We start from the raw sequence: 115,343 nt of genomic DNA on the forward strand, positions 1-115,343 counted from the left end.
GCTGTGGCGCGCGACGGCGCTCGCCGCCGGTCACCCGCCGGAGGCCGTCGCGGCGGCCCCGCACGTCTCCACCGGCGTGATGCAGATCGCCGACACCCGCGAGGACGCGGCGGAGTCGCTGCTCAAGGCGATGCCCGGCTGGCTGCGGCGGGGCCTTGGGGCGTACGTGACGGTGGACGGGCGGCGGCGGGCCATGCGGGACCCGCGGGCCTACACGGAGCTGCTGTGCTCGCTGCACCCGGTGGGCCCGCCCGCGCTGTGCGCGGACCTGCTCGCGGCCAGCGCCGAGCGCACCGGCATCGAGCGGTTCGCCTTCCTGGTCGAGGGCTGTGGCGAGTTGACCGGCACGGAGGAGAACGTGCGGCGCCTCGGCGAGGAGGTGCTGCCGCGTTGTAGCTGACGGCCCGCCGCGCCGTGCGGAGAGGGGGTTCGCCGCCCCGCACCGGTGGAGCACCGTGCGCCTGCGGGGCGGCCGCGACAGCGCGTCAGCAGTCGCGCAGCTCCGGGGACTGGTTCAGGAGCTGTCCCCGGACGGAGGTGAAGCGGGCGAGGCGGTCGTCGGCGGACGGGTCGAGCGGGAAGACCGCGACCCGGTGGCAGTTCTGGAACGCCAGCCGAACCCCGAAGTGCCGCTCCAGCGAGCCGCGTATCGCGTCGCTGGCGAGTGCGCGCAGCAGTTGCCCACGCGCCTGCTCGTCCGGCGGCGGCACCTGGTTGTCGGCGAACTCACCGCCGTCCACCTTGAGCTGGGCCACCAAAGAGCTGACCATCTCCCAGGCGTACGGCAGGGAGGTCCGGACGCAGTCGACGAATTCCGCTTCGTCGACCTCGCCTCGCTCGGCCTGTTCGAGCAGGGCCGGTGAGACGTCGAGCGACATGGGTTCTCCTCTCGTGACCCCGGAGTCGGGGCCTGGCGGATGAGGGGCGGGAGCCGCGACGCAGCGTACTCGTGCGGCGACCCCCCGCTTTAACGGTAATTCGGGCCACCGTGCCCGCACCAGGACGTTGCACTCACTACCAGCCAATGGGGAAGGGGCCGGTCGGGGACGAATCGCGTGGACGGGGCGGCGTCGAGTAGCGTTGCCGACCATGCGTCTCGTCATTGCCCGCTGCTCCGTTGACTACGCGGGCCGGCTCACTGCTCACCTCCCCTCCGCGCTCCGGCTGATCCTGGTCAAGGCCGACGGCAGCGTGTCCATCCACGCGGATGACCGGGCCTACAAACCCCTCAACTGGATGTCTCCGCCCTGCACCCTCAAGGAGGGCGAGGACAACGTGTGGACCGTGGTGAACAAGGGGGGCGAGAAGCTCATCATCACCATGGAGGAGGTGGTGCACGACTCCTCGCACGAGCTGGGCGTGGACCCGGGGCTGATCAAGGACGGGGTCGAGGCGCACATCCAGGAGCTGCTGGCCGACCGCATCGAAACCCTCGGCAGCGGCTACACCCTGATTCGGCGCGAATACCCCACCGCCATCGGGCCCGTGGACATCCTGTGCCGGGACGGCGACGGCGGCACGGTCGCGGTGGAGATCAAGCGGCGCGGCGAGATCGACGGCGTCGAGCAGCTCACCCGCTACCTCGAACTCCTCAACCGCGATCCGCACCTGGCCCCGGTCAAGGGCGTCTTCGCGGCCCAGGAGATCCGGCCGCAGGCCCGCGTGCTGGCCACCGACCGTGGCATCGGCTGCGTGATCCTCGACTACAACGCGCTGCGCGGCATCGAGGACGACAAGCTGCGCCTGTTCTAGGCACCACCCCGCGGACCGGCTCCGCACCGCACCGCCCGAGCGGCCCGGCGCACCACGCGCGCCGGGCCGCTCGCGTGCGCCGGGCCCGCGACCCGCTTCCTCGCCGGTCAGACCCGCGGGTTGGTCGCGTCGGTGGTCGGGGACGGCGAGCCGGGGTCGCTGGTGATCTGGGTCGGGGACTGCGGCGGGTCCACCGTGGTGGGGGCCGTGCTCGGCGGGTCCGTCGGCTCGGTCGGCGGGTCGGTGGGCTGGGTCGGCGGGTCCGTCGGCCTGGTGGTGGGCGGGTTGGTGGGACGCGTCGGCGGGTCCGTCGGCCTGGTCGGCGGGTTGGTGGGCCGGGTCGACGGGTCGGTGGGCGTGCCGTCCGTGGGGTCGCCCGTCGGTGACGGTCCGCCCGTGGTCGGGCCGCCGTCGGAGGGCTGGGTGCTCGGCGACTGGCCGGCGCCGGTGGAGGCCGACGGGTTCGGCGCGCCCGAGGTGCCCGGGCCGGTGGTCGCGCCGGGGCCGGTGGTGCCCGGGCCGGTGTCGCGGCGCGGTTCGTCGGCGGCGCTTTCCTCGTCCCCGTCGTCGCGCAGGGGCGTGCTGTGCCGTGGCGTGACGCGCTCCGGCGACCCGTCGCCGCCCGAGGTGGCGCCGAGCGTGACGACCGTGCCGAGGACGGCCACCAGGAGCACACCGGCGCCGACGGCCGCCGCGTTCCGGCGCGCCCCGATCAGCAGGGGCAGCTTCCGTACCGAGGCCCGCCAGCCGCCGCGCGTGCCGCCCGTGCCGGCGTCGCCGCCGGCGGCCGGCACCACCGCCGGGCCCGGCAGCGTGTCGGTCGCGTCCTGACGCGGGACGATCACGGTCGTGTCGGTCGGGCTCGCGCCGCCGCCCGGCGCGTCCCCCTCGGCCGGCGCGTCGGCGCCGCCCTCGCCCCCCGTGAGTTCGCCGAGGGTGTCCAGGCCGCCCGGCGCCGAGATCCCGGTGCGGTCCACGACCAAGGCCAGGGCCCGGCGTCCCGCGACGGCCCCGCGCCGGTCGGCGAGCACCCCGCGCAGCGAGATGGACGCCTCAAGCTCGGCGCGGGCCCGGTCCAGTTGGCCCGTGCACAGGGCGAGGACGCCCAACTCGTGGTGGAAGTACGCCTCCTCGGCCACCTCGCCGGCGAGCCTGGCGGCCTCCTGGCCGTACCGCAGACAGCGCTCCCAGGCACCCCAGCCGAGCCCGGCCGCGAACGCCGGGGCCGCCGTCCGCGCCAGCAGCACGGCCGCGCTGAGCTGCCCCACGCGCGCCCCGCCGCCGTCCCCGGCCGCCGACTGCGCCTGCGCGGCGCTCCGGGCGCCGGCGCCGCCACGGGCGGCGACCAGCGCGCCGAGCGCGCCGAGGATGGCGTCGGCCTCCTCCGTCGCGCGGCTGGCGGCCACCGAGGGGTGGCCGGCCCACCAGGCGTAGTGCTGGGCCACGGTGAGGGCGCGGGCCGTCGGGTCGTCGGCGAAGCCGGCCGCCGTGAGCTGCGCGGCGACGCCGGTGACCAGCCGGTAGTGGTCGCCGGCGGGGGTGACGAGGCCGCAGCCGATGAGTTCGGCGACGGCGGCGTCAGCCCCCGGGTCGCCGATCAGCGCGGGCAGGTGGGACGGGTGCGGGCACTCCCCGCCCAGGGCCAGCGCGTACTGCAGGGTCTCCCGGGCCGGCGCGCTGACCAGGTCGGCCAGCAACGCCGCCGGGGCCACGCCCTCGGTGAGGGTGGGGACGCGCGGCGGGGCGGTGGCGTCGGCGGCGTCGACAGGGTCCGCGTCGATGTCGGGGGCGGCGTCCGGGGCGGCGTCCGCGCCCCCGTCCGCTCCCGCGGCACCCGGCGCCGGCTCGGCGGTCGGGTCGGCCGCCGGCTCGGTGGTCCGGCCCGCCGCCTGGTCGCGGCCCCGCAGCAGCGCCGCGGCCTGTACGAACCGCAGCGGCAGCCCCTCGGACTCGAACCACAGGTCCGCCGCCCAGGCCGCCTCCTCGTCGGTGGGCGGCCGGCGCACGAGACGACCCAGCAACTCCATGCAGGCGGTCCGGCTGAGGCCGCCGAGCGCGACCTCCTCCAGGTAGGCGCCCGGGGACGGGGCCGAGACCTCCGGCGTGGCCGACATCAGGAAGGCGCACTCGGGCGTGGCGTCGAGGAAGTCGTCGAGCGTCGGCCCGTCGAACTCGATGTCGTCCACGATGACGACGGCCCCGATGTCCCGCGCCAGCTCCACCAGCTCGGCCCGGTCCGGGCGGTGCGTGGGCATCCGGAAGACGGCGGCGCACAGGGCGTGCAGCAGGTCGGTTGGGGTGCGGTGGTAGCCGGAGAGGCGGATCACGCCGTCCGGGGCGAGGTTGCCGCAGCCGTCGGCGACCGCGTCGAGCAGCGCGCTGCGCCCGGCGCCCGACGGGGCGGTCAGCCGTACGGAGCGACCACGGGTCAACAGCCGTATCAGCCGGTCCCGTTCCTCCTCGCGGTCAAGCAGCGGCAGCTCGCGGTGGGCGGTGCCGGCGGCGATGGCGCCCGGTCCGGCGGTCACGGTGGAACGCGCGACGGTCTGGGCGCGGCGCAGTTCGGCGCGCTCCTCGCGGGTGTGGCGGCGCGGCGCGGCCGATCGGTGCGGGCTGCCCGGTGGGCACTGCTCGATCTCGCTGCCGTCGATGGGGTTGACGGTCAGGAGGTAGTCGCCGCAGGTGAGCTGGGCGGTGCGGGCGATGCCGGGCGACGGCGTCGACGACGCCCCGCCCCGGTCGCGGTCGTGGGGGCCGATGGCGGGCGGCTGCGGGCCGCGGTGTGGCGTGCGCCGCGAGCCGCCGGCGGTGTCGTCCGAAGCGTCGTGGCCGTGCTCGTGCGGCCCGCGGTGCGTCGGGTCCATGGTGAAAGCCCCCCAGAGCTGCGTGCCGTGTGGTCAGCGGGCTGGTCCGCGGCGTGCCGGATACGGGCGGCCGGCGCGGCCGTCCGGTGTCCGCCTGGCATGGCCAGCGGCGCTCGCCGAACGTCGGACCTGTGCCCAGTATCGCTGACCCACCGGTGCCGCGCCGCCCCGGCGGGCGAGCCGGCGCGTACGGCCGCTCACCGCCGTGGCCCGAGGCGGGGCCTGGTCCCGGAACCCGGCCGCGCCGGGGTGTCGGCGCGGGCCTCGCGGCCTCACACCCGGGGCAGGGACGCGACTTCCAGGCCGCCTTCGATGGCCAGGATGCGGTGCAGTCGGGTGGCGACCAGGAGGCGCTGCATCTGGGGTGGCACGCCGCGCAGCACCAGGCGTCGGCCGACGCGGCCGGCCCTGCGGTGGGCGCCCATGATGACGCCGAGCCCGGTGGCGTCCCAGGCGTCGAGTCCGGAGAGGTCGAGCACGAGGTCTCCACCACCGCCGTCCACGGCGGTGTGGAAGGCCGTACGGGCGTCCGCCGCGCTGCGGATGTCGAGTCGGCCCCCGACGACCAGCTCGGCGTGGTCGCCCTTGATGTGCATATGCGCTCCCCGATGGTGCGTCGTTGTGGTCGTATATCTACACAACTGACTGCCTCTCATACGGCAAAGTTGCCGCCCGTAAGCGAACCGATACCGAATTCACCCCATGGAGTAGGCCCATGGGGTGCGGGCCTGTCTGTGGTTGTCATGGCACGGCGGGCGCCGCTTCCCGGGGGCGCGGCGCCCGTGTACGTGGAGGGCCAACTGCCCGCCCGCGCACGGTCCGACACCTCGCACAGCGCGTCGGGACCGGCGCGCGGGCCGGCGGCGGGTCAGTCGTGCGGGTAGAAGCCCCGGCCGCTCTTGCGGCCGATGTCGCCCGCGTCGACCATGCGGCGCATGATCTCCGGCGGGGCGAACTTCTCGTCCTGCGACTCGGTGTAGATGTTGTCGGTGGCGTGCAGCAGGATGTCCACGCCGGTGAGGTCGGCGGTGGCCAGCGGTCCCATCGCGTGGCCGAAGCCGAGCTTGCAGGCGATGTCGATGTCCTCGGCGCTGGCCACCCCGGACTCGTACAGCTTGGCCGCCTCGACGACGAGCGCCGAGATGAGGCGGGTGGTGACGAAGCCGGCCACGTCGCGGTTGACGACCACGCAGGTCTTGCCGATGCCCTCGGCGAACTCGCGGGCCGTGGCGAGGGTTTCGTCGCTGGTCTTGTAGCCGCGGACGAGTTCGCACAGCGCCATCAGCGGGACCGGCGAGAAGAAGTGGGTGCCCACGACCCGCTCCGGGCGCGAGGTCGCCGCGGCGATCTTGGTGATCGGGATGGCGGAGGTGTTGGAGGCGAGGATCGTCTCGTCCTTCACCAGGCCGTCGAGGGTCGCGAAGATCTCGCGCTTGACCTCGATCTTCTCGAAGACGGCCTCGACCACGATGTCCGCGTCGGCGGCGGCGTCCAGGTCGGTGGTGGTGGTGATGCGGGCCAGCGCCTGCTCGGCGTCCTCGGCCGTGAGCTTGCCCTTGGAGACGAACTTCGCGTACGACGCCTCGATGCCGTCCTTGCCGCGTGCCAGAGCGGCGTCCGTCACGTCGCGCAGGACGACGTCCCAGCCCGCCTGGGCCGAGACCTGAGCGATACCGGACCCCATCAGTCCGGCCCCGATGACGGCGAGCTTCTTGGCCACTGCGTCTCCCTTACCTGCCGGGGGCCACGGCGCCCCCACCACACTGGATTTTCGGCTTTGAGGCGGACCTTAGCGGGCGTCAGGGCCCCGGGGGCAGGGGAAGAGATGCGCGTCACGTCTCACATGACGGACCTCACACCGCCGGCGGTCACGGAGCGGGGCGCACCGCGTAGTTGAGGACGCGCTCGCTCAGCAGGTCCTCCATCTCGTCCAGCAGGACGAGCGCCTCGCGCGAGACCTCGGCGACCTCGCGGCCGGCCATCATCTGGCGGCCGACGAAGCCCATCAGGGTGCCCTGCACCCAGGCGAGCTGACCGCCCACCAGCGTCGGCAGCGGGTCGTCGGCGGCGGCGCCGGTCTCCTCGCGCAGGACGTTCTCCACCTGCTCGACCACCTCCTGCTGGAGGTACCACAGGCGCGCCTTGAGGGCGTGGGCGCCCTGGATGACCCGCATGAACCGGTCGTAGCCGGCGAACAGCCCGACGGTGGGCGAGACGGCCTCCACCTCGGCGGTGAACTGCCGCAGCACGCTGCGCGCGGCCGACTCCCCCACCTCGCGACCGCGCACGTAGCGCGGCAGCCGGTCCACCACGCCCGCGCTGCGGTCGAAGAACAGGTCCTCCTTGGCCGGGAAGTAGTTGTAGACGGTGTTGACCGACACGTCCGCCGCGTCGGCGATCTCCGCGATGGTCACCGCGTCGAAGCCGCGCTCCAGGAAGAGCCCGGTGGCCACGTCCGAGATGTGCTGCCGCGTCTGCCGCTTCTTCCGCTCCCTGAGCCCCTCTGCCATGCCCCCATCGTAAGCCTGGCTGGATACTCACCAAACTTGGAGTGATTGCAAAATTTAAGAGACTCTGTTTTTCTGTGGGCATGGCAATCATCAGCACGGTCGGCCTCGCCCGGACGTTCACCACCCCCCAGGGCCCCGTGGCGGCCGTGCGGGGCATCGACCTGACCGTGAGGCCCGGCGAGATCGTCGGCCTCCTCGGCCCCAACGGCGCGGGCAAGACCACCACGCTGCGCATGCTCACCACGCTCCTGCCGCCCACCGGCGGCGCCGCCACGGTCGCCGGCTGCGACCTGGTCCGCGACCCGGCCGGGGTACGGCGCGTGAGCGGTTACGTCGCCCAGTCGGGTGGCGTCGACCCGAACCTGACGGTCCGCGAGGAACTGGTCACCCAGGGCCGGCTCTACCGGCTGCCCCGGGCCGAAGCGGTCGCGCGGGCCGCTGAGTTGGCCGCCGACCTGGGCCTCGCCGACCTGCTCGACCGCAAGGCCGGCGCCCTCTCCGGCGGGCAGCGACGGCGCCTGGACATCGCGATGGGCCTCACCCACCGGCCGGCGGTGCTCTTCCTGGACGAGCCGACGACCGGCCTCGACCCCGGCAGCCGCGCCGACCTGTGGGAGCTGGTGCGCCGGGTGCGCGCGGAACACGGCACCACCGTCGTCCTCACCACGCACTACCTGGACGAGGCCGACGCGCTCGCCGACCGGCTGGTGATCGTGGACCGTGGCGTGGTGGTGGCCGACGGCACCCCGCGCGACCTCAAGCAGCGCCACGCGGGCTCGCCCGACGCCACGCTCCAGGACACCTTCCTGGCCATCACCGGGCACGGCATCGCCCCCGACGAGTCCGCCGAACCCGGCGGCCCCCTCGGCCCCACCGCATCGGCCCCCACCGCGGCCTGACCTGCCTGGCCTGTCCGGTTCGCCTGCCTGGCCCGCCTGACCTGCCTGGCCGCCCGGTTCGCCTGCCTGACCCGCCCGGTCCGCCCAGGCACCGACCCCGCACCGCCACCGCCGCCCCGCCTGACCGCCACCGTCGCTCACGCGGGCGCGCACCCGCGCCCCGGCGCGCCACCGAGCGCGCCCGGGCCGCACCACCGACGAGGAGTGCCCACCATGGCCACCGCCGCCCTGTCCGCCCTGTGCTCGGACACCGCGCTGATCTTCAGCCGGTACGCCCGACAGACCCTGAGGTCCCGGTTCCAGATGCTCTTCGGCATCCTGATGCCGCTGCTCTACCTGCTCTTCTTCGGCCCGCTGCTCACCGACCTGCCGCTGGGCTCCAAGGGTGACTCCTGGCAGGTGCTCGTACCCGGGCTGCTGCTCCAACTCGGGCTCTTCGGGGCCTCGTTCGCCGGTTTCGCGGTGCTCATCGAGAAGCAGAGCGGCGTGCTGGAGCGGATGCGGGTGACGCCGGTGAGCCGGCTCGCGCTGCTGCTCGGCCGGGTGCTGCGGGACGCGGCCGTGTTCGTCTTCCAGGCCGTGCTGCTGGTGCTCGCCGCGCTGGTGATGGGGCTGCGCGCGCCGGTCGGCGGCGTGCTGATCGGCCTGGCGTTCGTCGCCCTGCTCACCGTGTCGCTGGCCTCGCTCTCGTACGCGCTGGCCCTCAAGGTCAACACGCCGCAGGAGTTCGGGCCCACCATCAACGCGCTGACCATGCCCGCGATGCTGCTGTCCGGGCTGATGCTGCCGATGACGCTGGCCCCGGGCTGGCTGGACGTGCTCTCCCACCTCATACCGTTCCGCTACCTGGTGGACGCGGTGCGGGCGGCCTTCGTCGGCGACTTCGCCAGCGCGCACATGCTCTACGGGACGCTGGTGGGCGCCGCCCTCTCGGTCGTCGCCGTGACCATCGGCACCCGGGTGTTCACCTCCGCCGGCGCCTGACCGGTGGTTAGGCTCGCCCCATGGTCAATCTGACGCGCATCTACACCCGCACCGGTGACAAGGGCACGACCGCGCTCGGCGACATGAGCCGCACCGCCAAGACCGACGTCCGCATCGCGGCCTACGCCGACGCCAACGAGGCCAACGCCGCCATCGGCGTGGCCATCGCCCTCGGCTCGCTCCCCGCCGAGCTGGTACGCGTACTCGTACGCGTCCAGAACGACCTCTTCGACGTGGGGGCCGACCTGTGCACGCCGGTCGTGGAGAACCCCGAGTTCCCGCCGCTGCGGGTCGAGCAGTCCTACATCGACCAGTTGGAGGCGGACTGCGACACCTTCCTGGCCGACCTCGACAAGCTGCGCAGCTTCATCCTGCCGGGGGGCACGCCGGGCGCGGCGCTGCTGCACCAGGCGTGCACGGTGGTACGGCGCGCGGAGCGCTCCACCTGGGCGGCGCTCGAAGAGCACGGCGTCGCCGAGGAGGGCGGCAGCATGAACCCGCTCACCGCGACGTACCTCAACCGCCTCTCCGACCTGCTGTTCATCCTGGCCCGCACCGCGAACAAGGAGACCGGCGACGTGCTCTGGGTCCCCGGCGGCGAACGCTGAAGGACCCGGGCCCACGGCACGACGCCCGCCCCACGGGCCCGAGGCGGGCCGTGGGGCGGGGCGGGCGAGAGGGGGCGTACGAGACAGGGCGTACGGCGGGGCGTACGGGGCAGGGCCGCTGATCGGCACCGGCTGGCGGCGGGCGGGGCGGGCGGATCGTGCTCCCGCCCCACCCCGCCCCGCGGCCGCGCCGGGCGCTCAGCGGTCGCGGTGCGTCGCGCGCTCGACCGCCTGCTGCCAGGCGGGGCGCTGCTCGACACCCGACTCGGCGTCGACGCCGTGGCCGCCGCCGGCGGGACCTTCGGGGGCGTTGCCGGCGGGACCCTCGGGGGCACCGCCGACGGGACCCGCGGGGTCCTTTTTCGGCCACAGCGTGTACGACACCGCGACCAGCAGCCAGATGCCGACCACCATGCCCATCGGCGCCTGCATGTCGCGCAGGGCCGCCGTGCGGTCCGGGTCGTCGACGAACCAGATGGCCAGTTGGAGCAGCCCGGCCGCGATGCCCGCGCCCAGCGCCGTACGCAGCCACATCTTCCACTCGTGCGCGGCCCGCGCCATCCCGTACTTCGGCGGCTTGGCCGGCTTCGGCCCGCCCGCGAAGCGGTACGCGAAGTGCCGGTCGGCCCACGCCATCGTGTAGTGGCCGTAGGCGACGGAGAAGCCGATGTACATGGCGGCCAGGCTGTGCCTGGTACTCGCGGTGGCGCCGTCGCGCAGGTCGATCGCGGTGGCGACGAGCAGCGCGAGTTCGAGCACCGGCTCGCACATCAGGATCGCGGCCCCGGCGCGCGGTCGCCGTAGCAGGTAGCGCACGCTCAGGCCGCCGACCAGCAGCACCCAGAAGCCGACCTCGGCGACGACGATCATCGTGACGATCACGGCAGCGACCTCCTGTTCCAGCTCGGGGGCCCGGTGACGTGATCCCGGGCCACTCCTCCAGGCTCCCCGCGCGCCGGGCCGCGCGCGTCGTCGCCGCTGACGAGAGGGCGCTGCATCCTTCGATGTACTCGCCCCGGCCGCACCCGCGACCGTCAGCGGACGCCGGGCCGGTGACCTGCGTGTTGTGATGGAGACATGCCCCGCAGCCGGTCCCCGTTCCGCCCGCACGAGCACGACGTGCTGTTCGGCGTCGGTGGGCTGCTCGCCGGGCTCCTGCTCTACGCGCTCGACCTGCGCAACAGCCCCGCCGCCTTCGGGCTGCCGGGCTGGCTGTCGCTGGTGGCGCTGTTCGTGATGTCCGGGGCCGAGTTGCTGCGGCGTACGGCCCCGCAACTCGGCCTCACCATCGCCACCTGCGCCCTCGCGCTCGACATCCTCAGCGGCACGCTGGTGACCACGGTGCTGATGTTCTCGGACCTGGTGTACGCGGCCGTGCTGTACGGCTCGCCGCAGGCGGCCCGCCGCATCCCGCGCGACTGCTACCTGATCACGGCGCTGATCACGGTCGGCACCCTCGTCGGCTTCCAGGACTCGGCCGCCCTGCTGCTCGGCTTCGCCACCGCGATGATCACCATCGTCCCCGCCTGGACCGGCGCGATCATCCGCACGCACCGCGAGGCCGCCCAGGCGGCCCGCCTCGAAGCCGAGCGCACCGCGCTCCTCGCCGAGCTCGACCGCCGCGAGGCCGTCGCCGCCGAGCGCGCCCGGATGGCCCGCGAGCTGCACGACATGGTCGCCGGCCACCTGTCGGCCATCGCCATCCACTCCACGGCCGCCCTCTCGCTCGGCGACCCGAAGGCGACCCACGAGGCGCTCGGCGTGATCCGCGAGAACAGCGTGCAGGGCCTGGCCGAAATGCGTCGGCTGATCGGACTGCTGCGCGACGCCAGCGGCGACGCGGAACCCACCGCCGTGCCCACCCTCGACGGCCTGTCGACGCTGCTCGCCCGGGCCGAGCGGATCGGCGCGGACAACGGCCTGTCGTTCGCCCTCCACGACGAACGCGGGGCGGGCCCGGCACGGCCCGACCAGGCGCGGCCCGACCAGGCGCGCGCCGCCGCCCCCGACGCGCCCCGCCCCACGACCGCCGACCTCCCTCCCGCAACCGGCACCCCTCCGGCCGCCGACGCCGCTCCGGCCGCCGACCTCCCTTCAGCGGCCGACCTTCCTCCGGCAGCCGACCTCCCCGCGACCGCCGCCGAGCGCACCGGGTCGAGCGCCGCCCCGAGCCTCGCCCCGAACGCCGGGTCGGACGCCGCGCCGGCCGCCGGCGCGGACGCGCACGCCCTGCCCGCGCCGGTCGAGCTGGCCGCGTACCGCATCGTGCAGGAGGCGCTGACGAACGCGCTCAAGCACGCCGGCCCCGGGCAGGTGCGCGTGCGGCTGAGCCGCACGGAGGACGGGGCGCTGCGCGTCGAGGTGGTCAGCCCGCTCGGTGACCGCGACGGCCCCCGCGCGCCGGGCTCCGGCGCCGGGTTGGTCGGCATGCGCGAGCGCGCGACGCTGCTCGGCGGCGAGTTCGAGGCGGGCCCGGAGCCGGCCGGCCGGGACAGGATCTGGCGAGTACGGGCCGTACTGCCGGTGGACGAGGAGACACGCCCATGACCCAACCCAGCGACGCACCCGCCACGACGGCGCCGACGCACCCGACCGACCCCACGGAGGCCACCGGCCGGCCAGCCCCGACGGGCGCCCCGGGGCCCGCCGCCGGCGCGGTCGCCGACCCGACGGCCGCCGCGAGCACGCACCCGGCGACCGCCGCGGGTACCGGAGCGACGACCGTGGCGGATGCCGATGCGGATGCCGCCCCGCCCGTCCGGGTGCTGGTGGCAGAGGACCAGACCTCCGTACGCGCCGGCCTGGTGCTCATCCTGCGCTCCGCGCCCGACCTCCGGGTCGTCGGCGAGGCGGCCGACGGCGAGCAGGCCGTGGCGCTGGCCCGCGAGTTGCGCCCCGACGTGGTCCTGATGGACGTGCAGATGCCGCGCTTGGACGGCGTATCGGCCACCGGCCAGATCGTCGCCGACGGCCTGGCCGACGTGCTCGTGCTGACCACCTTCGACCTGGACGAGTACGTGTTCGGCGCGCTGCGCGCGGGCGCGGCGGGCTTCCTCCTCAAGGACAGCGAGGCGACCGAACTCCTGGCGGCGGTCCGCACGGTGGCCCGCGGCGAGGGGCTGATCGCTCCGTCGGTGACCCGCCGGCTGATCCGCGAGTTCGGCCGGGTGCAGCCGCCCGGATTGGTGAGCAGGCCCGACACCGCACTCCTGGACACGCTGACCCCACGGGAGCGCGAGGTGCTGGGCGCGCTCGGCGAGGGGTTGTCGAACGCGGAGATCGCCACCCGCCTGACGATGGCGGAGGCTACGGTGAAGACGCACGTGAGCCGGTTGCTGGCCAAACTGGAGCTGCGCAGTCGGGTGCAGGCCGCGGTACTGGCGCAGGAGTGGGGCGTGAGCGCTCCCCCGCGACGGCCGTAACCGGAATCCTCCAATCTCACTTTGGTCCAGACCTATTGACCCAGTGGTCCAGACCTCCTTACGCTCCCTTCACATCTTTGGTGAGCGTGTCATGACAATGACGGCTTACCGGGCGGCGCACGTTTCGCGAAGATCTCAGCCCGATATCCGGACGACCCCCCATCCGGACCCGAGTATCCAGGAGCCCCTGCAGTGAGATCAGGAATCGTCAGACGCATCCGGCATACCCGGCACCGAACCACCGCGGCGCTGGTCGCGCTCGCACTCCCCTTCGCCGCGCTCGTCGGCCTGGCCTCTCCCGCCCAGGCCGCCGAGTCCGCCACCGCCACCTACGTGAAGGCGGCCGACTGGGGCAGCGGCTACGAGGGCCGCTGGACCGTCAAGAACACCGGCGACACCACGCTGAACAGTTGGACCGTCGAGTGGGACGTCCCCTCCGGCACCACCGTCGGCTCCGGCTGGGACGCCACCATCACCGGCTCCGGCAACCACTACACCGCCAAGAACCTGAGCTGGAACGGCACCCTGGCGCCCGGCGCCAGCGTCACCTTCGGCTTCAACGGCACCGGCGGCGGCGCGCCGACCGGCTGTAAGCTCAACGGCGGCTCCTGTGACGGCAGCACGCAGCCCGGCGACACCCCGCCGAGCGCTCCTGGCATCCCCTCCGCCAGCGAGATCACCAACACCTCGGTGAAGCTGAGCTGGACCGCCGCCACCGACGACAAGGGCGTCAAGAACTACGACGTCCTGCGCGGCGGCACCACGATCGCCACCGTCACCGGCACCAGCTACACCGACTCCGGCCTGACCGCCGGCACGGACTACTCGTACACCGTCAAGGCCCGCGACACCGCCGACCAGCTCGGCGCGGCGAGCGGCGCGCGCACCGTGCGTACCACCGGTGGCAACGGCGGCGAGCCGCCGGTCGGCGACGCCGTGAAGCTGGGCTACTTCACCAACTGGGGCGTCTACCAGCGCAACTACCACGTCAAGAACCTGGTGACCTCGGGCTCCGCCGAGAAGATCACGCACATCAACTACGCCTTCGGCAACGTCCAGGGCGGCAAGTGCACCATCGGTGACGGCTACGCCGACTACGAGAAGGCGTACACCGCCGACCAGAGCGTCGACGGCAAGGCCGACACGTGGGACCAGCCGCTGCGCGGCAACTTCAACCAGCTCCGCAAGCTGAAGGCCAAGTACCCGAACATCAAGGTGCTGTGGTCGTTCGGTGGGTGGACCTGGTCCGGTGGCTTCGGTGACGCGGTCAAGAACCCGGCCGCCTTCGCCGACTCCTGCTACAAGCTGGTCGAGGACCCGCGTTGGGCCGATGTCTTCGACGGCATCGACCTGGACTGGGAGTACCCGAACGCCTGTGGCCTGACCTGCGACACCAGCGGTCCGAACTCCATGACCGCCATGATGAAGGCGATGCGGGACAAGTTCGGCGCCAACAACCTGGTCACCGCCGCGATCTCCGCTGACGGCTCCAACGGCGGCAAGCTCGACGTCGCGGACTACGCCGGCGCCGCCCAGTACGCCGACTGGTACAACGTCATGACGTACGACTTCTTCGGCGCCTGGGACGCGAAGGGCCCGACGGCCCCGCACTCCCCGCTCACCTCCTACCCGGGCATCCCGAAGGAGGGCTTCAACTCCGACGCGGCCATCCAGAAGCTCAAGGGCAAGGGCATCCCGGCGAAGAAGCTGCTGCTCGGCATCGGCTTCTACGGCCGCGGCTGGACCGGCGTCACCCAGAAGGAGCCGGGCGGCACCGCCACCGGCGCCGGCCCGGGCAAGTACGAGGCGGGCATCGAGGACTACAAGGACCTCAAGGACCGCTGCCCCGCCAACGGCACCGTGGGCGGCACCGCGTACGCCCACTGCGGCACCCAGTGGTGGAGCTACGACACCCCGGCCACGATCACCGGGAAGATGTCGTACGTGAAGGACCAGAAGCTCGGCGGCTCGTTCTTCTGGGAGTTCAGCGGTGACACCGCCAACGGCGAACTGATGTCGGCCATCAACAGCGGCCTGCGCTAGTCGCACGACGCGGGGCCGCGAGAGCGCGGCCCCGCCCGTCGGCCGGCCCCGCCGGGCCGGTGAGCACCACAGCGTGGGTCCCGCACGAACCGGACCGGGAAGGCAGGCACCGCCCGCCGCCTTCCCGGTCCTCCGCCATGCCCGGGCCACGCGGCCCCGCGCGAGCTGCCCGGCCCGGGAATCCCCGCCGGGGCCGGGGGCGTTGCGACCACAGCCGCTCGCCCCTGCCTCACCCAGGAGAAACTCGCACATGTCACAGCCCCAGATCGACGCGCTGGTCTTCGACGTACTCGGCACGCTCGTCGACGAACCCCGCGGCCTCCGGGCCGGCCTGCGCCGCCTCGCCCCCACGCGCGACGAAGCCGAGATCGAGCGACCTCTGACGCTGTGGCAGCACCACATCGAACGCGAACAGCGCCGCATGCTCGACGGCACGCGCCCCTACGCGCCCAGTGACGCCCTCGACCGGGAAGCCGCCCACCTCGTCGCCGACGCCGCGGGCGTCACCGACCCGGCCGCCGTCACCGCCCTGGCCCAGTCGGCCCGCGACCTCCCGCCCTGGCCCGACACGGTCACCGGACTCGCGAGGCTCGCCGAACGGTTCCCGCTGATCGGCCTCTCCAACGCGAGTCGTACGGCGCTGCTGGGCATCAACGCCCACGCCGGGCTGCGCTGGCACCAGGCCCTGTCCGCCGAGGACGCCCGTACGTACAAGCCGGACCCGGCCGTCTACGAGCTGGCCACCACCGTCTCGGGACGGCCGCCGGAGCGCCTCCTGATGGTGGCCGCCCACGCCTGGGACCTCCGCGCGGCCCAGGCCGTCGGCCTCCGCACCGCCTACGTGGCCCGCCCCGTCGGCGACCCACCCACCCCCACGGACACCTTCGACCTGCACGCCGAGAACCTGACCGACCTGGCCGACCAACTCACCGCTGGGTGAGGACGGAGGAAGCCATCGCCAGGGGGAGGCACCTTCTACCTAAGCCACAGCGACTCTCCCCTAGCTACCGCTGGGGGTACCCCCAACCAACGAGACGCCTTTCATCTACGCCACATTGACCCTCCCCCAGCTACCGCTGGGGGTACCCCCAACCAACGAGACACTTTTTATCTAAGCCACATTGACCCTCCCCCAGCTACCGCTGGGGGTACCCCCAACCAACGCGACACCTTTTATCTAGGCCACATTGACGCGTTGGCCCGGGGGGGCCGCTTCGAGCCAGGCGAGGAAGCCGGTGAGGGCGTCTTCGCTCATCGCGAGTTCGAGGCGGGTGCCCCGGTGGCGGCAGGCCAGGACCACGGCGTCGGAGAGGAGGGCGAGTTCTTCCTCGCCCTGCGGGGTGCGGCGGGCGATGACCTCGATGGCCGAGCGTTCGAGCAGTCGGCGCGGGCGGGGCGCGTACGAGAAGACGCGGAACCACTCCACCCGGTCGCCGCTGTAGCGCGCGACCCCGTACACCCAGCCCTTGCCGCTCGGCTCCCCCGCGTCGGTGCGCGGTACCTGGGCGCCGTCGGCGCCGGCCACGGCGGCGGCGGTGTCCGCTCGCGGCGGCACGTCCCAGCGCAGGCTGCAGTCGAACGTTCCGCCGGATCGCTGAATCAGTCGTCTCCGCAGCCCGAAGACGAAGAGCCCCAGCAGCACGAGTACGACGACCGCGCCGCTGACAAGCAGAGCGAGGACCATCTTCACCGACCTCCTCGCGTCATCCAGAAATCCCGCACCCGCATCGCCTCAGCCGCGGGCCGCTGGATCGAGGTCCAGCGGTGCCCGCGGCTGAGGATCGTACGTATCTGTGGCTGGCTCAGTGCGCGCCCGCCACCGCGCGCAGTCGGACCTCGGCGCGCCGCTCGGCGGCGTCGTCCGCCTCCGACTTGGCACGCTCCAGCGCCCGCTCGGCACGCTGTACATCAATCTCGTCAGACAGCTCCGCGATCTCCGCGAGCACCGACAGCTTGTCGTCGGCGAACGAGATGAACCCGCCGTGCACCGCGGCGATCACCGTCCCGCCGTCGCTCGTACGAATGGTCACCGGGCCCGACTCCAGCACACCGAGCAGCGGCTGGTGGCCGGGCATGACGCCGATGTCACCCGATGTGGTGCGCGCGATGACCAAGGTGGCCGCGCCGGACCAGACACTCCGGTCCGCAGCGACCAGCTCGACGTGCAGCTCAGCAGCCAACGTGGCTCCTCGGGTCTCCACCCGGCAGGTGCGCCGGATGTTGGGTCGAATTCTAGTGGGCGTGGCGGGAGGGACGGGACCACACCCGTCCCCCCCACTACGTCAGGCGTCAGGCGACGCCGAGCTCCTTGGCCTTGGCCTTGAGGTCGTCCAGGCCACCGCACATGAAGAACGCCTGCTCGGGGAAGTGGTCGAACTCACCGTCGGCGATCGAGTTGAACGCGCTGATCGACTCGTCCAGCGAGACGTCCGAGCCGTCGAGGCCGGTGAACTGCTTCGCCGCGTGGGTGTTCTGCGACAGGAAGCGCTCGATACGACGGGCGCGGTGGACGGTGAGCTTGTCCTCCTCGCCGAGCTCGTCGATACCGAGGATCGCGATGATGTCCTGCAGGTCCTTGTACTTCTGCAGGATCCCCTTGACGCGGGAGGCGCAGTCGTAGTGCTCCTGCGAGATGTACCGCGGGTCCAGGATGCGGGACGTCGAGTCCAGCGGGTCCACCGCCGGGTAGATGCCCTTCTCCGAGATCGGACGGGAGAGCACCGTCGTCGCGTCGAGGTGCGCGAAGGTGGTCGCCGGGGCCGGGTCGGTGAGGTCGTCGGCGGGGACGTAGATCGCCTGCATCGAGGTGATGGAGTGACCACGGGTCGAGGTGATGCGCTCCTGGAGGAGGCCCATCTCGTCCGCCAGGTTCGGCTGGTAACCCACCGCGGAGGGCATGCGGCCGAGCAGCGTGGAGACCTCGGAGCCGGCCTGCGTGAAGCGGAAGATGTTGTCGATGAAGAACAGCACGTCCTGCTTCTGGACGTCGCGGAAGTACTCGGCCATGGTGAGGCCGGCCAGCGCGACGCGCAGACGGGTGCCCGGGGGCTCGTCCATCTGGCCGAAGACCAGCGCGGTCTTGTCCAGCACGCCCGAGTCGGTCATCTCGTCGATGAGGTCGTTGCCCTCACGGGTGCGCTCGCCGACACCGGCGAACACGGAAACGCCCTCGTGCAGCTTGGCCACACGCATGATCATTTCCTGGATGAGGACGGTCTTGCCGACGCCGGCGCCGCCGAACAGACCGATCTTGCCGCCCTTGACGTACGGGGTCAGCAGGTCGACGACCTTCAGGCCGGTCTCGAACATCTCGGTCTTCGACTCGAGCTGGTCGAAGTCCGGCGCCTTGCGGTGGATCGGCCAGCGCTCGGTGACGTCCTTCTCGGCCTCGGGCTCGTTGAGGATCTGGCCGAGGGTGTTGAACACCTTGCCCTTGGTGATGTCACCGACGGGCACCGTGATGCCGTTGCCGGTGTTGGTCACCGTGGCCTGACGGACCAGGCCGTCGGTCGGCTGCATCGAGATGGCGCGGATGACGCCCTCGCCCAGGTGCTGGGCGACCTCGAGGGTCAGCGTCTTGAGCTTGCCGTCCTCGGCCGGGTCGGCGACCTCGACGGTCAGCGCGTTGTAGATCTCCGGCATCGCGTCGACGGGGAACTCCACGTCGACGACCGGGCCGATGACCCGCGCGACGCGGCCAGTGGCCACGCCGGCAGGAGCGGTCGGCTCAACAGTGGTGGTCATATCAGTCACTCCCCGCGGTCGCGTCGGCCAGGGCGCTCGCGCCACCGACGATCTCGCTGATTTCCTGGGTGATGTCGGCCTGGCGGGCCGCGTTGGCAAGCCGCGTGAGCGACTTGATGAGTTCTTCCGCGTTGTCGGTCGCCGACTTCATCGCACGGCGCGTGGCGGCGTGCTTGGAGGCAGCCGACTGGAGCAGCGCGTTGTAGATCCGGCTCTCGACGTACCGCGGCAGCAGCGCGTCGAGGACCTCTTCGGCCGACGGCTCGAAGTCGAACAGCGGCAGGATCTGGTCCTTGCCGGCGCCCGTCTTCTCCGCGTGCTCGGTGGCCTCGTCGATGCTCAGCGGCAGCAGCCGGACGTCGACCGGCGTCTGCGTCATCATCGACACGAACTCGGTGAAGATGATGTGCAGCTCATCGACACCGCCCTCGGCCGTCTCGGTGGTCACGGCCTCGATCAGCGGACCCGCGACCGTCTTGGCGTCCGCGTACGTCGGGTTGTCCGTGAAACCCGTCCACGACTGGGTGACCGCACGGCCACGGAAGCCGTAGTAGGCCACACCCTTGCGACCGACGATGTACGGCAGCACCTCCTTGCCCTCGGCGGTGAGCCGCTCGGTGAGCTGCTCGGCCGCCTTGATGGCGTTGGAGGAGTAGCCGCCGGCCAGACCGCGGTCGCTCGTGATGAGCAGCACGGCGGCCCGCGTCGGGCGCTCCACCTCGGTGGTCAGCGGGTGCCGGGTGTTGGAACCGGTGGCAACCGCCGTCACGGCGCGGGTGAGCTCGTTCGCGTACGGCGTGGAGGCGTCGACCTGACGCTGGGCCTTCACGATCCGTGACGCGGAGATCATCTCCATCGCCTTGGTGATCTTCTTGGTGGCGGTGACGGACTTGATGCGGCGCTTGTATACCCGTACCTGGGCGCCCATGCTCAGCCCTCACCCAGCAGCTTGCCGTCCGAGGTCTCGAACTGCCGCTTGAACGAGGCGATGGCCTCGGCGACCGCCTGGAGCGTGTCGTCCGACATCTTGCCGCCCTCGCGGATCGACGTCAGCAGGTCCTTGTGCTCCCGGTGCAGGTAGTCAAGCAGCTCGCGCTCGAAGCGACGGATGTCCGCGACCGGCACGTCGTCCATCTTGCCGGAGGTACCGGCCCAGATCGAGACGACCTGGTCCTCGGTGGAGTACGGCGCGTACTGGCCCTGCTTGAGCAGCTCCACCATGCGCTTACCGCGCTCCAGCGACGCCTTCGAGGCCGCGTCCAGGTCGGAACCGAAGGCGGCGAACGCCTCCAGCTCGCGGAACTGGGCGAGGTCCACGCGGAGGCGACCCGAGACCTGGCGCATGGCCTTGTGCTGGGCCGAGCCACCGACTCGGGAGACCGAGATACCGACGTTCAGCGCCGGCCGCTGGCCCGCGTTGAACAGGTCGGACTCCAGGAAGCACTGGCCGTCGGTGATGGAGATGACGTTGGTCGGGATGAACGCCGACACGTCGTTGGCCTTCGTCTCGACGATCGGCAGACCCGTCATCGAGCCGGCACCCAGCTCGTCCGAGAGCTTGGCGCAACGCTCCAGGAGCCGCGAGTGCAGGTAGAAGACGTCACCCGGGTAGGCCTCGCGGCCCGGCGGGCGGCGCAGCAGCAGGGACACGGCGCGGTAGGCGTCGGCCTGCTTCGAGAGGTCGTCGAAGACGATCAGGACGTGCTTGCCCTGGTACATCCAGTGCTGGCCGATGGCCGAGCCGGTGTACGGGGCGAGGTACTTGAAGCCCGCCGGGTCCGAGGCCGGAGCCGCGACGATCGTCGTGTACTCCAGCGCGCCCGCCTCCTCCAGCGCGCCGCGCACGCCGGCGATGGTGGAGCCCTTCTGGCCGATGGCGACGTAGATGCAGCGGACCTGCTTCTTGGGGTCGCCGGTGCGCCAGTTGTCCCGCTGGTTGATGATCGTGTCGACGGCCAGGGCGGTCTTGCCGGTCTGGCGGTCACCGATGATGAGCTGGCGCTGGCCGCGGCCGATCGGGGTCATCGCGTCGACGGCCTTGAGGCCGGTCTGCATCGGCTCGTGCACCGACTTACGCACCATGACGCCGGGAGCCTGCAGCTCCAGGGCGCGACGGCTTTCGGTCTCGATCTCGCCGAGGCCGTCGATCGGGTTGCCGAGCGGGTCGACGACGCGACCCAGGTAGCCCTCGCCGACGGCTACCGAGAGGACCTCGCCGGTACGCGTGACCGGCTGACCCTCTTCAATGCCGTTGAACTCGCCGAGGACGACCGCGCCGATCTCGCGCTCCTCGAGGTTGAGGGCGAGACCAAGGGTGCCGTCCTCGAACTTCAGCAGCTCGTTCGCCATGGCCGAGGGCAGCCCCTCGACCTTTGCGATGCCGTCGCCGGCAACGCTGACCGTACCGACCTCCTCGCGCGAGGCCGCGTCCGGCGTGTACGCCTGGACAAAGTTCTCCAGTGCGTCCCGGATCTCCTCCGGCCGGATCGTGAGCTCCGCCATCTGGGTTCCCTGCTCTCCTTGTTGGGCCCGAAGTTTTTCTGGGGGGTCTGGGGGCTACCCCCCAGAGGACATCAGTCGGCCCAACTCGGGCCGCTAGCAATGCTTGTTGAGTTGGTGGCTGGTCAGCCGGCCATCCGCCGGGCCGCCTCGTCGAGACGGTCCGCGATGCTGCCGTTGATCACCTCGTCGCCGATGCGCACCGTCACCCCGCCGAGGACGCTCGGGTCCACGTCGAGGTTGAGGTGCACCGCACGCCCGTAGATCCGGGCGAGCGCACCGCCAAGGCGCTGCTTCTGCTGGTCAGAGAGCGGCACCGCGGAGGTGACGACGGCGACCACGCGGCTGCGACGGTCCGCGGCCAGCTTGGAGAGGGCTTCAAGACCCGCTTCCAGGCTACGTCCCCGAGGCTGGGTGACAAGACGGATCACCAGCCGCTCGGTGACGGGGTGGGCCCGACCGCCGAGCAGCGAGCGCAGCAGTTCGGCCTGAGCCGTCCTGGCGCCCTGGTGAGCGGCCTTCGCGGTCAGCGCGGCCCGCAGCTCGGCGGAGGAGGAGACGATCCGGCCGAACCGGAACACCTCGTCCTCCACGTCGTCGAGCGCGCCGGCGCGCTGCGCGGCGATGAGGTCGGCGCTGGCCGCCAGCTCCTCGATCGCGTCCACCAGGTCACGCGAGCGTGACCAGCGGGAGCGGACCATGCCGGAGACCAGGTCCAGGGACTCGCCGCCGAGCTGGCCGCCGACGAGCTGGCGCACCAGGCCGGCCTTGGCCTCGCCGGACTGCGCCGGGTCGGTCAGTGCCCGGCGCAGTGACACCTCGCGGTCGAGCAGCGTGGTGACGGCGGCCAGCTCCTCGGCGAGCTTCGCCGCGTCGACGGACGTGTTGTCCGTCAGCGCGTCGAGTCGCTCGCGTGCGGAGGCCAGCGCCTCGCGGCTCGCTCCGTTCATCGCGTGGCCTCGGCCTTCGTCGCGCTGTCCTCGAGTCCGTCGAGGAAGCGGTCGATGGTGCGGCTCTGCCGGGCGTTGTCCTCAAGGGCCTCGCCCACGAGCTTGCCGGCCAGTTCGGTGGCGAGCTTGCCCACGTCCTGACGCAGCGAGAGCGCGGCCTGCTTGCGGTCGGCCTCGATCTGGGCGTGACCGGCGGCGATGATGTCCTCACGCTGCCGCTGGCCTTCCGCGCGCATCTCGGCGATGAGCGCGGCGCCCTGCTCCTGCGCCTCCTGGCGCAGGCGCGCGGCCTCGTGGCGGGCGTCAGCGAGCTGGGCCCGGTAGTCATCGAGAACCTGCTGCGCCTCGGCCTGGGTGGCCTCGGCCTTCTCCATGCCGCCTTCGATCGACGCCCGGCGCTCTTCCAGAACCTTGTTGATGTTCGGGAGGAGCTTCTTGGCGAGGAAGAGGAAGACGATTGCGAAGGCGATCAGGCCGATGACGAGCTCTGGGATCGGCGGGACGAGGGGGTTCTCGGCCTCCTCGGACGCCATCTGTACCAGGGCGTTCACATCAGTGCCTTTCGTCGAATCGACTGGGCTTTACGCCGTGATCAGCTGGTCGGGTAGACGAACGGCATGACCAGACCGATCAGGGCGAGCGCCTCACAGAAGGCGAAGCCGAGGATCTGGTTGGCGCGGATCAGACCGGCAGCCTCGGGCTGACGGGCGAGGGCCTGGGTGCCGTTACCGAAGATGATGCCGACGCCGACGCCGGGGCCGATGGCCGCGAGGCCGTAACCGATCGAGCCGAGGTTGCCCTTGAGTTCGACACCAGCAGCAATGGTCTGGAGAGCGGACATGCCGGTTCTTCCTTCTCTTTCACGGACCGGTGGGGGTTGGCCACCGGACGTCTATTGGACTGGGGGAGGCGGGTGCTCAGTGGTGCTCGGCGAGAGCGCCCTGCACATAGGTGGCGGCCAGCAGCACGAAGACGTACGCCTGGACGGCCTGGATGAAGAGCTCGAAGGCGGTCATCACGATGGTCAGCACGAACGAGACGCCCGCGTAGGCGATGCCGATCCCGTTCAGCAGGTACCAGCTGGCGATCGTGAACATCAGCAGCAGCAGGTGACCGGCGAACATGTTCGCGAAGAGCCGGACCGCGTGCGTGAACGGCCGCACGAGGACGTTGGACATGAACTCCAGGAACATGACCAGCGGCAGGACCCCACCAAGGGACTTGTCATAGCCGGTGATGTTCTTCATGCCGCCGACGAAGCCGTGCTTGCTGAACGTGAGGTACATCCACAGCACGTACACGATGAGCGCCAGCGCGGCGGGGAAGGCGATGATCGAGGTCACCGGGAACTGGGCCACCGGGACGATCGACCAAAGGTTCATGATCCATACGAAGAAGAACAGCGAGACCATCAGGGGGACGTACTTCTCGCCCTCCTTCTTGCCGAGGGTCTCGTAGACGATGCCCTTGCGGACGAAGTCGTATCCCGCCTCGCCAATCATCTGCAGCTTGCCCGGGACGACCTTGGCCTTTCCGAAGGCCGCCCAGAAGAACCAGACGATGGCTACCGTTCCGAGCAGCGCCAACAGCATCGGCTTGTTGAACTCGAAGCTGCCGACGGTGAAGATCGGGTCGAAGGTGAACGAGTGAAGCCCTGGGGCCGGGAAGCCGCACCCGTCCTTCTCAAAGATGTGGCAATCGGTCTCGAAGGCGAGCATCTGGTCAGAACTCACCGCGAGCTCCTTCAGCGTGGCGCATGGGTACGGCAACCTCGTTGTGTCGGCGCGGCACGGAGCCACGGAACGGCACTGGACTGGTCTTACGGATTAGAGGGCAGCTGGTCGGCGCTGGGCCGGGGCGGATCGCTGGCACCTGCCGCGATGGCCGCTGGTTGCGTCCCGGGGAATACGGGAGTTCAGCCGCCGGCGCCAGCTGTGCCGCAGATGGCACCGGACGATAGCAGGCGCTCGCGCGGACATTTATTCCGCCCCTACGTGTCACGTCGTGGACCCTGCGGTCTCTGACTTCGGGGCCTCGGGGGCCGCCGGATCGACGTAGAAGATCTTGGCTTTCATGTGCGCGCGAGCCTGGGCGCCGATCCACACGACGGTGGCGACGACCAACGTGATGGCGAACGCCCGGGGATTGAAGAACGTGGCGTTCTTGAAGACGGCGACAAAAACCACCATCAGCAGAAGCTGGACCACGTACAACACGAGTCCAATGCCCTGAAAGAGCAGCGGAAGGGATTTGGCGACCCACTGCAGGACACCCAGTCCCATTCCCATGAGCAGAATCACCAGCACGACGCCGAAGACAGCACCGATCGCCCCCTTGCCGCCCGCGAACACGGCGCTGGCCGCCACGGCGAGGGCGCCGACGGCAGCGGTGGGTGCGGCGGTATGGAGGAGGATTCGGGCGTCATTCGACTGCATGGCGGCAGCTCCGGCTGGGCGAGAGGGCGGGCGTCGTCATGGACGAGCGTAGCCCGGGGCAAGGGATGATCCGCGACCCAAAGGACCTTCGCACTGGGGCCCTTGGAGTCTTCGCATGAGATCTGTGCACCGGGTTTCGTGAACGGTATCACAAACTATTTGATGAGGTCTTTACCTACAAAGTGTGCCGGCCGTCACACGAAAGAGTTACTTACGTCACGTCCAACGGACGTGGGCAAGCAAGTCTGGTATGTGAGTGACACCCCGGGTCACCAGGCACGATGCGGGCGGGCCCACGCGGGGCACCCGCACCATGCCGTGCGCATCCTCGCATTCCGTACCGCGCGGGCACCCACGCGGCCCCCGGAGCGCGCGGCTCCGGATCAGCGGTGCGTGCTGATCTTGCGCCGCTGCGGCAGCCGCGACCGGTCGCCGACGGCGGTCGCGCCGTGGAACCCGCTGGGCACCGGCTCCCGCTCCTCGCCCCCGTCGGCGACTGCCTCCGGCCCGGCCTCGGGGTCGCCCCCCGGGGCCTGGTTCGCGGCGTGCGCGCCACGGCGCCGGCCGCGCCGGTAGCGGGGCGGGAACAGGCTCTCCGCCCAGCGCGGCGCGTGCGGCGTGAACCGCGGCAGCAGCAGGAGCACCAGGCCGACACCGCTCAGCGCGGCGATCGCCAGGACCACCCACACGCTCGCGGAGTTGACCGAGTAGGCCACGGCGCCGAAGGCGATCAGCGCGGACCAGAAGTACATGATGAGCACCGCGCGGCTGTGCGAGTGGCCGATCTCCAGGAGCCGGTGGTGCAGGTGCCCACGGTCGGCGGCGAACGGCGACTGGCCGTTCCAGGTGCGTCGCACGATGGCCAGCACCAGGTCGGCGACGGGCACCGCGATCACCGTCAGCGGCAGCAGCAGCGGGATGTAGACCGGCACCATCGCGTGCACCGCGGCCCGCTCCGAGCCGGCGGACGAGTTGAGCAGGTCCGGGTCGACCTGGCCGGTGATCGAGATCGCGCCCGCGGCCATGACCAGGCCGATCAGCATCGAGCCCGAGTCGCCCATGAAGATGCGCGCCGGGTGCATGTTGTGCGGCAGGAACCCGAGGCACATGCCCATCAGGATCACCGCGAACAGCGTCGCCGGGGCCGCGGCCTCCACGCCGTAGCCGAACCACATCCGGTAGGCGTACATGAAGAACGCCGTGGCCGCGATGCAGACCATGCCGGAGGCCAGGCCGTCGAGGCCGTCGACGAAGTTGACGGCGTTGATGGTGATGACCACGAGCGCCACCGTCAGCAGCGTGCCCTGCATGGGGGTGAGCGAGACCGTGCCGACGCCGGGCACCGGGATCCACAGGATGGTCAGGCCCTGGAGGACCATCACGCCGGCGGCGATCATCTGGCCGCCCAGCTTGACCAGCGCGTCCACGCCCCACTTGTCGTCCAGCACGCCCAGCAGCCAGATCAGCCCGGCGCCCGAGAGCAGCGCGCGCGGCTCGTTGGAGATCTCGTAGACGCTCTTGAGGTTGGTCAGGTGCGCGGCGACGAGCAGCCCCGCGCACAGCCCGCCGAACATCGCGATCCCGCCAAGTCGCGGGGTGGGTTCGCGGTGTACGTCCCGGGCGCGGATCTCGGGCATCGCCCCGGCCGCGATGGCGAACTTCCGCACCGGGCCGGTGAGCAGATAGGTGACCGCAGCCGTGACACACAGCGTCAGCAGGTATTCACGCACGGGCTGCCCCAGAGGTTTCGCTGGCCATCACAGCCCCACACCCTATGCGCGTCCGACCTTCTTCTGTGAACTTCAAGACAGACGCACGGCGGGCGTCAGTGGTTCCCGTCGCCGATCCGGGGTTCGGCCGCGGCCGGGTAGGGGGGAAAGCTCCCGGCCAATTCCGCGACCTCCGCGCGGACCGTCCCGTCCTCCCGCAGGGCCGCCCCGATCAGTTCCCCGACCCGCTCCATCTCGGCCTCCGCCATGCCCTGCGTGGTGACCGCGGCGGTGCCCAGCCGCAGGCCCTTCACGTACCCGGCCGCCTGCCCGGGCCGGGGCAGCGCGCAGGTGTCGAGCACGATGCCGGCGGCGGCGAGCCGGCCGCGCGCGGTGCGCCCGTCGAGGCCGAGGCCCGTGACGTCGGCGCTGATCAGATGGGTGTCGGTGCCCCCGGTCAGCAGTCCGATGCCGAGGCCGTCCAGCGCCCAGGCCAGCACGCGCGCGTTGTCGACGACGCGGTGCGCGTACGCGACGAAGTCGGCCGTCGCGGCCTCCGCGAAGGCGACCGCCTTGGCGGCCACGGTGTGCATCTGCGCGCCGCCCTGGGTGAAGGGGAAGACCGCCCGGTCGATGCGTTCGGCCAGCGCGGCGTTGCACAGGATCAAGCCACCGCGCGGCCCGCGCAACACCTTGTGCGTGGTGGCGCAGACCACATCCGCGTACGGCACCGGATTGGGCGCCGCGCCGCCGGCCACCAGGCCGATGGGGTGGGCCGCGTCGGCGATGAGGTAGGCGCCCGTCTCGTCGGCGATCTCCCGGAAGGCGGCGTAGTCCGGGTGCCGGGGGTAGGAGATCGAGCCGCAGACGATGGCCTTGGGGCGGTGGGCCAGGGCCAGGGCGCGGACCTGGTCGTAGTCGATGAGGCCGGTGGCGCGATCCAGCCCGTAGCCGACGAAGTCGAACCAGCGGCCGGAGAAGTTCGCCGACGAGCCGTGCGTGAGGTGCCCGCCGTGCGGCAGGCCCATCGCCAGGACCGTGTCGCCCGGGCGCAGCAGCGCGGCGTACGCGGCCAGTACGGCGGAGGACCCGGAGTGCGGCTGGACGTTGGCGTGCTCGGCGCCGAACAGCGCCTTGGCCCGGTCGATGGCGATCCGCTCGGCGAGGTCCACCAGCTCGCAGCCGCCGTGGTGGCGGGCGCCGGGGTAGCCCTCGGCGTACTTGTTGGCCAGCGGCGAGCCGAGCGCGGCCAGCACGGCGCGGGAGGTGAAGTTCTCGGCCGCGATGAGTTGCAGCCCGTCGGACTGCCGCTCGACCTCGCCGAGCAGCACCCCGGCGATCTCCGGATCGACCCGGCGCAGCGCGTCGAGGTCGTTTCCCCAGGGGGTCTGTGGCAAGGACGTGGCGCTGACCGGCATGGCGAACCTTCCGGGCGAGAGGGGCGTAAGGCCCAATGTAGGGCCGCCGTGCCGCGACTGCCCGGTGTGTGCGCCGCCCGGGGCGGTTCGCCGCCACGGGGGCGGACCGGCGCGCGCGGCGCGCGCCCTGCGGGCGGTGGGCGCCCGGGCCGCTGTGCGCTGCCGTGTCGCTCGTACGGGGCAAGGGGTGCCCGGTTGTCCCGGCCGGCGCTCGCGCGGCGGCACGCGCCCGCACACCCCCGCGCGCGGCGGCGCGGGGCCGCCGGGGGACGGCGCGGGCCGCCGGGGGGCGGCCACCACCGCGGCCCGAGCGGTGTCGGCCCGAGCGGCGCCATCCAGGCGACGCGGCGCGGCCCGGACGGGCGGGCCCGGGCGGCGGGTCGCTCCTGGGCGCGGGTTAGGCGGGGGCCGGCACCCCGGTCAGGGCCGTGACCACCGGGTCGAGGGCCTGGTTGATCTCGTCGCCGATGCTGCGGAAGAACGTGATGGGTGCCCCGTACGGGTCGTGCACCTCGTCCGCCTCCTCGTTCGGGGCCAGCAGCCAGCCGCGCAGCGCGGCGGCGGCCCGCACCAGGGCGCGGGCGCGCTCGACCACGCCGCCGGCCTGCTCGGGGTCGGGCAGCGTCGCGGGGTCTATGGCCCGCACCAGCCGGGTGAACTCCTTGAGCGTGAAGGTGCGCAGGCCGGCCGAGTGCCCCATGGAGATGACCTGGGCCCGGTGGTCGCGGGTGGCGGTCAGGACCAGGTCGGCGCGGATGACGTGCTCGTCGAGGAGTTCGCGGCCGAGGAAGCCGTCCGGGTCCGCGCCGAAGTCGGCCAGCACGGTGGCGGCGTGCGCCTCCATCGGCGCGCCCTCGTGGCCCCAGGTGCCCGCGCTCTCCACGACGAGGCCACCGATGTACGGGTCGCCGAGCCGGTGCGCCAGGGCGTGCCGGTTCAGCCGCTCGGTGATGGGCGAGCGGCACACGTTGCCGGTGCTGACGTGGAGGATGCGAAAGGCGCCCGCGCCGTGGCCCTGGCCACCGTCGCGGAAGAGGTCACCGTCCGCTATGCCACGCCCGTGGGGGGACGTCAATTGGCCACCTCAAGATCGGGCACGACCTCGCGCAGCTGGTCAGCGCTGAGGGCGCCCGCGCGCAGCAGCACCGGCACCTTGCCGGTGACGTCCACGATGGAGGACGGCACGGCGGCCGGCGTCGGCCCGGCGTCGAGGTAGACCGAGATGGAGTCGCCGAGCATGTCCTGGGCCGCGTCGCAGTCCTGCGGCGAGGGGTGACCGGTCAGGTTGGCGCTGGAGACGGCCATCGGCCCGAACTCGGTCAGCAGCTCGATCGCCACCGGGTGCAGCGGCATCCGCACCGCGACCGTGCCCCGGGTCTCCCCCAGGTCCCAGGTCAGCGACGGCTGGTGGCGGGCCACCAGCGTGAGCGCGCCCGGCCAGAACGCGTCCACCAGCTCCCACGCCTGCTCGGAGAAGTCCGTGACCAGGCCGTGCAGCGTGTTCGGGGACCCCACGAGGACGGGTGAGGGCATGCCGCGCCCGCGGCCCTTGGCCGCCAGCAGATCGGCTACGGCCTCCGCGCTGAAGGCGTCGGCCCCGACCCCGTACACGGTGTCGGTGGGCAGCACGACCAGTTCACCGCGACGGATCGCGGACGCGGCCTCGCGCAGGCCGGTCTTGCGGTCGGTCGCGTCACCGCAGTCGTATCGCCGAGCCATTTAACGGACCTCCTCGTAACGGACCAATGTCTGCCGCGCCCTCGCGCGGCGCGCCGCGGCTGCGTCGCGCGGGCACTCGCTCGCCATGACACCCGTCATGGCATGGCCCGGCGCGCCGTAGCGAATCGGGGACGGTTGTTCAGGTCGGGGTGGTCCGCGGCGTCCGCCCACCCCCGCTCCTCGGTGAAGATCCACGGCACCTGGCCGCCCTGGGTGTCGGCGTGCTCCACGACGACGACGCCGCCCGGGCGCAGCAGCCGGTGCGCGGTGCGCTCGATGCCACGGATGGTGTCCAGGCCGTCCTCGCCGGAGAACAGCGCGAGCGAGGGGTCGTGGTCGCGGGCCTCGGGGGCGACGTACTCCCACTCGGTGAGCGGGACGTACGGCGGGTTGCTGATCACCAGGTCGACCTGGCCGTCGAGTTCGGGGAGCGCGGTGAGCGCGTCCCCGTGGTGCAGGACGACGCGGGAGCCCTCGACGTTCTTGCGGGCCCACTGGAGCGCGCCCTCGTCCAGCTCCACGGCGTGCACGCGGGAGCGCGGCACCTCCTGGGCCAGGGCCAGGGCGATGGCCCCGGAGCCCGTGCACAGGTCGACGATGAGCGGCTCGACGACGTCCATGGCGCGGACCGCGTCTATGGCCCAGCCGACCACCGACTCGGTCTCCGGCCGGGGCACGAACACGCCGGGTCCCACGTGGAGTTCGAGGTAGCGGAAGAAGGCGCGCCCGGTGATGTGCTGGAGCGGCTCGCGCGCCTCGCGGCGGGCGACGGCCTCCCAGTACCGGGCGTCGAACTCCGCGTCGGCGACGGCGTGCAGCTCGCCCCGCTTGACGCCGTGCACGAACGCGGCGAGTTCCTCCGCGTCGAAGCGCGGCGATGGCACACCCGCGTCGGCCAGTCGCTGGGTGGCCTGCGCCACCTCAGCGAGCAGCACGGACCGCGGATTCGGGGGGCGCCCCCCGGGTGACTGCTGCACGGGCCCTCCTACTGGGCGGCGGCCAGCTTGGCCGCGGAGTCGGCGTCGACACACGCCTGGATGACCGCGTCCAGTTCGCCGTCGAGCACCTGGTCCAAGTTGTACGCCTTGAAGCCGACACGGTGGTCGGAGATCCGGTTTTCCGGGAAGTTGTACGTGCGGATGCGCTCGGACCGGTCCACCGTACGGACCTGGCTGCGGCGCGCGTCGGACGCCTCGCGCTCGGCTTCCTCCTGCGCCGCGGCCAGAAGCCGTGAGCGCAGGATACGCAGTGCCTGCTCCTTGTTCTGGAGCTGGCTCTTCTCGTTCTGGCACGAGACCACGATGCCGGTGGGCAGGTGGGTGATGCGCACCGCGGAGTCGGTGGTGTTGACGGACTGGCCGCCGGGGCCGGACGAGCGGTACACGTCGATGCGCAGGTCGTTCGGCCCGATCTCGACCTCGACCTCCTCGGCCTCGGGGGTGACGAGCACGCCGGCGGCCGAGGTGTGGATGCGGCCCTGCGACTCGGTGGCGGGCACGCGCTGCACGCGGTGCACCCCGCCCTCGTACTTCAGTCGCGCCCACACGCCCTGGCCGGGCTCGGTGGCACCGCCGCCGCCCTTGGTCTTGACGGCGACCTGGACGTCCTTGTAGCCGCCGAGATCGGACTCGTTGGCCTCGATGATCTCGGTCTTCCAGCCGACGCGCTCGGCGTAGCGCAGGTACATGCGCAGCAGGTCGCCGGCGAACAGCGCGGACTCCTCGCCGCCCTCGCCCGCCTTGACCTCCAGGATGACGTCCTTGTCGTCGCTGGGGTCGCGGGGCACGAGCAGCAGTCGCAGCTTCTCGGTGAGCCGCTCGCGGAGCTGCTCCTGCTCCTTGACCTCGTCGGCGAAGTCCGGGTCGTCGGCGGCCAGTTCGCGGGCGGCCTCGATGTCGTCGCCGGCACGCTTCCAGTCGCGGTACGTGGCGATGATCGGGGTCAGCTCCGCGTACCGCTTGTTCAGCCGCATCGCTTCCCGCTGGTCGCCGTGGACCGCGGGGTCGGCGAGCCGCTTCTCGAGGTCGGCGTGTTCGCCGATCAGTTCCTCGACCGCCTCGAACATCGGGACTCGTTTCTCCGCAAGGGGTGCTGGGTGGGGGTGGGGCGTGGGGCGGGCCGGGCGCCGGCGGGCGCGGGCCGGGTGGCGAGGTGGCCGCTACGACAGAACGCCGGTCCTCGGCCACCCCGGTCGGGGCGGCCGGGAACCGGCGCCGGTTGGGTCGCTACTTCTTGGCGGACCCGGCGTTCTTGCCGAAGCGGGCCTCGAAGCGGGCCACGCGGCCACCCGTGTCGAGGATCTTCTGCTTGCCCGTGTAGAACGGGTGGCACTCGGAGCAGATGTCAGCACGGATGCTGCCACCGGTCATGGTGCTGCGAGTGGTGAACGACGCGCCACAGGTGCAGCTCACCTGGGTCTCGACGTACTCGGGGTGGATGTCGCGCTTCAAGGGAATCTCCTAGTTTTCGGGAGGGCACCGGGTCGCTGGGCCCCTTCGACCCGATGGGCGGGTCGGAGGGAGGGCTGCCTGACGTGAACCGGAGCCGACGGACCAGTCTGCCAGCACTGGCCGTATCTCCCAAAACGAGACCGACCCGCCAGGTATTCCGCCCACCCCGCGCGGGCACGGACAAGCCCCCGCGAGCGGGTCGCGGGGGCTTGCGCGGGCGTACGGGGCGGGGCCGGGAAGGGCCCGTGGGGCACGCGCGAGGTGGGGCCGGCGGGGGTGGGCCGGGTGCTCTCGCGCGTGCTCAGCCCTGGGCGATGGCCCTGGTCAGCGACGGGGTCGGCGTCGCGCTGGAGCGCGGCTCGGCGGAGCCTTCGGCCGGTTCGGCGTCGCCCTTGTCGCCGCCGACGACCTTGCTCGCGTCCGGCGGGTCGCCGACCGAGCCCTTCGTCGCCGACTTGGGGATCGGCTTGTCGGCCAGCAGCGCCTGCCACACCTGGTTCGCCTGCTCGGGCATCGGCACCACGCGGTTGATGTCGATCGTGTCGTAGACCACGGGCAGCGTCACCATCGTCATGTGCTTGGAATCGATGCCCTTGAGGCCACGGGAGAAGCCCAGCAGCTTGTCGACCGAGGCCAGCTCCGAATCGGTGGTCAGCGCCTTGGTGGAGGTGTCGGCCAGGTCGTAGAGCTTCTTCGGGTTGCCGAAGACGTTGACGTCCTTGATCTGGTCGATCAGGGCCTTGACGAACGCCTGCTGGAGCGCGATCCGCCCCAGGTCCGTTCCGTCGCCGACGCCGTGCCGGGTGCGGACCAGGCCGAGCGACTGTTCGCCGTCCAGGGTGTGGTCGCCCGGCTCCAGGTCGAGGTGGCTCTTCTTGTCCTTGATGGGCTTGGTGGTGGTGATGTCCACGCCGCCGAGCCGGTCTATGAGGTCCTTGAAGCCGGAGAAGTCGACCTCGAGGTAGTGGTCCATGCGGATGCTGGTGATCGACTCGACCGTCTTGACGGCGCACGCCGGGCCGCCGACCTCGTACGCGGTGTTGAACATCACCCGCTTCGCCGGCGGCGTCTCCTCGCCGTCCTTGGTGCACGAGGGCCGCTCGATGAGGGTGTCGCGCGGGATGCTGACGACGCTGGCCTTCTTCCGGCCCTCGTGGACGTGCACGATCATCGCGGTGTCGGAGCGGGCGCCGCCCTCGTCCTTGCCGTACTTGTCGTTCTTGCCGGCCCGCGAGTCCGAGCCGAGGACGAGGATGTCCATCGAGCCGTTGTCGACGTCCTCGGGGCGTTCGGTGCCCAGGGCGGCGTTGATGTCGACGCCCGTCAGGTTGCCGTTGAGCTTGTAGTAGAGGTATCCGAGCGTCCCACCGCCGAACAGTACGAGGGCCGCGGCGACCCACGCGGTGGCCACCAGGGCCCGGCGTCGCTTGCTCGGCGCCTTGCGGCGTCGACCGGTGGCCTTTCGGCCATGGCGGCGCCGACCCGCCGACACGCTGTTGCTCTCGTCCGCCATGGGCTCCTCAGTCCTCGGTGGTTCCACTACCCCCTGCCCGCCATGCTTCTGGCGCGCCCCGTCGTGACTAGTCAGACGAGGGCTCGGGCGCCAGGGTTGCATAGCGTCGGCCTCGGGAATTTCGGCCGTCGGCCGGCTTCCGAGCCCGCTCCCACGCCGGCCAGGACCCCGTTCACCTGCTGTTTCGCGAGCCTCAGCGCGACGGTTGCCCGCCAGATGGCCAGGAATCGCTGTGCTCCACGTCTCAGCGGATCGGCGAATCGACCCGGTCACCGATGTTTGACGCCCGGTGACGCGGCGCGGCGCGCCCCGCGCTCGACGGCGTACGCGGCACTGCGCGGCGTGCGCCCGGCACGCGGAAGGGCCCCTTCCGTACCGCGTGCGGTACGGAAGGGGCCCGATGCCCGTGGGCGCCGCTCTCCGGTGCCGGCTGGCCGGCGGGAGGGCTGGGGCGCCCGGTCGCGCCGGGTGAGCGGCGCGCGGTGGACGACTGGGTGGAGCGTCAGTCGTTGCCGTTGCCCGGTGCGGGCGTGGTCTTGGCGATCTGCATGAGGAACTCGGCGTTGGACTTGGTCTGCTTCATCTTGTCCAACAGCAGCTCGATGGCCTGCTGCGAATCCAGCGCGTGCAGCACCCGGCGCAGCTTCCAGACGATCGCCAGCTCGTCGCTGCCGAGCAGGATCTCCTCCTTACGCGTGGAGGACGCGTCCACGTCCACCGCCGGGAAGATCCGCTTGTCCGAGAGCTTGCGGTCGAGCTTGAGCTCCATGTTGCCGGTGCCCTTGAACTCCTCGAAGATCACCTCGTCCATGCGCGAGCCGGTGTCGACCAGCGCGGTGGCCAGGATGGTCAGCGAGCCGCCGTCCTCGATGTTCCGCGCGGCACCGAAGAACTTCTTCGGCGGGTAGAGCGCGGTGGAGTCCACACCACCGGACAGGATGCGCCCGGAGGCCGGCGCCGCGAGGTTGTAGGCACGGCCCAGACGCGTGATGGAGTCGAGCAGCACCACGACGTCGTGCCCCAGCTCCACCAGCCGCTTCGCCCGCTCGATGGCCAGCTCGGCGACGGTGGTGTGGTCCTCGGCCGGGCGGTCGAAGGTCGAGGAGATGACCTCGCCCTTGACCGACCGCTGCATGTCGGTGACCTCTTCGGGCCGCTCGTCCACGAGGACGACCATGAGGTGGCACTCGGGGCTGTTGTGCGTGATCGCGTTGGCGATCGCCTGCATGATCATGGTCTTGCCGGTCTTCGGCGGGGCCACGATCAGGCCACGCTGGCCCTTGCCGATCGGCGTCACCAGGTCGATGATCCGCGTGGTCAGCGCGCCGGACTCGGTCTCGAGGCGCAGTCGGTCCTGCGGGTACAGCGGGGTGAGCTTGCCGAACTCGGGACGGCCACGGCCGGTCTCGGGCGCCATGCCGTTGACCGAGTCGAGCCGCACCAGCGCGTTGAACTTCTCGCGCCGTTCGCCCTCGCGCGGCTGCCGCACGGCGCCGGTGACGTGGTCGCCCTTGCGCAGGCCGTTCTTGCGGACCTGGGCCAGCGAGACGTACACGTCGTTCGGGCCCGGCAGGTAGCCGGAGGTGCGGATGAAGGCGTAGTTGTCGAGGATGTCCAGGATGCCCGCGACCGGGATCAGCACATCGTCATCGGCGACCTGCGGCTCGTTGCCGAAGTCCTCGCGACCGCGGCGCCCGCGCCGGTCGCGGTAGCGCCCGCGCCGACCGCGCCGGCCGCCCTCGAAGTCCTCGCCGTCGTCGTCAGCGCGCTGCTGGCTCTGGCCACGGCCCTCGCGCTGCTGGCGGCCACCCTGGCCGCCGTCGTCGTTCTTGCCGCGCCGGCCCTCGCGCTCGCCGCGCTCGCCACGGTCACCGCGCTCGCCACGGTCGCCGCGCTCACCGCGGTCGCGCTGGTTGCCGCGCTCCCGGCGGTCGCCCTTCTGACCGCGCTCGCCACGGTCGCCGCGCTCGCCCTTGGCGGGCTTGCCGTCGCCGCCGTCGGCGTGGCCGGCCTCGCCCTTGGCGTCGGAGCGGGTGTCCTGCTTGGCGTCGGACTTGCCCTGGGCCTGGCCGTCGGCCTGCGCGTCGGCGGCCTGCTCGGCGTTGTCCGGGCTGCCCGCCTGGGAGGTGGCGCGGCGCCGGCGGCGCTCGCTGACCGGGGCCTCGTCGCTGACCGGCTGGCCGGGGATGTCGATCTGCTGCTGAGCGGGGGCCTGCTCGGCCGCCTTCTCGGGCTGCTTGTCGGCTCCCTCACCCGTACGGGCCTTGGAGGTCGTGCGGCGCTTCGGCTTGGCCGGCGCCTCGGCGGCGGGCGCGGTCTCGGTGCTCTTGGCGGCACCGGAACTGGCCTGCTTCTCCTTGATGACCTCGATCAACTGGCTCTTCCGCATCCGCGCGGTGCCCTTGATGCCGAGGCTGGAGGCGAGCTGCTGGAGCTCCGCCAGGACCATGGCGTCAAGGCCGGTACCGGAACGGCGCCGCCGGGGGGCACTAGCAGTGGCACCGGTGGCAGGCGCGGCGGGAGCGTCCGTGGCGGGCGCGGCGGCATTGCCGACGGAGTTGTCGGTGTTGCCGGAGGCGTTCACGCCCATCAGATCGGTGGTGTCGCTCACGAAGGGTCCTTCCCTGGAGCGGGCGTCGGCCTGTCTGGCTCGGCGACCGGTTGTGCTGTCCGGCTGTGGTCCGTACCACGTGGACTGGGCCGGGGCGGTGGTCCGCCAGGACGGCGGAAAGATCGGTGCTGGGTCCGGCGCACGGAAGAGACGTATCACTCAGATCCGCCACGCCGATTCCGGAGCGTGCTCAAAACTGCTCAGGCAGGCTGCTCAGGCAGTTGGGGAGGCTCCCGGAAGAAGGGTGGTCCCGAATGGGGACGGTGAGCACTGCGCCTTTGCAACAGTCCAAAAGGCTGCAGGTGCAGACTTGAGGTTAACACTACCGGCTCCAACAAACATTCCCCCTCTCCAAGTCCGGCAATCGCATTTCAGCCAGGCCCGGGGTGGCCCCCGGCCCCCGTGTGTCAGGCGAGCGGCAGGACGCTCGCTCCCCCCGCGTCGAGGGCCAGCCGGTTGGCCGCCCAGCCCTCGCCCGCCAGGCGTGCGACCTTGTCGGCCGCACCGCTCTCGGCCAGTGCGAGCACCGTGGGGCCCGCACCGGAGATGACCGCGGGGACGCCGTCGGCGCGCAACCGGTTGACCAGGGTCACGCTCTCCGGCATGGCCGGCGCGCGGTACTCCTGGTGCAGCCGGTCCTCGGTCGCGGTCAGCAGCAGCTCGGGGCGCCTGGTCAGCGCCTCGACCAGCAGCGCGGCGCGCCCCGCGTTGGCCGCGGCGTCCACGTGCGGGACGGTGCGCGGCAGCAGCCCGCGGGCGGTCTCCGTCGAGACGGCGCGAGCGGGTACGAAGACCACCGGAACGATGGAATCCGCCGGCGTCATGCGGATGGCCCGCGCTACGCCGCCGTCCATCCACGACAGCGTGAAACCGCCGTACAGGCAGGCCGCGACGTTGTCCGGGTGGCCTTCGAGCTCGGTCGCCAGCTCAAGGAGGGCCTCGTCACCGAGCCGCTCGGCGCCGCCTATGGTCACCGCGCGCGCGGCCACGATGCCCGCGCAGATCGCCGCGGCGGACGAGCCGAGCCCGCGGCCGTGCGGAATGCGGTTGGCGCACACCAGCTCCAGGCCCCGGGGCTGGCCGCCGAGCAGGTCGAACGCGGCCCGCAGGGAGCGTACGAGCAGGTGGTTCTCGTCGCGCGGCACGGTCTCCGCGCCCTCCCCCGCGATGTCGATGTGCAGCCCGGCGTCGGCGACCCGGACGACCACGTCGTCGTACAGACCCAGGGCCAGGCCGAGGGCGTCGAAGCCGGGGCCGAGATTGGCGCTGGTGGCAGGGGTGCGCACCCGGACGGCGGCGGCACGGAACGCTGGACCGGCCATCGCTCGATGACTCTCCTTGTGTGACTGCGGACGTGTGGCGACAAGTGTGTGCGGGCTGCGGTGTACGGGCTGCGGTTTATCGAAGAAGTACGGAACACCGCGAGGACCGTTTCGGCAATGCCGCACGGAGCCGATTGCTCAGCGGCGGGTGCTCTGCGACGGGGCGGATTCAGTACAGCCTATCGAAGGAAGGTTCTGTGGCGACATAGGGCGCACGGGAGGCGCACGATGCGTGTCGTGAGCCGTCCCGTGCTCCGTTATCCCCGCTTATCACTGTCCAGCGGGATAAAACCGAGGGATTTAACGGCTATTCCGCGAGACCGTCGCCCGGTCCGCGGCCACCGCCTTACCCAAGGTTACGCCAGGTGCGGGCCAGCGGTCAGGCCAGCCCGAGGCTGCCGGCCGCGGCGTCCGCGTCCACCGCCACGGTGACCGGCTGCGGCGCGCCCGCCACCGCCCAGTCCGGGTCCTTGAGGCCGTTGCCGGTGACCGTGCACACGATGCGCTGCCCCGGATCGACCTTGCCCTGCTCGGCGGCCTTGAGCAGCCCGGCCACACTGGCGGCCGACGCGGGCTCCACGAAGACGCCCTCCTGCGCCGCCAGCAGCCGGTAGGCGGCCAGGATTTGACGGTCGGTCACCTCGTCGATGAAGCCGCCCGACTGGTCGCGGGCCCGCTCGGCCTGCTCCCAGGAGGCCGGGTTCCCGATGCGGATCGCGGTCGCGATGGTGTGCGGGTCCTTGACCGGCTCGCCCCGCACGATCGGCGCGGAGCCGGACGCCTGGAAGCCCCACATGCGCGGCGTACGGGAGGAGACGGCCGCGTGACCCTGCGAGGACGGGACGGCGTACTCCTGGTAGCCCTTCCAGTACGCGGTGATGTTGCCCGCGTTGCCGACCGGCAGCACGTGGATGTCGGGGGCGTCCCCGAGCGCGTCGACCACCTCGAACGCGGCGGTCTTCTGGCCCTCGATACGCGCCGGATTGACCGAATTCACCAGTGCGACCGGGTACTTCTCGGACAGTTCGCGCGCCAGCGTGAGGCAGTCGTCGAAGTTGCCGTCCACCTGCAGGATGCGCGAGCCGTGCACCAGGGCCTGGCCCATCTTGCCGAGCGCGATCTTGCCCTGGGGCACCAGGACCGCGCACACCATGCCGGCGCGCACCGCGTACGCCGCGGCCGAGGCGGAGGTGTTGCCCGTGGAGGCGCAGATGACGGCCTTGGCGCCGGCCTCCTTGGCCTGGGTGATGGCCATCGTCATGCCGCGGTCCTTGAAGGACCCGGTCGGGTTGGCGCCCTCGACCTTGAGATGAACCTCACATCCGGTGCGCTCGGAGAGCACCTGCGCGGGGACCAGCGGCGTGCCGCCCTCGCGCAGTGTCACCACCGGAGTGTGCTCGCCGACCGGGAGCCGGTCCCGGTACTCCTCGATGACCCCGCGCCACTGATGGGTGCCCTGCCGAGCGCTGATGTTTGCGGACATTGCTTTCGTTACTCCCCTTCAACCCGCATGATGCTCGCGACGCCGCGTACCGTGTCGAGCTGCCGAAGCGTCTCCACGGTGGCCGAAAGCGCCGCGTCCGGCGCCCGGTGCGTCACCACGACCAGTGACGCCTCACCGTCCTTGCCCTGTTGGCGGACGGTGTCGATGGAGACGCCGTGCTCGGCGAAGACCTGGGCGACCTGAGCGAGGACACCCGGCTTGTCGGCGACGTCGAGACTGATGTGGTAGCGCGTGACCACCTCGCCCATGGGGCTGACGGGAAGCCGCGTGTACGCGGACTCGCCGGGGCCCGTGGTGTCGGCCAGTCGGTTGCGACAGGCGGCGACCAGGTCGCCGAGGACCGCCGACGCGGTGGGCGCGCCGCCGGCCCCGGGCCCGTAGAACATCAACTGTCCCGCGGCCTCGGCCTCCACGAAGACCGCGTTGTACGCCTCGCGGACGGAGGCCAGCGGGTGGCTGAGCGGGATCATCGCCGGGTGCACCCGCGCGGTGACCGAGCGGCCGTCGCCGGCCCGCTCGCAGATCGCGAGCAGCTTCACGGTGCACCCCATGCGCTTCGCGGACGCGATGTCCGCGGCCGTCACCTCGGTGAGGCCCTCGCGGTGCACGTCGTCCAGCCGCACCCGGGTGTGGAAGGCGATGCCGGCCAGGATCGCGGCCTTGGCGGCGGCGTCGAACCCCTCGACGTCGGCCGTCGGGTCGGCCTCCGCGTAGCCGAGCGCGGTGGCCTCGTCGAGCGCCTCGGAGTACCCGGCGCCGCTCGTGTCCATCTTGTCGAGGATGAAGTTGGTGGTGCCGTTGACGATGCCGAGCACCCGGTTCACGGTGTCCCCGGCCAGCGACTCGCGCAGCGGGCGGACCAGCGGGATGGCGCCGGCGACGGCCGCCTCGTAGTAGAGGTCGGCGCCCCGCTCCTCGGCCGCGGCGTGCAGCGCGGCGCCGTCCTCGGCGAGCAGCGCCTTGTTGGCCGACACGACGCTGGCGCCGTGCTCGAAGGCGGTGGTGATGAGGGTGCGGGCCGGCTCGATGCCGCCGATGACCTCGATGACCACATCGATGTCACCGCGTTTGACCAGCGCCGTCGCGTCGGTGGTGATCAGCTCGGCGGGCACGCCGGCGCGCACCCGGCCTGGGCGGCGCACCGCGATGCCGGCCAGTTCCACCGGGGCCCCGATGCGCGCCGTGAGGTCGTCCGCGTGCGTCGTCATGATGCGCGCCACCTCTGAGCCGACCACACCGCAGCCCAGCAGCGCCACCTTCAACGGACGCGTACGCATCATCCGACCTCGTTTCCTCTGCTTTTACCGCACATACGTCGGCGCCAGTCTCACTCACTGGACGGGAGTTCCCGTCACCCGTCCAGTATCCGAGATGTCTATTTCGTCTGTCGGCATACCGCGCTTCCGCGCACGGGGCTGACCCGCTGCCGCCCCTCAATTGTCACCCGACGTCGAGCCTCATCAGGTCCTCCTCGGTCTCCCGCCGCACGATGACCCGGGCCGCCCCGTCGTTCACGGCGACCACCGGGGGCCGCAGCGCGTGGTTGTAGTTGCTGGCCATCGAGCGGCAGTAGGCGCCGGTGGCGGGCACCGCGATCAGATCGCCGGGCGCGACGTCGGCGGGCAGGAACGCGTCACGCACCACGATGTCGCCGGACTCACAGTGCTTGCCGACCACCCGGACCAGCATCGGCTCGGCGTCCGACGCGCGCGAGACGAGCGAGACCGAGTACTCGGCGTCGTAGAGCGCCGTACGGATGTTGTCCGACATGCCGCCGTCGACGCTGACATACGTACGCAGTCCCTCCAGCACCTTGACCGTGCCGACCTCGTACAGCGTGAACGCCGTCGGCCCGACGATGGCCCGCCCCGGCTCGACCGAGATCCGCGGCACCGCGAGCCCCGCGGCCTGGCACTCGCGCGTGACGATGCTGGACAGCGAGGCCGCGATCTCGTGCGGCTCGCGCGGGTCGTCGTCGGAGGTGTACGCGATGCCGAGGCCGCCGCCGAGGTCGATCTCCGGCAGCTCGACACCGTGCTCGTCGCGGATGTCGGCGAGCAGTTGCACGACGCGGCGCGCGGAGACCTCGAAGCCGGCCATGTCGAAGATCTGCGAGCCGATGTGCGAGTGGATGCCGATCAGTTCGAGGCCGTCCAGCTTGAGCGCCCGGCGCACCGCCTCGGCCGCCTGGCCGCCGGCGAGCGCGATGCCGAACTTCTGGTCCTCGTGCGCGGTCGCGATGAACTCGTGGGTGTGCGCCTCGACGCCGACGGTGACCCGGATCTGCACGCGCTGGCGCTTGCCGAGCCGCTCGGCGATGTGCGCGACGCGCACGATCTCCTGGAACGAGTCCAGCACGATCCGCCCCACGCCCGCCTCGACGGCCCGCCGGATCTCCTCGGTGGACTTGTTGTTGCCGTGCAGCGCGATGCGCTCGGCGGGCATCCCCGCGGCCAGCGCCGTGGCCAGCTCGCCGGCCGAGCACACGTCGAGGTTGAGCCCCTCCTCGTGCAGCCACCGCACGACGGCCCGGGAGAGGAACGCCTTGCCCGCGTAGAACACGTCGGCCTCGCCCCCGAACGCCTGGTGCCAGGCCCGGCAGCGGGCCCGGAAGTCGCTCTCGTCCAGGACGTACGCCGGCGTGCCGAACTCCTCGGCGAGCGCCCCCACATCGAGCCCACCCACGCTGACCGCGCCGGTGTCGGTACGGGTCACCGTGCGGGCCCACACCTTGGGGTCGAGGGCGTTCAGGTCGGCGGGCGGTGCGAAGTAGTGGCCCTCGGGCAGCACGTCGGCGTGCCGGGGCCCGGCGGGGTGAGCGGATCGACTCATGGTTCTCAGGTCTCCTACAGCGACTCAGTCGGCTCAGAGGTGGGCGGGAGCGGAGATGCCGAGCAGGTTCAGGCCGTTTGCCAGCACCGTTCCGGCGGCTTCGGCGGTGGCCAGCCGGGCGCGGTGTGCGGCCGAGGGTTTCTCCTCGCCGCGCGGCAGCGGGGCGCAGCCGTCGTGGAAGCGGAAGAAGGCGTCGGCGACGGCCGTCAGCTCCCGCGCCACCCGGTCCGGAGCATGCCGCCGCGCGGCGGCCTCGACCACCCGCGGGTAGTCGGCCAGCAGGGCGAGCAGGGCCCCACGGGCGCGCGCGGCCGAGTCGCCGGTGGCACGGGTAGCGGCGTCGGCGTTGGCGGGGCCGTCGGGGTCGAAGGGACCGTCGGGGTCGGGCTCGACGCCCAGGTCGCGGCCGTTACGCAACAGCGCGCGCACCCGCGCGTGGGCGTACCGCACACGGAACAGCGGATTACTCTCCCGCTGCGCCAGCACCTCGGCCGGGTCGCAGCTCGGAACGTCATGCGCGGCGGCGCTCAGCAACGCCCACCGCGCACCGTCCCGCCCCAGCGACTCCACGAGTTCGCCCAGCGTGCGCCCCGGCTCGCGCACGGAGAGGACGACGGCCTCGGTGGCGGTCTCGGCGTCGCCGGTGGGGGCGGACGTGGCGGCGAGGGGAGCGGCTCCTCCGCCGTTGGGCAGCACATCGACCCCGGCCCCGCACGCGGTGGCCAACCGCGCGACGACCTCGGCGAACAGCGCGGCCCGCGGTCCGTCCTGGTACCGCAGCCGCAGCCGCGTCCCGACAAGTCCTTCGCCCTGCCCGTACGCCGCGCCCTGCGCGAGCACCTCCCGTACGAGCCCGGCGTGCGCTCCGGCGGCCACGGTGATGTTCACGAAGCCGGGCCCGGCGACCTCGACCCGCTCGATCCCGGGCTGCTCGACCAGCCGGCGCCGCAGCACCTCGGCGACCTCCCGGGGCGCCTGCCCGGAGGCGGCGGCGAGCCGCAGGGCGACATGGGAGGCGAAGTCCCCGCAGCCGGGCCGGGGCGGCACCCGTACGATCCCCCGCCGCGCGCCACCATCGGCTCCCCCGGCCTCGGCGTCGAGCGAGGCGAGATCGTCGGCCGGCACGGACAGCTCACCAGCCTGAACGGCAGAACGCACGACGTACACCACGGTGCGAGAGAGCTGTGCGGGGGTCACGGGGCAAGCGTATGGGAGAAGGGGGGAGGCTCCGCGAACGGGTTTCCCGACGCGCCCTCGCCGTCGGGACCGGGGCCGGGGTGGCCCGCTCGGCGGGCGGTAGTGCAGCGGGGGCCCCATCTACGGCGAACCGCTCGACACACCGATCACGATCACTTACGCAGCCAGCCACTCCGCGTACGCCAGTCACCGAACACCGCCACCACGTGAGCCAGCGACCGCTCAACCACCGGGCCGAACGACGGGCTCAGCACCTTCAGACGGCCCAGATCCGGGGCCGCCGTCGTCGTCACCTTCCTCCCCCGCCTCATGACCGGCGGCCTGTCGCACGAGCTGTCGTACGAGCCGCACCAGCTCGGCGGGCTCGAAGGGTTTCGCGAGGAACGCATCAACACCGGCAGACTGCCCGCTGTCGACATCCGACTGCGTGCAAGCGCTGACGATGGCGAGGGGAAGGTGTCGAGTACGCACGTCATCCCGCAATCGAGCAGCGGTCAGCAACCCGTTGAGACGGGGCATCACCACGTCGAGGGTGACCACGTCGGGTCTTACGCGATGCACGATCTCCAGGCACTCGACACCATCAGCCGCGGTCACGACCTCGAACCCCTCTAGCTCAAGGTTGACCCTGATTAGCTGCCGGATGACCTTGTTGTCGTCGACAACAAGGACCCGGCCGGACACGCCAGGCACAACTCGAAGCCTAGGCGTGCGACTCCGACTGCGTCCGGGTTTTGCCCACTTCCGCCACGTGCGGGGGACCTTTCAGCGAGGCTCCCCACGATCCGCGACGAATGCGCTACAAGCGCGGGCCCCGCGTTCCGCTTCCCCCGGCGCACCCTCCGGACCAGTCGCCTGGGTACACCGGCTCGCTTCCTCCCCCACCGCCTGCCCGGCCCTGCGGCCGGCCCACGAAAGGCGTTCATGGCCACCCCTCATGAGCTGGTAGTGTTCTCTCCGTCGCCACGCAAGACGGCGGACACGCCCCCGTAGCTCAGGGGATAGAGCAACGGCCTCCGGAGCCGTGTGCGCAGGTTCGAATCCTGCCGGGGGCACTTCGCTTCAACCAGCACGATGATGCGGTTGACCAGCGCAGATGCCACGCATGAAGAGCGGGAACCAGTCTCACTGGGTCCCGCTCTTTGTCGTTGCTGCGCACTGATCGCGATAGACCTGCGATAGACGACGGGCCCCGTCTGCCCTTCTGCGTTGTGGACTGGAGCCGGGCGTGAGGTCTCTGACCAGCTCAGAACCAGGACGAAGTTGACGAAAAGCGCATGCGCTACTCAGGGCCACGCAGTAACTTCCACCCGTGGCAGATACGGCGAACGATCAGGAACCGAGTAAGTCCCCGCGAGCGAAAGGGATCGGCCGGCGGTGGGAGTACGGAAAGACCCTCTCCGCGTGGCCCACCTTGAAGCTAGCTCACGCCGCACAGTGCAAGGCTGAGCTTGAGTCTCGGATCTCCCTTTGGACTGCAGGACGCCCCATTGATACCGACTATTCCCTCTCCGAGGACAGGCGTAGATGGCAAACACGGCTGCGAGTGCGCTCGGCACCGCCTTCGCAGGAGTGGTCTCTCATCCTGGGCGACATGCTCTACAGCCTCCGCAGCGCTCTTGACGCATGCGTATGGGAGTTCGCTCACATCGATGGAGTATCCCCACCCAAACCAAAGATGATCCAATTTCCGGTGGTACGTGATCGCGCTGACTGGAGCAAGGCGCTTCGCGACCGACTCCAGACCGTCCCCCCAGAGATTGCAGAACGCATCGAGATGCTCCAACCCTTCAATCGCCCACCCGAGCAAGTCGACGCGGACCCACTAATTTGCCTCACGGATCTCAATAACCTTGACAAGCATCGTGCCAGCATCGACGTCTCGATTGACCCCCACAGCATCCAACAGAACGTCTCCACGAGTTGGGAATCCGAAGAAGCAGCGGAACGCAACGCTCCCCCCAACATCACATACCATTTTCCTGATCTCGCGGACCAGGCACTCATTGTCGACGCTAACTTTAGAGACCCAGTCAAGAAAATCGAGGGGGGGTTCTTGATTGGACTACAGGTAACCGTGGAGACACCCACAGGAAAGCAAGGCATTGGGGCGCTGACTAATGGCCTCATTCAGAATATTCAGCAGGTGCTTAATTTCATCGCAGCCGGTCCGGCCACTGCTGAAGAAATTAAGGCAATGAGTAACCAGGACACTGGCGGGTGGCTTCCCTTGGATATCCAGCCAGATGGATCAGGGCGCACGTTCCATACCGGTGCTCCCGGCACAGGCGACGCCCCGACCGAGAACTCGTAGGGCCCAGACTCGCCCAGTCGGGCCCTACGGCCCATCAAGCAGGCCAGTCGAGCTCCTTTTCGATCTTATGGTTCATGGCATCTTCCTGCCCATAGATGCATCCCTCGTAGACCCGGTGAATTACCTCGGGCGAGTTGCCGACCCGACGTGCGACCTCAGCCACAGGCACGCCAGCGTTCAACCATGTCGTGATGCAGGTGTGCCGAAGGTCGTACGGCCTTCCCCCGAGAATGGACGCTTGAAGATCCGGCGAGAGCGCGAACTCCCGGGCGTCCCGCCACACACGCCAATAGGTACTGCTCCCCACGAGACCGCCCCGCTCGTTCGTAAAGAGTCGCCCGTCCACGGCCGTGCCGAACTCCTTTAGATGGGCGCGGAGCATGGCCACGAGCGGTGGGGGGATCGGGACCGGTCGGTCTTCCTTGGCCTCCCTCGCCTTCAGGCCGCGCTTGTCGTGGCGCTCCCCGCTGTCTGTCCACTGCTTGCCCGACACGGGGTGCGTGTTGTGGAGTGTCAGAATTCCCCACCCCTTCTCTGGGAGGAAGCAATCAGCCTTCCGGAGGCCCACGGCCTCACTCGGGCGCAGCCCCGCGAAGTACATGACCCCGTAGAAGCCCACCAGGCGCCGGCCCTTCTTGCGGTCCCATGTCCCGACGTACGAGACCGAGGCGAGGAGTTGAGCAGCCTGCGTCTTGTTCACGAGAACACGAGGGTCCACACGGTCCGATGAGGAACTCTTCACCTTCTTGATGGCGGTGAGCGGGTTTTCCGTCAGAAGCTTGCGCTCGATGGCGTATTCAACCGCCGTATTGAGTGCGCGCCGGCGACGACGAGATGTCTCTCCCGCCGCAGGGGTGCCGTCCAGTTTGAAGGAGATACGATACTGAACATCACGGAGAACCTTCGGATCTTCCAGCGAGGAGACGAGAAGCGATTTCTTGGATATCCACGCGTAGGCGACCTCAAGTTCCTCCGGCGGGTCAAGTTCGGCGTTCTTGGGAATGACCGCCCACCGGAAAGCGAGGCGCAGCTCTTCCGGTGACGGCATTTTCTGTTCCTGCTCCACCAACGCCAGCGTCACTGCGGCGAGCCCGTCGGCGATGCCCTCACGGGTCTTGGCTGCGGCAGTCGGCCAACGCATCGCCATGTACTCGCGACAGAACGCGAACCAGGGCAGTTCCTCACGGGCTTGTTCCGCACTGGCCTTGGCCCGTACCTCGGATTCAGGCAGACCGTCCGTGATGCGGAATGCCTCGCCACGGCGCATTGCCTGCCACAGTTCAGATCTGCGGCTCTCTGCGAGCGCCACCGTGGCGAAGGTGGCGCTACTGACCTTCCCTCCGACTTTCCAACGGAGTTGGTAGGGACGGGTCTTACTCTGCGCCTTCGACACCTTCCACAGGCGGACATCTAGCGAAAACCCGTCCGGGGCCGAGCGGTTGTTCTGCTCGGCCCTGCTGTCGGCGTCCTTCGTCACGCGCTCTCCTCCAGCGTCTGGAGCCACCGACTCAGTTCGGACCGCCGGATTCGCACCGCGCCGTTCGGGAGCTTGATGGATTTCGGGCCCTTCTTGTACTGCCGCCAGCGGTAAAACGTCGCTCGCGGTACGCCTATCTCTTCGATCACTTCGGGGATGGTGAGCATCTCGTCGCGGGGCTTGGCCACGACTCCTCCTTGGGCGAGAGGGCAAGGGAAGGTGGTGGGACCAGCCGAGAGCCGCCACAGAAACCACGAAATACACAGAAACCCTGGATTGGCGTGCTGACCTGCGGCGATGCCGCACGGTGGGGCTGCCACAGAAATCGCCGGAGGTTCCACAGAAATAAGGGACCGGATCGGCGGCGCGAGGGCGGACCTATTTCTGTGGCTTCTCGGCAGGTTTCTGTGGCATTGCTCCGGGAGCCCCTGACGTGGCGGTCTGCGCAGGTCAGGGGCTCACCGGTCTATTTCTGTGATTCTGTGGTTTCTGTGGGCGGTCTCAGGGGGTCGGGTCGGTCAGGCGGGGGTGGACCAGGTAGCGGGGGGAGGGTGGCCGGCCGCGGCCTCCGGTGCGGGTCACGGGTTGGGCGCGCACGTATCCGTGGTCTTCCAGCAAGGTCAGCACCGGGTCGAGGTCGGCCGCGGTGGCGAACTCGGAGCGGGAGAGTTTGACCATCAGGTCCCGCTTGCTGACCTCGCTCCACTTGTGCGTGCGCAGGGCTTCCAGCACGGTGCGGGCGCGTTCGGTGGTGGGGTCGGCGCCCATCTGGTCGAACGCGGCCAGGCCGTGACTGGTGAAGTAGTCCGCCAGTGCGATCGCGTCGCGCATGGTCGCTTCGGCCACCGGAATCGTGTGCCCCTTGGTGAGGTGCTGCGCGAGGTGGAGCAGGGCGGCGATACGGGCGGTGGCGCCGGCGAGTTTTCCGGCCCAGTCCGCGATGTGGCCCAGCGAGCCGCCGCGGGCAGCCAACTTGGGTTCCACCCGCCCTTGGAAGGCGAGCAAGGCAGCATCGGCCTCGGGGGTGAGCTGCACGACGGCCGGATCGGTCCACTCCGCGAGGAACACGGTCAGGTCGATGACGTGGCGCCGGTAGGTGTCCTTGGCCTGGTCCGGGATCGGATCGGGGCTGAGCTTGCGGCGGCCGACCAGTGATTCAGGCACGGAGTAGAGGAACCTGCCAAGCAGGCCGCGGCCCTTGAATCCGTCCTGCCGTCCGATCTCGTCCAGTACCTGAGGCTGGACGCACAGGCCCATGGTGAGTGCGGGGTGTTCGATGTACTCCTTCCGCGTCTGCCGGTCCACCCTGAGCCGGTCTCCGGCGTGGCCTTTGAGGAAGACGCCCATGTTGGGCTTGCCGGAGTAGCGTCCGGCGATGATGTCGAAGATGTCGCCCTCGGCGGACATGACCGCGATCCGGCCGCCCTGCTCCGACATGCGCGAGGTGACCGTCTCGGCGGTCGCGTCGTCGGCGAGCAACTGCGGTTCGGCCGGCACGGTGACAGTCTCCGCAGTCTGCGCGAGCGCAATGGCCGTGGACACGAGTTCGTCGCGCTCGTCTGCGTTCGCGGAGGCGGCTTTGGCCGCGGCCTTGTCGGCCGCTTCCTTGGCGAGGCGTGCGGTCATCTGGGCTTCCACGATGGCCGGTTGCTGCACCGTGCGGAGCTGTGCCTCCGCGTCGTACAGCGGGTCGGTCAGCAGGGCGAACACGGCGGACTTCCGGTTCGCCGGCGGGAGCGCGACCACCACGAACAGGTTGGTGGGCTCGCGCCAGTGTCCGCGCACCTGCACCACCGCCCTGCCGCCCGCCGCGGTGGCGAGCACAGAGAGGGCGATGCAGCCGGCGAGGTCGAGGGGGGTCTGTGTCTCTTCGGCGACCGCGGCCACGAACTCCCGTAGCCAGTCCGGCAGCGCGGCCACCGGGAACGGGGCGAGCTTGCGGGGTCCGGCGAGCGGTACGGGGTCCTCCCACACCGGGGTGGGTTCGTCGTCGAAGGTGGGCAGTCCGGCCCACAGGTCGGGGCTGTCCACAGGCTGTGTGGTCATGAGGCTGCCCTCCCTTCGGTGGGATCGTCGCTGTGCGGGTCAGGACCAAGGGCAGTGCGGACGCCTTCGGCGACGTCCTTTCGCCCGCCTACGATGCCCCGTGATACCGCTTGCATGGCGCTCTGAGGACCTTTCTCGGAGTTATAGGGCTTATGGGTCATACGGCGCCCCTCTCGGTCACGCTGAGGCCATTGGTGACCGCGCGGCGGGCGTAGGGCTCGGGGACGCCGACGGAGACGGCCGCAGCGATGATCTGCGCCCCGATGGCGTCCAGTTGGCAAGGCCCCGGGCAATTCGCGTGTTGGGCTGCCAGGAAGCGGGCCACCCCGAACGCCTGTGATCCGGCGCCGGATTCGGTGTGGCTGCGGACTAGGGCGAGGCCGCGTTCCAGGCCAGTGCGGACGTACCGCTCGGTGTGCCTGCATCCGGTGGCGACGGTCCGGTCCCAGTCAGCGCGCTCGGGGACGGAAGAGACCACCCTCCCCCGGGCGGGGGTGGTCTCTTCCTTCACCACCAGGGCGCGGACGGCCGACGGCAGGCCCGCCATGCGGCCGGTGCCGGGACCGAGCCACCGGGCGTAGACCATGAGCGACTTGACGTCCACACCGGGCCGGACCGCGTTGGACGACTGCATGACGCCCTGGTAGAGCCAGTGCTCCCCACGCGTCGTCAGCACCGTGCGGGTGGCGGGCAGGGTCTCGTGTGCCCACGCGACGGCCGCCGCGCTGTCCAGGTCCACGACGGTCAGCCCGATGCCTCCGGGGTGGTAACCGACACCAGCGGCCTGCCGCCATGCCGGGGCCCATGTTCCGGAGGTGATGACGCGGCTGTCGGTGGTGGCTGCGGCCCATGCGTGGCACGGCGCGGGGCACTGGCAGGGGCCCGCGCTCTTCATGTTCGGCCGCCCGCCGCAGGTGTTCTTGGCGCACGTGCGGCAGTTCCCGAACGGCACCTTGCCCTGACGTAGCGGCAGCACCGGCACACCGGCCACAGCGAGTTCAAGCGCGGTGAGCAGGTGGGAGCGAGTGGCGGTCATGCCGCCCTCCCTTCCAGGCGCGCGGGGACGTGGGCGCCCAAGAGCAGGCCGTAGGCGTGATGGGCCTGTTGGGGCACCACGCCGTTGCCGATTACCTTGAGCTGTTCCTTGCGGGGGATGCCGGGCACGGCGGTCACCCACCCTGTGGGCAGGCCCATGAGCCATTCCGCGAACGCCGGCGACAGGCGCCGGTTGCCGCGGGTGCCCGGCTCGGTCGGGCAGGGCGCGGGACGCCCGGTGACGTGCTCCCACCGGCGGATCGCGGGCCCATAATCGGTGCCGTCACTGGCCACCCACCGGTCATCGAGCCGTACAGCCTGACCGGGCAGGTAGTACTGGCCCGCCGTGTCACGCTGGTTCGGCCCGCCGTGCGGTCCGTCCGACGCCTTGGGCTTGGGCAGCAGGTTGACGACCACCTCGTTCAACGGGCGGGCGTTCCTGCCCAGCAGGTTCGACGCTCCCGACTTCCAGTCCCGGGCCGCAGGCGTGGGCAGGAGGCTGTGGACGGCACCGGAGAGGGTGGGGTTCCCCCGGGAGTAGGTGAGGCTGCCGCGGTCCCCGTCGGAGGCAACGGAGGTGGGCAGCAAGCTCACTCCTTGGGCGGTGCCGGCAGCCTGGTCACGGCCGTCCGCAGGTTCATCCCGCCCTTGCGCTTCGGCGACGTTCCGGGGCCGCCAGTGCCGTCCGAGGTGCTGGGGGTCGGCATCAGCGGGATGGGCAACTGCGAACCAGCGATCCCGCGGGTGCGGGGCGCCGACTTCGGCGTCACCAGCTCGTAGACATGTCCACCGCGCGTCATACCCGATCGCGGCCAGGTCCGCGGCGACGACGTCCAGCCCCCGCGAGCGGAGCGCCGCCACGTTCTCCAGGAACACGAGACGCGGTCGAACGACGCCCACAGCCTCAGCGACGTTTTTCCAGACCCGAGACCACTGCCCATGGATTCCGTCCCTTCGTCCAGCGTTGGAGATGTTGCGGCAGGGGAAGCCGGCGCCGATCACGTCCGGCGCGTGCACGTCGCGTACCTGGTCCCAGTCCACGGCCGTGATGTCCCCGAGGTTCGGCACCTCGGGGTGATGGGTGGCGAACACAGCCGCGGCGTGAGGGTCGTTCTCCGCGAACGCGACCGGCACGCCACCGGTCCCGGCGCGGATCGCCTCTTCGAGTCCGCCGTAGCCGGCGCACAGCGCCAACAGGCGCGGCCGGGTGCGGTCTCGCCCGATGGGGGTGGGTTGGGTCATGCTGGGGGTCTCCTGTTTCTGTCGAAGGGACGGAGAACCGGGGCGGTCGCGGTCTTTGGCGAGAGGCGACCGCCCCAGCCACGTCTAGCCGTTGAAGTGGTTGCGCTTGAACACGGCCTTGCGGATGTTGAAGGTGTTGCCGCCGCTGTGGCCGCTCGCACTGAAGACCTGCACGGCGATCCAGCCGCCGAAGATGACGGCGGCGAGGATGATGAGCTGGTGGATGAGTGCGGCGAGCGCGGCGATGAACGTGGTCAGCAGGACCAGGCCGCCGCACACGGCGCCGAACCCGATGCCCCCGAGGGCGATGTTCACCGCCGTGCGCGAGACAGCTGGCTTGGTCGCGACCGGTTCCGGCTTGGCGGGCTCGATGGCGTAGCCGGTGACGACGCGACCGTCGGGCAGGACGACGCTCGCCACCGCCGGGATGCTGCCCAGCTGCACGGGCACGAGCGGCGCGGCGTACTGCACCGGGGCGAGGGGCGTGGGGTGGTGAACCTCCACGGCTTGGGCGTGGTGCACGGTGGGTTCGTTCATGGCAGCTCTCCCGTTCAGTTACCGAGCTGGGACAGGAAGCGCGCGAAGGACGCCACCAGGTCGTGGATGGGCCCGTAGGCGCCGGTCCCGGCGGTGAAGAAGCCGAAGAGGAACAGCAGCACCGCGGCGCCGGCGCCGGTCGACTTGGTCTTGACGGCGAAGAAGGAGACGGCGCCGAACAGCAGCACGGCGGAGATGGTCAGGGTCATCGCGAGCCTTCCGGGCGGGGGGTGTCGGTGCCGGCGCGGTAGATGCGGGCCCAGCGGTTGTAGAGCCAGCGGCCGACGCGTATGCGCTTGCCGGTGGCCTTGCAGCGGCGGCAGTCCTTGCCGCGCTTCTGGCGGCCCTTGCGGTCGGTCTTCATGGCGAAGCCCCAGCCGTTGCACTTGCGGCAGTTGCCGAACGGCGAGGCAGCACACACAGCGACGTAACACAGCGTCATGCCGAGCAGGAGTGTGATAGCGAGCAGGGCAGGGGTCATGACGGGCCCTCCGGGCGGGTTTCAGGGGTTTCCGCAGGTGGGCCGCTATTCGCTAGCGACCTGATCAGAGCTGGTTTGGGGCGCTAAGCGAGCCGCTAACGCTAGCGGGGTGTGCCGCTAGCGCTAGCGGCCCGAGATGGTCAGCCCGCGTCCCGCTTTCCGTCACGCTCCGCAATCGCGGCCGTGATGTGGGAGCGGTCGACACCGCGCCGGTTGACGACCTTGCCGTCCACCCGGCGGCCCACCTGGATCGTGGACAGGCCCCGCGGCTTGAGCGCCGCGGCGAGGGTCTCGGGCTCCCAGCCGTCGTAGACCTCGGGGCGCAGTTCGGCGAGCCGCGCGACGACGGTTTCCGACCACACCTTGGTCTCCTTGACGGGGATCACGGCGAGGATGTCGGCGAGCAGGTCGTACGCGCTCGCCACGGTTTCGGGCTCTTCCCCGAGCGCGTGGCCGGACAGGGTGCCTGCGGCTTCGCGTGCCTTGCGGGCGCGGGCGGCGATGCTGTCGGCTCCGGGTCCGTCGACGTAGACCGAGCCCACGATCCGAGCGTCGGAGCCTTCACCCACGAAGTAGTGGATTCCCTTGTCGCCCCAGGCGAACATGGTGGCGCGCACGCCGCGCTTGTAGGCGGACGTGCCGAGGACCATGTCGTTCTCCAGCTGCCCCATGACCTTCAGGCACCAACGCGCCGACGCGTTCGCGGAGATGCCCGTGGGCAGTGCCTTTGCGTCCGGTCGCTGCGTGGCGAGCAGCAGCACGATGCCGGTGGCCGGACCGCGCTTGACCAGGTCGGTTGCGATCTCCTCGAACTCGTCCTTGTGCTTGGGGTGTTCGAACAGCACCTGGCACTCGTCCACCCCGATCACGATGGGGTGCAGTCCAAGGGAGCGCTTGTCGGCGAGTTCGCTGGTCACCTTGGACTCCGGGCAGATGTCCCGCGGGAGCGAGCGGATCACCTTGGTGCGGCGGCGCAGTTCCTCGCGTAGCGCCCGGAAGTCGTTCAGCGCGTACTCGATGGCGTCGTCATCGTCGCCTGCGGCGTGCCGGTGGGAGACGGCGTTGCCGACCGGGTCCAGGTCGCCGGTTCCCTTCATGTCGTAGGTGTGCAGCTCGGCGCGCGGGTCCAGCGCGGCGATGAGCAGGAGCAGGCGGAGCAGGAAGGTCTTGCCCATGCGCGGGATGGCGCCGATGATGCCCGCGATGTACATCAGCGTGACCTCTACCCAGCGTCCGCGCTGGTCGGTGCCGTAGGCGACGGGCTTGAACAGGTTGACGCTGCCGCTGGTCAGCAGCGGCCACTTGGGCTTGCGGGACGCCGACATGTCCTGATCGCCGACCCACAGCACGAGATGACCGGTGTGCTCGTTCGGAACCGCCTCAGGCCACACACAGCCCAGCGGCCGGCGCAGACCGGACGCGAGCCGGTCGCGACGCTCGATCACGTCTGTGACCGTCACGCCGTAGGGGAGGTTGCCCTCCGCACGCCACCCCGGACCATCGCGGGTGATCGGGGCGGTGAACTCGAAGCCGTCGCGGCCCTTGCCCTGCGCCTGGTTGATGGCGGGGATACCGAGCGAGTCGAGCGCCCGCAGCACGATGTCACTGGTGAGCTTGACCGCCTTGGGCAGTTCCACCGCGCGGTGGATGACCGGAGCGTCCGCCCGGCGGCCGGCGAACCCGAGCGCCATCACGACCGCGCCGACCGAGACGGCCTGAAGCCACGCGGGGGCGAGCACGTAGATGGCGAGCGCGGAGCCGAGCCCGATGAACATCGCAAGCACGGTCACCAAGGTGCGCAGTCGGACCCGTCCGTCGCGCTGCCGTGACAGCTTCAGGTACTCGGCCGCGTCCTCGCGGCGGACGGCGGCGAGTCGGACCGGCTCGCCCTCGCGGTCGGCCATCCACCGCAGCGTGCCGCCCACGAACTTCGCGGCACCGGACGGCGCCTGAAGCGTGAGCCGTGCGGCGTAGACCGGCGAGCGCAGCGCGTGGTAGCCGACCGAGTGGGCGTAGTGGCGTGCCACCCACCCGGTGGCAGTCTTCAGCTCCGCCACGGACTTCAGCCACGCCGGAACGACCGGACGGCGCTGCGCGGCGAGCAGCCGACCGAGGTAGCCCGGACCGGTCGCCTTGGCGGTCGGCAGGTCGACCATCACGCGTGCGGTCGGGTCGCCCGACTCGGTGCCCGACCGGTCCGGCGCGGAGTCGGCCGACGGATCGGAGTCGGGTCGGGCGGTCGAGTCGGCCGACTGCTCGCGGGCCGACCGTGCCTTGTCGAGGTCGACTACCTCTCCCCCGGAGTCGGCAGCCATGTCGGCTTCGAGTCGGTTGAAGAGTTCGTTGTCGTCGTCGGGGTGCTTCACTGAAGGTCCCTTCCAAGGGGAGGAAAGGCGGGGTCCGGCCGTCGCTGTAGGAGGTGGGCGGACGGACCCCGCCGGATGGTGGTGCAGGGGTGTTCAGGCGGTGCGCTGTTCTTCGGGGTAGGCGCAGGGCACGCACATGCCGAGCGAGGTCGGGATGACGTATCCCGCGTCGGTGCGGCACTGCGGGCAGGTGCGGCGGGCGCACATCGCCTTGGCGAGTGCGGCCCTTTTGCCGGGCGTCATCGGCCGGACGGGCTTGGCGCGGTCGACGCGGTAGAGGTAGGCGACCAGCGGACCGCGCCGGTAGCGCGGGCGCAGCACCTGAGCCGCGATCGGCTGACCGCCCGGACGTAAGCCACGGGCGCGCAGTTGACGGCGCGTGGCAAGCCCGTCCGGGGCGTAGCGCCACGGATAGGTGGGGATGCCGAACTGACTGCCGGAAGGGTCGTAGCACTTGCCGTAGGACAGAGGCATCAGGCAGCCACCCCGACGATCGGGGCATCCTTGCGGGCACCGGTTCGGCCGGCACGGCGTCCGGCGACGGTGGCGAACAGCCGGCCGAGCCCGGCGCGACGAGTTCCGGCACGGGCCTGTTTGGCCGCGTACATCGCCTCATCCGCCCGCCGCAGCAGCCCGGACAAGTCGTCCGTGGGGAAGTCGGCGGCGCGGACCCAGCCGAGCGAGACCGTAGTGCGTACGGCCGGGTCTTGGCCGTCGACCGGCCTGGCGAGCACGCCGTGCAGCACGGCGAGCAGATCCCCGGCGGTGCCGTGTTCGTCGATGAGCACGGCGGCGAACTCGTCGCCCCCGAGCCGTCCGGCGACCCCGGACCGGCTGACGTGGTGGGCGAGGCGGTCGGCGGTCGCCTTCAACAGGGCGTCACCGGCCGCGTGCCCGTGGGTGTCGTTGATGTGCTTGAACTTGTCGACGTCGGCGAGCACCACGACCGCGCGCGGGTCCCTGAGCAGGGCAGTGGCGCGGTGGGCGAAGCCGTCGCGGGTGCGTAACCCGGTGAGCGGGTCACGCCGGGCGGTGTTGAGGCAGCCTCGCAGCCACCACACATGCACCGCCCAACCAGCGGCCAGAGGCAGCGCGGACAGCAGGACCGTGGCCAGGGTGTTCACGCGGCCACCCCCTCGGCACTGTCACCGGACGCCGTGGCGTCGGGAGTGGTGACGGAGTGCAGCGCGCGCCCATCGGCCCGCTCGGCGAGCAGGACGTCACGCACCTGCCGGGCGTGACGGGAACCGCAGTGCAGTTCCTTGCGCAGCACCTCGGCGTTGATCGCGGCGTCCTTCCAGTCGGCCGTGACCGTGCGTGCTTCGGCGAGCAGTTCGGCCGACGTGCGCTGCACCGTCTTGGCCTTGCTCGTCGGCTGCCGCTTGCGCGACGGCTTCGGCGCCGTGCGCTGCGCCTTCTCGGGTGCCTGCTCCGGATTCGGCTCCGGTTTGCCCGGCACGTCGTCGCCGGCGGGGGCCAACTCGCCCATGCGCAGCATCACGCGGTCGCGCCGTGGTGTCTTCCAACGCCACTTCCAGCCGTACCGCTCGTGCAGGTCCGCACGGGACAGCAACCGCTCCCGCTCGCAGGCCAACGCCACACCATAGGAGGTGACCTCCCACAGCGTCATGCGCCGCCACAACGCGAACGTCGACACCGGGGCCAGCAGCCAGCGGGAGAACCGGATCTTCTCCATGCGGCGGCCGGTCGCTGCGCCGATCCGGACGGCGTAGATGTGCGCGCCGATCTCGGAGAACACCACCCACAGCAGCGGCATCGTGCCGTGCGCCACCTTCGCCCACACGTCCTGTCCGGCGGCGACGTTGAGCCCGCAGGTCACCAGAGTGAGCACCCAGGGCACGAACCGCACCCACGCCAGCGCCATATCCATCCGGATCAGCAGCAGGTTGGCCACGGTGAACACCGGAATGGCCACGTCGATACCGACCGGCAGCATCCACGGCTCACCGAACCCCCAGCGGGCAGCGGCGGCCGACACCGCGTCGAAGGAAGCGATCAGACCGAGCGCGCCGACTCCGGCCGCGGCCAGCGCGCCAACTCCGGCGAGCCCCATCTCCGGCTTCGTCAGCGGCGGCACCGCCGGACGCTCGACAGTTTGTGCCGTCTCGGTGCTGGTCATCCCGCACCCCCGTCCAGCGGCCGGATCTGAGCCGCGGCCATGAGCACCACGCGCACGGGGTGCGGGTGGTACTCCGGGGTGGTGTCCTCGCACCACTCCCAATCGGCGTCCTCGGCGAGCGTGAAGCCGAGCGAGGCGAGCGCCGCCGCGCGCTCTTCGACCGTCGGGGCCTGCAGCGACGTCGGCCACGTGAAGACGGGCCAGTCACTGACCAGGCCGGTCATCGCGACGAAGAGCTGCCAGCATGGCCCGGCGGTCGGCTTGGGGGCCGTCGTGCCGCAGCACCGCATCGTGATCTGCGCCCGCAGTACCCGCCCGTTCATCGCGCACCCCCGATCGCGAGCAGGACAGCCAGGATGAGCAGGGCGCCGCCTGCACAGGTCACGTCGACGGCGCGACGCAGGCAGGTGAACTTGACGACCGCGAGGCGGGACAGACCCGCGATGTCAGCAGCCAGGTCACGGGACACGGCGTCGCTGATCTGCTCGGGGGTCAAGGTGGCCCACAGCGGAAACCCGTGCCGCCCCTTGATGTTCGGCCGCACCGACCGCAGCAGCAGACCGGCTGCCGCGACCAGGACCGCCATACCGAGCCCGCCCGCCACGTAGGCAGGCACGTTCATCGGCAGGTCACGGACAACCGTCCAGGCGCCAGCGAGCACCGCGCCGACAAACGCCAGCAGCAGACCAGTCTTGGTGTCGGTCCGTGTGATCTCCGCCTTCACCTCCGCATGCGCGGCGGCGAGCAGGGCGTTGGTGTCGGGGGCGCTCATGCCGCCGCTCCCTTCCGGGAGGGCCGACGGCGGCCGGCCGGGCGGATCAGTGGGACGACGTTGAACAGCTCCGGGGCGTGCGCCTCGATCACCTCGGCGGCGATGCGGGCCACATCGTCCGGCAGACCGGGGTTCTCGGCGAGGATGTCGCGCGCCGCGTCCTGGCGGGCCGCGCGCTCTTCGTCCGTCTCGCCCTCGACCCCGAGCCACAGCTCGACCGGGGTACCGAGCGCGAGTTCCGCGAAGTCGTCGACAGATACGGGCTGTTGACGGCCGATGTACGTACGCATGGCAGTTCTCCTGACATCGAAGGGATGCCGGGGCAGTCGCGGTCTTTGGCGAGAGGCGACCGCCCCGGAGAGGCCCCGAGCGCGATGGCGGCGGGGCGGTGGAGCGCTGAAAGAGCTGTTCCGGCTCCCCTCAGCCCCGCTCGTACGAGACGAGCGGAGGAGGCAATCGGCCGCAGACAACTGCGGTGGATGAGTGGTCTCTTTCGGGGACGCGGCTGCCGGATCAAGGAACAGCTCGCTAGGGCCCCGTTGTAGGCAGAGACCTGACCTTTCGGTCTGCCATCCGGACTGCCAAGGGATCGCCTGAAACAGACGACTGTCCGGTGCCCTCCCCCCGTCCAACGCGGGGCTCCTGGTCGTGCGCTCGCTCGGTTCGCTGACGCGACCCGAACAAGAGACACATGTATTACGTGTTCCTCATCTTGCAGAGAGAGGTTCGCTCCGTCAAGCCCTTCGGCTTTTGATGTCTGCGAGCCCCTCGTGCTCGATGTACCTACAGCCTGGCGTCGGCGCGGCCGACGTTCGACTTCGCGGATGTACGGCTCGGGTCGTCCTTGGCTACCGTGAAGTCGTACCAAGTCGTCCCGACAAGGCGGAGGTTGGACGTGGCGAACGAGCGACTGCGCGGCGCGATAGTGGACTTGGGCCTGACGCTCGATGAGGTCGCCCAGCGTCTCGGGGTCGCGGCCAAGACGGTCGAACGATGGATCAACGAGCCTGAGCGCAAGCCATACCGCCGCTTCCAGTACGCGACAGCTTCGCTTCTGAAGTGCGAAGTGTCGTACCTCTGGCCGGACGAACGCACATCAGCCGAGGTCACCGCGTCCGGCAACGCGGAGTTGGTCAGGCTCTATCCACACCGGTCTGTCGTGATGCAAACCCTCTGGACGAACCTCTACTCCAAGTCGACCCGTCAGTTTGACCTGTTGGTGTACTCCGGGTTCTGGCTCACGGAAGACGCGACGTTCCACCGCATCGTGAAGGAGAAGTCAGCCGACGGAGTGCCCATCCGCTTCATGCTGGGTGAGCCGACGTCGCCGGCCGTGGCGGTGCGCGGCGAGGACGAAGGGATCGGCGCGGCGATGGCAGGCAAGATCCGGAACGCCCTCATCAACTACGGTCCGCTCTTCGGCCTCCCTGGGGTGGAGTTCCGGCTGCACGGTACGACCCTCTACAACTCGATCTACCGAGCTGATGACGAGATGCTGACGAACGGGCACCTCTACGGCGTCGGCGCCTACATGGCCCCCGTACTGCACCTGCGGCGTGTGCCCGGCGGCGAACTCTTCGACGCCTACGCTGAGAGCGTTGAGAAGACCTGGGAATCGGCCCGCCCAATCTCGTCACCTGCCGACTGGGAAGGCACTGCCTGATGAGCCGCATCGACTACTTCCGCGACCCGAAGGCCCCTCAGGCCAATTCAGTGGTGCCCTCGGTCACCGCAGTGGTACGAGACGACTCGGGGCGGTTGCTGCTCATCCACAAGACGGACAACGATCTGTGGGCACTGCCCGGCGGTGGCCACGACATCGGCGAGCGCATCGGTGACACCGTCGTCCGAGAGGTCGCGGAAGAGACCGGCATTGCCGTTGAGGTAGACAGCATCGTGGGGCTCTACACCGACCCTGAACACGTACTGGCGTACGACGACGGAGAGGTCCGGCAACAGTTCTCCATCTGCTTCCGAGCCCACCCCGTCGGTGGTTCCCTGCGTACGAGCAGCGAGTCAAAAGAGGTCCGCTGGGTTGACCCAACGGACCTTGACGGGCTGGACATTCACCCGTCGATGATGCTGCGCATCCGCCACGGTCTCGACGACACGCGGCGAGAGCCCTACATCGGCTGACTGTCGGCAGAGACCTGCGCCAGCCGGCCGTCAACACGCTTCGCCGCCGCATGGATCTCGGGTGCCGCACGCTGGATGAACCGCCCGACGATGGTGTCCGGGCCGTACCGCTGCACGATCTCGTCCAACCGCTCGGTCGAGGTGGTCAGCGTCCCATCAGGCGTCGTCGTCATGTCGCAGTACAGCAGAGCGTCGACCAGGTCCGGACGCTCTAGCTCGAACTCCCCCTCAAGCTCCTGCCTCAGCCCGCGCTCCTCGGCTTCCAGCAGGGCGCAGGAGTGGTGGGCCACGAGACGAACAACCCTCTCGTCTGCCTTCTCCTGGTCTCGGAGGAACCGCGCACCGTCCAGGGGGTGAAAGCCGGTCGTGGCGATGGCCGGCGAGTACCCGATGTCATGCAGCACCGCGGCGGCCTCAAGCAACTCGGCATCGTCCCCCATGATCGGGCCCAAGGAGCGAGCGCGCTTGGCGACCCCCAGCGAGTGCGCCCACCGGCGCGGGAGCGGATCAGACAGCAGCGATTCGGAGAGCGAGTACGCCCACTCAGTCAGTCCCATGGCGGCTAAGACTACGGCCGCGCGGTGGGCGTCGGCAGAGCGCGCACGGTGCGGCCCTTACCGTGGACCGTGGCGAGCAGGCCGTTTCCCTCCATCTGAGCGAGCACACGACGCACAGCGGTGCGGGAGGTCCCGAACCGCTCGCACAGCTTCGCCTCGGAGGGATAGGTGTCGCCCACCGCGAGGGAGTCCTCTGCAATCAAGTCCGTCATCCGCTGTGCCAAAGAACGTCGGTCACCGCTTTGGAGGACGCGCCAACCGATGCCGGGGGCCGATTCAACGACACCGTCGGCCTCCAGCACCTTCAGAGCACGGCGGACGGTATTCCGCGAGACGCCATGTGCCTGCATGAGGGCAGCCTCAGACGGCAAGGCACTCACCCCGTCACGCGACTCGATCTGTTGGCGCAACGCCTCAGAGACTTGCAGATACGTGCCGCGCGGACTCGCTTGTGGCACAGCCTCCCCTTCCGCGATCAGGTTGGACTCGGGCAGTCAAGAACAAGCTTCCCACGTCCACTCGACTCCAAGGCAGCAACCTCGGGGCTTAAGACCTCGGATTTTCGACCGTAAACCAGCGATCTTCGAATGTGGCGCGGTCACGCCCGTAGTGCCGTCTCTTGAACTGGCCAAGCGCGGCCTGCCATTGACTCAGAAGCAGGACTACGTCACTGTTCTGCGGCAAGGTATCTTCGTCCAGCTTCTCGATAAAATCCCGACTCGGATCGTCGCCGAGAACTTTAAGGAGTTCATCCAAGAGCCTATTAATGTTCCTAATTTTCAGCGAATTGACAATGCCATCCTGCTTTTTCTTTGAAAGGTCACTCATCTCCCTATGAGCGGCCGTCAGCATTGGAACTAGACGGTCGTACGTTTCAGCCTGCTCTTCAGTTGGCTGGGCCATTGCGACTCCTCCTACTTCGGTAGAGTTCTAGTAAACTCTACATACTTTTTTCGAATAGCTTCAATCGGCCGACGTCCAGACTCCATCAACTGAAGCATCAGCTCAAGGTCACTATCATCAAGACACAGCACTGCCGCCCGCTTGGACGAGTGCAAATCCACAATATTCTGGGCCACGTTGCGCGGCATGGGATTGCGCGCCAGAAGAATTCCGAACTTTCCGATCTCTTCGTCATCCAAATAGCGGTACAGCTGATTCACATGCTCAGTTTCCAAGGACCGCACGTTCTTCAATTCGACGACGATCTGGCGAGCTCCGTACTGATCTCGCAAATCACCCAGGAAAGCAGTCTTTCTGTCGTTGTGGAAGATCACGTCACGAATATGCGCCCCGCTTATCGTCCGAACTTGGTCGGCGGCGAGATCGAGCTCCGGATAGAGCAAGGAGGAGAGAAGGTCGAACGCCAGATCCTCGAACTGCTTGTCAGCGCCCCCTGTCTTACCTGTCGGCAACTTGCGCAGCTCAGCCAGCTTTCGTTGGAGCGTCGTGAAGCGTAGCGGCGTGAAGAGTGGATCAGGAGTACAGAGCGAGGCATTGGCCTCTCGCGAAGCTACGTACGTCTGCACCGTGTCGTAGTGAGCGCGGTTATACGCCAGCACAGATTCTTTAGGTACCGCCTTCCTGGATCTCCCCGGAGGAAGCACCAGGGGTGCATACGTACTCCGATAGTAGTCCACGTAATTAATCCACGGCAGGCGACGCAGCAGGTCGAGCGGGCAAAGAATTATGGGAGATCCATCAACGGGATTGTACGGAAGCTGGCATGTAAACGGAATCCAATCGAGCCGGTCGCCGTCCCAGCCAACCATTCTGAAGCTTCGAGTTGGAATGCCAAGCTGTCTCGCCTGCTGACCACTGTAGTCCGTAAGCCATTTCTTGAGGACCGAAGCAGTGATATCACTGATGCGATCTTCAGCGATCTTAGGCACCAGAAGCGCGAGCAGCTCAATATGATTAATTCCGCCTGCATTGAGCTGCGGAGTGTCACGGAAAGTATCGGTAATGGCAGCCCTCAAGGCTGGCCCCAGAGCAGATCCCCTCTTTGTTCCAGCCGCATATCCGAGCCCTAGCTCCACAGGCTCCGCAACCTCGGAGAGAAGTAGCCGTGCCCGCGTCTCGCCACCCCCGACAGATTCCGACCGAACTTTTTCAACAAAACTCAGGAGGATTTCATGCAGGGCAGCGTATTCTACGCTTTCTGACTTCCACAGAAGGAATGGGTCAATCGAGAGCGGAAGATCCTCCTTGAGATGCGGGATGACAAAGCTCACCTCATCCTGGCGGATCGTCAAGTCGAAAACATCGCTCAGTCGCGGATTAATGGTTCCGCTGTCGCTTCCTCTGCCTGCTTCCGCAACGTCGTCGGTCGCTGCAGGCTCCTCTTCGTGATCATTCGCAGACATTGCCATTGCCCCACCCATCCCTGACGAGTGACGGCATGTTACCCGCGACCACTGACACCACACCGCGTACACGGCTGGCCAGCCCTTCGCTGCCTCGCCACAGCACCGCCGGCCACGCGAGTCAGCCGCCCGCCTTGTGCCCAGCAAGCTGAGTAACGCTCACCCAGCGCACGGTACGCGATAGAGATCAGCATCACCCAACAGACAGTGCGACGAAAGCGCAGGTCAGACTGCATTCTCGGGCACGCGTGGACATCCCCTCCGGAGCCGTGTGCGCAGGTTCGAATCCTGCCGGGGGCACAGTGTGTAACTGTAGCTGTGCAAGTGTGACAAGGACCCCGCCACCAGTGGAATCGCTGGGGGCGGGGTCTTTGCGTTGATGGGTTGGCCGGCAGCGGGCTGCTCCGTCAGGCGGTGGTCTCGCCGCGTCGGCGTCGGTGGCACCGTGAGGGAGCCACGCGTCGGGACGGAAGCCGGACGGGGCAGAGGCATCCCGGACGGCCCTTCGTCTCCACGTGGTCCCGCTGGCGTGTCGTGGAGACCCCGCCCCGCCGGGGCGCCGCTGCTCGGCAACCAGGCAGATACGGACGGGTACGAGCCGTGGTGTTGTCTGACCAACCAGCCTCGCCTACGCTACGCAACAGTACGAACACCTCGCTGCGACCGACCGTGTCGGCGTGGCACCTCCTATGGCCGTCGCCCGGGTTTTCGGGGTCGGCCATAGCTGTTTCTGTGCTTGGGGGCTCGTTCTTGTATCTGTGCTACATCGATGAGTCAGGCACCGCTCAGGTTCTCAACCCTGACGTGCCCGACTCGGTTCCCGTGATGGTCATCGGCGGGTTCACTGTTCCGGAGGAGCTCCTTACGGCGCTCGCCTCGGACTTCATCGAGTTGAAGAAGCGGTTCCGACCGGAGCTGCGTACTCGGCCCACCCTGCGGGACGTCGTGCACCACGAGGTCAAGGGCGAGACCCTCCGCAAGTCCTTCCGCCGCACCGGTCGCAAGCAGCGCCGCGCGGCGCACGGCTTTCTCGATCATCTGCTCAACTTGCTCGAGCAACACCACTGCACGGTGTTGGCTCGCGTCTGGGTGAAGCAGAACAGCGTCGTCTATGACGAAGAAGACTTGTACGCGTCTTCGATCGCCGTGCTCTGCAAGAGCTTTGAGAACTACCTCGCTGAACGGGCGGCCAGCGGAATCGTCGTACTCGACAGTCGGAACCCGTCGGACAACGCCGGCAGTGTGCACGGCATCACCGCACGCAAGTTCAGCAAAGACGGTGATGAGCTACCGCACCTTCCCGAGTCCCCCGTCTTCGGGCACAGCAACACCCACCTTGGCCTGCAGATCGCCGACCTCCTGGTGTCCGCGATCCTGGCGCCCTCGGCCGCCGCCACGTACGCCGCGGACCTGGTCGGCAACGTGCACTGTGATCCTCGCTTCGCCGAGGTACGAGAGCGGCACTGCCCGCGGCTCGGGAAGCTTCAGTACCGCTACCAGGACGGCCAGGGGAAGTGGACCGGCGGCATTGTGGTGTCGGACGCTCGGGGGCAGCAGTCGGCCCGCAGGCTGTTCGAGCCAGCCCCGCATGTGGTGAGGCAGTCGCTTCACGACATCCAAGGGCACGCGTCGACCCGCGATCTGGCCGCCGTGGCCTCGTTCCCGGAGTCGGCGGCGCCCGCCCCGTGACGGGGCGGAGCGAATGGGTCCGCCGCAGTCCGCACGGTTCGCACGGGTTCGTCTCCGGTGCACAGGGCGAGAGGCGGTTGGCGAGCGATCACGACTGTGCGGTTTGTGGTGTCGCTGCCGCTCTATACGATCACAGGTGAAGCTTCTTGCTCATCCTCGGTCCGAGTCGTAGGGTCTCGTCCGAACAATTTCGATCACGACGGACTCCCACCGGGAAAGTCCCCCACCTCGAAATGGAGGGCCTCCGTGCCTTCGTCTTCCCCTTGCGCCTCGCATGCGCGCACCACTGGCCATCTGCCGCCAAGGTCCTCCACCGCGAGCCCGTCGCATGTGGCACGGTCTCTCGCCGAGCTGGCGCCCCACACGCCGTCCACTCTTTAGTTGTCGTCACGGTGATCATCGCCGGCTAGGCGCAGCACCACGCAGAAACGTTTTCCTTTCGGATGCTCGAGCCCTGGGCGTCTCGGGAGAACCACTCGTCCCTGCTCCTCGCCTCGCGCCTTACTCGCCAACTCCTCGGCCGGGATAAGCGAGTTCCGCACATGCGCGACGACCACCTTGGCAGGCGTCCGAGCGTCTACCGAGCGGCAACACGCCTCGTCCGCTCACGTCTTGACACGGTCGCGTGCCAAGCCTTTATCAGCACAACCTGCAGGGCGAGGGGGCCGCGAGGCCCCCTCGGTCTGTGCAGAAACTGACCGCTCGTGCGCAGTTAGAGTGGTTGTCCCTTCATCAAGCGGCCCGCCGGGCTTCCCTTCCCCACTGGCGATATGTCCAGCGGCCTGAGGGACACGCCCCCACCCGCTCCAGTCGCATGCGTTGCCTGGGGGTTCGCCTTGCTCATTCGTGATTCCGCGTCTTCGATCGCCGCCCGACTTCTCGAGGGCTCACTCGAGTTGCATCTGATCGAGCAGTTCGTGCACCGCCACGGCTACCGCCCCGGCGAGTCCGAGGTCCGGTCGTGGAACCGCAGCCTTCCGGCGCTCACCAGCGCGCTGCTCGACGCGGGGCTGGGTCAGGTGGAAATGCTCGTCGAATACGGTCTGCCGCTGACCAGCAAGCGTGCCGACGTCGTGCTCGCGGGGGTTCATCCGAGGACCGGCGAACCCTCCTATGTGGTCGTGGAACTCAAGCAGTGGAGCGAGGCGCATCCCGACGAGGATGACGACCTCGTGCTGTGTCGGGTGGATGCCTATTCACGGCCCGTGTTGAATCCGATCGAGCAGGTCCGCAGGTACTGCGACTATCTGGTGTCGTTCAACGGAGCACTGGCCAACCATCCGAAGCGCATGTGCGGGGTCGCTTATCTCCACAACGCCACCGACTTCGGGGTGGCCGGGTTGGACGCGGCCGAAACGGACGAACGTGTACGCATGTTCACCGCTGAGCGGCGAGGCAAGTTCCTCGCGTTCCTGACGTCGCGGCTCGCCCCCGAATCGGGGGCCGAGGCCGCCGATGTCTTCCTGGCAGGCAAGGTCCAACCGTCGAAGCAGTTGATGGCGGTCGCCGCCGACGAGGTGCGAGACCGCGAGCAGTTCGTGCTGCTGGACGAGCAACAGGTCGCGTACGAACTCGTGCTCCGCGCCGTGCGGGACGCGCACCGGTCCCACCACAAGCAGGTGCTGGTGGTGACGGGGGGGCCAGGCACGGGCAAGAGTGTCATCGCGCTCTCCGTGCTCGGTGAGATGTACCGGCGGGGCGTCTCGGCGCTGCACGCCACGGGGTCGCAGTCCTTCACCAAGACGATGCGCAAGGTCGCTGGCGCGCGGAAGCGTGAGGTCCAGGATCTGTTCAAGTACTTCAACAGCTTCATGACCGCCGAGCCCAACACCATCGACGTGCTGCTCTGCGACGAGGCGCACCGCATCCGCGAGACGTCCGCCAACCGCTACACGCGCGCCGAGCACCGTACGGGCAAGCCGCAGGTCAGGGAACTGATCGACGTGGCTCGCGTGCCGGTCTTCCTGCTCGACCAACACCAGGTCGTACGACCTGGGGAAATGGGGACCGTGGCGGAGATCGAGGCTGCCGCGGCCGCCATGGGCTTGACGTGCCGAGTCGTATCGTTGGACAGCCAGTACCGGTGCGGTGGCAGTGACGCCTACCTGCGATGGGTGGTGCGACTCCTCGGGATCGAGGGGGACGGCCCCGAGGAGTGGGAGCCGGACGGACGCATGGAGCTGGAGGTCGCCGACTCGCCAGCGGCCATGGAGGAGTTCCTGCAGGCGAAGCGGGCGCAAGGGTACGGAGCGCGCATGTCGGCCGGCTACTGCTGGAAGTGGTCGGACGCCAAGCCCGGCCAGGAACTGCCCGCTGACGTGGTGATCGGTGACTGGCAGCGCCCCTGGAACCTCAAGGGTGACCGCTCGGTGATGGGCGCTCCTCCGTCCGCGCTGTGGGCCACGGACCCGGCCGGGTTCGGTCAGGTGGGGTGCGTCTACACCGCTCAGGGTTTTGAGTACGACTGGAGCGGGGTGATCTTCGGGCCCGACCTGGTGTGGCGAACTGACCAGTGGGAGGTGAACCTCTCCGCCTCCAAGGACCCGGTGTTCAAGCGGGCCGTTTCGGAAGACGATGTGAAAAGGCTTGTTCGCAACACGTACAAGGTGCTGCTGACGCGCGGCATGGTCGGGACCATTCTGTACTCGACCGACGCGGAGACGCAGGAAAAGCTCCGGGAACTGGTCACTCGATCGGCGTCACCGGTGACGGCGTAGCTGCGCTCGCTCCCCGGTGAGAGACGCTGGATGGTCGCGGAGAGCGGCCCGGTGGGAGCACCGGGCCGCGAACCCGCGCCCGGCGGGGCGGGGACGGCGCGCCATGTCCCGAGCGCTCAGGGGATGAGGGCGCGAAGGAACTCCCGTGTGGCCGGGTCGGTCGAATACAGCACGGTGCCCTTCATTCCCCGAGTGAGGAGCACTTTGTAGGTGTTGCGGATCAGTCGGTGGAATTCGTGCGGGGGTGCGTTGTCGAGAACCGCGTCCTCGCTGGCTGACGGAACCGACTGCCAACCCTGCTCGCGCCACACCAGGTCGTCGCCGATGATGACGCCGCTCCAGTCGTATTCGAAGCCCTGGGCGGTGTAAATGCAGCCGACCTGTCCGAAGCCCGCTGGATCTGTCGCCCACAGGTCCGATGAGGGCAGACCGCCCACTCCGCTCGAGCCCTTGATGTTCCAGGGGCGCTCCCAGGAGCCGATCTTCACGTCGTTCACCAGCGAACCGTCCTTGTTCGGGTCGCTCCACGGCCAGCAGAATCCCGCCGTGATACGTCCGTCCTCGCCGCTGGAGCGCTTTTGGCGCAGGAAGTCCTCGAGTTCCTCGGGGCTTTCTGCGACGTGTACGGCGTAGCGACCCTCGTCCCCCTTCCACTCGAGGGGGCCGCCGGGCTCTATGTTCAACAGGCGGAGCACCCATGTTTCGTAGGCACGGCTGCCGCCGGCGCGGAACTGGCCGTCGAGGTCGACGTGCCGCACCGTGAGTCCGCGCTTGGCCGCCACTTCCTCGATCATCTGGAGGGAGCCCGTCTCGCCGGGTCGCACCACCTGGTGCTGGTCGAGCAGGAAGACCGGGACCAGAGCGGCGTCTATCAGTTCGTCGATCTGCCGCCTGACCCCCCACTTGCTGCCGAGCGGTGCTCCGTTGGAGGTCTCCCGCAGCCGGTGCGCCTCATCGAGTATGAGGACGGCGAGTCCGCTGGACCTGTCGCCGGTGAAGCTGTTGAAGTACGTGAACAGGCTGCCGCTGTCCCTGTCGTTGTTCGAGATCCGTTGTTTCAGGGTCCGGGTGAAACTCCTGGAGCCCGTGGCGTGCGCCACCGGATAGCCGTCACGCAACAGGCTTCCCATCAGAGAAAGGGCGATCACGCTCTTACCTGATCCCGGGCCGCCGGCGACGACCACCAACTCCTTGGTGCCGGAGGGTCGCTCATGAGCCATTCTGAGAGTGCGCATCACGAGAGAGAAGGCCGTGTGCTGCTCACCGATGAGCGTGAAATGGCTACGGTGGAGCACTTCGTCGGCAGCGACCTTCATTAACGCCTCGCTCGGAGCGAAGCGACTTGCGAGCAGTTCGTCGCCGACCTGGTTGCTGTCGTCGAAGCAGAGGGTTTCCCGCAGAAACCGGACGAAGTCGTCCTCGGTGGTTCGGGTGAACAGCCTGTTGTCGGCACCCGGTGTGGTGAGGAGTTCCGCGATCCCCTCGCTCTCGGCGTTGTGCAGGTAGGCCACTCCGGTGACGCGTTCGCCGTGCCCTTCGAGGACCAGAGCGTAGTTTCTGAGGTACTCGCAGTACCGGGTCACCTGGGCGATCGGGTGCAGCGTGGCTCGCCGGGGCAAGCCGATGACCTCGCAGAGTTCGTCGGAGCCCGGGATCAGCCGTGCCCTACTCCACTGTTTGAGCTCAACCACTACATAGGCCGGATCACCTGTTTTCGGGTCTCGCCCCGCGAGCACCACGTCGGCGCGCAGGCTGCACATCGGCAGCGCGAATTCGACCAGCATCTCTACGTCCTCGAGGCCGGCCGTGGCGAGCAGGCGGGCCAGCGCGTCCAGGCTATGTCCCCAGGAATTGACCTCTGCGGTGGAGGGAGGCCGCTGGTACGTCATCCGGTACCTTTCCCTCAGTTCGTTGACATAAGGGCGCTGCCCGAAAGCGGATTCGGCGAGCAGCTTTCGCGCGGAGGTTTGCTTGAAGGCCACAGGTCCCCCAGGAAGACAGAGTCGTCGCGCGGGGGGCGTGTCCTCGTAGGAAGCCCGTCGGATGCGGCACGTAACGCCCGGAACTTTACCGAACGGGCGTTTGCCCGAGTAAGCACCTCTCACCGCCAGCCGAGGGGCAACTCAGTGGAAGTCGCTGTCCAACGACAGCGTCCGCGCCTTCAGCCCCGCATCGGCTGCCGCTTCCCGTAGTACGGCGGCGAACGCCTTCGGTCCCCGGCTCACCCCGGGCAGGTCAGTCGACAGCATGAACACGGGCACCTGAGCGGCGGCGAACAGGCGCCGCACGTACGGACCCAACACCTCGCGCCCGGCAGGTTTTTCCGCACGGATCAACGCCTGCTCAAGCGTGGATTCCCCGCACAACAACATGTCGCACCGCGGCGGCTCATATGCGTCCTCCGGCGTGAGGAGCCGGGCCCGGTATCCGGCACGGCGGAGGAACTCAGCCGTTGTGATGGCCAGTTGTGACGCCTCGAGTCGCGACAAGCCCGTCACCAGCACTATCGACTTCTGATCTGCCGTGAACGTCGCGCGTAGCACGGTGGTCACCCAGTGCGTCGCTCCGTCCCAGTCGTTCCTGATACGAAATTCCGGGTGAACCCGACCCTGGTGGCCTACCTGATCCGGCCTGTATGCGCCGAACAGTGTGCTGTCGGCCAGCAACTCGACGGATTCCCGGCCGGACACTGGCGCCAGCCTGCGGCGCAGGAACCTCTTCAGCGCCCCGCGGGAGTCTCGGGTAAACACGTAGGCCAACCTGTTGCGCGGAGCTGCCAGCAAGTCCGCAACCTGGTGATCGGCGGCGTTGTGTAGATAAGCCATGCCTACCAGCCGGTCGCGGGGCTCGGAGAAGAGGTCATGGGAGGCCAGGAGTGCCCGACATGTCCTGGCTGTTTGTTCGGCAGGGTGGGGCTTCGGTTTTCCGATCATGTTGGCGACGATGAAGCGTTCGTCGTCGTCTGGGTCGGTCGCCACTCTCTGCCATTGCTTCAGTTCGGTGACCACATAGGAGTGGTCACCGGTCTCCGGGTGTCGCCCAGCCAGGATGACGTCCGCTTCCCCTTGGACTCCGGGCAGCTCGCATTCGACCATGAGGTCTACCGCGTCAAGTCCCATTTCCACGAGGTCTCCGGCGATGACGGGCAGACTGCGGGCCCAGGCGTCTTTTTCTCCGTCACTCGTCGACCTACGCCCAAGCGACTTCTCGGCCTCGGACAGCACGGACCTCAGAGTTCCCCGAGCGTGCAATTCGTACGTTTCGGCGGCTGACAGACACGCCAGATACACAACGCCCCCACACGCGACACCTCGCGCGGAAGGGGCGTGTCCGCCTTGGGAAGCCCGTCGAACCGCTAGACGACACTCACCTTACGGCGGGCGCAGGCGCCCCACTACGTCGCCCGTTCCTCCTGGCACGGCTGGCCATCACCCCACCCGAGAGCAACCCCTCACCCCGCACCCTTCCCCTCCTCCCCCGCGCCCCCACGCGACCACGTCAGACCCTCCATCCGTTCGATGCTCTGGTTGAACTCGATCAGCAGGCTGACGAACTGCTCGGTTTTCTGCTCCGACCAGCCCGTGACCTCGATGAGGCGGGTGGTGCCGGCGCGGCTGATGGTGCGGTCGGCGGCTAGGCGTTCGAGGCCGAGGGGGGTGGGGCGGAATTTGCGGGCCATGCCGCCGGCGGGGTCGGGGATGCGTTCGACCAGGCCGTTTTTGAGCATGGCGCTGACCTGGCGGTTGATGGTGGAGACGTCGACGTGGAAGGTGTGCGCCAACTCCTTGAGGGTGAGCGGGTCGCCGGCTTCGAGGCGGGTCAGGAGGACGTAGGCGGAGCGGTCCAGGCTCTGGCCGATGCGGGGGCCGCGTGAGGCGACGAAGTGGCGGGAGAGCAGGGTCATCTCTCGTTCCAGGTCGCTCAGCCGCTGCTCTTGGTCGCTCATGCCTCGATTGCCCTCGGTTTCGTCCCGGTTCGGTTCGCTCGTTTCATCATCGCTGATGGGCTCACGGTTTCGGGGCACCGCTGACCATCGTTGTGCATTATGCATATCGTGTGTACTGTGCATATTGAGAGTTGCGTGCGGGGTGCCCGGGCGGACCTGCCGTGTGTGTGCGGCGGCGTGGCTCGGACTCGATTGCCGGGCCCGGCCCCGTACCCGAACCCGCACCCAAACCCCTCCCCCCACCCATCAGCGCGCCCTCGCCGGCGCCCCTCCGGGCAAGGAGTTCCCACGTTGTCAGCCACCTCTCCCCGTACGGTGGGGCCGGGCGTCGTGACGGGTGTGATTGCGTTGAGTGGCGTGGTCGTGTCGCTCATGCAGACGCTGGTCGTGCCGATCATTCCGCAGCTCCCGCGCCTCCTTGACGCCGAGCCGTCCGACGCGTCGTGGGTGATCACCGCCACGCTGCTCGCGGCGGCCGTGGTGACGCCGATCGCGGGGCGGCTTGGTGACATGTACGGCAAGCGCAAGGTGCTTGTCGGCAGTCTCGTCTCGCTGGTCGCGGGCTCCGTGTTGTGTGCCGTGTCCGATGCGCTGATACCGGTGATCGTGGGGCGGGTGTTGCAGGGGCTGGCCACCGGGGTGATTCCGGTGGGCATCAGCATGTTGCGGGATGTGTTGCCCGCGGAGCGGGTGGGCGGCGCCGTGGCGTTGGTCAGTGCGAGTTTGGGGGTTGGCGGGGCGGTTGGGTTGCCGCTGTCGGCTGCCATCGTTGAGAACGCTGACTGGCATGTCCTGTTCTGGCTGGCCGCAGGGCTCGGGGTGGCGTGTCTCGCGTTGGTGGTTGCCCTGTTGCCGGCGCCGCCGAGTCGGGCGGCCGAGCGGTTCGACACCGTGGGGGCGGCCGGACTCGCGGTGGGTCTGGTGTGTTTGTTGTTGCCGGTGACCAAGGGGGGTGACTGGGGATGGACGAGCGGTAGCACCCTTGGGCTGTTCGGTGGCGGCGTCGTGGTGTTGGTGTTGTGGGCGGCGTACGAGGTGCGGGTGGCGCAGCCGTTGGTGGATCTGCGGGTGACCGTGCGGCGGCCCGTGTTGTTCACCAACCTGGCCTCCATACTGGTTGGCTTTGCCATGTACGCGATGTCGCTGACGCTGCCGCAGTTGCTCCAGTCGCCGGAGGCGACGGGGTACGGGCTCGGGCAGTCCACGCTCATGGCGGGGCTCGCGTTGGCGCCCGGTGGGCTGGTGATGATGGCGCTTTCGCCGGTCTCCACGCGCATTACCGCCCGGCACGGGGCGCGTACGTCGCTGCTGATCGGCGTGGGTGTCATCGGTCTCGGGTACGCGGTGGGGCTCTTCCTGATGGCCGCGGTGTGGCAGATCGTCGTGACGGCGGTGATCGTCAGCGGCGGTGTCGGCATCGCGTACGCCGCCATGCCGGCGCTGATCATGGACGCCGTGCCGGTGACCGAGACGGCGTCGGCCAACGGGGTCAACGCGCTCATGCGCTCGATCGGAACCTCCACCTCCAGTGCGGTGATGGCCGCGATCCTGGCGAACATGACGCTGCGCCTCGGGCCGGTCGAGGTGCCGACGGAGGACGGGTTCCGGGTGACGTACGTGGTCGCCATGGTCGCCGCGGCTGTGGGGTTGTTGCTCACGCTGGCCATTCCGCGCGCCGTTCGCCCTGCCGCCGCCCCGCAGGCCTCTGGTCCGGGCCCGGCCCCGGCCTCGGCTCCGGCGGCGGACCTCCCGAGCACCCTGAGCACCACCACCCCTACCGAGACCCGCTGACCCGCCTCGTACGACGGAAGGATCGCCACGCGTCATGGAACATCTCAGGGAAACCGAGGAGCCCAACAGCGGAGGCCGGCTGGCCGGCAAGGTTGCCGTCATTACCGGGGCGGGGAGCGGGATCGGGCGGGCCGCCGCCGTGTTGATGAGTCGGCAGGGGGCTAGGGTCGTGGTGGCCGACTACGACGCGGGCGGCGCGCGGGGGACGGCGGGACTCGTGGCGGCGGCGGGTGGGCGGGCGTTGCCGGTCACCGTGGACGTGACCGATGAGGGCTCGGTCGCCGGCATGGTGGACGCGGCCGTCGGCGAGTTCGGGGCGTTGCACGTGCTCTGCAACCACGTCGGTGGGACCGATCCGCGGAAGGATCTGGACCTGTTGCGTATGGACATGGACGAGTTCGGTCGGGCCGTTGACCGTAATGTGCGCAGCACGCTGTGGGGGGCGCGGTACGCCGTGCCGCATATGATCCGCGCCGGGGGCGGGTCCATCATCAACACGGCCTCTGTGGCGGCGCTGGTGGGCGACGTGTTGCAGACCTCGTACGGCGCGGTCAAGGCGGCGGTGGTCAGCATCACGAAGTCGGTCGCTGTCCAGTACGGGCCGCAGAACGTGCGCTGCAACGCGATCGCTCCGGGCGCCGTCATGACCCCCGCTCTGGAGAAGAATCTGCCGGAGGACGTCATCGAGGCGTTGAAGCGGGGCAACGCGCTGCCGTACCTGGGTGCTCCGGAGGACATCGGGCACACGATGGTGTTCCTCGCCTCTGACGAGTCCCGCTATCTGACCGGTCAACTGCTCGTTGTGGACGGCGGTATGACCATGCAGTCCTCGGCCGCGCCGGGGCGGCGCGCCATGCTGCCCGGGTAGCCCCTGCGACGGGGGCGGCGGGGGCCCGGGGTGGGGAGGAAGTGGGGTGCGGAGCGGTGGGGCGGGCGACTGCGGACCGCTGCGGGTGCCTACGTAGAGTAGGGCTCATGTCCGAGGACACTCCCCTGATACAGAGCATGCGCGCGGCCGTACAGGCCACGCCCGGTGATGTCGCGCTGCGGTTGCACCTCGCCGAGTTGTTGCTCGACGCCGGGCAGGCGGCCGGTGCCGTGGCCGAGGTGGCCGTGGCCTTGCAGCACGCGCCGGATCACGCGCAGGCGCGCGAACTCATGGCCCGCGCCATCGCCCCGCCGCCCGCCGCCCAGGCGCCCGCTCCGTCACCCGCTCCGTCGCAGGTCGCGGCCCCGGACACGGGCCAGGCCACGAACACGGGCCAGGCCGCGAGCACCGATACCGCCGGCCCGGGCGCCCCGCGTGGCGGGTTCGACTGGCAGGCGGCCGAGAACGAGGTCGGCGACGTCGTGCCGCCGCGCTTCGTGGAGGCGCCGCTGACCGTGGACGGCAGCGGGGACCCGGGCGACGCCGACGCGTGGGAGGTGGCCGCGCCCGGGACGGTGCGGCTGGCCGACGTCGGTGGGATGCGGGACGTGAAGGAGCGGCTTGAGGCCGCGTTCCTGGCGCCGTTGCGCAACCCGGAGCTTCGAAAGCTGTACGGGAAGAGCCTGCGCGGCGGGCTGTTGTTGTACGGGCCGCCCGGGTGTGGCAAGACGTTCATCGCGCGGGCCGTCGCCGGGGAACTGGGGGCCAACTTCCTGTCGGTCTCGGTCAACGACGTGCTGGACATGTGGATCGGCAACTCCGAGCGCAACATGCACGAGATCTTCCAGACGGCCCGCCGACAGGCGCCGTGTGTGGTGTTCCTGGACGAGTTGGACGCGCTCGGCGGCAAGCGCAGCCGTACGCAGCACTCCGGGATGCGGAACACGGTCAACCAGTTGCTGACCGAGTTGGACGGGGTGGACGCCACCGCGAACGAGGGTGTGTTCGTGCTCGCCGCGACCAACGTGCCCTGGGACGTGGACATCGCGCTGCGCCGGCCCGGGCGCCTGGACCGTACGCTCCTCGTGTTGCCGCCCGACGCGCCGGCGCGCGAGGCCATCCTGCGCTACCACCTCAAGGACCGGCCCATCGAGTCCGTCGACCTGGGCAAGCTCGTCAAGATCACGGACGGCTTGTCCGGCGCCGACCTGGCCCACGTGTGCGAGGCGGCGGCCGAGCACGCGCTGCTCGACTCGGCCCGTACCGGCACCGTGCGCCTGATCAACATGGCGGACCTGCTGCGCGCGGCCAAGGCCGTGGCGCCCTCGACGGAGCCGTGGTTCGCGACGGCGCGCAACGTGGCGATGTACGCCAACGAGGGCGGGACGTACGACGACCTGGTCGCCTACCTGAAGCGGAAGCGCAAGCTGTGACGACCGAGCATCCGTTGACGGCACAGGCCGGCGCCCTCATCGAACTCGATCGGTACGACGACGCCAAGGCGTTGCTGGCGCGGCGGCTCGCCGAGGACCCCACCGACGTACGGGCCTGGACCCGGCTCGGCCGGTGCCACCAGCTCACGAAGGACCACGCGGAGGCGCTGCGGGCGACGGACGAGGCGCTGGCCATCGCCCCCGAGGACTACAACGCGATGCTGCTGCGGGCGTACGTGCTGCGCAGCCTGCACCGGTGGGAGGAGGCGCAGCAGGCGGCGCGGGCGGCGATCGGTCTCAACTCCGAGCACTTCGCCGCCTACTCGCTGCTGGCCGAGCTGCTGTTCCTCCCGCCGCGCCAGGAGACCTGGCAGGAGGCCGTTGACCTGGCCAGGGAGGCGGTGCGGCGGGGGCCCGAGGAGGTCGGCGCGTACATGACGCTGTGGAAGCTCGCCGGCGTCGCGCAGAACACGGCCTGGATGGACCAGATCGAGCGACAGATCCTGCAGATCGACCCGACGAACGCGTTCGCTCTGGAGTACCAGACGGTGAGGGCGGCGAAGGCCCCCGGCGTGCGGGCGGCCGACGCCGCCGAGATGTACGCCGGCGCGCTGGCGACCGCGCCCACCTCGTACTCACTGACCCGCGGGCTCGACCAGGCAACGTACCGGCTGCTGCGCGGCACCCGGTGGCTCGCGCTGATTGGCCTGGTGTGCGCGGGCGCGATGGTCAACCTGTTCCCGGAGGAGGGTGAGGCGCCTGAGTTGCCGGTGCCGATCGGTACCCGGTTGTGGGTGCTGGTGGTGATGGCGGCCATCTGGGCGTTCGGGGCCTTCCGGCGCTACCGGCGGTTGCGCGCCGGCGTGCAGCTCAACGTGCGCTCCGTGTTGCGGCGCGGCACCTGGTCCCGGATCGTCCTCGCGCAGGCGGCGCTCGCGCTGCTGTGCGGGCTGCTGATCGCGGAGGTGCCGTGGACGGAGCGCACGGTGCCGCAGATGTTGTTCTGGGTGGGCCTCGCGCCGACGGCCGCCACGATCTGGTTCGACCGGAAGAAGGCGAAGTGAGGGCGGGCCGCGCGGGCCGGGAGGGGTTGCGGGAAACCGGCCCGCGCCGGGTGGTCGAGCGTCGCTAGCCATCCAGGTCCTCACACGCGATGGGCATGCCCTCCACCAGCATGGCGGGCTCCACGGCGAGCAACTGCGTACGGAGCGCGTGCACCAGGGCCACCCGGCCCAGGTCTTCGACGGGCGTCCAGACGACGCCGTGCCGGTCGCAGGCCGGGGCGGTGAACGTGTCCTCCTTCGCGCACCCGCCGTCCACGAAGATCGCCAACTCTTCGGGCTGGCCGGCGTCGGTGGCGGGTTGCTGGTCCACGGCGAGGAGGCGTAGCGGCGGCGGGGGAAGCGCGATGCCGAGGGCGGCGCCGGTGCGTTCGGCGGCGCGCTGGATGGACTCGCCGGGACGCAGTACCACCCCCGGTGGGGACGGCACGCCGTCCTTGACCACCTGGAGTACGCGCGGCCAAAGGCGCGCGGAATCGAGCGGGTTACGGGTGTCCGCGGGGCAGTGGACCAGCAAGAACACCCATACCTGACGTTCAGTCACGCGACCCGGACCCCTTCGATCTGCGCCAGTCCGACACACTCGTCGGCGCTGCGGTCATCGAAGGTGATCAGCCCGGCCGACGCACTCCCATCCGACCAGAACCAGCCCTCGACGGTGTTGTGCTCCACGCGCCGCCTGTTGGGGCACAGTACGCCGTGACGGAGCGCGTGGGGGTCGAACATCGACTCTTCGTACGCGGCGTGGAACTCGGTGTCGGTGACCGGCGCCCATGTCTCCTCCGCGTACAGGAAGAACCGCAGGGCGACGCCTCGGACCAGGACGCGGTGGGTGCCTTCCGTCGTCACGCGGCGCCTCCGGTGGTGGCCGGCGCGGACGCGGGCGCTGGCGTGGCCTCGCGGAGGCGGCGGTGGATCGGGCAGCGGCACGGCGGCCAGGCCGCGGTGGCGGCCCAGAGGTAGTCGTCCCGCCACACCCGCTCGCTGTCGACGGCGGTCACGCTGACGGCGGCGGAGGCGGGGTCGGGCGGACCGGTCTCGCCGGGTCGTCGCCGGTACACGCGCAGCGTCATCAGGTGCTCCATGGCCTGGTCTCCCCACGAGGGTGGCTGGCAACTGCCGTCCCTTGGCCAAGACTTGACCCTTCATCGGTCGATCCCTTAGGCAAGGGGTGCAGCCCGGTCGCGGATTGTGACCGGACACTCACAGCATCGGCCTGGTGGAGCCGACCCGCTAGCAGTCGCGCCTTAAAGCCGCAAGTGTTAAAGCGGGCAGAGGGAAGAGGGAGTGGCAACGTTGGTCATGGAGACGGACAGCGGGGCGCCGGCATCGCTGGCGGGGTTCCTCGGTAGACAGCTTCGCAAGCTCCGCACCGAACGAGGCTGGTCACAGACCGAGTTGGCCACGAAGGCACACACCACCGGCGCCATGATCAGCTACGTGGAGAACGCGAAGCGGGTGCTGGCCCCTGACCTGGCTCGCGATCTCGACGCGACGTTCGACATCGACTTCTTCGAGGAGTTGTCGCCGCTGGTCCTCGCGTACGCGTATCCGTCCTGGTTCCTGCCGATTGTCGAACTGGAGCGAGAGGCGAAGTCCATTCGCTCCTTCCAGAGCCAAATCGTTCCAGGGCTGCTGCAGACGGAGGAGTACGCAAGGGTCACGCTCGCATCGTGGCGACCGGATAACCTGGAAGACCTCGTAGCTGCCCGACTGACGCGCCAAGCGCTGTTCGACCGTGACGAGCCACCGCACACATGGTTCATCCTGGACGAACAAGTACTTCGTCGCAGGATCGGCGGACCGGCCATGATGCGCAGCCAGCTTGAGCGCCTGCTTCATGCCGGACAGCATCCGCGGTGTGTAATCCAGGTGGTCCCGGAAGAGGTGACCGCTCATCCGGGGTTGGCAGGCCCGTTCACGCTACTGAGCGGCTTCGATCAGCAAGACGGGAAGAAGCCACCGCACGACGTACTGCACGTGGACGGCTTCTCTCGGGGACGAACCGCGCTCGACCCAGCCGAGGTGAACGAGGGCGCCCGCGCCTATGATCTGCTGAGGAGCTACGCCCTGTCGCCGGAGGAGTCGGCCGACCGCATCGGCGCATATCTGGAAGGACTGACGAAGCGATGAGCAGCACAAGCACATGGCCCGTCCGCTGGCGCAAATCCAGTCACAGCAGCCCCAACGGCGGTGACTGCGTGGAGGTCGGGTTCGGCATGCCGAGCACCGTCCCGGTCCGTGACAGCAAGGACCCGCACGGTCCGGCCCTCGCGTTCGACGCCGCCGCCTGGACCGCGTTCGTGGCGAGCGTGAAGACCGGCGCTTTCGACGCCTGACCCCCACGTACGAAGGAGCCCTCGGCCGTAGCGCGATGGTCGGGGGCTTTGCCATGCCAGAGATGGATGCCGTGGAGGACATCGGGCGTACTGGCCAAGTCGGCACTCTGGTCCAACTGACGTGTTCTGCAGCATGGTTGAGGCAACCAAGCCCGAAGGGTGTGAGCAATGACCGACAAGTGGATCAAGTCCTCGTACAGCTCGACCAACGGCGGCGAATGCGTCGAGTGGGCCCCAAACACCGCCGCCGCAACCGGCACCATCCCCGTCCGCGACAGCAAAGACCCCCACGGCCCGACCCTCGCGTTCGACACCGCCGCCTGGACCGCGTTCGTCACGGGCGTGAAGAACGGCGACTTCGACGCCTAAGCGGTCGGTCGGCCCCGTGCGTCCTGCGGGGATTGATCAGGCTGCGTCGTGGTGGACGGAGTCCAGGGTGGCGAGTTCGTCCTCTGACAGGCGCAGGGAGCCGGTGGCCACGTTCTGGGTGAGGTGGTCGGGGTCGCCGGTGCCCGGGATGGCCAGGACGTGGGGGCCCTGGTGCAGGGTCCACGCCAGTCGGATCTGGGCTGTGCTCACGCCGCGAGCGCGGGCGATGGCGTGCACCTCCGGGCTGTGATCGGCGGTCGCGCCCCCGTCGCGTCCGGTGCCGGCGATCGAGTAGAACGGCACGAACGCGATGCGTTGTTCACCGCAGACGCGCAGGAACTCCTGTTGCTCGGGCGTGGCCCCGATGCCGTACATGTTCTGGACGCAGACCACCGGTGCGATGCTCTGAGCCTCGGCGAGGTGGTGGGGGCGGATGTTGGACAGGCCCAGGTGCCGGATGAGTCCGGCCTCGCGCAGTTCGGCGAGTGCGCCGAAGCGTTCGGCGACGGAGCCGGTGCCGACGATGCGCAGGTTCACCACGTCGAGGTGGTCGCGGCCGAGCTGGCGTAGGTTCTCCTCGACCTGGCCGCGCAACTGCTCGGGGGTGGCGGGCGGCAGCCACTGGCCCGAGGGGTCGCGGCCGGGCCCGACCTTGGTGGCGATGACGAGGTCGTCCGGGTAGGGGGCCAGCGCCCGGTTGATCAGCTCGTTGGCGCAGCGCAGCGACGAGAAGTAGAACGCGGCGGTGTCGATGTGGTTCACGCCGAGTTCGACCGCCCGGCGCAGCACCCTGATCGCCTGGTCGCGGTCGCGTGGGACGGCGTCGGCCGCGAACGCCTCGCCGTGCTGCGGCAGGCGCATCGCGCCGAAGCCGATCCGGTTGACCGTCAGGTCGCCGAGTTTCCAGGTGCCCGATGCGGCCGCGGTGTTCGTGTGTGAGGTCATGGCGGGATGATCTCCGCGCGGTAGGGTGGCCCGCCATTGATTCACGTATGCCTGAATCCGTTGAGGGGGGGGTCGTCGTGGCGGAGCTGGCGTTCTCGACGAGCGATCTGGCGCGGGTACGGTTCGCCGTCTCACCGATGTGGGAGGTCGCCCCCAGCTTCCGACTGCTGACGTCCGCCGCCGCGCACCCGATACACCGGCCCTGGGCCGACCAGGTACGCCCGCGTATGGTGGCCGCCGGGCTGGACCGGGGTTGGCTCCGCGAGCTGGTCCCGCCCACCGGCGGCTACGTTCCCGACTTCCTCAACCCCGCCCCCACCGGACCGGCCCCCACCCCGGCGGCGGAGCGTGACGCGATCCGGGCCTCGGCCGCCGACCGGGTACGCCAGGACCTCGACCACCTCGCCCGCCATCAGGGGAACCTCGGCCCCCGGTTGAGAGCCCTGCGCGACGACCCACCGGGCCTCCTGGCCAAACTCACGGAAGAACTCGAAACGTACTGGGAGCTGGTACTCGCCCCCTACTGGGCACGCATCCGGGCAGTCCTGGACGCGGATATCCGCTACCGGGCCCGTCTGGCCGCCGAGCACGGCACCGGCCACCTCCTCAACGACTTGCACACGTCGCTGAGCTGGGACGGCACCGCGCTGCGGATGACCCGCCGAAAGCAGCCACTGACCCGCACGACAGCGGGAACGGGGCTGCTGCTGATCCCCTCGGTCTTCACCGGGCCGGGACTGCGCACCCGTACGACGCTGCCGGACCCGCCTCAACTCGCCTATCCCGCACGCGGTGTCGGCACGCTGTGGGAGCCACGCTCCGTCACCCGGACCGACGCCCTCGCCGCCGTACTGGGCCGCTCACGGACCCTGGTCCTGGCCGAGTTGGAGATCCCGGACTCCACCACCCAGCTCGCCCACCGCACCGGACTCTCCCCCGCCGGGGTGTCCCAGTGCCTCACCGCGCTCCGCGACGCGGGCCTGGTCAGTGCTCACCGCGCCGGCCGCTCCGTCCTCTACGCCCGCACCGCCGCGGCCGAAGCCCTCCTCCAGGCCGCCTCCGCCTGACCCGCGTCAACCCTCGCCCTACCCGAGCGGCTCCGGTCGGGAGCCGTTGGCCAGGGTCAGGAGGAGGTGGGCGGATTCCGGGTGGAAGTAGTCGGAGTGGGCGCGGAGGGGGTTGAGGTGGCTGTTGCGGTAGCGCCAGCTCGCGTTGACGTTGACGAAGGCGTGGTCGAGGCAGGAGTGGGGGTAGGGGGCGTCGGCCGGGTGGAGGGGGGTGTGGGCGACGTCGTTGGGGGCCAGGTCCCCACGGGGTGGTGACAGGCGCATGCCGCCGTGGCCGATGCCGGGCAGGTGCTCGGCGCGCAGGTGGCAGTAGCCGGTGGCGCGGTCGTGGCGGGAGTGGGTGAAGACCATCGGGCCGCCGACCGGGGCGCGGTGGCCGCGCGTGCTCGGGCGCAGGGTGCGGAACGTGCCGTCGAAGGCGTTGCTGGGGGCCGCCATCTGAAACGCGGTGAGCGAGTCGACGGTGAAGGGCCGGCCAGGGTCGGTGGCGACGCTCCAGGCGAGGGTGTCGCCGGCGTCGGCGGCCCACTGCACGGCCTCGCACAGGAACCGGCCGCCGAAGGAGTGGCCGACCAGGTGGAGGTAGCGGCCGGTCGAGGTAAGCAGGGTGTTTGCTTTGGGGTCGCCGCGTTCGGCGTCGAGGTAACCGAGCAGGTGGCCGAGGACGTGGGGGGCGTAGCCACGGCCGGGGGCGCTCATGGCGTGCGCCAGGTCGCGTACGGCGTAGTAGCCGCGCAGCGAGAGCCGCGACGAGGAGGGCCAGCGGACGACCACGGTCCAGGGGGCGAAGTCGGCGGCGGGCAGCCGGGGGTAGAGGTGCGGGCGGCGGGCGTGCTGTTCGTGGACGAGGGCCAGCAGGCGCTCGGCGTTGCGCAGGGCCGCGTCGGGGCCGGTCTGCCAGCCGTGGGCGTAGACCAGGATGTCGGTGGCCCGGTCGGGGGGCCGCAGCCAGCTCGCCAGGTGGTCGGCGAGCCGGTCGGCGGGTACCGGGTCGCCGGTGTCGGGGGCCAGCAGCCAGCCCCTGTGGTCGAGGTCGACGGTGGCGAAGGCGTCGGGGGCCGGCGCGTGGGCGGCCCCGGACCGGCGGCGCCGGCCCGGGGTGCGGGGGTGGAGGGGGCGGCTGTGCGGCGCGGTCACGGGGCGGTCGCTCCTTCGTCCGGGGCGGGTGGGGCGAGCCTGCTGTCCAGGCCGCACTGGAGTCCGTAGATGAGGCCGAGCGGGTTGTGGTACTCGGCGGCGAACCAGCGGACGGTGTCGCGTACGGCGGTGCCCGCCGCCGCCCGGTCGACCAGGTAGCGGGTCAGGAAGCGCAGCGCGAACTCCACGCCGAAGACCTGGGGTACGGCGATGTGCGGGGCCAGTACGCCCTGGGCGCCGTGTCGGATGAGGCTGCCGGCCAGGCTGGCGAAGCGGCCGGTCACCGGGGAGCCGGCGTAGCAGACGTTCAGCACGACCATCGGGTGGAAGGGCACGAACGCGCCCCGGCGGCGGTTGGCCTCGGTGTGCCGCTTGCGGGTGCTGTCTATCCGGCCGGCGTGCACGGAACGGGCGTCGGTGAGCTGGAACGCCTGCCAGGTGGCGTCGCCGTCGCTGATGACGGCGCCGTGGCAGAAGAAGTACATGAGGTCCTCGTCGAAGTGGGCCATGGCCAGGTCCGCGAGGAGGGCGTCGCTGTGCGTCCGCTCGGTCAGCTCCGTCTGGTCGTCCAGCAGCTTGTGCACCTCGGCGACGCGTGGCGTCTTGCGCAGCCGGTGGTCGACATTGGCGCTGCTGACCGGGCGGGCCCGGTTGGCGACGTAGTAGAAGTCGGTCTCGTACGCGCCGGACGCGGCCTCGATGAGGTGCCGGTGTCCGAGGAAGAGATCGAAGAGGGCGGGGAGGTCGGGGGCGTCGGGGGCGTCGGGGGCGTCGGGGGCGTCGGGGGCGTCGGGGGCATGGTGGGCATGGTGGGCATGGTGGGCGTCGGGGGCATGGTGGGCTTCGGGGGTTTCGGTGGCTTCGAGGGTCCCGGTTTCGGGGTGGCCGGCGAGGCCGTGGGAGACGGTGGGGGCCGTGGCGGTGGCGGGCGGGGCGTATGGGGCGTGCGTGTCGTACGCGACGATGTGGGGCGGCGGGGTGGCTATCGGCGGGGTGTGCGCGTCCAGGGCCAGCAGCGGCCAGGGCAGGTCGAGGTCGGAGTCGAAGCGGATACGCAGGTCACGGCGGTGCAGGGCGGCCATGAGGAAGGTGCGCAGCCGCACGAGGTTGGGGTCGTTGCCGTCGAGGAGTTCCTCCAGGAGGTGGCTGCCGCCCCGGGCCAGCTCGGCGACGCGTGAGCGCACCTCGCCGGGCGGGCGGGCGCCGAGGTCGGCGACGCTGGCGTACGGGCGGATGCCGGCGGCCGGGTCGGCCGGCTGGTAGTCCACGAACGCCTTCCAGTCCGCCAGGAGTTGGGCCGTGAGGTCCTTGACGTCCCGGACGTCCGACTCAAGGAGGGCCCAGTGCTCGCGGGTGCGGGAGCGGGGCAGGACGGCGGTCTCGCCCCACAGGCTGATCATCGGCTGACCGCCGCCGCCCGGGAGGCGCAGGCAGACGATGAGGTCGCGGGGTTCACGGGCCGGTGAGCCCGGCAGGAGGCGGTAGCCGCTACTCGCGTTCTGACTTGGCGTCAGGGGTATGTTCTCGTCCAACGGCTCAGGACTCCGGCGCCTGGTGCGTGTCGGCTGCCTCGACCGAGGTCGCGGGCGCGCCGGGGGGCGGGTCGGCCTCCGGCGCGGGGCGCGCGGGGGCCTCGATCGTCATGGTGGCGTCGAGTTCCTGGAGCACGACTCCGTAGCCTCGGTCGTAGACGGTGAACCGGAGTTGGTGCTCGCCCGGCTCGTGGGCCGTGAACACGAAGGTGGCCGCCTCCTCGCTGGCGTGCCCCGCGTGGTAGCTGCGGGTGGGCGGCATGATGCGGGCCGCCGTGCGTGTCGCGGCGACCAGGACGAGGTGGGCCGACGGGTGCTCGGGCTGGCGCGCCCACGGGTGCTCGTCGGGCACGTCGAGGGCGAATTCGAGCACGGCGGGCGCCCCCACCCGGGCCGGCCCGTCGCGCAGCGTCAGCCGCGGCGTACAGGGCGGCCCGGCGGGTGGTACGGGAGGCGCGAACGGGGACGGGGCGCCGGCCCGGTGGGGTGCCGGCGGGGACAGGGAGGCCAGGTCGGAGAGGCGGGGCACCGGGCTGGACGCACCCGGCGGCCCTCCGGGCAGGCCCGGCGGCCAACTGGCCGCGCGGGGCGGCGGCCCGGGGAGGCGGGGCGGCGGCTCGGGGGGCCAGGAAGGTCCGCTTGGCCAGGTCGGCGCGGCGTCCGTCCACGGCGGCACGTCCGCTGCCCACGGCGGGACCTCGGCCTCCCACGGCGGCACGTCGGTGGCCTCTGCCGGCGCCGCGCCCGCGTCCGTCCATGTCGGCGTGTCGGGCGCCCCTGACCGCGCCGTGTCCGTGTCCGCGTCCGTCCATGTCGGCGTGTCGGGCGTCCCCGACCGTGTCGTGTCCGCGTCCACGTCCGCGTCCACCCAGCGTGGTGCCTCGTCCGCCGGGGCGGGTGGCTCGGCGGGCGGCGGCTGGTGCGGGTGCCTGGGCGTCCCGGCCTCTCGCGGCGGTTCCTGGGCGGCCTCGGCCTCGGCCCCGTGGGTGGGGGGCTGGGGCGGGGTTGCCTCCGGGTGCGGCTCGGGGCGGGGCGGTTGGTTGGGCTCCCGGCCGGGCGCGGGTGGTGCCGGTGGGTTGGGCCCGGGGCGGGGCGGCTCGGCTGTGGTGCGGTCCGGGTCGGGTCGGCCCGTGTCGGAGCGGCCCGTGTCGGGGCGGCCCGTGTCGGGGCGACCCGTGTCGGAGCGGCTCGGGTCCGGGTGGCGCGGGGTCGAGCGGCCGGTGGGTGGGCGGCTCGCGTCTGGTCGGGCCGCCTCGGGTCGGAGCGCCTCCGGTCGGGCGGTGGTCGGGCGGGCCGTGCGGTGTCGTGGCGGTCTCGTGTCCGGCCAGCGGACTTCCCGTTGGGCGAACCGGTATGTCGCCTCGGGCACGCCGCGCGGGCCGCCCCGGGCGGGGTCGCCGTGCGACCGGTCGTCGGTGGCGGTGGCGGTGGCGGACCCGGGGTGCGGCATCGCCGAGGGGGGATACGACATCGGCAAGACGGGCCCGTAGCCGACGCCCTCCGGCGCGGAGTCTGGTGGCGCAGGTTCGGTACGGGGGGCGTGGGGGCGGGCTCTCGCGTCCCGGCTCCGGTTCCTGACGTACGCCACCGCGTGCCACAGGCACTTCCCGCCCAGCACCACGAGGCCGGAGGTCAGGCCGAGGACGACGGCGGTCAGGAGCAGGGTGGCCACGTCCTGCGAGGTGGACTTGCCGGCCAACCGCAGGCCCAGCATGGCCGCGAGGGCGCCGGCGGTGAAGGCGGCGGCGATGCGGCTGCCGACGAGGGCGCCGATGTGGATGAGCAGGCCGCGCAGGCGCTGCCAGCGCGTGCGCCGCTGGGGGGTGGCCAGCGCCCAGTGGGTGTCGGTGACCGGTTCCTGGCGGTCGGCGGCGGCGCGCAGGGCGGCGGTGACGGAGCCCGTCTTCGGCCGGGCACCCGGGTGCGGTGCGAGCAGGCCCTCGACCAGCGGCGCGAACTCCCGCTGGCGGCGTACGCGGGGCGGGCGAGCGTCCCGGAGCGCCTTGAGCCGGGGGCCGGGCAGGGGGCCGCGCAGCGGGCGGCGCCCCTCGACCATCTCGTACAGGGTCATGCCCAGCGCCCACAGGTCGCCCTGCGGTGTCGGGGCGGGGGCGGCGCCGCGTTCCCCGCCGGGCGTCAACTCCGGTGCCGTGTACTGCGAGTGGGGACGGCCGGGGCATAACGGCGGCGCCCCGTACGCCGGATCGGCTGGCTGGAACCCGTAGCCGGGCAGCGCCGCCGTGCCGTCCTCGCGGAAGAGGATGCCGCGCGGGCCGATCTGACCGTGTGCCGCGCCGGCGGCGTGCAGCGCTTCGAGCGCGCTCGCCACCTCCAGGCCGATGTGGGCGGCGGCGGCCGCCGGCAGCCGCCCGTGCGCGCGCAACAGGGTGTGCAGCGAGCGCGGTACGACCGGCTCCATCACCACCCAGAGCGCGTCCGCTTCCTCGATGACGTCGTGGACGGCGAGCAGATGGGCGTTGGACGGCTCGGAGACGGGTCGCACCTGGCGGGCCAGCGCGCCGGGCGCCCAAGCACCGTACTTGGCGGTGTCGCGGCCGTGGCGGCGGTCGTCCGACGCGTGGGGGCGGAGCTGTTGGATGAGGACGTCCCGCCGCTCCGTACGGTCGTAGCCCGACCAGTAGGTGGAGCCAGCGGACTCGCCCCAGGGTGCGCGCAGCGCGTAACGGTCCCGGAGGACGTCAGGGTGCGCGCCGGTCATGGAGCCCCCCGTCCTCCCCCGTCTGCGTCCGGCGCCACCGTGCCCGCCGGATACGGGGAGGATAGCCCGGGGTTGGCGGGAGCAGCAGGTCCCGGGATGACATCCGGCGGGGCGCGCGGGAGTGCGGCCGGCGGCGGGGCGGGCGGGCCGAGCATCGGTGTGGGGGCGCGGGGCGGCCTGGTCGGCGCCGCGTCAACCGGGCGCTCGCAGCGCCGACTTGTGCCCCGGTCAGGAACGACCGCGTGGGCGCGGGGGTCCGGTCGCGCCGTGGCGCACTCGCCCGGCGGGGCGGTTGGTGGGGGCGGCTGGTGGCCACGGGGGGGCCGGTGCGGGCTCGCCATGATCGCTTAGGGTGCTGAACGAAGGCTTACCTAAGGCAAGGGGAGGGGCGTCATGTTCGGTTCTTCCGTGCGGGTGCGGCGGGCACTGGTCGGGGTTACCGCGTCGGCCGTGGTCGGGGCGATCGCGGCGGCGGGGTCTCCCGGGGCGTTCGCCGCCGGGGGTGACGTACGAGCGGGGGCGCCGGCGCGAGCCGCCGCGCACCAGGCCACGCAGGACGCGTTGGACGGGCTGGTGAAGGCCGGGATGCCCGGCGTGGCCGCGACGACGAAGTCGGCGGACGGGAAGCAGTGGTTCGGGTCGGCGGGGTACGCCGACACCGAGACGGGGCGCGAGCGGAGCGCGGCCGACCACTTCCGGGCCGGCAGCATCACCAAGACGTTCATGGCCACCGTGCTGCTCCAGTTGGAGGCCGAGGGCGAGATCGACCTCGACGACTCGGTGGAGAAGTGGCTGCCCGGCGTGGTGAAGGGTGACGGGTACGACGCCAGCCGGATCAGCGTGCGGCAGATGCTCAACCACACCAGCGGCATCCACGACAGTGTGGAGACGCCGGAGTGGCAGCAGACCATGAACGGCCCCGGCTTCTTCACGCACCGGTTCGACGTGAAGAAGCCCGAGGAGATCGTGGCCATGGCCCTGAAGTACCCGCCGTACTTCAAGCCGGGCGGTGGCTGGCACTACTCCAACACCAACTACGTGCTCGCCGGCATGGTCATCGAGAAGGTGACCGGCGACAGCTACGCGCACCAGGCGGAGCGGCGGATCATCAAGCCGCTCGGGCTGCGGCACACCTCGTTCCCCGGTACGAGGACCACGCTGCCCACGCCGCACTCCGTCGGCTACTCCAAGCTCTACGCGCCGAACCCGGGCCCGGAGGTCTACGACGCCACCGAGTACAGCCCTACCTGGTCCGGCGCGACCGGCGAGATGATCAGCACCGGCGCGGATCTGAACACCTACTTCCGCGCCCTCACCCGGGGCCGGCTGCTGCCGAAGCAGCAGACGCGGGAGATGTTCACGGCCGTGGAGACCGGTCAACACTTCCGGTACGGGCTCGGGCTCATCGCGCGCGACCTGTCCTGCGGCGAGACGGTCTGGGGCCACGACGGCATCGTGTGGGGCTCGTTGACCAGCTCCGCCACGACGCGCGACGGCGCGCACTCGCTGACGTTCCAGATCAACGGCGACTGGCTGGCCGACGGCGCCCCGTACGAGCGGGTCTTCGAGGCCGAGTTCTGCGCCCCGGGGCAGACGATGCGGAAGTGATGGCGGGTTCGTAGATCGTCCGTAGATCGTTCGCGGATCGACCGTGGGTCGTTCGTGACGCGTTCGTAGGGCGCGGGCCCCGGTCGGGCTGGTCGCTCGGCGCGGGGCCCGTGGCCTTTGCGTACAACCGCCGCGCCCCGTCAGAGAGTCGCGTGGCGGCGCGGTGCGGTGAGCTGTGGGGGCGGGCGGGGCCCCTGGCCACGGGGGAAGCTCTTGGGGCCCCGCCCTGTCGGTGCGGTCGCCACGGCGGGCGACCGGCGCCGGCCACCCCGGGGGGAAGGTGGCCGGCGCGGTGGTCAGGTCTCGTCCGACTTCTCGCGGGCGGGCGCGTCCGCGTCCGGGGCGTCCGTGCCCGTGGCGCCCGGTTTGGGGCCCACGCTGGCGAGGCCGGCGATGGCCACTCGGGCGGCGCGGCTGAGGGCGAGGCGGAGTTCGTCGGCGGAGGCGTCGCGGGCCAGGCAGATCAGGGCCGTGTTCACCAGGGCGCCGACGAGGGCGCCGACCGCTGCCGCCGCCTCCGGCTCGGTCAGCTCGTCGCCGTACGCCTCCAACAGGGCCGCGGTGAGCTGACGTTGGGCCTCGAAGAGCCAGTGCAACGCGCGGGCCTGGAGCGCGGGGGACGAGAGGATGAGCCGCACGCGCAGCGAGGGCACCTCGCCGGTGAGGTCGGCCGCGGCGTCGGGTGAGACGACGGAGCCCTCCAGGGCGCGCAGCAGCAGGTGGGCGACGGTCTCCTGGGGGCGGCGGTCGGCGACCGCGCGCACCAGGGCGTCGACGCGCTGCTGGCTGTCGGCGAAGAGGACGTCGTCCTTGCCGGGGAAGTAGCTGAAGAAGGTGCGGGTCGAGACGTCGGCCGAGGCGGCGATCTGGGCCACCGTCGTCTCCTCGTACCCCCGCTCCGCCACCAGGCGCACGGCCGCCTCTATCAGCGCGCGCCGCGTGCGCAGCTTCTTGCGCTCGCGGAGCCCCATGGGCTCCGGCGGGACAGCCGTCGTCTCGATCATGCGCACAGCCTACCCAACTTTCGGCACCACATGCATTTTTGCATGCCTTGCAGTTTTTCTCTGACTGAGCTTTTATCAAAACATGGAGCGCTTACTACATTCCCTTGGTCGAATGTGTGCTGTCCGCCCCTGGCGCACGATCGGTGCCTGGTTGGTCGCGGCGGTCGCCCTGCTCGCCGTCGGGCAGGCGGCGGGCGGCACGTTCGTGAACGACTTCCGGGTGCCGGGCGTGGAGTCGCAGGAGGCCACGGACACCGCGCGGGACCACTTCCCCGCCTTCGGCGCCGTGGACTCACAGATCGTGTGGCGGGCACCCGAGGGCGCGCTGGACGATCCGAAGCGCTCCGCCGCCGTGCGGCAGATGCTGGCCGACATCGAGAAGCAGCCCGACGTCAGCAAGGTGGACCAGCCGCTGCCGAGCCCGAACGGCAAGGCCGCCACCACCACCGTCAGCTACGACCAGGAGCTGGGCGACCTCGACACGTCGCACTACGAGCGGCTTGACGAGGCCGCCGAGGGGACCCGGGCGGCCGGTCTCGACGTCGAGTTCCGTGGCATGGTCATCGACCTGGGCACCGAGCCCACCACCAGCGCGGCCGAACTCGTCGGCGTCGGCGCCGCGTTGATCGTGCTGATCATCGCCTTCGGCTCGCTGGTCGCGGCCGGCCTGCCGCTCGTCGTCGCCGCCATCGGCATCGTGGCCGGCACGGCGCTGGTGCTGCTGGTCGGCGCCGTCATCGACATCCCGACCTCGGCGCCGATCATCGCCGTGATGCTGGGGCTCGGCGCTGGCATCGACTACGCGCTGTTCATCCTGAGCCGGTTCCGGGCCCAACTCGCCGCGGGCGACGCGCCCGCCGACGCCGCCGGGCACGCCTCGGCCGTCGCGGGGCACGCCGTCGTCTTCGCGGGCGGCACCGTGGTCGTGGCCATCCTCGGGCTGAGCTTCGCCGGCATCCCGTTCGTCGGCGCCATGGGCATCGCGGGCGCGATCACGGTGGGCGTGATGATGGTCGCCGCGCTGACCCTGCTGCCCGCGCTGCTCGGCCTGCTCGGGCACCGGGTCAACGCGCTGCCGCTGCCGAAGCTGCGGCGTACGGGGCGAGGGCGCGGCAAGGCCGCCCCCGCGCCTCGGCCCGCGAGCGATGACGGGGAGCCGGCCGGGCCTGCCCAGGGCGCGGACCTCACGCTGGACGCGCACGGCGTCGCCGCGCCGCCGACCGACTCGCGCGCCGCGCACTGGGGCGACCACGTGCACCGGCACCGGCTGGTGTACGCCTGCGGCGCCACGGCGGTGCTCATCGCGCTCACCGCTCCCCTGCTGTCGCTGCGGCTCGGCAACCCCGACGACGGCATCCAGCCGCCCGACCTGACCCAGCGGCAGGCGTACGACCACATCGCCGACAACTTCGGGCCCGGGTGGAACGCGCCGCTGGTCATCACCGTCACCGACGCCGAGCGGGGCGGCGCCGAGGCGCTGGCCGCCGAGCTGAAGCGGGACCCCGAGGTCGCGCGGGTGACGGAGCCCGAGCGCAGCGACGACGGGGCGGCCTCGCTGGTGACCGTGGTGCCCCGGCACGCGCCGCAGGACAAGGAGGTCAGCGACCTCGTCCACCGCATCCGCGACGACCTCGCCCCGCGGGCGCTGGCCGACTCCGGGGGCCGGGCGCTGGTGGGTGGCTCCACGGCGCTTCAGATCGACATGGCCGACGTGGTCGGCGAGCGGCTGCCGTGGGTGGTGCTCGCGGTGGTGGGTGCCGGCACGCTGCTGCTGGTCGGCATGTTCCGGGCGCCGGTGGTCGCGCTCAAGGCGGCCGTGATGACGCTGCTGTCCATCGGGGTGTCCTTCGGCGTCATCACCGCGATGTTCCAGTGGGGTTGGGGCCTGGACCTGGTCGGCGTGGACAAGACCGTGCCGATCATGTCGGCGGTGCCGATGCTGCTGTTCGCCGTGTTGTTCGGCCTGTCGATGGACTACGAGGTGTTCCTGCTCTCGGCCATCCGCGAGTCGTACGAGAAGACGGGCGACCCGCGCCGCGCCGTCATCGCCGGGCTCTCCTCCACGGCGGGCGTGATCACGGCCGCGGCCGTCATCATGGCCTGCGTGTTCCTGAGCTTCGTCTCGGTGCCGGAGACCCTCATCAAGATCATCGGCATTGGCCTGGCCACCGCCGTCGTCATCGACGCGACGCTGATCCGGATGGTGCTGGTGCCGGCGGTGATGGGCCTGCTGGGCGACGCGGCCTGGTGGCGCCCGGGGCGTCGTAAGGAGGACGCCGCGGCGGTCGCCCCGGGCGGCGGCGGTGACGGTGGCCCCGGCGGGTCCGGGGGCGAGCGGGCCCCGGTCGGGAGGTGACGGGTGCGCCCCGCCCGCCGGTACGGAGCGGCGGGCGGGGCGCGGGCGCGCGCGACGGGGCCGGCGGGCGTCGTCGTACGAGCGCGGACGCGCGGCGCGACGGGGCGGGCTGTGGCGTCGTGCGGGGGCGGCGAAAGCCGCGGGCGCGGGGCGCGGGGGTACGGAACGATGGCGGCGGGCCGGCCGCTCGGGTCGTGTGCGGGCCGGCCGGCGCACCCGTACCGCACGTGAGGATGCAGCCTGATGGATGTTCTTGCCGCACACCGTGACCTGTTGGGCCGGTTGCTGCCCGCCGACGAGCCGGGCGACCTCGTCGTCCACGAGGGGCAGTTCCACCGGGTGGTGGTCGGCGCGGAGCGCGTCGTGTGTCTGCCGCGCAGCGACGCGGCGGCGGCCCGGCTGCCCGCGCGGGCGGCCGTGCTGCGCACGCTGGCCGGGCTCGACCTCGGGTTCCGTACGCCCGTGCCGCTGCTCGCGGGTGAGCCGGGGCCTGACGGGCCGGGGTTCCTGGTGCTCAGCCGGGTGCCCGGGGCGCCGTTGGACGCGGCGGCCGTGGTGGGGCCGGGGGTGGCCGATGTCGTGACCGATACCGTGGCGGAGCAGTACGCGGCGCTGCTGACCGGGCTGGCGGCGGCCGGTGCCGACGCGGCGGTGCGCGCGGCGGTGCCGGTGGCGGAGGAGGACCGGTGGCGGCGGTTCGCGGCGCGGGTGCGCGCGGAGCTGTACGGCCTCATGTCGGAGGCGGGGCGGCGGCGGGCGGAGCGGGAACTGGTCGCGCTCGACGGCCTGCCGCACCGCGCGGACGCGGTGGTGCACGGCGACCTGGGGGCCGAGAACGTGCTGTGGACCCACGCCGATGACGGACTCCCCCGCCTTGGCGGCGTGGTGGACTGGGACGAGGTCGTCATCGGCGACCCGGCCGAGGACCTCGCGGCCATCGGCGCCAGCTACGGGTCGGAGTTCGCGGGGCGGGTGCGCGCGTACGGCGGCTGGACGGGGACCGAGTGGGACGCCCGTATCGACGCCATACAGGGCACGTTCGCCCTGCAACAGGCCCTGGCCGCGCACGAGGACGGTGACGCGGAGGAGCTTGCCGACGGGCTCGCCGGCTACCGCTGACGCGGGCGGGGCGGGCCCGCGCTCGCGAGCCCGCCCCGTGTTACCGCACCGTGCGGAGCGCGGGGATCACTCCGCGACGTACGTGCGGCCCTCCCAGTCGAAGACGCGCAGCACCGCTCCGTGCTGCGAGACGGTCTCCTGGGTGGCGCGGAAGTGCTCGTAGCAGTTGCCCATGGAGAGCTTCAGGTGCGACTGCCGTTCGTCGACGTGCCGGGTGCGGGCCTCGTCCGCCAGGTGCACGGGGCCGCCGCGCAGCAGCGCGTTCGGTGTGGTCGTCGTCGTGGTGGTCATGGTCGAGGTCGTGGCCATGGGCGCTCCCTTGTCCTTTCGTGGGTGGTGTGGCGTGGGTGGGTGTGAGGGTGTGCGTGGGGGGCGGCGGCTAGGCGGACGCGGCGCCGGCCACGAGGGCCTCGACGGGCAGGCGGAGCCAGTAACTGCCGCGCTGGAACGGGTAGGTGGGCAGTTCCACCAGGCGCCCGCCGAGCCCCGCGTAGGACTGTCGCCAGTCCACCGGGACCCCGGCGGCGTGCAGGTGTGCCAGCGCGGACAGCAGCCCGGCCCGGCTGCCGGTCGCGTCCAGGGCGCTGGCCGGCCGAACGCCGTCCGCGACGCCCGTGGCGCCCGTCGTCCAACCCGCGGCCAGGCCGTCGGACGCGGGGCCGAGCAGGAGCGAGCCGCCGGCCGTGCGGGAGGGCGCGGCCAACTCCTTGGCGGCCCAGTTGTGCGCCCAGTGCTCCGGGGTACGGAGCGCGTCCGGGGCGACCGGCCCGCCGGTGACGGCGGACAGCAGCGGGATGGTGGGCGAGCGCAGTTCCAGGCCGTCCAGCGTGGCGCGGAGCGCGGCCGTGTCGTCGGCGCCGGCGGTGGCGTCCGGGGCGTCGTCGGTACGGGCCAGGGCAAGGAGGAGTTCGACCGCGTCCTCGGGGCGCAGCACCTCGGCGGCGTACGCGGCGGCCAGGGCGCCCGGGCCCGCGCCGATGACCGAGGCCGGCGGCACGCCCCAGCCCTGGAGCAGCGTGAACAGCGCGCAGCCGACGGCGAAGGAGGCCGCGTGGGCCGTGGTGGGCGAGGGCGGCCACGCGCTGGTGTCGGTGCGCAGCGCCCAGTCCCGCGCCGCGTGCTCAAGCCGGGTGTCCAGGTGGGCGCAGACGGTGTCGAGCGCGTCGGCGAAGGCCGGGTAGGCGTCGTACAGCTCGCGTACGCCGGGCAGGCCGGCGCCTGTGCCGGGCGGCAGGGCGGGGAAGCCGAACACGGCGGTGCCCTCGGTGGCCGCCGCGACGCCCCGGATGACGGTGCCGGAGCCCTCCTGCGTCGTGCCGTCGGCCACCAGCCGCGCGAGGCCGGCCAGCAGGCCCGGCCGGTCGTCGGCGAGGACCACGGCGCGGTGCTCGAAGACGGCGCGGGACGCGGCCAGCGACCAGCCGACGTCCGTGGGCGTCAGCTCGGGCGCCTCGGCGAGGTGGGCCCGCAGCCGCTCGGCCTGGGCCCGCAGGGCGGGCGCGGAGCGGGCGGAGAGCGGGAAGGCCAGCACGCCGGGGGCCGAGGCGACCGGCTGGGACGCGGTGGCCGGTGCGGCGGGTTCGACGGGTTCGGCCGGGGGTTCCTCCACGATGATGTGCACCTTGGTGCCGCTGGCGCCGAACGAGGAGACGCCGGCGCGGCGCGGGCGCCCCGTCTCCGGCCACGGCACCGTCTCGGTCAGCAGCCGCACCGTGCCCGACGACTGGTCGATGTGCGGCGACGGCTCGTCCGAGTGCAGCGTCCTGGGCAGCACCCCGTGCCGCATCGCCAGCACCGTCTTGATGAGGCCGAGCACGCCGGAGGCGGCCTGCGGGTGGCCGGTGTTGGACTTGTACGAGCCCAGCCACAGCGGCTGCTCCGGGTCGCGGCCCTCGCCGTAGGTGGTCAGCAGCGCCTGGGCCTCGATCGGGTCGCCGAGCGGCGTTCCGGTGCCGTGGCCCTCGACGGCGTCCACCTGGTGGGCGGTGAGCCCGGCGTCGGCCAGCGCCTGGCGGATGACGCGCTGCTGCGATGAGCCGTTGGGCGCGCCGAGGCCGTTGCTGACGCCGTTGTGGTTGACGGCGGAGCCACGGATGACGGCGAGCACCCGGTGGCCGCTGGCCCGGGCCGTGGACAGCTTCTCGACGAGCAACATGCCCGCGCCCTCGCCCCAGCCGGTGCCGTCGGCGGCGGCCGAGAACGACTTGCAGCGGCCGTCGGGCGCGGCGCCGACGCCCATGTCGGGCGAGACGGCGGGGTTGGCCAGCACCGAGGCGCCGCCGGCCAGGGCCATGACGCACTCGCCCTGGCGCACCGCCTGGGCGGCCAGGTGGAGGGCGACCGAGGAGGACGAGCAGCCGGTGTCGACGGTCAGGACGGGGCCCTCGAAGCCGAAGGTGTAGGCGATGCGGCCGGTGGCGACGGCCGGGGAGATGCCGCCGCTGAGGAAGGAGCGCGCCTCGTCGGGCACCTGTTGCAGGCCGGTCCAGTAGCCCTGCGAGAAGGTGCCGGCGAAGACGCCGACCCGGCTGCCGCGCAGCGTGTGCGGGGAGAGCCCGGCGCGCTCGAACGCCTCCCAGGACATCTCCAGGAGCAGCCGGTGCTGCGGGTCCATGGCGATGGCCTCCGGCTCGCTGATGCCGAAGAACTCCGCGTCGAAGGAGGCCGCTTCGGCGAGGAACCCGCCCTCGCGCACGAACCGCATGCCGGGCACGTCCACGCCGGCGCCCTCCAGGGCCGCCACGTCCCAGCCACGGTCGGTGGGCAGCGGGCCGACGGCGTCGCGCTCGTCGGCGAGTAGTTGCCAGAGCTGTTCGGGGGTCTCCACTCCCCCGGGCGCCCGGCAGGCCATGCCGACGATGACGATCGGATCGTCGTCCGGGGTGGGGCTGCCCTCAACGGCCTTTGTCTGTACGGCTGTTGAGGGGGCGGACTGCTCGGGAGTGTCGGTGAGGTGGCCGACGAGTTGTTCGCGTAGCTCGCGGGCGAGCGCGGTGGGGGTCGGGTGGTCGAAGACGACGGTGGCGGGCAGCGTGAGCCCGGTGGCGGTGCCGATGCGGTTGCGCAGCTCGACCGAGGTGAGCGAGTCGAAGCCGAGGTCGCGGAAGGGCTTGCCGGGCTCCACGCCGTCCGGGCTGACGTGCCCGAGGACGGCGGCGACGTGGCCGCGTACGAGGTCGAGCGCGACCCGGTCGCGGTCGGAGGCGGGGGCGGCGGCCAGTGCCTGGGCGAACGCGCCGCGCTCGCCGTCGGCCGCCGCGCCGTGCGCGGGGCCGGTGGCGGGACCGGAGGTGGCGCTCAGCAACTCCCTGAGGTCGGCGAGGTCACGGAGCTGGGGGCGGGGGCGGGCGTCGAAGCCACCGCCGCGCTCGGCGATCTCCTCCCATTCGATGAGAGCCATCGCCACGCACGTCTCGTCGTGGTCGAGGACCTGGCGCAGCGCGCGCAGCGCCAGCTCCGGCTCGATCTCGGAGCCGCCCCGGCGGCGCAACTGCGCCTCGGCCTCGCCGGAGGCGATGCCGCCGCCGGCCCAGTGGCCCCAGGCGATGGCGGTGGCGGGGCGGCCCTGGGCGCGGCGGTGCCGGGCCAGGGCGTCGAGGTAGGCGTTGCCGGGCGCGTAGTTGCCCTGGCCCGGCACGCCGAACGTGCCGGCGAACGACGAGAACAGCACGAACGCCGAGAGGTCGGCGTCCCGGGTCAGCTCGTGCAGGTTCTCCGCGCCGCGCACCTTGACCCGCAGCACGCGGTCGAGCTGGTCCAGGGTGAGCGAGTCGAGCACCGCGTCGTCCAGGACGGCGGCGGTGTGCACGACGGCGCCCAGCGGGCGGTCGGCGGGGATGTCGGCGAGCAGCGCGGCCAGTTCGGCGCGGTCGGTGATGTCGCACGCGGCGACGGTCACCTCGGCGCCCGCCGCGCGGAGTTCGGCCGCGAGGGCGTCCGCGCCGGGGGCGGCGGGCCCTCGGCGGCTGACGAGCAGCAGGTGCTCGGCCCCGTTGTCGGCCAGCCAGCGGGCGACGTGGCCGCCGAGCGCGCCGGTGCCGCCGGTGATCAGCACGGTGCCACGGGGCGCCCAGGCGGGGTCCCGCGCCGGCTCGTGCCACGGGGCGCGCACCAGGCGGTTGGCGAAGACGCCGGCCGGGCGCACGGCCACCTGGTCCTCGCCGTCGAGCCCGGCGAGCACGTCGGCGAGTCGGCCACGGGAGCGCCGGTCCGCCGCCTGGGGCAGGTCGACGAGGCCACCCCAGCGCTCGGGCACCTCCTCGGCCGCGACCCGGCCAAGGCCCCAGACCTGGGCCTGGAGCGGGCTGGTGAGCGGGTCGGAGGGGCCGGTGGACACGGCGCCACGGGTCGCGCACCACAGCGGCGCCGTGATGGCCGCGTCGCCGAGCGCCTGGAGCAACGTCTGGGTGGCGGCGAAGCCGCGCGGGGTGGCCGAGTAACGGGCGTGCGCCGACTCGTCCAACGGCAGCAGCGACAGCACGCCGGCCAACTCTCCCGCCCCCTCGGCGGCCCGGCGCACCACGGTGGCCAGGGCGGCCCGGTCGGCGCCGTCGGTGTCCGGGTCGACGTCGAGGCGGACGAGGCCGGCGCCGCGCTCGGTGAGGGCGGCGGTGGCGGCGTCGGCCCACGGGTCGCTCGCGCGGGCCGTGGGCACGACGAGCAGCCAGGTGCCGGTCAGCGCGCCGGCCGGGTGGGTGACCGGGCGCCAACTGGTCACGTACCGCCAGGAGTCGATGGTGTCCTGGTCGCGCTGGCCGCGCCGCCAGTCGGCGAGGGCGGGCACCAGCGCCCTGAGGGGTTCGCCGGAGACGCCGAGTTCGGCGGCGAGCCCGTCGAGGTCGGCGTTCTCGACGGCGGACCAGAACCGCTCGTCGGCGCCGCTGGCTGGCGCGCCGCCGGGGCGCTGGGCCCCGTGCTCGGCGGGCGGCGCCTCCAGCCAGTACCGCTCGCGCTGGAAGGCGTACGTCGGCAGGTCGACGGTGCGGGCCCCGGGGAACTGCGGCGCCCAGTCGATCCGCGCGCCGGCCACGTGCGCCTCGGCCAGCGAGGTCAGGAACCGCCGCGATCCGCCGTCGTCACGCCGCAGCGACCCGACGGTGGTCACCGGCGCCTCCGCACCGGCCGTCTCCTGAATGCTCATCGACAGCACGGGGTGCGCCGCGCACTCCACGAAGAAGCCGAAGCCGTCCGCGATCAGCCGCTCCACGGCCGGCCCGAACCGCACCTCCTGCCGCAGGTTCCGCACCCAGTACGCCGCGTCGAGCCCGGCGGTGTCCACCGGCTCCGCCTCGACCGTGGAGTACAGCGGGATGTCGGCGGTACGAGGACTCACACCGTCCAGGACGCGCAACAGCTCGTCCCGGATCGACTCCACCTGCGGGGTGTGCGAGGCGTAGTCCACGGGGATGCGCTTGGCCCGCACCTCATCCGCCTCGCAGCCGGCGATCAGCTCATCGAGGGCGGCGGGCTCACCGGCGACGACGGTGGACGCCGCGCCGTTGACGGCGGCGACCGCGATCCGCGCACCGTACGGGGCGATCCGCTCCTCCGCCTCGGGGCGGGGCAGGCCGAGCGAGACCATCCCGCCCTTGCCGGCAAGGCGCTGGCCGATCACCTTCGACCGGAGCGCCACCACGCGCGCCCCGTCGCTGAGCGACAGCGCGCCGGCGACGACAGCGGCAGCGATCTCACCTTGCGAGTGACCCACCACAGCGGCCGGCTCCACGCCGTACGAACGCCACAGCTCGGCGAGGGAGACCATCACCGCCCACGAGACGGGCTGTACGACGTCAACCCGCTCCAGCGAGCCGTCCAGCTCGGCGGCGAAGTCCCAGTCAACGAACGGAGCCAACGCCTCACCACACCGCGCCATCGACTCCGCGAACACCGGAGCCGAGGCCATCAACTCCCGTGCCATGCCCACCCACTGAGCGCCCTGCCCCGGGAAGACGAAGACGGGGCGGGCCGTGCCGTCGGCGGTGCCACGGATGAGGTAGGCGGACTCGGCGCCCTCGGCGAGGAGGGTGAGGTGGTGTAGCAGGTCGTCCCGGTCGGCGCCGATGAGCGCCGCGCGGTGCGGGTGGGCGGTGCGGGTGGTGGCGAGGGAGAGGCCGAGGTCGGCGGCGGTCTGGGTCGGGTTGCGGCGCGCGTGGTCGAGCAGCCGGGTGGCCTGGTCGCGCAGCGCGGCGGGGCTCTTGGCGGACAGGAGCCAGGGCAGCGCCCCGGCGAGCCCTGCCGCCCCGTGCCCCGTGCCCCGTGCGGCCAGCTCCGTGCCCCGTGCTCCGTGCCCCGTGGCCGTCGCCCCGTGCCCCGTGCTCCGTGCGGCCGGCTCCGGGGCCTGCTCCAGGATGAGGTGGGCGTTGGTGCCGCTCATGCCGAACGAGGAGACGGCGGCCCGGCGCGGGCGCCCCGTCTCGGGCCAGGGGCGGGCCTCGGTGAGGAGTTCGACGGCGCCGGCGGACCAGTCGATGTGCGGCGACGGCTCGTCCACGTGCAGCGTCTTGGGCAGCACGCCGCCGCGCAGGGCCATCACCATCTTGATGACGCCGCCGATGCCGGCCGCCGCCTGCGCGTGGCCGAGGTTGGACTTGATGGAGCCGAGCCACAGCGGGTGCGGCGTCTGGTCCGGGGTGCGCCTGCCGTACGTGGCGAGCAGCGCCTCCGCCTCGATGGGGTCGCCGAGCCGGGTGCCGGTGCCGTGCGCCTCGACGGCGTCCACCTCGTGCACGCCGAGCCGGGCGTCGTCCAGGGCCTGGCGGATGACGCGGCGCTGGGACGGGCCGTTGGGGGCGGTGAGGCCGTTGCTGGCGCCGTCCTGGTTGACGGCGGAGCCGCGCAGGACGGCCAGGACCTGGTGTCCGTTGCGTACGGCGTCCGACAGGCGCTCCACGAGCAGCACGCCGACGCCCTCGGACCAGCCGGTGCCGTCGGCGCTGGCCGCGAACGCCTTGCAGCGGCCGTCCGGGGCGAGCCCGCGCTGCCGGCTGAACTCCTGGAACACGCCGGGGCTCGACATGATCGTCGCGCCGCCCGCGAGGGCCAGGGTGCACTCGCCCCGGCGCAGCGCCTGCGCCGCCAGGTGCAGCGCGACCAGCGAGGACGAGCAGGCGGTGTCCACGGTGACGGCGGGGCCCTCAAGGCCCAGGGTGTAGGCGACGCGGCCCGACACGACGCTGGTGGCGGTGCCGGTGAGGGTGTAGCCCTGCACGTCCTCGGGGAGTTCGTCCAGGTCGGTGCCGTAGGCGGGGGCGCCCGCGCCGACGTAGACGCCGGTCTTGCTGCCGCGCAGGGTCTCGGGCCTGATGCCGGACCGCTCCAGGGTCTCCCAGGCGGTCTCCAGGAGCAGCCGCTGCTGCGGGTCCATGGCAAGGGCCTCGCGGGGCGAGATCCCGAAGAACGCCGCGTCGAACTCGGTGGCGTCGTGGACGAAGCCGCCGTCGCTGACGTAGCTCGTGCCGTGCGTGGACAGCTCGGGATCGGTCAGCGCGGCCAGGTCCCAGCCACGGTCGGTGGGCAGCGGGGACAGCGCGTCGGCGCCGTCCACGACGAGTTGCCACAGATCCTCGGGCGTTGCCACGCCGCCGGGGAAGCGGCAGGCCATGCCGACGATGGCGATCGGCTCGCGCTGGGCGGCGAGGAGTTCCTCGTTGTGCTGGCGCAGCCGTTCGGCCTCGGTGACCGAGGCCCGGAGCGCTTCGACGATGGTTTCCGTTGAGGTGGCGGATCGTTGGGTGGTCATGTACGCACTCAGCTCCGGGGTCGCTTCAGGATTCGTTCTTGCGCAGCGCCATCTGGACGAGGTCGCCGACGTCCATGGCCGCGATGGACGCGGCGTCGGCCTTCTCGTCGCCATCGGCGGAGCCGTGGTCGAGGCCGGTGATGCGCAGCAGGGTGTCCATGACGCCCGCGTCGCGGAGCGTGGACAGGGGCAGGGCGGCCAGCGCCTGGCGGAACGCGACCTCCTGCGGATCGCCCTCGGCGCCCGCGCCGGGCGCGGTCTCGTCGCCGCTGGCGAGTTCGTCCGCCAGGTGGGTGGCGAGCGCGAGCGGCGTGGGGTGGTCGAAGACCACGGCCGCGGCCAGCTTGAGGCCGGTGGCGGCGCCGAGCCGGTTGCGGAGTTCGACCGCGGTGAGCGAGTCGAACCCCACGTCCCGGAAGGGCCGTTCGGCCTCGATGCCCTGGGCGTGGGAGTGGCCGAGGACGGTGGCCGCGTGGGTGCGTACGAGGTCGAGCAGGACGCGTTCGCGCTCGGCGCGCGGGGCGCGGGCCAGTCGCTGGGCGAGGGCGGCGGCGCCCGAGGTGTCGACGGCCGCGCTCGCGGCCCGCCGCTGCGGGGCGCGGACCAGGCCACGGAGCAGCGCCGGCACCTCCTCGGTGGCGGCCTTGGCGCGCCACATGCCGAGGTTGAACCTGGCCGGCAGCAGCATCGCGGCGTCCGTGCCCAGGGCCGCGTCGAACAGGGCGAGGCCCTGTTCGTTGCTGAGCGCCTGGACGCCGGAGCGGTTGACCCGGGCCAGGTCCTCGCGGCCCAGCTTGCCGGTCATGCCGCTGGCCTCCTCCCACAGGCCCCAGGCCAGCGAGAGCGCGGGCAGGCCGTGCTCCCTACGGCGCGCGGCGAGGGCGTCCAGGTAGGAGTTGGCCGCCGCGTAGTTGCCCTGGCCGGCGCCGCCGAGCACGCCGCCCATGGAGGAGAAGAGGACGAACGCGGCCAGGTCGTGGCCCGCGGTCAGCTCGTGCAGGTAGCGGGCCGCGTCCACCTTGGGCCGCAGCACCCGCTCGACCTGCTCGTCGGTGAGCGAGCCGATGACGCCGTCGTCCACGACGCCGGCGACGTGCACCACCGCCGTCAGCGGCCGGTCCGCCGGAACGGCCGCGAGCGTCGCGGCCAGCGCGTCCCGGTCGGCCGCGTCACACGCCACCAACTCCGGTTCAGCGCCCGCCTTCCGCAGCTCGGCGAGGAGTTCGTCCGCCCCGTCGGCGGCCGGGCCACGCCGGCTGGTCAGCAACAGGTGCCGTACGCCGTGCTCGGTGGCCAGATGCCGGGCGACCAGGCCGCCGAGGGTGCCGGTGGCGCCGGTGACCAGCACCGTGCCGGCGCGGTCCCAGGCAGCCGGGACGGTGAGGACCACCTTGCCGATGTGCTTGGCCTGGCTGACGTGCCGGAACGCCTCCGGCGCGCGGCGCACGTCCCAGGAGCGCACCGGCAGCGGGGTCAGCTCGCCGCGCGCCAGCAGGCCCACCACCTCGGTGAGCATGGCGCCGATCCGGTCCGGGCCGCTGGTGATCAGGTCGAAGGCGTTGTACGTGACGCCCTCGTGTCGGGCGGCGACGGCGGCGGGTTCGCGGATGTCGGTCTTGCCCATCTCCAGGAAGTGCCCACCGCGCGGCAGGAGGGCCAGCGAGGCGTCGACGTACTCCCCCGCCAGCGAGTTGAGCACCACGTCCACGCCACGACCCCCGGTCACGGCCAGGAACCGGTCCCGGAACTCCAGCGAACGCGACGAGGCGATGTGGTCATCCGCCACACCGAGCCCGCGCAGCACCTCCCACTTGGGCTCACTCGCCGTCGCGAACACCTCGGCCCCGCGCAGCTTCGCCAACTGCACCGCCGCCATGCCCACACCACCGGCCGCCGCGTGCACCAACACGGCATCACCCGGACCGACACCGGCCAGGTCCACCAACCCCATCCACGCGGTCAGGAACACCACGGGGACCGAGGCGGCCTGTTCGTACGACCAGCCGGCGGGCAGCGGGGCCAACAGGCGGTGGTCGGTGACGGCCTGCGGGCCCATGGCGTCGGGCAGCAGGCCGAGGACGCGGTCGCCGGGGGCGAACCCGGAGACGTCGGGGCCGGTCTCCAGGACGATGCCGGCGCCCTCGTTGCCGAGCGGCGGGGCGTCGCCCGGGTACATGCCGAGCGCGATGAGCACGTCGCGGAAGTTGAGCCCGGTGGCCCGTACGGCGACGCGCACCTCGCCGGCCGCCAGCGGCCGGCTCGCGTCCGGGTTGGCGGCCAACTCCAGGTCGTCCAGTGTGCCGGAGCCGCCCCGTACGGCCAGGTGCCAGGGGCCTTCGGCCGGCGGCAGCAGCGCGCCGTCGCCGGTGGCGCGGGCGAGGCGCGGTACGAACACCGCGTCACCCTGCACCCGCGTGTGGGGTTCGCCGCTGGCCAGCGCCGCGGCGAGGCCGGCGGCCGGCAGCGGGGCGAGCGCGGCGGGGTCGCCGTCGAGGGACGGGGCGGCGGCGTCGGCCGCGACCGGCTGGGCCGTGCCCTCGGTGTCGGGCTTCTCGGCCACCTCGACGAGCAGCAGGCGGCCCGGGTTCTCCGACTGCGCGGAGCGGACCAGGCCGGCCGCCGCGGCGTGCGCGAGCAGGCCGTGCCGGGTGACGACGGCCAGCGTGGCGTCGGCGAACCGGTCGTCGGCCAGCCAACCACGGACCAGGTCGAGGGTGCCGGTCACGGCGGCCCGTGCGTCCTCGGTGGGCGGCACCGGCGCGACCACCACGTCGGGCAGGTCGGCGGGCAGTTCGGCGAGGCTCGGCGCGTCCTGGCCGAGGATCGCGACGCGGCCCGGTTCGCGCGCTTCGCTCGCCGGCGCCGGCACCCAGTCCACGCGGAACAGGGCGTCGCGTACCTCGGCGTGCGCCTCGCGCAGCGCGCCCGCCGAGACGGGGCGCAGCACGAGCGAGTCGACGGTGGCCACCGGGGCGCCGGTGGCGTCCGCGACGGTCACGCTCACGGCGTCGGCCCCGGACGGCGTGAGCCGTACCCGCACCGTCGCGGCGCCCGCCGCGTACAGCTCGACGCCGCTCCACGCGAACGGCAGCACCGACTGGCCGCTGGTGCGCAGCAGTCCACCCAGGCCGATCGGGTGCAGCGCGGCGTCCAGGACGGCCGGGTGCAGCCCGAAGCCGGCCGCCTCGTCCGCCGCGTCGAGCGCGACCTCGGCGAACACCTCCTCGCCCCGTCGCCACGCGGCCCGCAGGCCCTGGAAGGCGGGGCCGTAGAGCGAGCCGGCCTCGGCGAGCCGAGCGTAGAAGTCGGTCAGGTCGACCGGTTCGGCGTCCTGCGGGGGCCAGGTGGTCAGCGCGTACGGGGCGGCGGACTCGGCCGGGGACAGCTCGCCGACCGCGTGGCAGGACCACTCGCCCTCGGCACCGTCGGCGCCGTCGGGGCGGGAGTGGACGCGCACGGGGCGGGCGCCGGACTCGGTGGGCTCGCCGACGGTGACCTGGAGCTGCACGCCGCCCCGCGCGGGCAGCAACAGGGGCGCCTGGAGGGTCAGTTCCTCGACGCGCCCGCAGCCGACCTCGTCGCCGGCGCGGATGGCCAGCTCCACGAAGGCCGTGCCGGGCAGCAACACCGCGCCGGCCACGCAGTGGTCCGCGAGCCAGGGGTGGGTGTGCGTGGAGAGGCGGCCGGTGAGCAGCACGCCGCCGCCGTCGGCGAGCGGGACGGCCGCGCCGAGCAGCGGGTGCTCGGGCGAGGCGAGCCCGATGGCGGTGGCGTCGCCCCGGCTGGCGGAGGGGCGCAGCCAGTAGTGCTCGCGCTGGAAGGCGTAGGTGGGCAAGTCCACGGTCGCGGCGGCCGGGAAGAGCGCCGACCAGTCCACGGTGACGCCGCTGGCGTGCGCGCGGGCCAGCGCCTCGACGGCGGTGCGCGGCTCGGCCTTGTCCTTGCGCAGCAGCGGCACCAGCGTCGCGTCGGAGGCGTCGGCCAGGCACTCCTGGGCCATGCCGGTCAGCGTCCCGTCGGCGCCGACCTCCAGGAGGACGGTGGCTCCGTCGGCGTGGAGTTGGCGTACGGCGTCGTGGAACCGTACGTGCTCGCTGACGTGCCGCACCCAGTACTCGGGGTCGCTCCAGTCGCCGTCGATCCGGCCACCGGTGGTCACCACGCCAAGCTCGGGTGTGCCGAAGGCGAGCCCGGAGACCACCGCACGGAAGTCCGCCACCATGGGCGCCATCAGCGGGGAGTGGAAGGCGTGGCTCACCCGCAACCGCTTCACCCGGCGGCCCAGGGCCCGGAACCGCTCCTCCAGTTCCGCGACCGCCGACTCCGCGCCCGAGACCACCACCGACGACGGCCCGTTGACCGCCGCCACGCTCACCTGGTCGGCGTGATCGGCCAGCGCCTCGGCGACCTCGTCCTCCGACGCCTGAACGGCCAGCATCGCGCCACCAGCGGGCAGCGCCTGCATCAACCGGCCGCGCGCGGCCACCAGTTGGCACGCGTCGGCCAGCGACAGCACCCCGGTCACGTGCGCCGCCGCGATCTCGCCGACCGAGTGGCCGGCGACCTGGGCCGGCCTGATGCCCCAGGACTCCAGGAGCCGGAACAGGGCCACCTCAAGGGTGAACAGGGCCGGCTGGGCGTACTCGGTACGCTCCAACACCGCCGCGTCCTCGCCCCACACCACCTCGCCCAACGGACGCGGCAGCGCACCGTCCAACTCCGCCACCACCGCGTCCCACGCCTCGGCGAACACCGGGAACGCCGCGTACAACCCACGCCCCATCCCCAGGCGCTGGCTCCCCTGCCCACCGAACAACAGCGCGGTGCGGCCGGCGGTCGCCTGGCCGGTGACGGCGTCGGGCGTTGGGGTGTCGTCGGCGAGGTGGGCGAGGGCGGCGAGGAGTTCGGCGCGGGTCTCGCCCAGGGCCACGGCGCGGTGGCTGAGGTCCGCGCGGGAGGCGGCCAGCGTGGCGCCGACGGCCGCCAGCGGCAGTTCGGGGTGCGCCTCCAGGTGGGCGAGCAGGCGCGCGGCCTGGGCGCGCAGCGCCGCCGTGCCACGGGCCGACAGCGGCCAGGGGGTCACCGGCAGGGGCGCCGGGGCCCGGGCGGGCTCGGGGGTCGCGGGGGCCTCGGCCGGCGGGGCCTGCTCGATGATCACGTGGGCGTTGGTGCCGCTGACGCCGAACGAGGAGACGGCGGCGCGGCGCACGGAGCCGGGCGCGCTCTCCCAGGGGCGGTCCTCGGTGAGCAGCGCCACGGCGCCCGACGCCCAGTCGACCTCGGCCGTCGGCTCGTCCACGTGCAGCGTCCTGGGCAGCGTGCCCGCGCGCATCGCCAGCACCATCTTGATGATGCCGGCGACGCCGGCCGCGGCCTGGGTGTGGCCGAGGTTGGACTTGATGGAGCCGAGCCACAGCGGCTGGTCGGCGGGGCGCTGCTTGCCGTACGTGGCGAGCAGGGCCTGCGCCTCGATGGGGTCGCCCAGCGGGGTGCCGGTGCCGTGCGCCTCGACGGCGTCCACGTCGGCCGCGGTCAGCCCGGCGTTGGCGAGGGCGGCCTCGATGACGCGTTGCTGGGACGGGCCGTTGGGGGCGGTGAGGCCGTTGCTGGCGCCGTCCTGGTTGATGGCCGAGCCTCGGACGACGGCGAGGACCTGGTGGCCGTTCTTCCGCGCGTCGGACAGCCGCTCCACGAGAAGTACGCCCACGCCCTCGGACCAGCCGGTGCCGTCGGCGCCGGCCGCGAACGCCTTGCAGCGGCCGTCGGGGGCGAGCCCGCGCTGGCGGCTGAACTCGACGAAGACCTCGGCGCCCGGCATCACGGCGACGCCGCCCGCCAGGGCCATGGTGCACTCGCCGCCGCGCAGCGCCTGCACGGCCATGTGCAGGGCGACCAGCGAGGACGAGCAGGCGGTGTCGACGGTGACGGCCGGGCCCTCGAAGCCGAAGGTGTACGAGATGCGGCCGGAGAGCACGCTGGAGGCGTTGCCCGTCATGAGGTAACCCTCGGCGCCCTCGGGCAGGTCCTGGAGGCCGGTGACGTAGCCACGGTGGCCGGCGCCGACGAACACGCCGGTGGGCGTGGACTCCAGGCTGGCCGGGGCGATGCCGGCGCGCTCCAGGGCCTCCCAGGAGGTCTCCAGGAGCAGCCGCTGCTGCGGGTCCATGGCCAGGGCCTCGCGCGGCGAGATACCGAAGAACGCCGCGTCGAACTCGGCCGCGTCGTAGAGGAACCCGCCCTCGCGGACGTACGTCTTGCCGGCGGCGTCCGGGTCCGGGTCGTACATCCCCTCCACGTCCCAGCCACGGTCGGTGGGGAAGCCGGCGATGGCGTCGCCGCCGGCCGCGAGCAACTCCCACAGCTCCTCGGGCGAGCGCACCCCGCCGGGCATCCGGCAGGCCATGCCGACGATGGCGATGGGCTCGTCGGACGCGGCGGCCGTGGCGCGCGCGGTGGGGGCCGCGTCGGCGGGGGCCGGGGCGCCTATGAGAGCGCCGCGCAGGTGGCGGGCGAGGGCCTGGGGCGTGGGGTGGTCGAAGACCAGGGTGGCGGGCAGCTTGAGCCCGGTCGCGGTGTTCAGCCGGTTGCGCAGGTCCACGGCGATCAGCGAGTCCACGCCGAGGTCCTTGAACGCCCGGTCCGGGTCGACGCCCTGCGGGTCGGGGTGGCCGAGCGCGGCGCCGGCGTGCGTACGGACCAGGGTGAGCAGTTCGCGGTCCTGGTCGGCCGCCGGGAGCGGGGCCAGGCGCTGGGCCAGCTCCGTCGCGCCGCCGGCGGCGGCCGGGCCGCCGGCCGACGGGGCCGCGGCCTCGACGGCGGCGCGGGCCTCGGGGACGCCGGTGATCAGCGGGTAGGGGCGCACGGCGGTGGCGTTGGGGGCGATGGTGGCCCAGTCGATGTCCACGACGCCGAGGACGGTGTCGCCCGAGGCGATGGCGCGCTCCAGGGAGGCGACGGCGCGTTCGGGGTCCATGGGTGGCACGCCGTCGGCGCGCAGCCGCTCCCCCACCGCGCCGTCGGCGAGCCCGCCGCCGCCCCACGAGCCCCACATCACGGAGGTCGCCGGCAGGCCCTGGGCCCGCCGGTGGGCGGCGAGCGCGTCCAGGTAGGTGTTGGCCGCCGCGTAGTTGGCCTGCCCGATGCTCGGGAAGACGCTGGCGAACGAGGAGAACAGCACGAACGCCGTCAGGTCACACGCGGCGGTCAGCTCGTGCAGGTGGCGGGCGGCGGTGGCCTTGGGGCGTACGACGCCGGCGACGCGCTCGGGGGTGAGGGAGTCCACGATGGTGTCGTCGAGGACGCCGGCCGCGTGGAAGACGGCCGTCAGGGGCCGGTCGGCGGGGAGGGCGTCGAGGGTGGCGGCGAGCGCGTCGCGGTCGGCGGCGTCGCACGCGGCGACCGTGACGGCCGCGCCGAGCGCGGTCAGTTCCCGCTCCAGTGCGGCGGCGCCGGGCGCGTCCGGGCCGCGGCGGCTGGTGAGCAGCAGGTGCTGGGCGCCGGCGCGGGCCAGCCAGCGGGCGACGTGCGCGCCGAGCGCGCCGGTGCCGCCGGTGATGAGGACGGTGCCGGGGCCCGGACGCCAGGCGCCGGTCACGGGGCGGTCGGCGCCGCCCGCGCGCACCAGGCGGGCGGCGAACAGGCCGGCCGGGCGCACCGCGACCTGGTCCTCGCCCGCGCCGCCGGCCAGCGCGGCGGCCAGGGCGCGCTGGGCCCGCTCGCCGGCGTCGGCGGGCAGGTCCACGACGCCGCCCCAGCGCTGCGGGTACTCCAGCGCGGCCACCCGGCCGACGCCCCAGACGGGGGCGGCGGCGGGGTGCGTGACGGGGTCGGCCTCGCCGGTGGAGACGGCGCCCCGGGTGGCGCACCACAGCGGGGCGTCCAGGCCGACGTCGCCCATCGCCTGGAGCAGGGCCAGGGTGCCGAGGGTGCCGGAGGTGAGTTCGGGGTGCGCGGCGTGCGGGGTGGTGTCCAGGGCCAGGAGCGAGAGCACGCCGGCGACGGGGCCGTGCCCCGTGGTGGCCGCCTGCTCCGTGGTGGCTCCGCGTCCCGTGTCGGCTCCGTGCTCCGTGGTGGCTCCGTGTCCGGCGTCGGCCAGGACGGTGCGCAGGGTGCCGGCCAACTCCGCGCGGGGGGCCGACGGGTCCACGCGGACCCGCAGGACGTGCGCGCCGGCGCCGGTCAGGGCCCGGGCGGACGCGTCCAGCCAGGCGGCCCCGCCCGCGCCGTCCGCACCGTCCGCTCCGTTCGCCCCGTCGTCGGCCGCTCCGTCGTCGCCCGCGCCGGGCAGCTCCGGGGCGAGCAGCAGCCAGGTGCCGGGCAGCGTGCCGGTGGCCGGGGTGGGCAGCGGCTGCCAGTCGAGCCGGTAGCGCCAGGAGTCGAGCACCGAGCGCTCGCGCTCCCGGCGCCGCCAGGCGGACAGCGCCGGCAGCACGTCCGTCAGCGGCTGGTCCGCGCCGACGGCCAGCGCGTCCGTCAGGTCGGCCAGGTCCTCGCGCTCGACGGCGTCCCAGAACCGGTCCTCGTGCGCGTCCCGCCGACCGCCGGTGGCCGCCGCGTCGCGCGCCTCCAGCCAGTACCGGTCGCGCTGGAAGGCGTACGTGGGCAGCTCCACCGTGCGCGCGCCGGCGAGCAGCGGCGCCCAGTCCACGGCGACGCCGCGCGCGTACGCCTCGGCGAGCGAGCGTGCGAAGCGGTCCAACCCGCCCTCGTCGCGGCGCAGCGACCCGACGGCGGCCACCTCCGCCACGCCCGCCTGCTCGGCGGTCTCACCGACCGCCATCGCGAGCACCGGGTGTGAGCTGGACTCGATGAACGTGCGGTGCCCCAGGTCGATCAGGTCCGCGATGACCTGCTGGAACTCGACGGTCTGGCGCAGGTTGCGCACCCAGTACGCGGCGTCGAGCCCGGCCGTGTCGAGCAGCGCCCCGTCCACCGTGGAGTAGAACGGCACGGCGGCCGGACGCGGCGCCACGCCGTCCAGGACGCGCAGCAACTCGTCGCGTACGGAGTCCACCTGCGGCGAGTGCGAGGCGTAGTCCACCGGGATGCGCTTGGCCCGTACGTCGTCGGCCTCGCAGCCTGCCACCAGCTCGTCCAGCGCGGCGGGTTCGCCGGCCACCACCGTCGATGAGGCCCCGTTGACCGCGGCGACGGTGACCCGGCCGGCGTACGGGGCGATGCGGGCCTCGGCCTCGGCGCGCGGCAGCCCGAGCGAGACCATCCCGCCCTGGCCCGCGAGGCGTTCGCCGATCACCTTGGAACGGAGCGCGACGACCCGCGCCCCGTCCTCGTGGGACAGCGCACCGGCGACGACAGCGGCGGCGATCTCGCCCTGCGAGTGACCGACCACGGCGGCCGGCTCCACGCCGTACGAACGCCACAGCTCGGCGAGCGAGACCATCACCGCCCACGACAGCGGCTGCACGACGTCCACGCGCTCCAGCGAACCGTCCAGCTCGGCCGCGAAGTCCCAGTCGATGAACGGGGCCAATGCCTCGCCACACCGCTTCATCGACTCCGCGAACACCGGGGCCGACGCCATCAACTCCCGTGCCATGCCCACCCACTGGGCGCCCTGCCCCGGGAAGACGAAGACGGCCTTGCCGCCCTGCTGGGCCACCCCGACGGCGGCCGTCGGGGTGGCCTCCTCGCGGGCGACGGCGGCCAGGCCGGCCAGCAGCTCCGTACGGTCCGCTCCGACGACGACGGCGCGGTGCTCCAGGGCGGCCCGGGTGCGGACCAGCGAGGCGGCCACGTCCCGGGGCGCCAACGCGGGGCGCTCGGCGAGGAAGGCGTGCAGCCGCAGCGCCTGCGCGCGCAGCGCGGCGGGGCTCTTGCCCGCGACGACCCACGGCAGCACGCCCGCGTCGGACGGGGCCACGGACGGGGCGGCGTCCCGCTCGGCGGGCGCCTCGGGCCGCGCCGAGTCGGCGTCGGCCGCCTCGGGCTCGGTCTCCGGCCCAGCCCCGGGCTCAGCCTCCGGCTCGGGTGCCTGCTCCAGGATCACGTGCGCGTTGGTGCCACTGATCCCGAACGAGGACACACCAGCCCGCCACGGCTCCGCCTTCTCCGGCCACGGCCGCGCCTGGGTCAACAACGACACCGCACCCGCCGACCAGTCGATATGCGGCGACGCCTCCTCCGCGTGCAACGTCCGCGGCAACACACCCGCCCGCAACGACATCACCGTCTTGATCACACCAGCCACACCCGCCGCCGCCTGCGCATGCCCGATGTTGGACTTGAACGAGCCGAGCCACAGCGGGCGGTCGGCGGGGCGGCCCTGGCCGTACGTGGCGAGCAGGGCCTGCGCCTCGATCGGGTCGCCGAGCGGCGTGCCCGTGCCGTGTGCCTCCACGGCGTCCACCTGGCCGGCGTTCAACTTGGCGTTGATCAGCGCCTGGCGGATGACGCGCTCCTGCGCGGGGCCGCTCGGGGCGCTCAGCCCGTTGCTGGCGCCGTCCTGGTTGACGGCCGAACCGCGCACCACCGCGAGCACCTGGTGCCCGTTCTTCCGCGCGTCCGAGAGGCGTTCGACCAGGAGGACGCCGACGCCCTCGGCCAGGCCCAGGCCGTCGGCGCCGGCGCCGAACGCCTTGCAGCGGCCGTCGCGGGACATGCCGCGCTGCCGGCTGAAGGCGACGAAGCCGCCGGGGCTGGAGAGCACGGCGACGCCGCCGGCCAGCGCCATCGAGCAGTCGCCCTGCCGCAGCGCGGAGCAGGCCAGGTGCAGCGCGACCAGCGAGGACGAGCAGGCGGTGTCCAGGGTGACGGCCGGGCCCTCCAGGCCGAAGGTGTAGGCGATGCGGCCGGAGACGACGCTCGCGTTGGAGCCGGTCAGCAGGTGCCCCTCCAGGCCCTCGGGGGCGCTGGCGATGTCGGTGAAGTAGTCGGGGCGGTTGGAGCCGATGAAGGTGCCGATACGGCTGCCGCGCACGCTGCCCGGGTCGATGCCGCTGCGCTCGAAGACCTCCCAGGTGGTCTCCAGGAGCAGCCGCTGCTGGGGGTCCATCGCGACGGCCTCGCGGGGCGAGATGCCGAACACGTCAGGGTCGAACTCGGCGGCCTCGTAGAGGAATCCACCGTCCTTGACGTAGCTCTTGCCGGGCGCGTCCGGGTCCGGGTCGTACAGCTCCTCCAGGTCCCAGCCCCGGTCCGTGGGGAACCCCGAGACGGCGTCGGCGCCCTCGTCGACCATCTGCCACAGGTCTTCGGGCGAGGCCACGCCGCCGGGGAAGCGGCAGGCCATGCCGACGATGGCGATGGGCTCGCCGGCGGCCTCCTCCACGCTGCGCAGGCGCTGCTTCGTCTCGTGCAGATCGGTCGTTACCCACTTGAGGTAGTCGCGGAGCGTCTCTTCTTTACTGGCCACTGGGTTCCCCTACGGAATTGTTCATGAAAGTGGGTAAGTCGAGGTGTCCCGCCCTTGCCGCTGACCCTCGGATTTCCCCGTGCTTTTCTCGGACCGGCGCGCTGCCCGCTGTCGCTCGGCGGGCGCCGCGTCGGTGCTACGGCGCGGCTTCTCGCGTGCCGGTCGGTGCGGGCCGGCGCCGTTACGGGGCGCTGGCCAGCGGCCCGGGGCCGGCGGGCCCGCGGGGATGCCGTACGGGGCCCGCCACGGGGCGCGCCGCCTGGCGCGGGGCGCGCCCCGGGCGGGGCGGTGCTGGAAAGGACCGGTTGGTGGTGCGGGGCGGGTTATTCCGCGGCACTTCTCATGCGCGTCCCAATTCGTCGCGGATGAAGGCGAACATTTCGTCGTCGGATGCCGTCTCCAGTCGGTCGGCGACGGATTCGCCGGCCTCGGTCTCGTCGCCGCCGGTGACCTGGACCTGGCTGCCGGTCCACTGGGCGAGCAGGGCCCGCAGCCGTTCGGTGATGGCCTCGCGGCCCAGGTCGTCCACGTCGAGGTCGGTGAGGGCCGCGGCCATCCGGTCGATGTCGGTGTGCACGGACTCCGCGGTGGTGGCGCTCTCCTGGAGGAGTTCGGCCCGGAGCAGGCCCACCAGGGCCTGCGGCGTGGGGTGGTCGAAGGCCAGGGTCGCCGGCAGCTTCAACCCGGTGGCCCGGCCCAGCCGGTTGCGTAGCTCCACCGAGGTGAGCGAGTCGAAGCCCAGGTCGCGGAACGGGTGTCCGGGCCTGACCTCGTCGGTGGTGGGGTGGCCGAGTACGGCCGCGGCGTGCGTGCGGACCAGGTCGAGCAGGATGCGCCCGCGCTCCTCGTCGGGCAGCGGTGCCAGGCGCTGGCGCAGTTCGGCCGCCGCGGCGGTGGTGGTGCCGGCCGGCTCCGCCTCGGCCGCCTCGCGCAACTGCCGCATGACGCGGGTCGCCTCCGGCAGCGCGTCCAGCAGCCGGGTGGGGCGGGCCATGGTGAACAGGGCGACGAACTGCTCCCAGTCGATGTTGGCCAGGGCGATGAACGTGTCGTCGTTGTCCAGGGACTGCTTGAGCGCCGCGATGCCCAGGTCGGGTTCGAGGAACGGCAGGCCCTGCGCCTGGGCGCGCTCGCTGATGGCCATCCGCTCGGCGGCGTAGCTCTCCTTGATGTCCACCGGCCGCCACACGCCCCAGGCCATCGAGGTGGCGGCGAGCCCGCGAGCGCGCCGCTGGTAGGCCATGGCGTCCAGGTGGGCGTTGGCCGCCGCGTACGCGCCGTGGTAGCCGCTGCCCCAGAACGCGGCGATCGAGGAGTAGAGCACGAACGCGTCCAGGGTGTCCTGGTCGAAGAGGCGGTCCAGGTGTTCGGCGCCCTCGACCTTGGCGGCGAACGCGTCGGCGAAGTCGGCCGGCCTGGCCTCGTCCAGCGGGCCGAGGTCGATGTGGGCGGCGGTGTGCACGACCGCGCGGATCGGCGGTCCCTCGGCCTCCACGCGGCGTACCAGGTCGGCGAGTTCGTCGTAGCTGGCGATGTCGCAGGCGGCGATGGTGACCCGGGCGCCGAGCGCGGTCAGCTCCCGCTCCAGTTCGGCGGCGCCGGGCGCGTCGGGCCCGCGGCGGCTGGTGAGGACCAGGTGCGCGGCCCCGTGCTGGGCGCACCAGCGGGCCAGCAGGGTGCCGAGCGCGCCGGTCCCGCCGGTGATCAGCACGGTGTCGCGGGGCTGCCAGTCGCGCACCGGTTCGCCGCCGCCGAGCAGGTCGCGCACCATGCGGCGGGCGAGCAGGCCGGTGCGGCGCACGGCCACCTGGTCCTCGCCGTCGAGCCCCGCGAGGACCGCCACCAGACGGTTCAGCGCCCGCTCGTCGGCGTCGGCCGGCAGGTCGACGAGGCCGCCCCAGCGCGCGGCCTGCTCCAGCGCGGCGACCCGGCCAAGGCCCCACACCTGGGCCTGGACGCGGCTGGGGCGCGGGTCGGCGTCGTCCACGGCGACGCCGCCACGGGTCACGCACCACAGCGGCGCGGCCAACCCCGCGTCGCCGATGGCCTGGAGCAGCGCGAGGGAGCCCATCACGCCGGCGGACAGGGCGGCGTGGTCGGGGTGCGGCGAGGCGTCGTCCAGCGGCCACAGCGACAGGACGCCGGTCAGGCCGGCGCCGTCGCCGACGACCTCGCCGAGCCGGGCGGTGAGCTTGGCCCGGTCGGCGTCGGCGGCCTCCACGTCGAGGCGTACGACGTCGGCCCCGTGCCGCTCCAGGGCGGCCAGCGTGCCCCGTACGGCGGGGTCGTCGGCGCGCTCCGTGGGCACGACGGCCAGCCAACCGCCGCGCAGCGCGGGCGTCGGGGCGTCGGGTACCGGGTGCCAGGCGATGGTGTAGCGCCAGGAGTCCACCTCGGAGCGTTCCTGGTTGCGTCGCCGCCAGGCGGAGAGCGCGGGCAGTACGGCGCGCAGCGGCTGCTCTGGGTCGACCTGGAGGGTCTCGGTCAGCCGGGCCAGGTCCGCGTCGTCCACGGCGTCCCAGAACGCGGCCTCGGCGGGGTCACGGTGCGCGGCCTCGGGTCGTCCGTCGCCATCGGGCTCGATCCAGTACCGCTGATGCTGGAAGGCGTACGTCGGCAGCTCCACGGTGCGGGCGCCGGCGAGCAGCGGCGCCCAGGTGACGGCGACGCCGCCGGCGTACGCCTCGGCGAGCGAGGCCAGGAAGCGGCGCTGCCCGCCCTCGTCGCGGCGCAGCGAGCCGACGGCGACGATCTCGGCGGCCGAACCCTCGGCGGCCCCGGCCCCGGCGCGCTCGGCGCTCTCGCCGATGGCCATGGTCAGCACCGGGTGCGCGCTGCACTCGACGAAGACGCCGTACCCGTGGTCGAGCAGGGCCCCCGTGGTGCGCTCGAACTCGACGCTCTGCCGCAGGTTGCGCACCCAGTACGCGGCGTCGAGCCCGGCCGTGTCGACGGGCTCGGCCTCGACCGTGGAGTAGAACGGCACCTCGGCCGAGCGCGGCGCCACGCCCTCCAGGACCCGCAGCAACTCCTCCCGGATCGACTCCACCTGCGGGGTGTGCGAGGCGTAGTCCACCGGGATGCGCTTGGCCCGCACCTCGTCGGCCTCGCAGCCGGCGATCAGCTCGTCCAGCGCGGCGGGTTCACCCGCCACCACCGTGGCCGACGGCCCGTTGACGGCGGCGACGGTGATCCGCTCCCCGTACCCGGCGATCCGCTCCTCGGCCGCCGCGCGCGGCAGCCCGAGCGAGACCATCCCGCCCTTGCCGGCGAGCCGCTCGCCGATCACCTTCGAACGGAGCGCGACCACCCGCGCCCCGTCCTCGTACGACAGCGCTCCGGCGACGACGGCCGCCGCGATCTCCCCCTGCGAGTGACCCACCACCGCGGCCGGCTCCACCCCGTACGAACGCCACAGCTCGGCCAGGGAGACCATCACCGCCCACGAGACGGGCTGTACGACATCCACCCGCTCCAGCGAACCGTCCAGCTCGGCCGCGAAGTCCCAGTCGATGAACGGGGCCAACGCCTCGCCACAGCGCGCCATCGACTCCGCGAACACCGGGGACGAGGCCATCAACTCCCGCGCCATGCCCACCCACTGGGCACCCTGGCCCGGGAAGACGAAGACGGGGCGGTCGGCGGCGGCGGGGGTGACGGTGCCGCGAACGACGTGGGCGCCGTCGGGGCCGCCGGCGCCTTCGGCGTCGCGGGCGAGCTGGTCGAGGCCGGCGAGGAGTTCCGTACGGTCGGCTCCGACGACGACGGCCCGGTGTTCCAGGGCGGCCCGGCCGCCGACCAGGGTGCCCGCCACGTCCAGCGGGCGCAGCTCCGGGTGGCGCTGCAGGTGGTCGCGGAGCCGCGCCGCCTGGGCGGTCAGCGCCCGCTCCGTCTTGCCGGCCACCACCCACGGCAGCGCCCCGTGCTCCGTGCCCCGCGCGCCGGCGTCGTCGGCCGGCGCGGGCTCGGCGTGCTCGAGGTCGGCGTGCGCGGCGTGTGCAGCGTGTGCAGCGTCTGCCTGTTCCACGATCACGTGGGCGTTGGTGCCGCCCATGCCGAAGGCGGAGACGCCGGCGCGGC

At 71.6% G+C, this 115,343-nt stretch carries 90 protein-coding genes and 1 tRNA gene (2 of these 91 running past the window's edge); 26 read left to right on the forward strand and 65 right to left on the reverse strand.

Going from position 1 to position 115,343, the window contains the following annotated elements:
* On the forward strand, positions 1–400 hold the final stretch of the coding sequence (locus tag H7H31_RS09080) for an LLM class flavin-dependent oxidoreductase (RefSeq protein WP_187062119.1). 635 nt of this gene lie to the left of the window's left edge; only the last 400 of its 1,035 coding nucleotides appear in the window; its start codon lies beyond the left edge, outside the window; it ends in the stop codon at positions 398–400.
* An 85-nt stretch (positions 401–485) separates the two neighbouring features.
* On the opposite strand, the gene H7H31_RS09085 is transcribed toward H7H31_RS09080, so the two are convergent.
* Positions 486–878: an SCO5389 family protein gene (locus H7H31_RS09085; protein WP_187062120.1), complete on the reverse strand. Its 393-nt coding sequence runs from the start codon at positions 876–878 to the stop codon at positions 486–488.
* A gap of 211 nt (positions 879–1,089) precedes the next feature.
* Between H7H31_RS09085 and nucS the strand changes: the two genes are divergently transcribed.
* Positions 1,090–1,752, forward strand: a complete 663-nt coding sequence (gene nucS, locus H7H31_RS09090) for an endonuclease NucS (RefSeq protein ID WP_176164173.1) — start codon at positions 1,090–1,092, stop codon at positions 1,750–1,752.
* Positions 1,753–1,859: 107 nt separating this feature from the next.
* Here nucS and H7H31_RS09095 read toward each other — a convergent pair whose 3' ends face one another.
* The 4 genes from H7H31_RS09095 to H7H31_RS09110 form a co-directional block, all read right to left on the reverse strand.
* Complete coding sequence (locus H7H31_RS09095; RefSeq protein ID WP_187062121.1) at positions 1,860–4,616, reverse strand: ATP-binding protein; 2,757 nt, start codon at positions 4,614–4,616, stop codon at positions 1,860–1,862.
* A 272-nt stretch (positions 4,617–4,888) separates the two neighbouring features.
* The gene (locus H7H31_RS09100) at positions 4,889–5,212 is read right to left on the reverse strand and encodes an STAS domain-containing protein (protein ID WP_187062122.1); all 324 of its coding nucleotides are present in this window, start codon (positions 5,210–5,212) and stop codon (positions 4,889–4,891) included.
* 272 nt (positions 5,213–5,484) lie between these two features.
* Positions 5,485–6,336: a 3-hydroxyacyl-CoA dehydrogenase family protein gene (locus H7H31_RS09105; RefSeq protein ID WP_187062123.1), complete on the reverse strand. Its 852-nt coding sequence runs from the start codon at positions 6,334–6,336 to the stop codon at positions 5,485–5,487.
* 148 nt (positions 6,337–6,484) lie between these two features.
* Positions 6,485–7,126: a TetR/AcrR family transcriptional regulator gene (locus H7H31_RS09110; RefSeq protein WP_187062124.1), complete on the reverse strand. Its 642-nt coding sequence runs from the start codon at positions 7,124–7,126 to the stop codon at positions 6,485–6,487.
* Positions 7,127–7,206: 80 nt separating this feature from the next.
* Here H7H31_RS09110 and H7H31_RS09115 point away from each other — a divergent pair, with 80 nt between their 5' ends.
* The 3 genes from H7H31_RS09115 to H7H31_RS09125 all read left to right on the forward strand — a co-directional run bounded on the left by H7H31_RS09115 (position 7,207) and on the right by H7H31_RS09125 (position 9,617).
* Entirely contained in the window at positions 7,207–8,025 is an 819-nt protein-coding gene (locus H7H31_RS09115) for an ABC transporter ATP-binding protein (protein WP_187062125.1), read from the forward strand.
* A gap of 213 nt (positions 8,026–8,238) precedes the next feature.
* Complete coding sequence (locus H7H31_RS09120; RefSeq protein ID WP_187062126.1) at positions 8,239–9,009, forward strand: ABC transporter permease; 771 nt, start codon at positions 8,239–8,241, stop codon at positions 9,007–9,009.
* A gap of 20 nt (positions 9,010–9,029) precedes the next feature.
* Positions 9,030–9,617: a cob(I)yrinic acid a,c-diamide adenosyltransferase gene (locus H7H31_RS09125; protein WP_176164164.1), complete on the forward strand. Its 588-nt coding sequence runs from the start codon at positions 9,030–9,032 to the stop codon at positions 9,615–9,617.
* 198 nt (positions 9,618–9,815) lie between these two features.
* On the opposite strand, the gene H7H31_RS09130 is transcribed toward H7H31_RS09125, so the two are convergent.
* On the reverse strand, positions 9,816–10,499 hold the full coding sequence (locus H7H31_RS09130) for a hypothetical protein (RefSeq protein WP_187062127.1): 684 nt from the start codon (positions 10,497–10,499) through the stop codon (positions 9,816–9,818).
* A 195-nt stretch (positions 10,500–10,694) separates the two neighbouring features.
* Between H7H31_RS09130 and H7H31_RS09135 the strand changes: the two genes are divergently transcribed.
* From H7H31_RS09135 to H7H31_RS09150, 4 genes are all read left to right on the forward strand, one after another.
* A complete protein-coding gene (locus H7H31_RS09135; RefSeq protein ID WP_187117856.1) occupies positions 10,695–12,164 on the forward strand; it encodes a sensor histidine kinase in 1,470 nt (489 codons plus the stop codon).
* A 176-nt stretch (positions 12,165–12,340) separates the two neighbouring features.
* Positions 12,341–13,039: a response regulator gene (locus H7H31_RS09140; protein WP_187063131.1), complete on the forward strand. Its 699-nt coding sequence runs from the start codon at positions 12,341–12,343 to the stop codon at positions 13,037–13,039.
* Positions 13,040–13,231: 192 nt separating this feature from the next.
* Positions 13,232–15,082, forward strand: a complete 1,851-nt coding sequence (locus H7H31_RS09145) for a glycoside hydrolase family 18 chitinase (RefSeq protein WP_187063115.1) — start codon at positions 13,232–13,234, stop codon at positions 15,080–15,082.
* Positions 15,083–15,332: 250 nt separating this feature from the next.
* Positions 15,333–16,022: a haloacid dehalogenase type II gene (locus tag H7H31_RS09150; RefSeq protein WP_187063116.1), complete on the forward strand. Its 690-nt coding sequence runs from the start codon at positions 15,333–15,335 to the stop codon at positions 16,020–16,022.
* A gap of 237 nt (positions 16,023–16,259) precedes the next feature.
* Here the strand turns inward: H7H31_RS09150 and H7H31_RS09155 are convergent, their stop codons facing one another.
* The 25 genes from H7H31_RS09155 to H7H31_RS09275 form a co-directional block, all read right to left on the reverse strand.
* Positions 16,260–16,766, reverse strand: coding sequence for a DUF2550 domain-containing protein (locus tag H7H31_RS09155; RefSeq protein WP_187063118.1), 507 nt, complete (start codon positions 16,764–16,766; stop codon positions 16,260–16,262).
* 118 nt (positions 16,767–16,884) lie between these two features.
* Positions 16,885–17,262, reverse strand: coding sequence for a F0F1 ATP synthase subunit epsilon (locus tag H7H31_RS09160; RefSeq protein ID WP_176164156.1), 378 nt, complete (start codon positions 17,260–17,262; stop codon positions 16,885–16,887).
* A 109-nt stretch (positions 17,263–17,371) separates the two neighbouring features.
* Complete coding sequence (atpD, locus tag H7H31_RS09165; RefSeq protein ID WP_187063120.1) at positions 17,372–18,826, reverse strand: F0F1 ATP synthase subunit beta; 1,455 nt, start codon at positions 18,824–18,826, stop codon at positions 17,372–17,374.
* Between the two features lies 1 nt (position 18,827).
* Complete coding sequence (locus H7H31_RS09170) at positions 18,828–19,754, reverse strand: F0F1 ATP synthase subunit gamma (RefSeq protein WP_187063121.1); 927 nt, start codon at positions 19,752–19,754, stop codon at positions 18,828–18,830.
* Between the two features lie 2 nt (positions 19,755–19,756).
* Positions 19,757–21,328: a F0F1 ATP synthase subunit alpha gene (gene atpA / locus H7H31_RS09175; protein ID WP_176164152.1), complete on the reverse strand. Its 1,572-nt coding sequence runs from the start codon at positions 21,326–21,328 to the stop codon at positions 19,757–19,759.
* Between the two features lie 122 nt (positions 21,329–21,450).
* Positions 21,451–22,275: a F0F1 ATP synthase subunit delta gene (locus H7H31_RS09180; protein ID WP_187063123.1), complete on the reverse strand. Its 825-nt coding sequence runs from the start codon at positions 22,273–22,275 to the stop codon at positions 21,451–21,453.
* Entirely contained in the window at positions 22,272–22,826 is a 555-nt protein-coding gene (locus H7H31_RS09185) for a F0F1 ATP synthase subunit B (protein ID WP_176164150.1), read from the reverse strand. The genes H7H31_RS09180 and H7H31_RS09185 overlap by 4 nt, the downstream gene beginning before the upstream one ends.
* A gap of 41 nt (positions 22,827–22,867) precedes the next feature.
* Complete coding sequence (locus H7H31_RS09190; RefSeq protein ID WP_176164149.1) at positions 22,868–23,116, reverse strand: ATP synthase subunit c family protein; 249 nt, start codon at positions 23,114–23,116, stop codon at positions 22,868–22,870.
* A 76-nt stretch (positions 23,117–23,192) separates the two neighbouring features.
* On the reverse strand, positions 23,193–23,993 hold the full coding sequence (gene atpB, locus H7H31_RS09195; RefSeq protein ID WP_187063133.1) for a F0F1 ATP synthase subunit A: 801 nt from the start codon (positions 23,991–23,993) through the stop codon (positions 23,193–23,195).
* Between the two features lie 279 nt (positions 23,994–24,272).
* A complete protein-coding gene (locus H7H31_RS09200; RefSeq protein WP_187063125.1) occupies positions 24,273–24,710 on the reverse strand; it encodes a hypothetical protein in 438 nt (145 codons plus the stop codon).
* A 383-nt stretch (positions 24,711–25,093) separates the two neighbouring features.
* Positions 25,094–26,440, reverse strand: coding sequence for an MraY family glycosyltransferase (locus H7H31_RS09205; protein ID WP_187063126.1), 1,347 nt, complete (start codon positions 26,438–26,440; stop codon positions 25,094–25,096).
* Positions 26,441–26,535: 95 nt separating this feature from the next.
* Positions 26,536–27,837 carry a serine hydroxymethyltransferase gene (locus H7H31_RS09210; RefSeq protein ID WP_187063127.1) on the reverse strand — a complete coding sequence of 434 codons (1,302 nt, stop codon included), beginning with the start codon at positions 27,835–27,837 and terminating at the stop codon, positions 26,536–26,538.
* A 397-nt stretch (positions 27,838–28,234) separates the two neighbouring features.
* On the reverse strand, positions 28,235–28,912 hold the full coding sequence (locus H7H31_RS09215) for an arsenate reductase/protein-tyrosine-phosphatase family protein (RefSeq protein WP_254391257.1): 678 nt from the start codon (positions 28,910–28,912) through the stop codon (positions 28,235–28,237).
* The gene (locus tag H7H31_RS09220) at positions 28,909–29,556 is read right to left on the reverse strand and encodes an L-threonylcarbamoyladenylate synthase (RefSeq protein WP_187063128.1); all 648 of its coding nucleotides are present in this window, start codon (positions 29,554–29,556) and stop codon (positions 28,909–28,911) included. The genes H7H31_RS09215 and H7H31_RS09220 overlap by 4 nt, the downstream gene beginning before the upstream one ends.
* Positions 29,557–29,651: 95 nt before the next feature.
* The gene (gene prmC / locus H7H31_RS09225) at positions 29,652–30,533 is read right to left on the reverse strand and encodes a peptide chain release factor N(5)-glutamine methyltransferase (RefSeq protein ID WP_187063130.1); all 882 of its coding nucleotides are present in this window, start codon (positions 30,531–30,533) and stop codon (positions 29,652–29,654) included.
* Between the two features lie 8 nt (positions 30,534–30,541).
* Positions 30,542–31,621: a peptide chain release factor 1 gene (gene prfA, locus H7H31_RS09230; RefSeq protein WP_176164141.1), complete on the reverse strand. Its 1,080-nt coding sequence runs from the start codon at positions 31,619–31,621 to the stop codon at positions 30,542–30,544.
* Between the two features lie 160 nt (positions 31,622–31,781).
* The gene (gene rpmE / locus H7H31_RS09235) at positions 31,782–32,006 is read right to left on the reverse strand and encodes a 50S ribosomal protein L31 (protein ID WP_176164140.1); all 225 of its coding nucleotides are present in this window, start codon (positions 32,004–32,006) and stop codon (positions 31,782–31,784) included.
* A gap of 301 nt (positions 32,007–32,307) precedes the next feature.
* The gene (locus H7H31_RS09240) at positions 32,308–33,519 is read right to left on the reverse strand and encodes an LCP family protein (RefSeq protein ID WP_187064506.1); all 1,212 of its coding nucleotides are present in this window, start codon (positions 33,517–33,519) and stop codon (positions 32,308–32,310) included.
* A 502-nt stretch (positions 33,520–34,021) separates the two neighbouring features.
* Positions 34,022–36,130, reverse strand: coding sequence for a transcription termination factor Rho (gene rho / locus H7H31_RS09245; protein ID WP_187064507.1), 2,109 nt, complete (start codon positions 36,128–36,130; stop codon positions 34,022–34,024).
* A gap of 407 nt (positions 36,131–36,537) precedes the next feature.
* Positions 36,538–37,452 (reverse strand): homoserine kinase, encoded by a 915-nt coding sequence (gene thrB / locus H7H31_RS09250; protein ID WP_176164137.1) that lies wholly within the window; start codon positions 37,450–37,452, stop codon positions 36,538–36,540.
* A 379-nt stretch (positions 37,453–37,831) separates the two neighbouring features.
* Positions 37,832–38,935: a threonine synthase gene (gene thrC, locus H7H31_RS09255; RefSeq protein ID WP_187064508.1), complete on the reverse strand. Its 1,104-nt coding sequence runs from the start codon at positions 38,933–38,935 to the stop codon at positions 37,832–37,834.
* A gap of 8 nt (positions 38,936–38,943) precedes the next feature.
* Complete coding sequence (locus H7H31_RS09260) at positions 38,944–40,236, reverse strand: homoserine dehydrogenase (RefSeq protein WP_176164135.1); 1,293 nt, start codon at positions 40,234–40,236, stop codon at positions 38,944–38,946.
* Between the two features lie 160 nt (positions 40,237–40,396).
* Positions 40,397–41,788, reverse strand: coding sequence for a diaminopimelate decarboxylase (gene lysA / locus H7H31_RS09265; protein WP_187064509.1), 1,392 nt, complete (start codon positions 41,786–41,788; stop codon positions 40,397–40,399).
* 33 nt (positions 41,789–41,821) lie between these two features.
* Entirely contained in the window at positions 41,822–42,985 is a 1,164-nt protein-coding gene (gene nrtL / locus H7H31_RS09270) for an ArgS-related anticodon-binding protein NrtL (RefSeq protein WP_187064510.1), read from the reverse strand.
* Between the two features lie 222 nt (positions 42,986–43,207).
* Positions 43,208–43,678: a response regulator gene (locus H7H31_RS09275; protein WP_176164132.1), complete on the reverse strand. Its 471-nt coding sequence runs from the start codon at positions 43,676–43,678 to the stop codon at positions 43,208–43,210.
* A 290-nt stretch (positions 43,679–43,968) separates the two neighbouring features.
* On the opposite strand from H7H31_RS09275, the gene H7H31_RS09280 reads away from it, so the two are divergent.
* Together H7H31_RS09280 and H7H31_RS09285 are read left to right on the forward strand one after the other, a co-directional pair.
* A tRNA-Arg gene (locus H7H31_RS09280) sits at positions 43,969–44,040 on the forward strand.
* Between the two features lie 539 nt (positions 44,041–44,579).
* A complete protein-coding gene (locus H7H31_RS09285; protein WP_187064511.1) occupies positions 44,580–45,299 on the forward strand; it encodes a hypothetical protein in 720 nt (239 codons plus the stop codon).
* Between the two features lie 34 nt (positions 45,300–45,333).
* Here H7H31_RS09285 and H7H31_RS09290 read toward each other — a convergent pair whose 3' ends face one another.
* From H7H31_RS09290 to H7H31_RS09360, 15 genes are all read right to left on the reverse strand, one after another.
* Positions 45,334–46,776: a tyrosine-type recombinase/integrase gene (locus H7H31_RS09290; RefSeq protein WP_187064512.1), complete on the reverse strand. Its 1,443-nt coding sequence runs from the start codon at positions 46,774–46,776 to the stop codon at positions 45,334–45,336.
* Positions 46,773–46,964, reverse strand: coding sequence for a helix-turn-helix transcriptional regulator (locus tag H7H31_RS09295; protein WP_101400676.1), 192 nt, complete (start codon positions 46,962–46,964; stop codon positions 46,773–46,775). Before H7H31_RS09295 ends, H7H31_RS09290 begins: the two co-directional genes overlap by 4 nt.
* Before the next feature lie 313 nt (positions 46,965–47,277).
* Positions 47,278–48,822, reverse strand: coding sequence for a YfjI family protein (locus H7H31_RS09300; protein ID WP_222625517.1), 1,545 nt, complete (start codon positions 48,820–48,822; stop codon positions 47,278–47,280).
* A gap of 157 nt (positions 48,823–48,979) precedes the next feature.
* The gene (locus H7H31_RS09305) at positions 48,980–49,858 is read right to left on the reverse strand and encodes a bifunctional DNA primase/polymerase (protein WP_187064513.1); all 879 of its coding nucleotides are present in this window, start codon (positions 49,856–49,858) and stop codon (positions 48,980–48,982) included.
* Complete coding sequence (locus tag H7H31_RS09310; protein WP_187064514.1) at positions 49,855–51,099, reverse strand: DNA cytosine methyltransferase; 1,245 nt, start codon at positions 51,097–51,099, stop codon at positions 49,855–49,857. The genes H7H31_RS09305 and H7H31_RS09310 overlap by 4 nt, the downstream gene beginning before the upstream one ends.
* A gap of 84 nt (positions 51,100–51,183) precedes the next feature.
* Positions 51,184–51,636, reverse strand: a complete 453-nt coding sequence (locus H7H31_RS09315) for a hypothetical protein (RefSeq protein ID WP_187064515.1) — start codon at positions 51,634–51,636, stop codon at positions 51,184–51,186.
* Positions 51,637–51,650: 14 nt separating this feature from the next.
* The gene (locus H7H31_RS09320; RefSeq protein ID WP_187064516.1) at positions 51,651–51,845 is read right to left on the reverse strand and encodes a hypothetical protein; all 195 of its coding nucleotides are present in this window, start codon (positions 51,843–51,845) and stop codon (positions 51,651–51,653) included.
* Positions 51,842–52,117 carry a hypothetical protein gene (locus H7H31_RS09325; protein WP_187064517.1) on the reverse strand — a complete coding sequence of 92 codons (276 nt, stop codon included), beginning with the start codon at positions 52,115–52,117 and terminating at the stop codon, positions 51,842–51,844. The genes H7H31_RS09320 and H7H31_RS09325 overlap by 4 nt, the downstream gene beginning before the upstream one ends.
* Before the next feature lie 140 nt (positions 52,118–52,257).
* Positions 52,258–54,483: a cell division protein FtsK gene (locus H7H31_RS09330; protein ID WP_187064518.1), complete on the reverse strand. Its 2,226-nt coding sequence runs from the start codon at positions 54,481–54,483 to the stop codon at positions 52,258–52,260.
* Between the two features lie 93 nt (positions 54,484–54,576).
* Positions 54,577–54,957, reverse strand: coding sequence for an RRQRL motif-containing zinc-binding protein (locus H7H31_RS09335; RefSeq protein WP_187064519.1), 381 nt, complete (start codon positions 54,955–54,957; stop codon positions 54,577–54,579).
* Positions 54,957–55,607 (reverse strand): GGDEF domain-containing protein, encoded by a 651-nt coding sequence (locus H7H31_RS09340; protein WP_187064520.1) that lies wholly within the window; start codon positions 55,605–55,607, stop codon positions 54,957–54,959. Before H7H31_RS09340 ends, H7H31_RS09335 begins: the two co-directional genes overlap by 1 nt.
* Positions 55,604–56,623: a DUF2637 domain-containing protein gene (locus H7H31_RS09345; protein ID WP_187064521.1), complete on the reverse strand. Its 1,020-nt coding sequence runs from the start codon at positions 56,621–56,623 to the stop codon at positions 55,604–55,606. Before H7H31_RS09345 ends, H7H31_RS09340 begins: the two co-directional genes overlap by 4 nt.
* Positions 56,620–56,946, reverse strand: a complete 327-nt coding sequence (locus H7H31_RS09350; RefSeq protein ID WP_187064522.1) for a DUF6303 family protein — start codon at positions 56,944–56,946, stop codon at positions 56,620–56,622. Before H7H31_RS09350 ends, H7H31_RS09345 begins: the two co-directional genes overlap by 4 nt.
* Positions 56,943–57,395, reverse strand: a complete 453-nt coding sequence (locus tag H7H31_RS09355; RefSeq protein ID WP_187064523.1) for a Pycsar system effector family protein — start codon at positions 57,393–57,395, stop codon at positions 56,943–56,945. The genes H7H31_RS09350 and H7H31_RS09355 overlap by 4 nt, the downstream gene beginning before the upstream one ends.
* Complete coding sequence (locus H7H31_RS09360; RefSeq protein ID WP_187064524.1) at positions 57,392–57,685, reverse strand: hypothetical protein; 294 nt, start codon at positions 57,683–57,685, stop codon at positions 57,392–57,394. Before H7H31_RS09360 ends, H7H31_RS09355 begins: the two co-directional genes overlap by 4 nt.
* Before the next feature lie 605 nt (positions 57,686–58,290).
* Here H7H31_RS09360 and H7H31_RS09365 point away from each other — a divergent pair.
* Both H7H31_RS09365 and H7H31_RS09370 read left to right on the forward strand, forming a co-directional pair.
* Complete coding sequence (locus tag H7H31_RS09365; RefSeq protein ID WP_187064525.1) at positions 58,291–59,058, forward strand: helix-turn-helix domain-containing protein; 768 nt, start codon at positions 58,291–58,293, stop codon at positions 59,056–59,058.
* Positions 59,058–59,531 (forward strand): NUDIX domain-containing protein, encoded by a 474-nt coding sequence (locus H7H31_RS09370; protein ID WP_187064526.1) that lies wholly within the window; start codon positions 59,058–59,060, stop codon positions 59,529–59,531. Before H7H31_RS09365 ends, H7H31_RS09370 begins: the two co-directional genes overlap by 1 nt.
* Here H7H31_RS09370 and H7H31_RS09375 read toward each other — a convergent pair.
* From H7H31_RS09375 to H7H31_RS09390, 4 genes are all read right to left on the reverse strand, one after another.
* Positions 59,519–60,088 (reverse strand): HD domain-containing protein, encoded by a 570-nt coding sequence (locus H7H31_RS09375; protein ID WP_037747091.1) that lies wholly within the window; start codon positions 60,086–60,088, stop codon positions 59,519–59,521. The two genes, H7H31_RS09370 and H7H31_RS09375, sit on opposite strands and share 13 nt — an antisense overlap.
* Before the next feature lie 11 nt (positions 60,089–60,099).
* Positions 60,100–60,546: a GntR family transcriptional regulator gene (locus tag H7H31_RS09380; RefSeq protein ID WP_037747089.1), complete on the reverse strand. Its 447-nt coding sequence runs from the start codon at positions 60,544–60,546 to the stop codon at positions 60,100–60,102.
* An 88-nt stretch (positions 60,547–60,634) separates the two neighbouring features.
* A complete protein-coding gene (locus H7H31_RS09385) occupies positions 60,635–60,991 on the reverse strand; it encodes a hypothetical protein (RefSeq protein WP_052067380.1) in 357 nt (118 codons plus the stop codon).
* An 11-nt stretch (positions 60,992–61,002) separates the two neighbouring features.
* Positions 61,003–62,460 carry a hypothetical protein gene (locus H7H31_RS09390; protein WP_187064527.1) on the reverse strand — a complete coding sequence of 486 codons (1,458 nt, stop codon included), beginning with the start codon at positions 62,458–62,460 and terminating at the stop codon, positions 61,003–61,005.
* Positions 62,461–63,186: 726 nt separating this feature from the next.
* Between H7H31_RS09390 and H7H31_RS09395 the strand changes: the two genes are divergently transcribed.
* A complete protein-coding gene (locus H7H31_RS09395) occupies positions 63,187–64,143 on the forward strand; it encodes a DUF3800 domain-containing protein (RefSeq protein WP_269475444.1) in 957 nt (318 codons plus the stop codon).
* Positions 64,144–64,979: 836 nt separating this feature from the next.
* The gene (locus tag H7H31_RS09400) at positions 64,980–66,860 is read left to right on the forward strand and encodes a DUF2075 domain-containing protein (RefSeq protein ID WP_187064529.1); all 1,881 of its coding nucleotides are present in this window, start codon (positions 64,980–64,982) and stop codon (positions 66,858–66,860) included.
* A gap of 116 nt (positions 66,861–66,976) precedes the next feature.
* On the opposite strand, the gene H7H31_RS09405 is transcribed toward H7H31_RS09400, so the two are convergent.
* The 3 genes from H7H31_RS09405 to H7H31_RS09415 all read right to left on the reverse strand — a co-directional run bounded on the left by H7H31_RS09405 (position 66,977) and on the right by H7H31_RS09415 (position 70,806).
* Entirely contained in the window at positions 66,977–68,842 is a 1,866-nt protein-coding gene (locus H7H31_RS09405) for a DUF2075 domain-containing protein (RefSeq protein ID WP_232109754.1), read from the reverse strand.
* 141 nt (positions 68,843–68,983) lie between these two features.
* Positions 68,984–70,084: a hypothetical protein gene (locus tag H7H31_RS09410; protein WP_187064530.1), complete on the reverse strand. Its 1,101-nt coding sequence runs from the start codon at positions 70,082–70,084 to the stop codon at positions 68,984–68,986.
* 227 nt (positions 70,085–70,311) lie between these two features.
* Entirely contained in the window at positions 70,312–70,806 is a 495-nt protein-coding gene (locus tag H7H31_RS09415; protein WP_187117857.1) for a MarR family winged helix-turn-helix transcriptional regulator, read from the reverse strand.
* 291 nt (positions 70,807–71,097) lie between these two features.
* Between H7H31_RS09415 and H7H31_RS09420 the strand changes: the two genes are divergently transcribed.
* The 4 genes from H7H31_RS09420 to H7H31_RS09435 all read left to right on the forward strand — a co-directional run bounded on the left by H7H31_RS09420 (position 71,098) and on the right by H7H31_RS09435 (position 75,962).
* Positions 71,098–72,597 carry an MFS transporter gene (locus tag H7H31_RS09420; RefSeq protein WP_187059739.1) on the forward strand — a complete coding sequence of 500 codons (1,500 nt, stop codon included), beginning with the start codon at positions 71,098–71,100 and terminating at the stop codon, positions 72,595–72,597.
* Between the two features lie 34 nt (positions 72,598–72,631).
* Entirely contained in the window at positions 72,632–73,465 is an 834-nt protein-coding gene (locus tag H7H31_RS09425; protein ID WP_187117858.1) for an SDR family NAD(P)-dependent oxidoreductase, read from the forward strand.
* Positions 73,466–73,572: 107 nt separating this feature from the next.
* A complete protein-coding gene (locus H7H31_RS09430) occupies positions 73,573–74,898 on the forward strand; it encodes an ATP-binding protein (protein ID WP_187060874.1) in 1,326 nt (441 codons plus the stop codon).
* The gene (locus tag H7H31_RS09435) at positions 74,895–75,962 is read left to right on the forward strand and encodes a tetratricopeptide repeat protein (RefSeq protein ID WP_222624950.1); all 1,068 of its coding nucleotides are present in this window, start codon (positions 74,895–74,897) and stop codon (positions 75,960–75,962) included. The genes H7H31_RS09430 and H7H31_RS09435 overlap by 4 nt, the downstream gene beginning before the upstream one ends.
* A gap of 64 nt (positions 75,963–76,026) precedes the next feature.
* On the opposite strand, the gene H7H31_RS09440 is transcribed toward H7H31_RS09435, so the two are convergent.
* From H7H31_RS09440 to H7H31_RS09450, 3 genes are read right to left on the reverse strand one after another with little or no spacing between them, the layout of a single operon-like run.
* A complete protein-coding gene (locus H7H31_RS09440) occupies positions 76,027–76,503 on the reverse strand; it encodes a hypothetical protein (protein WP_187060876.1) in 477 nt (158 codons plus the stop codon).
* Complete coding sequence (locus tag H7H31_RS09445) at positions 76,500–76,808, reverse strand: hypothetical protein (protein ID WP_187060877.1); 309 nt, start codon at positions 76,806–76,808, stop codon at positions 76,500–76,502. The genes H7H31_RS09440 and H7H31_RS09445 overlap by 4 nt, the downstream gene beginning before the upstream one ends.
* The gene (locus tag H7H31_RS09450) at positions 76,805–77,044 is read right to left on the reverse strand and encodes a hypothetical protein (RefSeq protein WP_187060878.1); all 240 of its coding nucleotides are present in this window, start codon (positions 77,042–77,044) and stop codon (positions 76,805–76,807) included. The genes H7H31_RS09445 and H7H31_RS09450 overlap by 4 nt, the downstream gene beginning before the upstream one ends.
* 202 nt (positions 77,045–77,246) lie before the next feature.
* On the opposite strand from H7H31_RS09450, the gene H7H31_RS09455 reads away from it, so the two are divergent.
* From H7H31_RS09455 to H7H31_RS09465, 3 genes are all read left to right on the forward strand, one after another.
* Positions 77,247–78,092: a helix-turn-helix domain-containing protein gene (locus H7H31_RS09455; RefSeq protein ID WP_308284258.1), complete on the forward strand. Its 846-nt coding sequence runs from the start codon at positions 77,247–77,249 to the stop codon at positions 78,090–78,092.
* Positions 78,089–78,298, forward strand: a complete 210-nt coding sequence (locus tag H7H31_RS09460) for a DUF397 domain-containing protein (RefSeq protein ID WP_187060879.1) — start codon at positions 78,089–78,091, stop codon at positions 78,296–78,298. Before H7H31_RS09455 ends, H7H31_RS09460 begins: the two co-directional genes overlap by 4 nt.
* Before the next feature lie 168 nt (positions 78,299–78,466).
* Positions 78,467–78,667: a DUF397 domain-containing protein gene (locus H7H31_RS09465; RefSeq protein ID WP_187060880.1), complete on the forward strand. Its 201-nt coding sequence runs from the start codon at positions 78,467–78,469 to the stop codon at positions 78,665–78,667.
* A 36-nt stretch (positions 78,668–78,703) separates the two neighbouring features.
* Here H7H31_RS09465 and H7H31_RS09470 read toward each other — a convergent pair whose 3' ends face one another.
* Positions 78,704–79,612: an aldo/keto reductase gene (locus H7H31_RS09470; RefSeq protein ID WP_187060881.1), complete on the reverse strand. Its 909-nt coding sequence runs from the start codon at positions 79,610–79,612 to the stop codon at positions 78,704–78,706.
* A 47-nt stretch (positions 79,613–79,659) separates the two neighbouring features.
* Here H7H31_RS09470 and H7H31_RS09475 point away from each other — a divergent pair, with 47 nt between their 5' ends.
* Complete coding sequence (locus H7H31_RS09475) at positions 79,660–80,679, forward strand: ArsR/SmtB family transcription factor (protein ID WP_187060882.1); 1,020 nt, start codon at positions 79,660–79,662, stop codon at positions 80,677–80,679.
* Between the two features lie 18 nt (positions 80,680–80,697).
* Here the strand turns inward: H7H31_RS09475 and H7H31_RS09480 are convergent, their stop codons facing one another.
* Genes H7H31_RS09480 through H7H31_RS09490 form a run of 3 tightly spaced genes read right to left on the reverse strand, consistent with a single transcriptional unit; the run spans position 80,698 to position 86,067 of the window.
* Positions 80,698–81,816: a hypothetical protein gene (locus H7H31_RS09480; RefSeq protein WP_269475445.1), complete on the reverse strand. Its 1,119-nt coding sequence runs from the start codon at positions 81,814–81,816 to the stop codon at positions 80,698–80,700.
* The gene (locus H7H31_RS09485; protein WP_187117859.1) at positions 81,813–83,348 is read right to left on the reverse strand and encodes a hypothetical protein; all 1,536 of its coding nucleotides are present in this window, start codon (positions 83,346–83,348) and stop codon (positions 81,813–81,815) included. Before H7H31_RS09485 ends, H7H31_RS09480 begins: the two co-directional genes overlap by 4 nt.
* A gap of 4 nt (positions 83,349–83,352) precedes the next feature.
* Complete coding sequence (locus H7H31_RS09490) at positions 83,353–86,067, reverse strand: protein kinase domain-containing protein (protein WP_187117860.1); 2,715 nt, start codon at positions 86,065–86,067, stop codon at positions 83,353–83,355.
* A 393-nt stretch (positions 86,068–86,460) separates the two neighbouring features.
* Between H7H31_RS09490 and H7H31_RS09495 the strand changes: the two genes are divergently transcribed.
* A complete protein-coding gene (locus tag H7H31_RS09495) occupies positions 86,461–87,675 on the forward strand; it encodes a serine hydrolase domain-containing protein (protein WP_187059609.1) in 1,215 nt (404 codons plus the stop codon).
* Between the two features lie 296 nt (positions 87,676–87,971).
* On the opposite strand, the gene H7H31_RS09500 is transcribed toward H7H31_RS09495, so the two are convergent.
* Positions 87,972–88,679 (reverse strand): TetR family transcriptional regulator, encoded by a 708-nt coding sequence (locus H7H31_RS09500; RefSeq protein ID WP_187062794.1) that lies wholly within the window; start codon positions 88,677–88,679, stop codon positions 87,972–87,974.
* Positions 88,680–88,791: 112 nt separating this feature from the next.
* On the opposite strand from H7H31_RS09500, the gene H7H31_RS09505 reads away from it, so the two are divergent.
* Together H7H31_RS09505 and H7H31_RS09510 are read left to right on the forward strand one after the other, a co-directional pair.
* The gene (locus tag H7H31_RS09505; protein WP_232109755.1) at positions 88,792–91,035 is read left to right on the forward strand and encodes an MMPL family transporter; all 2,244 of its coding nucleotides are present in this window, start codon (positions 88,792–88,794) and stop codon (positions 91,033–91,035) included.
* A gap of 243 nt (positions 91,036–91,278) precedes the next feature.
* Positions 91,279–92,154, forward strand: a complete 876-nt coding sequence (locus H7H31_RS09510; RefSeq protein WP_187062796.1) for a phosphotransferase family protein — start codon at positions 91,279–91,281, stop codon at positions 92,152–92,154.
* A gap of 66 nt (positions 92,155–92,220) precedes the next feature.
* Here H7H31_RS09510 and H7H31_RS09515 read toward each other — a convergent pair whose 3' ends face one another.
* From H7H31_RS09515 to H7H31_RS09530, 4 genes are all read right to left on the reverse strand, one after another.
* Entirely contained in the window at positions 92,221–92,463 is a 243-nt protein-coding gene (locus H7H31_RS09515; RefSeq protein ID WP_232109756.1) for a DUF5988 family protein, read from the reverse strand.
* 70 nt (positions 92,464–92,533) lie between these two features.
* On the reverse strand, positions 92,534–99,904 hold the full coding sequence (locus H7H31_RS09520; protein ID WP_390858019.1) for a type I polyketide synthase: 7,371 nt from the start codon (positions 99,902–99,904) through the stop codon (positions 92,534–92,536).
* 13 nt (positions 99,905–99,917) lie between these two features.
* The gene (locus H7H31_RS09525) at positions 99,918–111,263 is read right to left on the reverse strand and encodes a type I polyketide synthase (protein ID WP_187117862.1); all 11,346 of its coding nucleotides are present in this window, start codon (positions 111,261–111,263) and stop codon (positions 99,918–99,920) included.
* A 340-nt stretch (positions 111,264–111,603) separates the two neighbouring features.
* Positions 111,604–115,343: the 3' portion of a type I polyketide synthase gene (locus tag H7H31_RS09530; RefSeq protein ID WP_187117863.1), read on the reverse strand. The gene runs 1,435 nt beyond the window's last position; the window shows 3,740 of its 5,175 coding nt (coding positions 1,436–5,175); its start codon lies beyond the right edge, outside the window; the stop codon is at positions 111,604–111,606.

The organism is Streptomyces buecherae (assembly GCF_014295035.1).
GTDB classification, from domain to species: Bacteria; Actinomycetota; Actinomycetes; order Streptomycetales; family Streptomycetaceae; genus Streptomyces; species Streptomyces youssoufiensis.

Excerpts from the sequence above, each read along its gene's own strand:
- H7H31_RS09190 (WP_176164149.1), bottom strand. The coding sequence starts at position 23,116 with ATGTCCGCTCTCCAGACCATTGCTGCTGGTGTCGAACTCAAGGGCAAC.
- H7H31_RS09325 (WP_187064517.1), bottom strand. The coding sequence starts at position 52,117 with ATGACCCCTGCCCTGCTCGCTATCACACTCCTGCTCGGCATGACGCTG.
- H7H31_RS09415 (WP_187117857.1), bottom strand. The coding sequence starts at position 70,806 with ATGAGCGACCAAGAGCAGCGGCTGAGCGACCTGGAACGAGAGATGACC.
- H7H31_RS09150 (WP_187063116.1), top strand. The coding sequence starts at position 15,333 with ATGTCACAGCCCCAGATCGACGCGCTGGTCTTCGACGTACTCGGCACG.
- H7H31_RS09355 (WP_187064523.1), bottom strand. The coding sequence starts at position 57,395 with ATGAGCGCCCCCGACACCAACGCCCTGCTCGCCGCCGCGCATGCGGAG.
- H7H31_RS09310 (WP_187064514.1), bottom strand. The coding sequence starts at position 51,099 with ATGACCCAACCCACCCCCATCGGGCGAGACCGCACCCGGCCGCGCCTG.
- H7H31_RS09240 (WP_187064506.1), bottom strand. The coding sequence starts at position 33,519 with ATGGCGGACGAGAGCAACAGCGTGTCGGCGGGTCGGCGCCGCCATGGC.
- H7H31_RS09465 (WP_187060880.1), top strand. The coding sequence starts at position 78,467 with ATGACCGACAAGTGGATCAAGTCCTCGTACAGCTCGACCAACGGCGGC.
- H7H31_RS09125 (WP_176164164.1), top strand. The coding sequence starts at position 9,030 with ATGGTCAATCTGACGCGCATCTACACCCGCACCGGTGACAAGGGCACG.
- H7H31_RS09345 (WP_187064521.1), bottom strand. The coding sequence starts at position 56,623 with ATGACCAGCACCGAGACGGCACAAACTGTCGAGCGTCCGGCGGTGCCG.
- H7H31_RS09220 (WP_187063128.1), bottom strand. The coding sequence starts at position 29,556 with ATGGCTCGGCGATACGACTGCGGTGACGCGACCGACCGCAAGACCGGC.
- H7H31_RS09470 (WP_187060881.1), bottom strand. The coding sequence starts at position 79,612 with ATGACCTCACACACGAACACCGCGGCCGCATCGGGCACCTGGAAACTC.
- H7H31_RS09390 (WP_187064527.1), bottom strand. The coding sequence starts at position 62,460 with ATGGCAATGTCTGCGAATGATCACGAAGAGGAGCCTGCAGCGACCGAC.
- H7H31_RS09135 (WP_187117856.1), top strand. The coding sequence starts at position 10,695 with ATGCCCCGCAGCCGGTCCCCGTTCCGCCCGCACGAGCACGACGTGCTG.
- H7H31_RS09155 (WP_187063118.1), bottom strand. The coding sequence starts at position 16,766 with ATGGTCCTCGCTCTGCTTGTCAGCGGCGCGGTCGTCGTACTCGTGCTG.
- H7H31_RS09505 (WP_232109755.1), top strand. The coding sequence starts at position 88,792 with ATGTGTGCTGTCCGCCCCTGGCGCACGATCGGTGCCTGGTTGGTCGCG.
- H7H31_RS09285 (WP_187064511.1), top strand. The coding sequence starts at position 44,580 with ATGCTCTACAGCCTCCGCAGCGCTCTTGACGCATGCGTATGGGAGTTC.
- H7H31_RS09095 (WP_187062121.1), bottom strand. The coding sequence starts at position 4,616 with ATGGACCCGACGCACCGCGGGCCGCACGAGCACGGCCACGACGCTTCG.
- H7H31_RS09370 (WP_187064526.1), top strand. The coding sequence starts at position 59,058 with ATGAGCCGCATCGACTACTTCCGCGACCCGAAGGCCCCTCAGGCCAAT.
- nucS (WP_176164173.1), top strand. The coding sequence starts at position 1,090 with ATGCGTCTCGTCATTGCCCGCTGCTCCGTTGACTACGCGGGCCGGCTC.
- H7H31_RS09210 (WP_187063127.1), bottom strand. The coding sequence starts at position 27,837 with ATGCCGGTCAGCGCCACGTCCTTGCCACAGACCCCCTGGGGAAACGAC.
- H7H31_RS09180 (WP_187063123.1), bottom strand. The coding sequence starts at position 22,275 with ATGAACGGAGCGAGCCGCGAGGCGCTGGCCTCCGCACGCGAGCGACTC.
- H7H31_RS09475 (WP_187060882.1), top strand. The coding sequence starts at position 79,660 with ATGCCTGAATCCGTTGAGGGGGGGGTCGTCGTGGCGGAGCTGGCGTTC.
- H7H31_RS09110 (WP_187062124.1), bottom strand. The coding sequence starts at position 7,126 with ATGGCAGAGGGGCTCAGGGAGCGGAAGAAGCGGCAGACGCGGCAGCAC.
- H7H31_RS09120 (WP_187062126.1), top strand. The coding sequence starts at position 8,239 with ATGGCCACCGCCGCCCTGTCCGCCCTGTGCTCGGACACCGCGCTGATC.
- atpB (WP_187063133.1), bottom strand. The coding sequence starts at position 23,993 with ATGCTCGCCTTCGAGACCGATTGCCACATCTTTGAGAAGGACGGGTGC.
- H7H31_RS09115 (WP_187062125.1), top strand. The coding sequence starts at position 7,207 with ATGGCAATCATCAGCACGGTCGGCCTCGCCCGGACGTTCACCACCCCC.
- H7H31_RS09460 (WP_187060879.1), top strand. The coding sequence starts at position 78,089 with ATGAGCAGCACAAGCACATGGCCCGTCCGCTGGCGCAAATCCAGTCAC.
- H7H31_RS09360 (WP_187064524.1), bottom strand. The coding sequence starts at position 57,685 with ATGCGTACGTACATCGGCCGTCAACAGCCCGTATCTGTCGACGACTTC.
- H7H31_RS09510 (WP_187062796.1), top strand. The coding sequence starts at position 91,279 with ATGGATGTTCTTGCCGCACACCGTGACCTGTTGGGCCGGTTGCTGCCC.
- H7H31_RS09300 (WP_222625517.1), bottom strand. The coding sequence starts at position 48,822 with ATGACCACACAGCCTGTGGACAGCCCCGACCTGTGGGCCGGACTGCCC.
- H7H31_RS09490 (WP_187117860.1), bottom strand. The coding sequence starts at position 86,067 with ATGACCGGCGCGCACCCTGACGTCCTCCGGGACCGTTACGCGCTGCGC.
- H7H31_RS09350 (WP_187064522.1), bottom strand. The coding sequence starts at position 56,946 with ATGAACGGGCGGGTACTGCGGGCGCAGATCACGATGCGGTGCTGCGGC.
- H7H31_RS09375 (WP_037747091.1), bottom strand. The coding sequence starts at position 60,088 with ATGGGACTGACTGAGTGGGCGTACTCGCTCTCCGAATCGCTGCTGTCT.
- H7H31_RS09425 (WP_187117858.1), top strand. The coding sequence starts at position 72,632 with ATGGAACATCTCAGGGAAACCGAGGAGCCCAACAGCGGAGGCCGGCTG.
- H7H31_RS09320 (WP_187064516.1), bottom strand. The coding sequence starts at position 51,845 with ATGACCCTGACCATCTCCGCCGTGCTGCTGTTCGGCGCCGTCTCCTTC.
- H7H31_RS09315 (WP_187064515.1), bottom strand. The coding sequence starts at position 51,636 with ATGAACGAACCCACCGTGCACCACGCCCAAGCCGTGGAGGTTCACCAC.
- H7H31_RS09100 (WP_187062122.1), bottom strand. The coding sequence starts at position 5,212 with ATGCACATCAAGGGCGACCACGCCGAGCTGGTCGTCGGGGGCCGACTC.
- H7H31_RS09515 (WP_232109756.1), bottom strand. The coding sequence starts at position 92,463 with ATGGCCACGACCTCGACCATGACCACCACGACGACGACCACACCGAAC.
- atpD (WP_187063120.1), bottom strand. The coding sequence starts at position 18,826 with ATGACCACCACTGTTGAGCCGACCGCTCCTGCCGGCGTGGCCACTGGC.
- H7H31_RS09170 (WP_187063121.1), bottom strand. The coding sequence starts at position 19,754 with ATGGGCGCCCAGGTACGGGTATACAAGCGCCGCATCAAGTCCGTCACC.
- lysA (WP_187064509.1), bottom strand. The coding sequence starts at position 41,788 with ATGAGTCGATCCGCTCACCCCGCCGGGCCCCGGCACGCCGACGTGCTG.
- H7H31_RS09200 (WP_187063125.1), bottom strand. The coding sequence starts at position 24,710 with ATGCAGTCGAATGACGCCCGAATCCTCCTCCATACCGCCGCACCCACC.
- thrB (WP_176164137.1), bottom strand. The coding sequence starts at position 37,452 with ATGGCCGGTCCAGCGTTCCGTGCCGCCGCCGTCCGGGTGCGCACCCCT.
- H7H31_RS09430 (WP_187060874.1), top strand. The coding sequence starts at position 73,573 with ATGTCCGAGGACACTCCCCTGATACAGAGCATGCGCGCGGCCGTACAG.
- H7H31_RS09500 (WP_187062794.1), bottom strand. The coding sequence starts at position 88,679 with ATGATCGAGACGACGGCTGTCCCGCCGGAGCCCATGGGGCTCCGCGAG.
- H7H31_RS09305 (WP_187064513.1), bottom strand. The coding sequence starts at position 49,858 with ATGACCGCCACTCGCTCCCACCTGCTCACCGCGCTTGAACTCGCTGTG.
- H7H31_RS09260 (WP_176164135.1), bottom strand. The coding sequence starts at position 40,236 with ATGATGCGTACGCGTCCGTTGAAGGTGGCGCTGCTGGGCTGCGGTGTG.
- H7H31_RS09085 (WP_187062120.1), bottom strand. The coding sequence starts at position 878 with ATGTCGCTCGACGTCTCACCGGCCCTGCTCGAACAGGCCGAGCGAGGC.
- atpA (WP_176164152.1), bottom strand. The coding sequence starts at position 21,328 with ATGGCGGAGCTCACGATCCGGCCGGAGGAGATCCGGGACGCACTGGAG.
- H7H31_RS09385 (WP_052067380.1), bottom strand. The coding sequence starts at position 60,991 with ATGGCCCAGCCAACTGAAGAGCAGGCTGAAACGTACGACCGTCTAGTT.
- thrC (WP_187064508.1), bottom strand. The coding sequence starts at position 38,935 with ATGTCCGCAAACATCAGCGCTCGGCAGGGCACCCATCAGTGGCGCGGG.
- H7H31_RS09450 (WP_187060878.1), bottom strand. The coding sequence starts at position 77,044 with ATGGAGCACCTGATGACGCTGCGCGTGTACCGGCGACGACCCGGCGAG.
- H7H31_RS09335 (WP_187064519.1), bottom strand. The coding sequence starts at position 54,957 with ATGCCTCTGTCCTACGGCAAGTGCTACGACCCTTCCGGCAGTCAGTTC.
- prfA (WP_176164141.1), bottom strand. The coding sequence starts at position 31,621 with ATGTTCGAGGCGGTCGAGGAACTGATCGGCGAACACGCCGACCTCGAG.
- H7H31_RS09495 (WP_187059609.1), top strand. The coding sequence starts at position 86,461 with ATGTTCGGTTCTTCCGTGCGGGTGCGGCGGGCACTGGTCGGGGTTACC.